The 115,000-nt window shown below is 54.7% G+C and carries 106 protein-coding genes and 7 pseudogenes (1 of these 113 cut by a window edge); 50 read left to right on the top strand and 63 right to left on the bottom strand.

The features are described 5' to 3' along the window. From M4I31_RS17080 to M4I31_RS17070, 3 genes are all read right to left on the bottom strand, one after another. On the bottom strand, positions 1–4,719 hold the 5' portion of the coding sequence (locus M4I31_RS17080) for an autotransporter outer membrane beta-barrel domain-containing protein (protein ID WP_085047571.1). It extends 4,620 nt beyond the left edge of the window; the window shows 4,719 of its 9,339 coding nt (coding positions 1–4,719); the start codon lies at positions 4,717–4,719; its stop codon lies off the left edge, out of view. 194 nt (positions 4,720–4,913) lie between these two features. Next, positions 4,914–5,492 (bottom strand): LuxR C-terminal-related transcriptional regulator, encoded by a 579-nt coding sequence (locus M4I31_RS17075; protein ID WP_085047570.1) that lies wholly within the window; start codon positions 5,490–5,492, stop codon positions 4,914–4,916. A 617-nt stretch (positions 5,493–6,109) separates the two neighbouring features. Beyond that, positions 6,110–7,285, bottom strand: a complete 1,176-nt coding sequence (locus M4I31_RS17070) for a DnaJ family molecular chaperone (RefSeq protein ID WP_085047569.1) — start codon at positions 7,283–7,285, stop codon at positions 6,110–6,112. 293 nt (positions 7,286–7,578) lie between these two features. Between M4I31_RS17070 and pheP the strand changes: the two genes are divergently transcribed. Beyond that, the gene (pheP, locus tag M4I31_RS17065) at positions 7,579–8,973 is read left to right on the top strand and encodes a phenylalanine transporter (RefSeq protein WP_038638573.1); all 1,395 of its coding nucleotides are present in this window, start codon (positions 7,579–7,581) and stop codon (positions 8,971–8,973) included. A gap of 54 nt (positions 8,974–9,027) precedes the next feature. On the opposite strand, the gene M4I31_RS17060 is transcribed toward pheP, so the two are convergent. Then, the gene (locus tag M4I31_RS17060; protein WP_069323117.1) at positions 9,028–10,272 is read right to left on the bottom strand and encodes a mechanosensitive ion channel family protein; all 1,245 of its coding nucleotides are present in this window, start codon (positions 10,270–10,272) and stop codon (positions 9,028–9,030) included. Between the two features lie 71 nt (positions 10,273–10,343). Beyond that, positions 10,344–11,783, bottom strand: coding sequence for an MFS transporter (locus tag M4I31_RS17055; RefSeq protein ID WP_085047568.1), 1,440 nt, complete (start codon positions 11,781–11,783; stop codon positions 10,344–10,346). 107 nt (positions 11,784–11,890) lie between these two features. On the opposite strand from M4I31_RS17055, the gene M4I31_RS17050 reads away from it, so the two are divergent. Further along, positions 11,891–12,754 (top strand): helix-turn-helix transcriptional regulator, encoded by an 864-nt coding sequence (locus tag M4I31_RS17050; RefSeq protein WP_085047567.1) that lies wholly within the window; start codon positions 11,891–11,893, stop codon positions 12,752–12,754. Between the two features lie 46 nt (positions 12,755–12,800). Here the strand turns inward: M4I31_RS17050 and nfsB are convergent, their stop codons facing one another. The 3 genes from nfsB to M4I31_RS17035 form a co-directional block, all read right to left on the bottom strand. Then, entirely contained in the window at positions 12,801–13,454 is a 654-nt protein-coding gene (gene nfsB / locus M4I31_RS17045; RefSeq protein ID WP_069323119.1) for an oxygen-insensitive NAD(P)H nitroreductase, read from the bottom strand. Positions 13,455–13,572: 118 nt separating this feature from the next. Continuing rightward, entirely contained in the window at positions 13,573–13,941 is a 369-nt protein-coding gene (locus M4I31_RS17040; RefSeq protein ID WP_161668264.1) for an MmcQ/YjbR family DNA-binding protein, read from the bottom strand. Next, positions 13,941–14,522 carry a TetR/AcrR family transcriptional regulator gene (locus M4I31_RS17035; RefSeq protein ID WP_069323121.1) on the bottom strand — a complete coding sequence of 194 codons (582 nt, stop codon included), beginning with the start codon at positions 14,520–14,522 and terminating at the stop codon, positions 13,941–13,943. The genes M4I31_RS17040 and M4I31_RS17035 overlap by 1 nt, the downstream gene beginning before the upstream one ends. Before the next feature lie 190 nt (positions 14,523–14,712). Between M4I31_RS17035 and M4I31_RS17030 the strand changes: the two genes are divergently transcribed. Further along, a complete protein-coding gene (locus M4I31_RS17030) occupies positions 14,713–15,825 on the top strand; it encodes an MBL fold metallo-hydrolase (protein WP_085047565.1) in 1,113 nt (370 codons plus the stop codon). A gap of 17 nt (positions 15,826–15,842) precedes the next feature. After that, the gene (locus M4I31_RS17025) at positions 15,843–16,184 is read left to right on the top strand and encodes a RamA family antibiotic efflux transcriptional regulator (protein ID WP_003021996.1); all 342 of its coding nucleotides are present in this window, start codon (positions 15,843–15,845) and stop codon (positions 16,182–16,184) included. 21 nt (positions 16,185–16,205) lie between these two features. Here M4I31_RS17025 and M4I31_RS17020 read toward each other — a convergent pair whose 3' ends face one another. Together M4I31_RS17020 and M4I31_RS17015 are read right to left on the bottom strand one after the other, a co-directional pair. Further along, the gene (locus M4I31_RS17020) at positions 16,206–16,454 is read right to left on the bottom strand and encodes a DUF1158 domain-containing protein (RefSeq protein WP_069323123.1); all 249 of its coding nucleotides are present in this window, start codon (positions 16,452–16,454) and stop codon (positions 16,206–16,208) included. A gap of 66 nt (positions 16,455–16,520) precedes the next feature. Further along, positions 16,521–17,639 (bottom strand): YbdK family carboxylate-amine ligase, encoded by a 1,119-nt coding sequence (locus M4I31_RS17015; protein ID WP_085047564.1) that lies wholly within the window; start codon positions 17,637–17,639, stop codon positions 16,521–16,523. A gap of 143 nt (positions 17,640–17,782) precedes the next feature. Here M4I31_RS17015 and M4I31_RS17010 point away from each other — a divergent pair, with 143 nt between their 5' ends. Then, complete coding sequence (locus M4I31_RS17010) at positions 17,783–18,487, top strand: GNAT family N-acetyltransferase (RefSeq protein ID WP_085047563.1); 705 nt, start codon at positions 17,783–17,785, stop codon at positions 18,485–18,487. Between the two features lie 41 nt (positions 18,488–18,528). On the opposite strand, the gene M4I31_RS17005 is transcribed toward M4I31_RS17010, so the two are convergent. The 8 genes from M4I31_RS17005 to M4I31_RS16970 form a co-directional block, all read right to left on the bottom strand. Continuing rightward, the gene (locus M4I31_RS17005; protein WP_085047562.1) at positions 18,529–19,314 is read right to left on the bottom strand and encodes an SDR family oxidoreductase; all 786 of its coding nucleotides are present in this window, start codon (positions 19,312–19,314) and stop codon (positions 18,529–18,531) included. 34 nt (positions 19,315–19,348) lie between these two features. Further along, positions 19,349–20,146: an SDR family oxidoreductase gene (locus M4I31_RS17000; protein WP_085047561.1), complete on the bottom strand. Its 798-nt coding sequence runs from the start codon at positions 20,144–20,146 to the stop codon at positions 19,349–19,351. A 53-nt stretch (positions 20,147–20,199) separates the two neighbouring features. After that, positions 20,200–21,267: an ABC transporter permease gene (locus M4I31_RS16995; protein WP_085047560.1), complete on the bottom strand. Its 1,068-nt coding sequence runs from the start codon at positions 21,265–21,267 to the stop codon at positions 20,200–20,202. A 17-nt stretch (positions 21,268–21,284) separates the two neighbouring features. Next, positions 21,285–22,829: a sugar ABC transporter ATP-binding protein gene (locus M4I31_RS16990; RefSeq protein WP_085047559.1), complete on the bottom strand. Its 1,545-nt coding sequence runs from the start codon at positions 22,827–22,829 to the stop codon at positions 21,285–21,287. A gap of 1 nt (position 22,830) precedes the next feature. Continuing rightward, positions 22,831–23,451: a DUF2291 family protein gene (locus M4I31_RS16985; RefSeq protein WP_085047558.1), complete on the bottom strand. Its 621-nt coding sequence runs from the start codon at positions 23,449–23,451 to the stop codon at positions 22,831–22,833. Positions 23,452–23,494: 43 nt separating this feature from the next. Beyond that, complete coding sequence (locus M4I31_RS16980) at positions 23,495–24,430, bottom strand: D-ribose ABC transporter substrate-binding protein (protein ID WP_085047557.1); 936 nt, start codon at positions 24,428–24,430, stop codon at positions 23,495–23,497. Positions 24,431–24,556: 126 nt separating this feature from the next. Next, positions 24,557–26,077, bottom strand: coding sequence for a glycerol kinase GlpK (locus tag M4I31_RS16975; protein WP_085047556.1), 1,521 nt, complete (start codon positions 26,075–26,077; stop codon positions 24,557–24,559). Between the two features lie 341 nt (positions 26,078–26,418). After that, positions 26,419–27,369, bottom strand: coding sequence for a sugar-binding transcriptional regulator (locus tag M4I31_RS16970; protein WP_085047555.1), 951 nt, complete (start codon positions 27,367–27,369; stop codon positions 26,419–26,421). 360 nt (positions 27,370–27,729) lie between these two features. Between M4I31_RS16970 and M4I31_RS16965 the strand changes: the two genes are divergently transcribed. Next, positions 27,730–28,560 carry a transketolase gene (locus M4I31_RS16965; protein WP_085047554.1) on the top strand — a complete coding sequence of 277 codons (831 nt, stop codon included), beginning with the start codon at positions 27,730–27,732 and terminating at the stop codon, positions 28,558–28,560. Then, complete coding sequence (locus M4I31_RS16960) at positions 28,553–29,488, top strand: transketolase family protein (RefSeq protein ID WP_085047553.1); 936 nt, start codon at positions 28,553–28,555, stop codon at positions 29,486–29,488. Before M4I31_RS16965 ends, M4I31_RS16960 begins: the two co-directional genes overlap by 8 nt. Before the next feature lie 3 nt (positions 29,489–29,491). Here the strand turns inward: M4I31_RS16960 and entD are convergent, their stop codons facing one another. Then, positions 29,492–30,115 (bottom strand): enterobactin synthase subunit EntD, encoded by a 624-nt coding sequence (gene entD, locus M4I31_RS16955; RefSeq protein ID WP_085047764.1) that lies wholly within the window; start codon positions 30,113–30,115, stop codon positions 29,492–29,494. Between the two features lie 49 nt (positions 30,116–30,164). Then, positions 30,165–32,438 carry a TonB-dependent siderophore receptor gene (locus M4I31_RS16950; RefSeq protein WP_069323126.1) on the bottom strand — a complete coding sequence of 758 codons (2,274 nt, stop codon included), beginning with the start codon at positions 32,436–32,438 and terminating at the stop codon, positions 30,165–30,167. A gap of 253 nt (positions 32,439–32,691) precedes the next feature. Between M4I31_RS16950 and fes the strand changes: the two genes are divergently transcribed. The 4 genes from fes (at position 32,692) to wzz(fepE) (ending at position 39,406) form a co-directional block, all read left to right on the top strand. Further along, positions 32,692–33,909: an enterochelin esterase gene (gene fes / locus M4I31_RS16945; RefSeq protein ID WP_085047552.1), complete on the top strand. Its 1,218-nt coding sequence runs from the start codon at positions 32,692–32,694 to the stop codon at positions 33,907–33,909. A 30-nt stretch (positions 33,910–33,939) separates the two neighbouring features. Beyond that, positions 33,940–34,158 (top strand): MbtH family protein, encoded by a 219-nt coding sequence (locus M4I31_RS16940; RefSeq protein ID WP_038638608.1) that lies wholly within the window; start codon positions 33,940–33,942, stop codon positions 34,156–34,158. Next, complete coding sequence (gene entF, locus M4I31_RS16935; protein WP_085047551.1) at positions 34,155–38,045, top strand: enterobactin non-ribosomal peptide synthetase EntF; 3,891 nt, start codon at positions 34,155–34,157, stop codon at positions 38,043–38,045. Before M4I31_RS16940 ends, entF begins: the two co-directional genes overlap by 4 nt. A 227-nt stretch (positions 38,046–38,272) precedes the next feature. Then, positions 38,273–39,406 carry an LPS O-antigen length regulator Wzz(fepE) gene (gene wzz(fepE) / locus M4I31_RS16930; RefSeq protein WP_085047550.1) on the top strand — a complete coding sequence of 378 codons (1,134 nt, stop codon included), beginning with the start codon at positions 38,273–38,275 and terminating at the stop codon, positions 39,404–39,406. A 45-nt stretch (positions 39,407–39,451) separates the two neighbouring features. Here wzz(fepE) and fepC read toward each other — a convergent pair whose 3' ends face one another. From fepC to fepD, 3 genes are read right to left on the bottom strand one after another with little or no spacing between them, the layout of a single operon-like run. Then, entirely contained in the window at positions 39,452–40,249 is a 798-nt protein-coding gene (fepC, locus tag M4I31_RS16925; RefSeq protein WP_038638617.1) for an iron-enterobactin ABC transporter ATP-binding protein, read from the bottom strand. Continuing rightward, positions 40,246–41,238, bottom strand: a complete 993-nt coding sequence (fepG, locus tag M4I31_RS16920) for an iron-enterobactin ABC transporter permease (RefSeq protein ID WP_085047549.1) — start codon at positions 41,236–41,238, stop codon at positions 40,246–40,248. Before fepG ends, fepC begins: the two co-directional genes overlap by 4 nt. Further along, positions 41,235–42,242 carry a Fe(3+)-siderophore ABC transporter permease gene (fepD, locus tag M4I31_RS16915; RefSeq protein ID WP_085047548.1) on the bottom strand — a complete coding sequence of 336 codons (1,008 nt, stop codon included), beginning with the start codon at positions 42,240–42,242 and terminating at the stop codon, positions 41,235–41,237. Before fepD ends, fepG begins: the two co-directional genes overlap by 4 nt. A gap of 109 nt (positions 42,243–42,351) precedes the next feature. Here fepD and entS point away from each other — a divergent pair, with 109 nt between their 5' ends. Then, the gene (gene entS, locus M4I31_RS16910; RefSeq protein ID WP_069323130.1) at positions 42,352–43,587 is read left to right on the top strand and encodes an enterobactin transporter EntS; all 1,236 of its coding nucleotides are present in this window, start codon (positions 42,352–42,354) and stop codon (positions 43,585–43,587) included. A 39-nt stretch (positions 43,588–43,626) separates the two neighbouring features. Here entS and fepB read toward each other — a convergent pair whose 3' ends face one another. Then, a complete protein-coding gene (gene fepB / locus M4I31_RS16905; protein ID WP_085047547.1) occupies positions 43,627–44,583 on the bottom strand; it encodes a Fe2+-enterobactin ABC transporter substrate-binding protein in 957 nt (318 codons plus the stop codon). 187 nt (positions 44,584–44,770) lie between these two features. On the opposite strand from fepB, the gene entC reads away from it, so the two are divergent. The 7 genes from entC (at position 44,771) to M4I31_RS16870 (ending at position 52,159) form a co-directional block, all read left to right on the top strand. After that, positions 44,771–45,946 carry an isochorismate synthase EntC gene (gene entC, locus M4I31_RS16900; RefSeq protein WP_085047546.1) on the top strand — a complete coding sequence of 392 codons (1,176 nt, stop codon included), beginning with the start codon at positions 44,771–44,773 and terminating at the stop codon, positions 45,944–45,946. A gap of 9 nt (positions 45,947–45,955) precedes the next feature. Then, on the top strand, positions 45,956–47,566 hold the full coding sequence (gene entE, locus M4I31_RS16895) for a (2,3-dihydroxybenzoyl)adenylate synthase EntE (protein ID WP_085047545.1): 1,611 nt from the start codon (positions 45,956–45,958) through the stop codon (positions 47,564–47,566). A gap of 13 nt (positions 47,567–47,579) precedes the next feature. Beyond that, on the top strand, positions 47,580–48,437 hold the full coding sequence (locus tag M4I31_RS16890; protein ID WP_085047544.1) for an isochorismatase: 858 nt from the start codon (positions 47,580–47,582) through the stop codon (positions 48,435–48,437). Continuing rightward, positions 48,437–49,192, top strand: a complete 756-nt coding sequence (gene entA, locus M4I31_RS16885; RefSeq protein ID WP_085047543.1) for a 2,3-dihydro-2,3-dihydroxybenzoate dehydrogenase EntA — start codon at positions 48,437–48,439, stop codon at positions 49,190–49,192. The genes M4I31_RS16890 and entA overlap by 1 nt, the downstream gene beginning before the upstream one ends. Positions 49,193–49,194: 2 nt before the next feature. Beyond that, entirely contained in the window at positions 49,195–49,608 is a 414-nt protein-coding gene (gene entH / locus M4I31_RS16880; RefSeq protein WP_085047763.1) for a proofreading thioesterase EntH, read from the top strand. 184 nt (positions 49,609–49,792) lie between these two features. Then, positions 49,793–51,898 carry a pyruvate/proton symporter CstA gene (gene cstA, locus M4I31_RS16875; protein ID WP_006685575.1) on the top strand — a complete coding sequence of 702 codons (2,106 nt, stop codon included), beginning with the start codon at positions 49,793–49,795 and terminating at the stop codon, positions 51,896–51,898. 63 nt (positions 51,899–51,961) lie between these two features. Beyond that, positions 51,962–52,159 (top strand): YbdD/YjiX family protein, encoded by a 198-nt coding sequence (locus tag M4I31_RS16870; RefSeq protein ID WP_006685574.1) that lies wholly within the window; start codon positions 51,962–51,964, stop codon positions 52,157–52,159. 105 nt (positions 52,160–52,264) lie between these two features. On the opposite strand, the gene M4I31_RS16865 is transcribed toward M4I31_RS16870, so the two are convergent. Beyond that, positions 52,265–53,344 (bottom strand): oxidoreductase, encoded by a 1,080-nt coding sequence (locus tag M4I31_RS16865; protein ID WP_085047542.1) that lies wholly within the window; start codon positions 53,342–53,344, stop codon positions 52,265–52,267. A gap of 131 nt (positions 53,345–53,475) precedes the next feature. Here M4I31_RS16865 and M4I31_RS16860 point away from each other — a divergent pair, with 131 nt between their 5' ends. Then, positions 53,476–54,636, top strand: coding sequence for a pyridoxal phosphate-dependent aminotransferase (locus M4I31_RS16860; RefSeq protein WP_085047541.1), 1,161 nt, complete (start codon positions 53,476–53,478; stop codon positions 54,634–54,636). Here M4I31_RS16860 and M4I31_RS16855 read toward each other — a convergent pair whose 3' ends face one another. Together M4I31_RS16855 and M4I31_RS16850 are read right to left on the bottom strand one after the other, a co-directional pair. Continuing rightward, positions 54,637–55,254 carry a ParB/RepB/Spo0J family partition protein gene (locus M4I31_RS16855; RefSeq protein WP_085047540.1) on the bottom strand — a complete coding sequence of 206 codons (618 nt, stop codon included), beginning with the start codon at positions 55,252–55,254 and terminating at the stop codon, positions 54,637–54,639. Next, entirely contained in the window at positions 55,239–56,462 is a 1,224-nt protein-coding gene (locus M4I31_RS16850) for a phosphoadenosine phosphosulfate reductase (protein ID WP_038638652.1), read from the bottom strand. The genes M4I31_RS16855 and M4I31_RS16850 overlap by 16 nt, the downstream gene beginning before the upstream one ends. 263 nt (positions 56,463–56,725) lie before the next feature. Here M4I31_RS16850 and M4I31_RS16845 point away from each other — a divergent pair, with 263 nt between their 5' ends. The 5 genes from M4I31_RS16845 (at position 56,726) to M4I31_RS16825 (ending at position 60,724) form a co-directional block, all read left to right on the top strand. Further along, the gene (locus M4I31_RS16845; RefSeq protein ID WP_001067855.1) at positions 56,726–57,430 is read left to right on the top strand and encodes an IS6-like element IS26 family transposase; all 705 of its coding nucleotides are present in this window, start codon (positions 56,726–56,728) and stop codon (positions 57,428–57,430) included. Between the two features lie 5 nt (positions 57,431–57,435). Then, entirely contained in the window at positions 57,436–57,576 is a 141-nt protein-coding gene (locus M4I31_RS16840; RefSeq protein WP_001044210.1) for a hypothetical protein, read from the top strand. Positions 57,577–58,061: 485 nt separating this feature from the next. After that, the gene (locus M4I31_RS16835) at positions 58,062–58,799 is read left to right on the top strand and encodes a recombinase family protein (protein WP_001446887.1); all 738 of its coding nucleotides are present in this window, start codon (positions 58,062–58,064) and stop codon (positions 58,797–58,799) included. After that, positions 58,796–59,020, top strand: coding sequence for a hypothetical protein (locus tag M4I31_RS16830; protein ID WP_000743213.1), 225 nt, complete (start codon positions 58,796–58,798; stop codon positions 59,018–59,020). The genes M4I31_RS16835 and M4I31_RS16830 overlap by 4 nt, the downstream gene beginning before the upstream one ends. Before the next feature lie 210 nt (positions 59,021–59,230). Next, a complete protein-coding gene (locus tag M4I31_RS16825) occupies positions 59,231–60,724 on the top strand; it encodes an IS91-like element ISVsa3 family transposase (protein WP_001120888.1) in 1,494 nt (497 codons plus the stop codon). 175 nt (positions 60,725–60,899) lie between these two features. On the opposite strand, the gene M4I31_RS16820 is transcribed toward M4I31_RS16825, so the two are convergent. Beyond that, positions 60,900–61,202: a phosphoglucosamine mutase gene (locus M4I31_RS16820; RefSeq protein ID WP_000251875.1), complete on the bottom strand. Its 303-nt coding sequence runs from the start codon at positions 61,200–61,202 to the stop codon at positions 60,900–60,902. Between the two features lie 86 nt (positions 61,203–61,288). Then, positions 61,289–62,104, bottom strand: a complete 816-nt coding sequence (gene sul2, locus M4I31_RS16815) for a sulfonamide-resistant dihydropteroate synthase Sul2 (RefSeq protein ID WP_001043260.1) — start codon at positions 62,102–62,104, stop codon at positions 61,289–61,291. A gap of 329 nt (positions 62,105–62,433) precedes the next feature. Here sul2 and M4I31_RS16810 point away from each other — a divergent pair. Next, a pseudogene (locus tag M4I31_RS16810) lies at positions 62,434–62,538 on the top strand (Arm DNA-binding domain-containing protein); the annotation flags it as partial. A gap of 206 nt (positions 62,539–62,744) precedes the next feature. Further along, positions 62,745–63,449, top strand: coding sequence for an IS6-like element IS26 family transposase (locus M4I31_RS16805; RefSeq protein ID WP_001067855.1), 705 nt, complete (start codon positions 62,745–62,747; stop codon positions 63,447–63,449). 54 nt (positions 63,450–63,503) lie between these two features. On the opposite strand, the pseudogene M4I31_RS16800 reads toward M4I31_RS16805, so the two are convergent. The 3 genes and pseudogenes from M4I31_RS16800 to intI1 form a co-directional block, all read right to left on the bottom strand. Continuing rightward, positions 63,504–63,686: pseudogene (locus M4I31_RS16800) on the bottom strand (recombinase family protein); the annotation flags it as partial. Between the two features lie 125 nt (positions 63,687–63,811). Further along, positions 63,812–64,162 (bottom strand): annotated as a pseudogene (locus tag M4I31_RS24130) (DUF3330 domain-containing protein); the annotation flags it as partial. A gap of 202 nt (positions 64,163–64,364) precedes the next feature. Next, a complete protein-coding gene (gene intI1 / locus M4I31_RS16790; RefSeq protein ID WP_000845039.1) occupies positions 64,365–65,378 on the bottom strand; it encodes a class 1 integron integrase IntI1 in 1,014 nt (337 codons plus the stop codon). A gap of 144 nt (positions 65,379–65,522) precedes the next feature. Here intI1 and dfrA12 point away from each other — a divergent pair, with 144 nt between their 5' ends. The 9 genes and pseudogenes from dfrA12 to M4I31_RS16745 all read left to right on the top strand — a co-directional run bounded on the left by dfrA12 (position 65,523) and on the right by M4I31_RS16745 (position 71,562). Continuing rightward, positions 65,523–66,020 carry a trimethoprim-resistant dihydrofolate reductase DfrA12 gene (gene dfrA12 / locus M4I31_RS16785; protein ID WP_001083725.1) on the top strand — a complete coding sequence of 166 codons (498 nt, stop codon included), beginning with the start codon at positions 65,523–65,525 and terminating at the stop codon, positions 66,018–66,020. Positions 66,021–66,131: 111 nt separating this feature from the next. Then, positions 66,132–66,422, top strand: a complete 291-nt coding sequence (locus M4I31_RS16780; RefSeq protein ID WP_001336345.1) for a DUF1010 domain-containing protein — start codon at positions 66,132–66,134, stop codon at positions 66,420–66,422. A gap of 5 nt (positions 66,423–66,427) precedes the next feature. Next, positions 66,428–67,266, top strand: a pseudogene (locus M4I31_RS16775) (AadA family aminoglycoside 3''-O-nucleotidyltransferase). 116 nt (positions 67,267–67,382) lie between these two features. Then, positions 67,383–67,730, top strand: coding sequence for a quaternary ammonium compound efflux SMR transporter QacE delta 1 (locus M4I31_RS16770; RefSeq protein ID WP_000679427.1), 348 nt, complete (start codon positions 67,383–67,385; stop codon positions 67,728–67,730). Further along, entirely contained in the window at positions 67,724–68,563 is an 840-nt protein-coding gene (gene sul1 / locus M4I31_RS16765) for a sulfonamide-resistant dihydropteroate synthase Sul1 (RefSeq protein WP_000259031.1), read from the top strand. The genes M4I31_RS16770 and sul1 overlap by 7 nt, the downstream gene beginning before the upstream one ends. Before the next feature lie 127 nt (positions 68,564–68,690). Continuing rightward, a complete protein-coding gene (locus tag M4I31_RS16760; protein WP_000376616.1) occupies positions 68,691–68,894 on the top strand; it encodes a hypothetical protein in 204 nt (67 codons plus the stop codon). 155 nt (positions 68,895–69,049) lie between these two features. Then, positions 69,050–70,255 carry a chromate efflux transporter gene (chrA, locus tag M4I31_RS16755; protein ID WP_000184001.1) on the top strand — a complete coding sequence of 402 codons (1,206 nt, stop codon included), beginning with the start codon at positions 69,050–69,052 and terminating at the stop codon, positions 70,253–70,255. A 10-nt stretch (positions 70,256–70,265) separates the two neighbouring features. Continuing rightward, a complete protein-coding gene (locus tag M4I31_RS16750) occupies positions 70,266–70,571 on the top strand; it encodes a PadR family transcriptional regulator (RefSeq protein ID WP_000130000.1) in 306 nt (101 codons plus the stop codon). A 226-nt stretch (positions 70,572–70,797) separates the two neighbouring features. Next, a complete protein-coding gene (locus tag M4I31_RS16745) occupies positions 70,798–71,562 on the top strand; it encodes an IS6-like element IS6100 family transposase (RefSeq protein WP_001389365.1) in 765 nt (254 codons plus the stop codon). Positions 71,563–72,054: 492 nt separating this feature from the next. Here the strand turns inward: M4I31_RS16745 and mphR(A) are convergent, their stop codons facing one another. The 4 genes from mphR(A) to M4I31_RS16725 all read right to left on the bottom strand — a co-directional run bounded on the left by mphR(A) (position 72,055) and on the right by M4I31_RS16725 (position 75,605). After that, entirely contained in the window at positions 72,055–72,639 is a 585-nt protein-coding gene (mphR(A), locus tag M4I31_RS16740) for a macrolide-binding transcriptional repressor MphR(A) (RefSeq protein ID WP_001137892.1), read from the bottom strand. Beyond that, complete coding sequence (gene mrx(A) / locus M4I31_RS16735; protein ID WP_000004159.1) at positions 72,639–73,877, bottom strand: macrolide resistance MFS transporter Mrx(A); 1,239 nt, start codon at positions 73,875–73,877, stop codon at positions 72,639–72,641. Before mrx(A) ends, mphR(A) begins: the two co-directional genes overlap by 1 nt. Beyond that, the gene (locus M4I31_RS16730) at positions 73,874–74,779 is read right to left on the bottom strand and encodes an Mph(A) family macrolide 2'-phosphotransferase (RefSeq protein ID WP_000219391.1); all 906 of its coding nucleotides are present in this window, start codon (positions 74,777–74,779) and stop codon (positions 73,874–73,876) included. The genes mrx(A) and M4I31_RS16730 overlap by 4 nt, the downstream gene beginning before the upstream one ends. 121 nt (positions 74,780–74,900) lie before the next feature. Further along, complete coding sequence (locus M4I31_RS16725) at positions 74,901–75,605, bottom strand: IS6-like element IS26 family transposase (protein WP_001067834.1); 705 nt, start codon at positions 75,603–75,605, stop codon at positions 74,901–74,903. Between the two features lie 150 nt (positions 75,606–75,755). Between M4I31_RS16725 and M4I31_RS16720 the strand changes: the two genes are divergently transcribed. Further along, positions 75,756–76,571, top strand: coding sequence for an aminoglycoside O-phosphotransferase APH(3')-Ia (locus M4I31_RS16720; RefSeq protein ID WP_000018329.1), 816 nt, complete (start codon positions 75,756–75,758; stop codon positions 76,569–76,571). Between the two features lie 189 nt (positions 76,572–76,760). On the opposite strand, the gene M4I31_RS16715 is transcribed toward M4I31_RS16720, so the two are convergent. The 9 genes and pseudogenes from M4I31_RS16715 to M4I31_RS16675 all read right to left on the bottom strand — a co-directional run bounded on the left by M4I31_RS16715 (position 76,761) and on the right by M4I31_RS16675 (position 83,015). Next, positions 76,761–77,465 carry an IS6-like element IS26 family transposase gene (locus M4I31_RS16715; protein WP_001067855.1) on the bottom strand — a complete coding sequence of 235 codons (705 nt, stop codon included), beginning with the start codon at positions 77,463–77,465 and terminating at the stop codon, positions 76,761–76,763. A 64-nt stretch (positions 77,466–77,529) separates the two neighbouring features. Then, positions 77,530–78,780 (bottom strand): annotated as a pseudogene (locus M4I31_RS16710) (transposase); the annotation flags it as partial. Positions 78,781–78,914: 134 nt separating this feature from the next. Continuing rightward, positions 78,915–79,562: pseudogene (locus tag M4I31_RS16705) on the bottom strand (EAL domain-containing protein); the annotation flags it as partial. Further along, positions 79,559–79,795, bottom strand: coding sequence for a broad-spectrum mercury transporter MerE (merE, locus tag M4I31_RS16700; RefSeq protein ID WP_000993386.1), 237 nt, complete (start codon positions 79,793–79,795; stop codon positions 79,559–79,561). The pseudogene M4I31_RS16705 and the gene merE, both read right to left, overlap by 4 nt. Beyond that, positions 79,792–80,154, bottom strand: coding sequence for a mercury resistance co-regulator MerD (gene merD / locus M4I31_RS16695; RefSeq protein WP_001277456.1), 363 nt, complete (start codon positions 80,152–80,154; stop codon positions 79,792–79,794). The genes merE and merD overlap by 4 nt, the downstream gene beginning before the upstream one ends. Positions 80,155–80,171: 17 nt before the next feature. Then, positions 80,172–81,866 carry a mercury(II) reductase gene (merA, locus tag M4I31_RS16690; protein ID WP_000105636.1) on the bottom strand — a complete coding sequence of 565 codons (1,695 nt, stop codon included), beginning with the start codon at positions 81,864–81,866 and terminating at the stop codon, positions 80,172–80,174. Between the two features lie 51 nt (positions 81,867–81,917). Further along, positions 81,918–82,340 carry an organomercurial transporter MerC gene (gene merC, locus M4I31_RS16685; RefSeq protein ID WP_001340589.1) on the bottom strand — a complete coding sequence of 141 codons (423 nt, stop codon included), beginning with the start codon at positions 82,338–82,340 and terminating at the stop codon, positions 81,918–81,920. A gap of 35 nt (positions 82,341–82,375) precedes the next feature. Then, positions 82,376–82,651 carry a mercury resistance system periplasmic binding protein MerP gene (gene merP, locus M4I31_RS16680; protein WP_000732292.1) on the bottom strand — a complete coding sequence of 92 codons (276 nt, stop codon included), beginning with the start codon at positions 82,649–82,651 and terminating at the stop codon, positions 82,376–82,378. Positions 82,652–82,664: 13 nt separating this feature from the next. Continuing rightward, the gene (locus M4I31_RS16675; protein WP_001294663.1) at positions 82,665–83,015 is read right to left on the bottom strand and encodes a mercuric transport protein MerT; all 351 of its coding nucleotides are present in this window, start codon (positions 83,013–83,015) and stop codon (positions 82,665–82,667) included. Positions 83,016–83,086: 71 nt separating this feature from the next. On the opposite strand from M4I31_RS16675, the gene merR reads away from it, so the two are divergent. After that, positions 83,087–83,521 carry an Hg(II)-responsive transcriptional regulator gene (gene merR, locus M4I31_RS16670; RefSeq protein ID WP_000429836.1) on the top strand — a complete coding sequence of 145 codons (435 nt, stop codon included), beginning with the start codon at positions 83,087–83,089 and terminating at the stop codon, positions 83,519–83,521. Here merR and M4I31_RS16665 read toward each other — a convergent pair. Continuing rightward, positions 83,518–85,020, bottom strand: a pseudogene (locus M4I31_RS16665) (Tn3-like element TnAs1 family transposase); the annotation flags it as partial. The gene merR and the pseudogene M4I31_RS16665 overlap by 4 nt on opposite strands. A gap of 3 nt (positions 85,021–85,023) precedes the next feature. Between M4I31_RS16665 and M4I31_RS16660 the strand changes: the two are divergent. Both M4I31_RS16660 and M4I31_RS16655 read left to right on the top strand, forming a co-directional pair. Further along, entirely contained in the window at positions 85,024–85,416 is a 393-nt protein-coding gene (locus M4I31_RS16660; RefSeq protein WP_001351729.1) for a cysteine hydrolase family protein, read from the top strand. Positions 85,417–85,553: 137 nt separating this feature from the next. Further along, the gene (locus M4I31_RS16655) at positions 85,554–86,438 is read left to right on the top strand and encodes a DMT family transporter (RefSeq protein ID WP_000058717.1); all 885 of its coding nucleotides are present in this window, start codon (positions 85,554–85,556) and stop codon (positions 86,436–86,438) included. 31 nt (positions 86,439–86,469) lie between these two features. Here the strand turns inward: M4I31_RS16655 and tet(A) are convergent, their stop codons facing one another. Continuing rightward, entirely contained in the window at positions 86,470–87,669 is a 1,200-nt protein-coding gene (gene tet(A) / locus M4I31_RS16650; RefSeq protein WP_000804064.1) for a tetracycline efflux MFS transporter Tet(A), read from the bottom strand. 105 nt (positions 87,670–87,774) lie between these two features. On the opposite strand from tet(A), the gene tetR(A) reads away from it, so the two are divergent. Then, positions 87,775–88,425, top strand: coding sequence for a tetracycline resistance transcriptional repressor TetR(A) (gene tetR(A), locus M4I31_RS16645; RefSeq protein WP_000164043.1), 651 nt, complete (start codon positions 87,775–87,777; stop codon positions 88,423–88,425). Between the two features lie 31 nt (positions 88,426–88,456). Here tetR(A) and M4I31_RS16640 read toward each other — a convergent pair whose 3' ends face one another. Next, positions 88,457–88,699, bottom strand: a complete 243-nt coding sequence (locus tag M4I31_RS16640) for a relaxase (protein ID WP_250856810.1) — start codon at positions 88,697–88,699, stop codon at positions 88,457–88,459. A 57-nt stretch (positions 88,700–88,756) separates the two neighbouring features. Further along, positions 88,757–91,723 carry a Tn3-like element TnAs1 family transposase gene (locus M4I31_RS16635; protein ID WP_001138014.1) on the bottom strand — a complete coding sequence of 989 codons (2,967 nt, stop codon included), beginning with the start codon at positions 91,721–91,723 and terminating at the stop codon, positions 88,757–88,759. Positions 91,724–91,808: 85 nt separating this feature from the next. Between M4I31_RS16635 and M4I31_RS16630 the strand changes: the two genes are divergently transcribed. Beyond that, positions 91,809–92,513, top strand: coding sequence for an IS6-like element IS26 family transposase (locus M4I31_RS16630; RefSeq protein ID WP_001067855.1), 705 nt, complete (start codon positions 91,809–91,811; stop codon positions 92,511–92,513). Positions 92,514–92,656: 143 nt separating this feature from the next. On the opposite strand, the gene M4I31_RS16625 is transcribed toward M4I31_RS16630, so the two are convergent. Together M4I31_RS16625 and M4I31_RS16620 are read right to left on the bottom strand one after the other, a co-directional pair. Next, positions 92,657–93,298, bottom strand: coding sequence for a type A-2 chloramphenicol O-acetyltransferase CatII (locus M4I31_RS16625; RefSeq protein ID WP_001011939.1), 642 nt, complete (start codon positions 93,296–93,298; stop codon positions 92,657–92,659). 149 nt (positions 93,299–93,447) lie between these two features. Further along, positions 93,448–93,948, bottom strand: a complete 501-nt coding sequence (locus M4I31_RS16620; RefSeq protein ID WP_001239317.1) for a hypothetical protein — start codon at positions 93,946–93,948, stop codon at positions 93,448–93,450. A 79-nt stretch (positions 93,949–94,027) separates the two neighbouring features. Between M4I31_RS16620 and M4I31_RS16615 the strand changes: the two genes are divergently transcribed. Then, a complete protein-coding gene (locus M4I31_RS16615) occupies positions 94,028–94,732 on the top strand; it encodes an IS6-like element IS26 family transposase (RefSeq protein WP_001067855.1) in 705 nt (234 codons plus the stop codon). 33 nt (positions 94,733–94,765) lie between these two features. Here M4I31_RS16615 and M4I31_RS16610 read toward each other — a convergent pair whose 3' ends face one another. Further along, positions 94,766–95,677 carry a LysR family transcriptional regulator gene (locus M4I31_RS16610; protein WP_161668093.1) on the bottom strand — a complete coding sequence of 304 codons (912 nt, stop codon included), beginning with the start codon at positions 95,675–95,677 and terminating at the stop codon, positions 94,766–94,768. A 206-nt stretch (positions 95,678–95,883) separates the two neighbouring features. After that, entirely contained in the window at positions 95,884–96,630 is a 747-nt protein-coding gene (dsbG, locus tag M4I31_RS16605) for a thiol:disulfide interchange protein DsbG (protein WP_085047538.1), read from the bottom strand. A 365-nt stretch (positions 96,631–96,995) separates the two neighbouring features. On the opposite strand from dsbG, the gene ahpC reads away from it, so the two are divergent. After that, positions 96,996–97,559, top strand: coding sequence for an alkyl hydroperoxide reductase subunit C (gene ahpC / locus M4I31_RS16600; RefSeq protein ID WP_004859485.1), 564 nt, complete (start codon positions 96,996–96,998; stop codon positions 97,557–97,559). A gap of 150 nt (positions 97,560–97,709) precedes the next feature. Beyond that, complete coding sequence (gene ahpF / locus M4I31_RS16595) at positions 97,710–99,275, top strand: alkyl hydroperoxide reductase subunit F (protein WP_038638660.1); 1,566 nt, start codon at positions 97,710–97,712, stop codon at positions 99,273–99,275. Positions 99,276–99,376: 101 nt separating this feature from the next. Here the strand turns inward: ahpF and M4I31_RS16590 are convergent, their stop codons facing one another. The 8 genes from M4I31_RS16590 to M4I31_RS16555 form a co-directional block, all read right to left on the bottom strand. After that, positions 99,377–99,937, bottom strand: a complete 561-nt coding sequence (locus tag M4I31_RS16590; protein ID WP_085047537.1) for a desulfoferrodoxin family protein — start codon at positions 99,935–99,937, stop codon at positions 99,377–99,379. Positions 99,938–99,950: 13 nt separating this feature from the next. Continuing rightward, complete coding sequence (fadK, locus tag M4I31_RS16585) at positions 99,951–101,612, bottom strand: medium-chain fatty-acid--CoA ligase (RefSeq protein WP_085047536.1); 1,662 nt, start codon at positions 101,610–101,612, stop codon at positions 99,951–99,953. A gap of 3 nt (positions 101,613–101,615) precedes the next feature. Further along, entirely contained in the window at positions 101,616–102,938 is a 1,323-nt protein-coding gene (locus M4I31_RS16580; protein ID WP_085047535.1) for an aromatic acid/H+ symport family MFS transporter, read from the bottom strand. A gap of 66 nt (positions 102,939–103,004) precedes the next feature. Continuing rightward, the gene (locus tag M4I31_RS16575) at positions 103,005–103,289 is read right to left on the bottom strand and encodes a ferredoxin family protein (RefSeq protein ID WP_085047534.1); all 285 of its coding nucleotides are present in this window, start codon (positions 103,287–103,289) and stop codon (positions 103,005–103,007) included. Continuing rightward, the gene (locus tag M4I31_RS16570) at positions 103,286–104,578 is read right to left on the bottom strand and encodes an FAD-dependent oxidoreductase (RefSeq protein WP_038638671.1); all 1,293 of its coding nucleotides are present in this window, start codon (positions 104,576–104,578) and stop codon (positions 103,286–103,288) included. The genes M4I31_RS16575 and M4I31_RS16570 overlap by 4 nt, the downstream gene beginning before the upstream one ends. Positions 104,579–104,623: 45 nt before the next feature. Continuing rightward, positions 104,624–105,580, bottom strand: a complete 957-nt coding sequence (locus M4I31_RS16565) for an FAD-binding protein (protein ID WP_085047533.1) — start codon at positions 105,578–105,580, stop codon at positions 104,624–104,626. Positions 105,581–105,600: 20 nt separating this feature from the next. Next, entirely contained in the window at positions 105,601–106,365 is a 765-nt protein-coding gene (locus M4I31_RS16560; protein ID WP_085047532.1) for an electron transfer flavoprotein, read from the bottom strand. Positions 106,366–106,376: 11 nt separating this feature from the next. Beyond that, positions 106,377–107,522 carry an acyl-CoA dehydrogenase gene (locus tag M4I31_RS16555; RefSeq protein ID WP_085047531.1) on the bottom strand — a complete coding sequence of 382 codons (1,146 nt, stop codon included), beginning with the start codon at positions 107,520–107,522 and terminating at the stop codon, positions 106,377–106,379. A gap of 407 nt (positions 107,523–107,929) precedes the next feature. Between M4I31_RS16555 and M4I31_RS16550 the strand changes: the two genes are divergently transcribed. The 4 genes from M4I31_RS16550 to M4I31_RS16535 all read left to right on the top strand — a co-directional run bounded on the left by M4I31_RS16550 (position 107,930) and on the right by M4I31_RS16535 (position 112,800). After that, positions 107,930–109,096, top strand: a complete 1,167-nt coding sequence (locus M4I31_RS16550) for an acyl-CoA dehydrogenase family protein (RefSeq protein WP_038638685.1) — start codon at positions 107,930–107,932, stop codon at positions 109,094–109,096. 124 nt (positions 109,097–109,220) lie between these two features. After that, positions 109,221–110,534 carry an MFS transporter gene (locus M4I31_RS16545; protein ID WP_085047529.1) on the top strand — a complete coding sequence of 438 codons (1,314 nt, stop codon included), beginning with the start codon at positions 109,221–109,223 and terminating at the stop codon, positions 110,532–110,534. Between the two features lie 32 nt (positions 110,535–110,566). Beyond that, positions 110,567–111,781 (top strand): CaiB/BaiF CoA-transferase family protein, encoded by a 1,215-nt coding sequence (locus M4I31_RS16540; RefSeq protein ID WP_038638690.1) that lies wholly within the window; start codon positions 110,567–110,569, stop codon positions 111,779–111,781. Between the two features lie 68 nt (positions 111,782–111,849). After that, a complete protein-coding gene (locus M4I31_RS16535) occupies positions 111,850–112,800 on the top strand; it encodes a helix-turn-helix domain-containing protein (RefSeq protein ID WP_085047528.1) in 951 nt (316 codons plus the stop codon). 47 nt (positions 112,801–112,847) lie between these two features. Here M4I31_RS16535 and uspG read toward each other — a convergent pair whose 3' ends face one another. Continuing rightward, positions 112,848–113,276: a universal stress protein UspG gene (gene uspG / locus M4I31_RS16530; RefSeq protein ID WP_016152215.1), complete on the bottom strand. Its 429-nt coding sequence runs from the start codon at positions 113,274–113,276 to the stop codon at positions 112,848–112,850. A gap of 188 nt (positions 113,277–113,464) precedes the next feature. Beyond that, entirely contained in the window at positions 113,465–113,875 is a 411-nt protein-coding gene (rnk, locus tag M4I31_RS16525) for a nucleoside diphosphate kinase regulator (RefSeq protein ID WP_005120853.1), read from the bottom strand. 276 nt (positions 113,876–114,151) lie between these two features. Here rnk and M4I31_RS16520 point away from each other — a divergent pair, with 276 nt between their 5' ends. Beyond that, on the top strand, positions 114,152–114,982 hold the full coding sequence (locus M4I31_RS16520) for an alpha/beta fold hydrolase (RefSeq protein WP_038638697.1): 831 nt from the start codon (positions 114,152–114,154) through the stop codon (positions 114,980–114,982). Positions 114,983–115,000 lie beyond the last annotated feature (18 nt).

Raw genomic sequence — 115,000 nt, 5'->3', positions numbered from 1 at the left:
CGTACCTGCACCGCCATCACCCGCGCTGAGGGTGGTGGCATCGTTCATCAATACATTGCCACCGATAATGCCATTCCCGCCAAGTGTGGATGTGCCGCTGACGGTCGTTGCGCCGCGCGCCGCGCTTTGATCGCCATTCACCAGCAGCGTACCGTTGGTGACGGTGGTATCGCCGGTATAGGTGTTATTGCCGTTCAGACGGGTAATGCCGCCGCCGATTTGTTGCAGCGCGCCGATGCCAGAGATCACCCCGTTGAGCAGGACGTTGTTGGCGCGGTTGATCGCCAGCACGCCATTGTCGAAGATGTCAGATACGGCGCTGACTTCGCCCTCATTGCCGCCGTCACCCAACTGCAACGTACCGGTTTGCGCGATGGTGGTAGAGCCGGTGTAGCTGTTGTTGGCGGTAAACACCGTGGTGCCGCCCGCCGCACGTTCAAATTTCCCGTCGCCGCTGATGATGCCACGATAGATCTGCGCCGCTGACGCCTCTCCCAGGGTATCGAAGATAACCCTGCTGCCTGCGCCCTGGGTCGTCACATCGTAATCGCCAATGCTGGCGGCAGTACTGGTCGGCTCAACGTGATCGCCGGTGCGCAGCGTTGCGCCATTGTTTACGGCAAGGGTTTTGCTCGCCAGACTCAGGTTTTCAACGATGCGTACATCCGCGTTTGATCCGCTGATGGTCAGGGAATCCCAGCCAGTGCCAATGTTGGTGCCGGTATTCAGGTTGTCGCTGGCAAGCGTGCCAATCTTCGCATCTTTCGTATTGGTGAAGGTGAGGGCATTGCCCGTACCCGCAGCGGTAATGATGTGGCGCGTTTTATCCAGTATTACATTGCCGATGTTGGCTTTATTGTTGCCGCCAGTGCCAGCGAAATTCACTTCGCCCGCATAGGAACCGCTGCGCCAGTTGAAGGTATCTCTGCCTTCGCCGGTATTGATTACGCCGCTGGTGATACCGCCGCTGATATCAATGGTGTCATTGCCTTTACCAGACTGAATAGCCACTGCCGTGTCGTTGATGGCCTGAAGGGTACCGGTATTGGTGATTTTTTTCTTGCTGTCGCCGCTGGCGTCAATCACCGGTGAGGTCGTGCTGGCAGAAATAATCTTCCCGCTGTTGGTTAATGCGCTGACGTTTTTCGCAATGATCGCAGAACCGCCTGCGCTGTTATGTACGTTGATGTCGGCACTGGTCGTGACCTGGCCATCCGTGTTGGCGCGGATACCGCTGCCTTCGCTGTTTCGCACCTCAACGGTATAGCCTTTGCCGATGATCAGATCGCCCGTCACCGCGTCGCCATTGCGCTGCTCAAAGGCGAAACCGGTACCTTTCCCATTGACGTTGAGGATGTTGTTCAGGCCATCGTTCATGGTCAGCGCGACGCTGGTGCGGATCCCTGGACCATCGTTGGAATCGATAGTGACATCACGCAGTGTGATATTGGTGTTGTTGGCATCGTTTTGAATACCGGCACCAGTACCCTCAGCGCGAATCATCACGCTTTGCGCGGCCAGCGCGCCTGCACCCTCGGCCAGACGAATACCGTCAGCAGATCCATTAGTGGTAATGCTGTCGCCAGTTTTACCGTTGATCAGCAGACTGGCCCCCTGGGTCAGCAGAACGCCAGCAGTACCATCATCAACCTGAATTTTGCCCAGCTTACTAATCTGCGCGTTAGAGCCTGAGGCGCGTACGCCGATGCCGTTGCTGACATGCAGGGCGCTGGAGGAGTTATTGGTTAAGTTCCCGCCTTGTTGCACATCAACGCCGATGCTGTCGACGCTGGCCAGATCGATGATCGATCTGGTATCGAGGAGCAGGTTGCCCAGATTTCTCGCCACATAGGCAATAACCTTGTTGCCGCTGGCTTCAGAGGTAATCTTCGCGTTTGAGGTGAGGGTGGTGCTCGTGGCATTCCCCTGCGTGTTGCCATTCAATTGATGCGCCTGACCATCCACCACCCCGGCAACGGTGCTTTCACCGGTTAAATTGATGGTGGTTTTATCGCTGATGGTACCGTTGGCGCCGCCTTCGATGATCAGCGCTGCGGAGTTGGTGCCCTTAACGGTAAACGTCGCTTCCCCGGTATCTACGCTACTGCCTGCGCCGGTGGCGAGCACGCCAACAGAATTGTTGCCGCTGAGCGTCAGATTCAAGTCAGAAGTGGACTGATCTTTCGGGTTAGTCGTATTACCGGCCAACAATGCGCCATTGGCGATACGGAAAATAGTGGTGCGATCCTGGCCGTTGTCATTCATCACCGCCTGCCCAATATTGGCGGTCGCGCCTTTACCATACAGGTAATAACCAATCTGATCGGTGTTGTTGAACGCCGGGCTACTCAGACTATCGACGTTAGCGATGGCGTTATCACGCACGTGTACGCCGATGTTACCTGCCTGATTCAGGGTGATATCAGAATAGACATTGACCGTTGCCTGACCGTTGGTGCCGCCTTCTGCCCAAATAGCATAGTTTCGGTTACCGACGCCGCCGTCACCGTCTACTACGATAGAACCAGAAGCGCTGGTGGTGACTTCGGCATTTTTCTTATTGGCGCTGACGTGGATCCCGACGTTATTGTTGCCATTAACGTTAATTTTGCCGTCATTTCTAATGATCTGACCATTCTCTGCGCCACTGTCACGCACAGTGATGCCGTAGTTCTTGCTGGTGCCTCCACGGCCATCGCCATTGATTGCGATAATGCCGGTATTCAGCACATTACCTGTTGCATTGCCGATCAGGATCCCGGCGGCGTTACGTATGCCGACGCCAAGGGTGATGAGACCGTTGTTAATCACCTCTTTGGCGCTTTTGGTCATGATACCGGCGCTTGGGCTGGAACCGCCTGGCAGTATGGCATCCTGGGAGGAATTATTAGCATCGCGGCCAAGGTAAATAGAGGCATTCTGGGTGTTGGTAAATGTGGCGTTGTCGGCGACTTCTACGCCAAAGGCGGTGCCGTTACCAAAGGGGTTATTGTTTTTGTGTCCGTTGACGATATTGATATCGCCGTTATTAGTGCCTTGCGCGTCGTTGGACAACTGCATACCAATGGCCAGCGTCAACGAAGTCTCGGGATCGTCTTTACTCCAGGGATCGGCAGCAGAAGCGGTACCGAAGTTATCGGTAGTAATCGCCTGGTTGATTGTGCCTTCGTTGGTAATTACGCTGGCGCCTTGCCCCTGCATGCCAAATGCACCGTAGCTGTTGACGTTTTGGTTACCGTCCTTATCAATAAACAGCCCGGCGTTAATCGTTCCGTGGTTGGTTGCCGTCGCATCTTTCGCCAGCATGCCAATTGCCAGGCTCTGGCCGGTAGAGGTACGCAATGCGTTCAGTTCGCCCAGGTTAGTGATAACCCCGCCGTCAATGGCTTTCATCACGCCATTAATACTGCCGTCTACGGCGATCATCGCATCTTTATTCAACGTACCGGCGGTACCCGCGCCGTTGGCATAGATAGCGTGTAGCTCACCGCGTTCGGCGGTCGTGTTATTGCTATGCGACTCGCCATCGGTCCAGACGTCGTAATCCCAGGAGATAACATCAGATGACTTACCTGAAGTCAGTAAGTCATCTATCAGCTCAGCATACTTCGCTTGCGCGGCGGAGACGGTTGTGATTTGACTGTCTTCAACATCCAGCCACAACTGGATCTGACTGACTTTTTGTCCATCCGGTTTTTGCGCGGCATCATCGCTTTCGCCTAACAACCAGCTATTGAACTCAGCCAGTTCCGCAGCCGTGGTAATTGAGAACGTTTTTTCCCCCGTTTCGATCACCTCGCCAGCGTCGTTATAGCCATATGTCATCAGCGTTACATCGCCGCCAAATACGGAGGTCGTCCTGGAACCGTTAAACGTTTTGGTCGGAATAACGGGGGCGGCGTTAAATTTGATGTAGTTATCGGATTGCCAGTTCACCTGGCTGTTGGCGCCTTGCGCTTCCAGCAGCGAGGAATCTTTAGCCAGTAATTCGATGGTATTGGCTTTGTCACGTACATGAAGCGTATCGTTGCCAATATTCAGATTGGCCGTGGCGCCATTGGTCGCCAACGCGATGCCAAATTGCTTATAGATTTGCGTTTGTTGCGCATCATACGTATTTAAAACAGCATCGCCGATTTGTGACTCAGTGATAAACCCGGCTAACGCGCTGGTATCAAAAACTTTAATGGTTTCTGGCTCTCCAGGAAGCGCCGGATCAAAAATATCAAAGTCCGTACTTTGCGAAGGCTTCGCTGACTGGGTATGAGTCAGGTATTCTGCCAGCTCTTCCTCCGTAGAGATTGTTTTTACGCTCTGGTCAGGGCTGGTAGCCTTAAGCGTGATTTTGCCGGTTTGCAGCAGCTCCCGGATAGTCGTTGACTCAACAACGCCGCTTTGGCCTGGGGTAATCGTCGGGATCGCGCCGCTGATATTGAGCGCCTGACCAGTGGTATTATCTTCATATAAGAAGCCGTAGTTATGAATTCCCTCATAAACGCCAGCGGAAATTCCTCGCTGGTAGTCAGTAGAAATATTATGATCGCCGATATCAATAATCGGATCAGCCGAGGCCATCATCGACGCTCCGCTTAATGCGCCAGCAGCGAGGACGGCGACAGTTTTACGAGAACTACTTTTTTTCTTGCCTTTAGTTAATTCAGAAACGACCACCCAGATGCCGAGCGCCGCGTTCCAAATAATGCTGTAAACTTTGTTCATATATAACCCTCGTCTACATTCCTGTTATGTATGTGTTAATACGTTGAGTTGTTGGCTATGATTGGCCCGCGGATGCGCTACCCGGCATATTGATTTTTGGGAATAGGGCTCCCTTCCGAGCGTTGCGGAATTAAAAATGAGCCGAAAGGAAAGATTTAAATAATAACCGTGATAATAGTCCTTAAATAAGTCAGTTACGGCTGGCTATAGTGGGAAATGGTGTACTTGAGCCGGGTGTTATTTTTGCCGAGCTTTCTGGCAATGTTGCTTTTGTACGCCCCGATGGTTTTTTCACTTTTTTGTGACGCCCCGGCGATTTGTGCCAATGACCAACCCCGGGCAAGCATCATCATGACATTGAATTCGTTTGCGGTAATTTTAGTATGTAGTGCATTGATATTATTTTGTTTTTTATTCTGTATGATACGTGTAACGGCATGCAGTAGCCGATCGAGACTGGCATCTTGATCGAGTAATTGCATGTTCTTCCCGCAAACGGTTTGAAAAAGAGAAAAGGTGGCTTCATCTGCCAAAACAATAATTTTTGTGGCAGGGCGGATAGCCATGCTGCGGATAATCCGGGCATATTTTAAAAAATCTGATTTGTCAGGATTAATAATGATGTAATCCGTGCCATCTGGCAGGAACTTGACTGCTGAAAACGTCTGAGAGGAGTGGTATGTGATATCAATATATAATGATGAACCACGTAGAATTTCTCGCATGCCTAGCCAGGGATAAAGTGAATCACCCAAAAAAATAGCCTTAGACATTACGATCTCCTTGAAATTTTAATGCAAGCAGTCGCCTCTTTTTTCTGGCTGAAAAAAGAGTTTCTTGCGACGCGCGGAATGTTAATTAAATCTCGTATAACGTTCTTTGGTTCGAAAGTATCCTTATTTATTGCCGATTCAACAGATATTTTCTGTATTTATTTGAAGCATTAACTATTCTGAAAGTAGATATTACACTTTGTTAAAATTTAAGATAAATCGTTTATATCACCTCTGAGCAGATGATTGATAGATTTCGCTTATGGATCACCACAAGAATGGGCCCACCTTTTCCATAAAGGCAGGATATTCCTGGGCTTGTTGACGGCGATTTATTTAAAAATGATTATATTTCAAAGGAATGCCAGCTTGTGATGATGGACTGGTTGGTGGGTAGGAGAATTCTTAATTAAGATTAGGAAGAAGGGGCGGGTGGGAACAGTAAAGATGGAAATATCGCCAAATTTACATTAAGCATCTAAAAATGTTTTAATTTAAGACTATTTAGCCAATTAAACAAAGATTCATGGTTTTTTATTCTGAGTTGGTCTTTTTGTGCTTTATTTGAGCATGTTGCTTGCCGTTGTCATTTTATCTGCTTACTTCGCTGCTAGCGCTCAGCCCGCTAACAGCTCCTGCTCGACCTGTTGCACCTGTTGTTCCAGCGAGTTGCGGATTTCCGTCAGCGCCCGTTGCTGGTCAGAGAAGTAAGCCTCTTTATCGGTCACGGAGGAAGCAAGGCGCCAGGCGTTTTCCGCCTCTAGTTCGGTAATCTCTTTCAGCAGTGCGTTAATTTGTTCTCTGAGCTGCTGTATTTTGCTGCGTAAATGCTGCAGATCGTTCAATCGGTCGCTCGCCATCATCGGTTCGAGACCAGTTTGTAACTGGGTCAGTAACGCCCGTACGGCGGCAAGGTCGGCATTTTGGCGCGCCTGGTTAAGCTGTACCATCATCTGGTGCGCTTTCTCTTTCAGATCATCCGCCACTACGTCCGGGTGGCAAAGACGACTGGCCTGCCGCCACAGGCGCTTTAGCTCGCTACGCTCATCGGCAGAAAGTCGTTGATCGCGAGTAAAACGATGCTGTGCGTCCTGCTGCTGCTCCTGATATTCATCATATTCATGACTGGCCTCTTCTTGTGCCTGGCGAGTCGCGCTGTCGTCCTGGCGAGAAAAGTCGTTTTCCAGCTCACGAATCTCCGCCAGCAGGGCGGTGATCAGCTCCGTTTGTTGCTGAATGCGTTGCCGGGTTTCGACAGATTCGCGCGAATCTGAGTGCTGGTTCATCCATTGCTGATTGAGTCTGGCCAACTGCTCAACGGCCTGGGAAATATAGTGCTGACAGGATTGATAGTCTTTTTCCCGGCGCTTTCGCTCCGCTTCCTGTTTACGCTGGGCGCTGACGGCCAGTTGCTTACGCAACTCAAGGATGCGGCTCATCAGCGGCCCAAGACGAAGATGGTATAGATCGTTGAAATCATCGAGGATTTGAATGCGCGTGTTGCGCTTATCAATCAGGTCACGCAGTTGTGTTTCAAGCGCTTTCAGTTCGAGTTTACTCGCCGCAATCGCAGGATCCTGCCACGTAGAGACTGCCCGCTGAGATTGCAGCCAGGCGGTGATTTCACGCAGAGCATCGCTAAAGCGCCGGGCTTCGATCGCCTGCACGATGGTGTCTGGCACGACTGACAAAGGCTCATTTTTCAGATGCGCCACCTGTTGGAAAATAATCTCCTCATCTTCCAGTTCAATAGCGCTTTTGACGATTTCCAGTCGTTTGATGATCTTATTCATGACAGTCGTTGCCTGGCCTGGCTTAAAAACGAGTGACTGAAATACAACAGGCTCACCCATTTGAAAATGTTAGAAAAACAGTAAAGCGCATTCTGTGGCCTGGAATGCCTTTTCGTCCAGAATAATTCACTGTAATTATGAAAAGCGTGAGCTCTGGTAAGGTGCAGCCCCATGAAAAATAACAACGGCTCAGGCATCGCTGATGACCATGGTGTTAAACGATTGCGCCTTGCGGCAACCAGGTTGAAATGTTAAAAGAAGCCCCTTCAATAAAAACGACACAGGGGAAGGGCGTGAAAAACGCGTCAACTGCATCTGACACCAGCGTGTCTGATGCCGCGTCGACGAATGAGCCGACGCTTCAGCGGGGGTTGCAAAACCGCCATATTCAGTTAATTGCGCTGGGCGGCGCAATTGGAACCGGCCTGTTTTTGGGCATTGGTCCGGCCATTCAGATGGCGGGGCCTGCGGTGTTACTGGGTTACGGCGTAGCCGGAATCATCGCTTTTTTGATTATGCGTCAACTGGGCGAAATGGTGGTGGAAGAACCCGTTTCCGGATCGTTTGCCCATTTTGCCTATAAATACTGGGGACCGTTTGCTGGCTTTTTGTCCGGCTGGAACTACTGGGTGATGTTTGTGCTGGTTGGCATGGCGGAGCTGACAGCGGCCGGAATCTACATGCAGTACTGGCTGCCCGATGTCCCCACCTGGATTTGGGCCGCCGCGTTTTTTGTGATCATCAACGCCGTCAATCTGGTTAACGTACGTCTGTATGGCGAAACGGAATTCTGGTTTGCGCTGATTAAAGTGCTGGCCATTATCGGCATGATTGGCTTTGGCATCTGGATGCTGTTTTCCGGTAACGGCGGGGAACATGCGAGCATCGATAATCTCTGGCGTTACAACGGCTTTTTTGCCACCGGCTGGAACGGATTGATCCTCTCGCTGGCGGTGATTATGTTCTCGTTTGGCGGGCTGGAATTGATAGGGATCACCGCCGCGGAAGCGCAGGATCCGCAGAAAAGCATCCCGAAAGCGGTAAATCAGGTGGTGTACCGTATTTTGCTGTTTTACATCGGTTCTCTGGTGGTGCTGTTGGCCTTGTACCCGTGGGTGGAAGTGAAATCAAACAGTAGCCCGTTCGTGATGATTTTCCATAATCTTGACAGTAACGTGGTGGCTTCTGCACTGAATTTTGTCATTCTGGTGGCTTCGCTGTCGGTCTATAACAGCGGTGTTTACTCGAACAGCCGCATGCTGTTTGGCTTGTCCGTGCAGGGAAATGCGCCGAAGTTTTTAACCCGCGTCAGTCGTCGTGGCGTTCCGGTGAACTCATTGATTCTGTCCGGCGCGATTACGTCACTGGTGGTGTTGATCAACTATGTGCTGCCGCAAAAAGCGTTCAGTCTGTTGATGGCGCTGGTTGTCGCGACGCTGCTACTAAACTGGATTATGATTTGTCTGGCGCATTTGCGATTCCGCGCGGCGATGCGCCGCAAAGGACGTGATACCCAGTTTAAAGCGCTGCTGTATCCGGCCGGAAACTATCTGTGCATTGCCTTCCTCGGCATGATTCTGGTGCTGATGTGCACCATGGATGATATGCGCTTGTCCGCTATTCTGCTGCCGATATGGATCCTGTTCCTGTTTGTTGCCTTCAAACTGCTGCGCCGCAAATCCCGCTAATATCTGACCGATCTCATCCTGGCGATGAGATCGGTTACCACTTCTCATTGCCGATTAACGCTGAAAAGCCCCTGACAATGCGCGAATATCATTTCCGGTAGGCGACTGATGAATGCGTAAGCCAAACTCTTCGATCACTGCGAATATATGGTCGAAGATATCAGCCTGAATACTTTCATATTCCAGCCAGACTACCGTATTGGTAAAAGCATAAATCTCGATCGGCAAACCATGATCGTCCGGCGCAAGCTGGCGTACCATTAACGTCATATCTTTGCGAATCCGCGGATGGTGACGTAAATATTCGTTCAGATAGGCGCGGAAAGTGCCAATATTGGTCATCCGGCGGTGATTCAATACGGATTCAGGCGCATCCAATAGCTGATTCCACTCGTCAATTTCCTGATGACGCGTGGTTAAATACGGCTTTAGCAGGTGTGCTTTATGCAGTCGCTGGCGTTCATCTTCGTCAAGAAAATGAATGCTGGTGGCATCAATGCTGATGCTGCGTTTAATGCGTCGCCCCCCGGAAGCAGACATCCCGCTCCAGTTTTTAAAAGAGTCCGATACCAGTGACCAGGTGGGGATAGTGGTGATGGTGTTATCCCAGTTGCGCACTTTCACCGTGGTCAAACCAATATCGATAACCGCGCCGTCTGCGCCGTATTTCGGCATTTCCAGCCAGTCGCCCAACTTCAACATATCGTTGGCTGAAAGCTGTATGCCGGCCACCAGGCCGAGGATTGGATCTTTAAACACCAGCATTAAGACGGCGGCCATCGCGCCCAGGCCGCTTATCAGTATTGCCGGGGACTGACCAATCAGCAGGGAAATCATCAAAATCCCAACGATAATTGCGCCGATCAGTTTGATTCCCTGGAATATACCTTTCAACGGTAGCTGAGATGCGGCTGGGAGTTTTTGCGACAGATTGAGAATAACGTCCAGCAGGGAGAACAGGGACAGCAGGGCGTACATCATGATCCACAGCTGAGCGCAGGTCACTAATATCTCTGCGGCTTCGCTGCCTTTTTGTAACCACAGCGCGGCCTGAATGTTGACAATGATACCCTGCAGGGTGAATGCCAGCCGGTGAAATAACTTGTTCTGCGTGATGATTTGTAGCCACAGACGGGAGCTGGCGTTTGCGCGCTTTTCAAATGCGCGCAGCACCACCCAGTGCAAAATAACGTGAACAATAATGGCGGTGAGAAAAATAATGCCAAAAATCATCACCAGCGAGGTGGTGTGGTTTATTTCAATGCCGAGTTCTTCTACCTGAGATATCAATTCCTGCATAATGTCTCCTTAATAAACAGCGGCCTATGATGACCGCTGTCGTGAGCTTATGCAAATTACGCTCGTCTTGCCTACGATTTTGCGGTGATGCTGGCGCACACCGGATTGATATTCAGCGTGCGGCGAAATAAAAAGGTAGTCAGTAACAGTACGGTCATCATTGTGGCTTCGACGGCTAAAAAGCCGATAACCGAGCGCGTGTAATCACCATGGTAATGTTGCTGCAGATGCAGGAACAGCGCCCCCAACACGGCGGGACCGAGTCCTAATGTTGCCTGCTGCAACGTACTCAGGATGGTGGTTCCGGCGCCCGCATCGTGCGTGGCGATATCGCGCATACCGATGCGATAAAAACTGTTCACAATCAGCGCCTGACCATAGCCGATAAACGCTGTCGCCGGAACGAGCGAAATGGCCGAGGTATGCATACCTGAATACCAGAAGGTCATCATTAAGCCCATCAAGCCAGCGATCTGAATAATCAACCCGGTGAGCAGAATACGTCCCGTGCTATAGCGGGCAATGAGTCGCGGTGCGTAACAGGCGGAGATAAAATAGGCTGCGCCAAGCGCAATAAAGCTATTGCCGGATTCCCAGGGCGCCATCCCCAGACCGGCCTGTAGCGTCAGCGCCATACAGAACATAAATCCTGACCAGGCGCTAAAAAACAGTAATGCGATCAGCACGCCGAACCGGATGCTGCTGAGTTTTAACAGGCGTGGCGGTAAGAGAGGATGCTGCCCGGTCTGTTCTTGTCGTAACGCATTGCTGCGCATCCACCATCCCAAAGGCAGGATGGCGACCAGAGCAAGCTGAGTCTGCCACGGCCAGCCGGTTTCCGGGCCTAATGCCATGGGAAACAACAAGCAGCAGAGAATCGCAGCCAGACTGCTGGTGCCCAGCCAGTCGATGCGGGTTCGGGTTTCTCGTGTGGTTTCCGGGACATAGCGTTGGCTGAACATCAGAACTAACAGACAGATCGGGACATTAATAAAAAAGGCGTTGCGCCAGCCCAGCCCTGCAATATCTGCCGAAACCAGCCAGCCTCCGCCCATCTGGCCGACAATAAACGCGATGCCGCCAATTCCTCCATACAAACTGATGGCCCGCGCATGTGCAGGACCTTTCAGCGTGACGTGCAGGGTGGCAAGGATCTGCGGCACGATTAGCGCCGCGCCCGCACCTTGTAGAACGCGGGCAGCCAGTAACATATGAATGGAATTCGCCATCCCGCATAAAAGAGAGGCGATGCCAAACAGCACGACGCCTGTCATAAACAGGCGGCGGCGACCATAGTTATCACCGAGTTTGCTGCCCAGCGCCAGACAAACGGCGAAAGTCACCCCGTACAAAGCGACAATCAGCTCCAGCTGTGTGGTGGTGGCCTGAAGCGACTGGGTAATGGAATCCAGAGCGACATTGGTAATTGATGTATCAATGAGCGGGAGCATTTGGCCTGTCAATAACAGCAGCAACCCTATGCGGCCGGGTGAAACAGTTGATGTACTCATAGTAACTCCATTGCATCATTTTGCAGATGGACGTAGCATCACTGAAAAATTAAACGGGTACCAGTTCCTGGTTATACTGGTATTGGCACTACTATGCTGGAGAGTCCATGTCGGTAATAGCGCAACAGGAATCCGCGGTTATTCTCCCTGATGACAGCCGCAAGCAGCTCGGCGCGTTTTTACGTGCGCGACGGGAAAGCCTCGATCCGCAGCGTCTGGGCCTGCCGCGCATTGGGCGGCGAAGAACGCCCGGTCTGCGCCGCGAAGAAGTCGCGATGTTGGCTAACGTTGGCGTCACCTGGTACACCTGGCTGGAGCAGGGGCGAGAGGTCAATCCGTCGCAAGCGGTCTTGCTGAATGTGGCGAGCGCGCTGCAATGCAGTCCGCTGGAAACCCGCCACCTGTTTGTACTGGCCGGATTGACGCCACCGGAATCCACGCCGGTGATGGTGTGTGAAGGGATTGCGCCAGGCACCCGAAAGATGCTCGACAGCCTGATGCCGCAGCCCGCCAGTATTCAGAAACCCAGTTTTGACATCGTGGCCTGGAACGACAGTTTTTGCCGGTTGATGGGCGTTGATTTCTCCACGCTCCCGAGCGAAGACCGCAACTGTATTTACCTCTATCTCACGAATGAAACCTGGCGTAGCCGGATAGAAAACTGCGATGTATTACCGACGTTTGTTTCTTATTTCCGTGCGGCAATGGCGGAACATCGCAGCGATCCTGTTTGGGAAAATAAACTGGCGCGCTTTTTTGCCGCATCGTCTGAGTTTGAAGCATTATGGCATCAGCGTTATGACGTTCGCGGTGTGGAAAATCAGGTCAAAAACTTTGTTCATCCGCAGTTAGGGCGTTTTAGCTTGCAGCAAATGTACTGGTATTCCGCCCCGCGTAACGGTTCGCGGCTGCTGGTTTATTTACCGATGGATGAAGCGGGGGAGCAGGCTCTGGCGTGGCTGAATCAGTAGTGATACGCCCGATGACGGCGACACGCATCGGGCATAACGGCAAAAATCAGACTTCAGTCAGCGTTGTTTCCAACGGCAGACGAGATTTCGGCAGCGCGGCGTTGAAATCCTCTACGCTGTGATGACCTACCGGGACCACGACTACGCTGGTGAAACCTTTTTCTTTCAGGCCAAACTCTGCGTCGAGAACGGCAGCATCAAAGCCTTCGATTGGCACCGCGTCCAGCCCCATCGCCGCAACGCCCAGCAGGAAGTTACCGACGTTCAGGTACACCTGTTTCGCCATCCAGTGGTTGTCATCTTTGAGATCTTTGCGGTGCAGGTCGGCAAAGAAAGTACGGCCTTTGTGGTTAGCGGCTTTGGCTTCCGGGGTAGCGAAACGGCCATCGCGCTCTTCTTGATCGACGACGCGCTCCAGCCATGCATCGTCCATCGCCGTTTTGGCGCAGAACACCACAACGTGGGATGCATCCAGCATTTTACGCTCGTTGAATACAAAGCCGCCGGCTGCGGATTTCGCCACGCGCGCTTTACCTTCGTCAGTGCTGGCAACGATAAAGTGCCACGGCTGAGAGTTGGTGCTGGACGGGCTAAACTGCAGCAGCGTTTTTAATTTTTCGGCCTGCTCAGCGGTCAGTTTTTTATTCGGATCGAATGCCTTAGTGGAGTAACGTTTTAAGGCGACAGAAACAATATCCATAACTACTCCTGGTGGTTTTCCTACCCTGCGGGTGCGTTTAGTTTCAGCAGGGTACAGGGTTAGCGAGAAAATGATAAGAGCGAAAAATGCAAAAACACTTATCGACGCTAACGATAAATCAGCCTGGCCGCAGGCGTTGCTGATCGCGCTTAGGCAAACCATCCACCACCCGGTGCCATGAGTCGCTCACCAGGTCCGTCAGCAATGACTCGGTAATGTCGTCGCCTGGATAGACTGAGATCCAGTGCTTTTTATTCATGTGATAACCGGGTTCAATGCTGGGGTAGATCTGCTGATTTAACAGTGATTTTTGCGGATCGGATTTCAGGTTAACCAGCAGGCGTCCGTGATGTTCAAAGACCAGCATGAAAATCTTGCCGCCGACCTTGAACACGTCGTATTCCGGGCCAAAAGGCCAGCAGTGCTCAGTAAAAGGCAGTTCAAGCGCAAGGCGCTTCGCGCAGACATGCAGTGTCTTTCCATCCATTATTTTTCCTCGCGGGTCAGGGCGCGCCACATGGCTTCAAACCCCAACGAAATGTATTCAGTCGCGCGGGCAGGGTTGCGGGCAGCGAATTCCATGGTTGTTTCTGCAAGTGTCAAAAAAAGCCCGTCGCCAAAGGCGCGATACTCGTCCGACATAAATTCAGGGCGCACGGAGCGATGACAAAGATCGCGCAGTTCCGGGAACATATCGTCAGCCTGCTGTTCAGTTTCTTTGCTGATTTTCTCGCTGACGGCCAACTGACGAATGGTGCGATGTCCGCAGGTATGATTCAGACCCCAGCTAATGTAGCTGTTCCAGATGTAGTGAGTCATGGTTTTGGCATCGGTCACTGAACGGTCCAGATTGGCCATCATCGACTGGCAGAGATCGTGTTTTAAAAAGAGGTAAAGCTCGTTGATCAGATCATCTTTGGTCGCGAAATAGCGAAACAACGTTCCCTCCGCAACCCCTGCATTGCGCGCGATTACGGCGGTTGAGGCCGCAATACCTGATTGTGCAAATGCTGTGGTTGCAGCTTCCAGTAATGCCAGTTTTTTGTCTTCACTCTTCGGACGAGCCACTACACTTTACCCTTAAGTCTGTAAAAAACATGATTGAATCACGGCCTTTGCAGCACCGCAACGGAGAATGTCAAAGATTGAAAATCATCTTGACGGCGAACTTTCGATTTCTATAATGAGTGCTTACTCACTCATAATCAAGAGTCAGTCGCGCAAACCAGCGGAAAGGAGGCGCGTTTAAGGTCAGGATATGAAGCGTCTCACAGTTTGTGTGGTTGTTATTATGCTTATTGCCGCTGCTACAAGTTTACCGTTTGTACTCAATGCCGGATTTGGCCAGGCGCCGCAAGGGGCACAACTGAGTCAGGTTGAACAGTCGCCACACTATCGTGATGGACAGTTTCATAACCAGGTGCCAACACCGGGCTATACCGGTAACAAAGGTATGCTGGCGGCCTGGTGGGAGTTTCTGGTCGCTAAGCGTGAAAATGCGCGGCCAGCGCAGCCGTTACCCCTGGTGGCGAGCGATCTCGCCGGGTTACCGCCGCAGCAGGATACTCTGGTCTGGCTGGGCCACTCCTCATGGTATTTGCAACTGGCGGGTCAACGCATCCTGATTGATCCGGTGTTCAGCAACTATGCCGCGCCGTTTTCATTTCTGAACAAAGCCTTTGCCGGGGATTATCCGTGGACCGCGCAGACGATGCCGGAGATCGATCTGCTCATCATCTCGCACGATCATTATAACCATCTGGATCTCGCCACCATCAAGGCGTTAATGCCGAAGATTAAACGGGTGATTACGCCGCTGGGTGTGGGGTCGCATCTGCGTTATTGGGGAATGCGCAGCGAGATAATCGACGAACGTGACTGGAATCAGTCCGTCAGAGTGACGGATTCACTGATTGTTCATGTTCTGCCAGCCCGCCATTTTTCGGGGCGAGGCATTAAGCGTAATCAGACGCTGTGGGCCAGCTTTATGTTTGAAATGCCGGGGCAGAACGTTTATTACAGCGGGGATTCCGGCTACGGGCCGCATTTTAAAGCCATTGGCGAGCAGTTTGGCGCGGTTGATTTGGCGATTATGGAGAACGGTCAGTATGACCAGGACTGGAAGTTTATTCACATGATGCCGGAAGAGACGGCTCAGGCCGCGGCGGATCTGCATGCGAAAGCCGTTTTGCCCGGTCACGCAGGTCGTTTTGTTCTGGCGAAACATACCTGGGATGATCCGTACAAACGACTGGCGCTTGCCAGCCGCCAACAAGATTACCGACTGCTGACGCCGATGCTGGGTGAACCGGTCATACTGTCCGAACCGGACCAAACGTTTACGGCCTGGTGGCAGCAGGCGAATCAATGAACACAGGGGAGAGCATGATGACGATTTCTGCTCAGGTAATTGATACGATTGTTGAATGGATTGATGATAATTTGAATCAACCATTGCGCATTGATGATATTGCACGCCATGCGGGTTATTCAAAATGGCACCTACAGCGTCTTTTTATGCAGTACAAAGGCGAGAGCCTGGGGCGTTACATCCGTGAGCGTAAACTGCTGCTGGCGGCGCGCGATCTGCGCGATACCGATCAGAAAGTGTACGACATCTGTTTGAAGTACGGATTCGATTCACAGCAGACTTTTACGCGTATTTTCACCCGTACGTTTAGTCAACCGCCGGGCGCTTATCGCAAAGAAAATCATAGCCGAACGCATTAACGGCACCGGGTTCTCGCGGGTTTAATCCGCCAGCGAGAACCAGCGCCGCCAAATGTAGCGCAGCACAAAATACTCAATCACCCCCAGTAGTAAAAACCACAGGCAAAACAGCAACGTGTAAAACTGGTTGAGATCCATCAGATGAAAGGTGGCGACGAGTTTTTGCGCCAGCACCAGGCCAAGTGAAGGGGCAGGTAAGAGCAGGCAGGACAGAAAAGCCAGTAGCAGGATCCCAGCGGCGGTCATCAGCGATTCAAGCGGGTGTTTCATGGTATTGTTAAACTTGAGTTAAAATACCATTGTCCGGGATCTCAGCGGGCAACGCAAACCCCACGCCTAAAGCCCTGCCCAAATCTCACAGTGTTTTTTCACCAGACCACTCAACGATCCGCCTTCCGCCACGAAATCACGCATATTCTGTGCTTCATCATGACCATGTTTAACCTGCAGGCGTAAGGCTTCAATCGCGCTGGTCGCCCCCACTTTCTCCGCAGAGGCAGCGACATTCTCCAGCAGTCGTAGCGTGTCATCCTCCAGGCGATGCCCATCGCCCGTATTCACGTCGGTGACGATTCCCGCCATACCAAAACGGCAGGCCTGAAAACGGTTGAATTTATACAGTAAATAATCACGCTCCTGGTGTTTGAATGGACGTTTGGTGAGTAGCCAGTGGGCGGTGGACTGAATCAGTCCCGCCATATTGACCGCGTGTTTAAGGGTCAGCGGAGTGTCCATTACCCGAACCTCAACCGTACCGAAGTGCGGGCTGGGGCGGATATCCCAGTGCAAATCTTTAATGCTATCAATCATGCTGGTGTAAGCCAGCCGGCGAAATAGTCCCGTAAATTCCTGCCAGTTATTTACCCATGGCATCGGACCGTTATCGGGAAAGCCGGAGAATATATTCAGGCGCGCGCAGGCAAATTGCGTGTCGGATGTCTGCATGTAAGGCGAGGCGGCAGAGAGCGCAATAAAATGAGGAACAAATCGCGACAGCCCGTGCAGGAGGTAAATTGCATCATCACCGTTGGCGCAGCCAACATGGACGTGCTGACCGAAAACGGTCGCCTGCTGAATAAGATAACCAAAATTTTCCAGGTTACGTCGATAGCGTTCGTCATCGCAGACTTCCTGACGTTGCCATTTTTGAAATGGGTGCGTACCACCGCCGCAGATGGCGAGGTGATGCTCTGCCGCAACCCGCATGATTATCTGCTGCATGGCCGACAATTCAGCATCAGCCTGGTCGATATTGCGACAAACCCCGGTTGCCATCTCCAGCATACTTTCGGTGATATCGTGCTTCACTTCCCCGGCGGTAAGCTGTGGCTTAATGGCGTCAATCAGCCGGGAAGAATCCTGGCTCAGGTCGTAACCTGGGGGATTAACCACCTGCATTTCCAGTTCAATGCCTAGCGTAAAAGGGTCGGAAACATGAAAATCGGGTAGTGACATAGGGTTCTCTTCAGCGTTGATTTTAATTAAGTATAGAAGGACTGCTGGTTTTCTGTTTTGCGTAAGAAATCACCGGGTGACGCTTTGAAGGTGAAATGGCAGGTGCTATAACTATTTTTTGCTTCGCACCAGGGGTTGAATCCGTGCCGGAAATAAATCTTTATGGACAGACAGTCGGCGATGTTGTGCCGGACTGGAAGGGGGCCGCCGTGCTGCCACGGGAAGAGCTTGTTGGACAGTATTGCCGTTTGGTTCCTCTGGATGCCGACAGCCATGCCGCCGACCTGTTTGATGCCTATGCGCAGGCACCCGACGATCGCGACTGGACCTGGCTTGCAAGCTCCCGCCCAACGAGCGTTGAAGCCGCGGCTTGCTGGATCGCGGCAAAATCCACTGACGCCTCTCTGGTTCCCTATGCGGTAATTGAACAGCGTTCCGGGCGTGCCGTTGGCCTGGTGTGCTTTATGGCGATCGAACGGGAGCATGGCTCGGTCGAAATTGGTCATGTGACCTGGTCGCCGCGCATGAAAAATACGGTACTCGGCACCGAAAGCGTCTGGCTGCTGCTGCGTCAGGCGTTTGCGTCAGGCTATCGGCGCGTGGAGTGGAAATGCGATTCGTTGAACACGGCGTCGCGACGGGCGGCAGAGCGTCTGGGGTTTATCTTCGAAGGGCGTTTTCGCCAGAAGATCGTGCGTAAGGGGCGCAACCGCGACAGCGACTGGTTATCAATGATTGACAGCGAATGGCCGCAGCGCGATGCCGCATTGCAGCGTTGGCTGGCTGCCGACAACTTTGATGAACATGGGCGGCAACGAAAAACATTGGCGGCATGTCGTGGCGAGTAAATAAACGCCCGCAGTTAAAAACGCTGCGGGCGACTGACTGTTTACCAGCAGATGAATCCACCGTCGACAACCAGGTCTACACCAGTGCAAAATGAGGCCGCATCGCTGGCAAGAAATAGTGCCGGACCGGCCATCTCTTCTACTTTCGCCATGCGCTGAATCGGCGTCTGGCTTTCAAACTCTCGCGTCTGATGAACCATCTCCGGGCGAGTGTTCATCGGTGTGGCAGTATATCCCGGGCTGATGGAGTTCACGCGGATCCCTTTTTCAATCCACTCCATCGCCAGACTTTTTGAAAGATGAATCACCCCCGCTTTAGCGCTATTGTAATGGGCCTGTTCGAGGCCACGGTTGACAATAATCCCGGACATGGAGGCGATGTTAATAATCGAGCCGCCGCCGGACTCCAGCATCAGCTCCGCCTCAGCTTTACAGGAGTTCCACACGCCGGTGAGGTTAATATCGATAACGCGTTGCCACTGCTCGCTTTCCATTTCCAGCGCCGGGTTGGCGTTGGCAATGCCTGCGGCGTTCACCGCGATATCCAGGCGACCAAAACGTTCCTTCGCCAGGGCTACGGCGGCGCGCAAGTCGCTAAGCTGACGGACATCACCCGTATAGAGTGCCGCCTGGCCGCCGATCGTCGCGATATTATTAACGGTCTCTTTTAGACCACCGTCTTCGCGCAGATCAAAGCACACCACGCGCGCGCCAGCGCTGGCAAGCGCGTATGCGATGGTCTGTCCAATGCCGCTGCCCGCACCAGTGACAAAAGCGACACGTCCCTCAAGGTTAAACAGTTGCTGAGCAAAATCTTTTGCGATCATAGTGATGACTCTCTTCGCGAACACCCTGCGGGTGTTATGACATAATCAGGCCGCCATCGATGTTGATGGTTTGTCCGGTAAGGTAACGCGCATCGTCAGATGCAAGGAAAGCGACCAGCCCGGCGACATCCTCAGGTTTACCCGCGCGTTTCATTGGGATGCCTTTAACCCATTCAGCCATCAGCTCACCCTTGCCATAGCGTTTATCCTCAGTGCTGAGGATCTCACCCCATACTCGGTCGTTGTAATCCCACATTTCGCTTTCGATAATCCCCGGGCAGAAGGCGTTGACGGTGATATTCCATGGAGCCAGCTCATGCGCCAGGCTTTGCGTGATACCAATTACGCCCATCTTGCTGGCGGCGTAATGTGGGGTATAGATGAAACCCTGGCGACCCTGACCCGAGGAGGTATTAATCAGACAGCCATGTTGTTGTTTAACCATATATTTCGCCGCTTCCCGGCAGCAGAGCCACACGCCGGTGGTATTTACAGCGAGGACTTTTTCGAAATCAGCTTTCGGCATACGGTCGAAATAGTCGATAGTGATGACGCCCGCATTCTGAACGGAAACATCAATGGTGCCAAAGCGTGCTGCGGCCTGCTCGTACAGAGATTGCACCTTTAGCTCATCGGTCACATCCACCTGTAATGACAAAATATCTGCCTGATAGCGCTGACGAAGTTGCTCCGCCGTTTCGTGGACGCGCTCGGCATTAGACACCATCACCAGATTTGCGCCGTCGCGGGCGAAACGTTCGGCGATACCTGCGCCAATCCCACGACAAGCACCGGTGATAACAATCGTCTTACCATGAAAATCACGTTGCATATTTTTATCCCCTGTATAGGCCGGACAAAGCATGCCCGGCGGAATGTTGCTGCTTAACTGGATACGGTATTTACTGAGGGTGCTGCCGCCAACTTTTCTTCATGGCGACGCATCAGAATGACTTTGTTCTGCAGCTTTTGCTGGAACTGATCGACGATCACCGCGGTGACGATAACTACTCCTTTGATGACCATTTGCCAGAAGTCGCTGACGCCCATCATCACCATGCCATCAGCGAGGAAGACAATGACGAAAGCACCGATAATGGAGCCGGAGACGCGTCCGCGCCCGCCTGCCAGCGCGGTTCCGCCCAGCACGGTTGCGCCGATGGCATCCATCTCAAACATATTGCCGGTCATCGGGTGGGCGGTTTGCAGTTGCGAGGCGACAATCAGCCCAACAAAGGCGGCACATAGCCCGGAAAAGGCGTACACAAAGATTTTCGCTTTTACGATAGGCACCCCGGCCAGGCGTGCGGCGGATTCGTTGCCTCCAATCGCGTAGATATAGCGGCCAAGCGGCGTTTTGGTAGTTACCCAGTAGCCCAGCAACAGGAAAGCGATCATCAACCAGATGGGCAGATAAATCCCCAATAGCGTGCCTGAACCCAACGTGGCAAAACCGGTATTGCCGAGAGCATCCATGCCGTTGAGATTTGGATAAGTGCTGCCGTCGTTAAACAGAAGAGCAGATCCCCTGGCAACGTACATCATGCCGAGCGTACAGATAAACGGCGCCACTCCGAAACGCGTGATGACGGCGCCGTTAATGAAACCAACGATAATCCCGAAGACGGCGACACAGAGAATGACCTCTGGCACGTTGAAGAAGATGATGTTCCCGCCCCAGATGGGCAGACCATTGGTGAGCAAGGCGCCCGCAACCATACCGCAGATACCCGCCACCGCGCCGACGGATAGATCGATGCCGCCCGTCAGTATCACCAGCGTCATACCAATTGCCAGTAACCCCGTTATGGCGACGTGTTGAGTCATGATCAGCAGGTTAGATGTGGTCAGGAAATTCGGTACCATCACGCTGAAGAATGCGATCACCAGCAGCAGCGCGATAAACGTTCTGGCCTTCAGCAGGTACATATAAATCATATATTTCTGGTTCATGATGGATTCCAGCCTGATTAATCTTGAGGTGTAGAAGCCGCGATTAACGTCTCGCGGGTGACTGCATGGCGGGGAACATCGGCGGTGATTCGGCCATCGGCCATTACCAGAATGCGGTCCGCCAGCGCCATCACTTCGTCCAGCTCTGATGAAGAGAACATCACAGCCAATCCTTGCTGCGCCATTTTGCCGATAAGGTGATACACATCGGTTTTGGCTCCTACATCAATGCCTCGGGTGGGTTCATCCAGGAAGACCACCTGCGGTTGCGTCATTAATGCTTTACCCAGCACCACTTTTTGCTGATTACCACCGCTTAAGGAGGTGATAGGCAATTCGGGATCGCTCACTTTGATGGCCAGTTGCTGGATCATCGCCTTCACACTGGCCTGCTCTTTATGCGGGTTTAGCCATTTCCAGGCCCGACGAAAGCCTTGCAGGCTGAAATCAGACAGCGTCATGTTGGACTGAATCGACATCATCTGCACAACGCCTTCGCCCTGTCTGTCTTCCGGCACCAGCGCCAGCCCTTTTTTGAGGCGTGACTGAAAATGGGCTTTATCAATGCATTCGCCATTGAGCTGTACGCTGCCGCTCTGACAGGGCATGAGTCCGACCAGACCTTTGAACAATTCCGTCCGTCCTGCTCCCAGCAGGCCATAAATCCCGATGACTTCACCTTTGCTGAGACTAAACGTCACATCATTTAGCTTATAACCGCCGCTTGGGTGAAGCGCGGTAAGTCCCTGTACGGCTAGCACCGTTTCACCTTGTGGGGCGGGTTGATAATCAAAATGTTTTTTCTTGTCACCTACCATCTGTTCAATGATCCACGGAATACTGGCATCATTCACCGGGCGTTCACTGATAAAACGGCCATCGCGGAAAATCGTAATGTAATCACCAATTTCCATCAGCTCTTCCAGACGGTGAGATATATAGATGATGGTGACGCCGCGCCGTTTGAGTTGCTCTATTACGTTAAACAGCACCTTGACTTCGGACTGACTAAGCGCGGAAGTGGGTTCATCCATAATCAAAACGCGGGTATCTTTGGAAAGTGCGCGGGCAATCTCGACCAGTTGCTGATGGCCGATCCCAAGCTCTTCCAACGGTGTATACGGATCAACGTCCAGCTCCAGCCTTTCCAGCAAAGATTTCGCCAGTGCGTATTGATATTTTTCGTTGATTTTCCCTTTCTGAAAGAATTCGTTAGCCATGAAAATGTTATCCATGACATTCATATTCGGGAATAAATTCAACTCCTGAAAAATAATGCTGATACCCAGTTTTTCGGCCTGATGAGTCGAATTTAATACGACTGGCGTACCATCCAGAATAATTTTTCCGGAAGAGGGGCTTTCGACACCAGCAAGCATTTTCATCATGGTGGACTTACCCGCACCATTTTCTCCGATCAGTACGTTTACTTTATTCCGATAAACCCGGTAGTTGACGTTATCTAATGCTACTACGCCAGGATAGATACGTGATAAATCGTGGGTTTCGATAATAACTTCAGATTCGACGGATTGAGGAGCGACGATATCTTGCTGCTGCATGTTAATGTCCTCCCGCAGATTCTATTTTTGCTGGTGTAATATCTGGAATAGATTGTGGTATATCCCACCCAGAAAAAACGCCATAAACGTGCACTGCTTCTCCGGTTTTAAGCTGTGCTGACTGGATCATCTTTATTGCTTGTTCGTTAATCGCCCGACCATATTCGCCAAACAATACCTGGTCATTGAAATCACCATAACTCGCGCCTTTAAAGGCATCGCGTAATTGCGTACCGCGCAGCGTGGGGCCTATCTGCACAATGATGTTGTTCCCGCTTTTATCTGCGATGGTCATTTTCCCACTGCGAGAGGCGGTGTCGAGTTTGCTAATTGTTCCCTCCACATGGATGTAAAAGATGCAGGGATTCTCTTCCTGAGAGCGGTAGCCGAGGTTTTTACAGGCGCTATCGAAATCTTTCTCAGAGTGTAACGCCGCCATTAACTCTGCGGCCGGGCGAGCCTGCCCTACAATTTGCGGGACAATTTGGTTTTGCCACGTTTGGTCTATATTGGCCATATGTGGATTCGGTGGTGACTTGAGGTCCGCTAGCTCCTGCTGAGAGACGATACGGCATCCGCCCACGGTCAGCACGGCCAGCGCCAGCCAGGCTTTTTTAGACATAATATTCTCCTCTGCGCCTCCTGAGAGGCGCAACAACTCGAGATCAGGACTTGATATTGAAATCCTGTACTTTATCTGCGTTATCTTTAGTGATGAGAATGCCGCGGAACATGACGCGTTGTTTTTCAGGCTTTATGCCTTTTTGCAGGTAGTTATCCAGATCGGTAACCCCTTGCGCGGCGATAGCCTGTGCCTGGAGCATGACGGTTGCCTGTAGAGTGCCGGCTTTCACCGCATCGCGCTCATCGTTGCTGCCGTCGATACCAACCACGACCACGTCGCTGCGGTTTGCCGCTTTTAATGCCGCAATAGCGCCCAGTGCTACAGGCCCATTACCGCAGATAATACCCTTCACATCCGGGTGAGCCTGCAGGATGCTGTCCATAATACGTTTGCCGTCGATAAGCGTACCTTTGGCATCCTGTTTGGCGACACTGACCATGTCCGGGAACTGGTCAATAACCTGGTGGAAGGATTTGGAACGCGTGACGCAGTTATTATCGGCGAGATTACAGGTCAGCTCCGCATATTTGCCTTTTTCACCCATTTTTTCGACAAAAACGTTGGCAACTTCAGAACCTGCCTGGAAGTTATTATGTGTGATTTGCACCAGCGCAACATCATCGACTGGAATTTCACGGTTGATCAATATTACAGGAATTCCAGCCTTTTTCGCTTTTTCAATTGCAGCGACGCTGGCCGTTGAATCGGCATTATCCAGCACGATACCCTGGACTTTTTTACCGATTGCCGTATCAATTAATTCATTCTGTTTTTTGACATCTTCGCTGTGCGACAAAATTGTGGTTTTGTAGCCTAACTCCTGGGCTTTTTCACTGGCGCCTTTGGCTTCAGAAGCGTAATAAGGGTTATCCAGTGAATTAACCATAATCATAATTGTCCCTTTTTCCGCGGCATGAGCGGTAAAAGATAAAGCGGTCAGGGTTGCAGCAGTTAACAGCGTTAAACGTAATTTCATGACAATGTTCTCTCTGTGTTGTTATTGTCGGGTACGGTGAAACAACGTAAAGCCTGAATTCTTTTATGGTCCGGAGTTCTCCTTTATAGGTGGTAAAAATCGTCACGCGTTTTCCCTGGTGAGGCGTCAGGCGGACGGGGCCGGTTTCCATAATGTTCTGTTCACCGCATGGCGCCATTCCTGCCATCTTTTTTGCAGTCGCTGATGGCGCGCCATGTCGGGTTGAAATGTACTGTGTACGGTTAGAAAAGCTTTTAAATCAGTTAGCGAACCTGGATAAAGGGCTTTACGCGCCAATAATGCCGCGCCGATGGCGGAAAGTTCCGCTACATCGCTGCGCATTACCGGGTAACCCAACAGGTCTGCCTGATATTGCATTAGCCAGTCATTTTTAGTGGGGCCGCCATCAACCATTAGTGCGGATAACTTGAATTCATTGTGCTGCTGCATGGCAATCATAACATCGGCGATTTGGTAGGTAATCGACTCAAGCGCAGCGCGAATAAGGTGTGCACGTTTTACTCCCCGGCTGAGTCCGCAGATGACGCCACGGGCGCTGTCATCCCACCATGGCGCGCCAAGTCCGGTCAACGCCGGAACAAAATAAACGCCGAGGGTTGAATCAACGGAGGCGGGTAGGGTATTGAGTTCATGCGTCAGTTCGTCATCCGAAAGCTCGCTCAGACCGGTGCTATCTGCCATCCATGCCACCGCATCCCCGGTGTGCGGGATATTGCCTTCCAGGCCATAAATGATGCTATCGCCATCGTGCCAGGCGATGGTCGTGGCCAGCGCGCCAATATCGCATTGGGCTGATTTGACCGGCGCCATCACCGATGACCCGGTGCCGTATGTCGCTTTAACGCATCCCATTTCGCCGAGAGCATGACCAAACAGGGCGGCATGCGAGTCACCCACCACTGACATCACCGGGATCCCATCTGGAATGCCATTCAGGCCACGGGTATGACCAAACAAGCCGCTGGAAGGTTTGATTTCCGGTAAGGCGGCGCGCGGAATGTGGAAAAGCGCCAGCATGGCGTCATCCCACTCTCCGGTATGCAGATTCAACAACTGTGTGCGGGCGGCGTTGGAGTAGTCGCAGCAGAAAGCCTCACCGGCGGTTAAATTCCACAGTAACCAGCTGTCGATGGTACCCAAGCAAATTTGTCCCTGGGCAGCGAGCTGTGGGCCATCGGTCACTGATTCCAGTAGCCAGCGCATTTTAGACGCCGAGAAAAGCGGTGCGATTGGCAGGCCGGTGGTAGATTTGATCAGTTGCTCTTTATTCTCATGCCGCAGTTCCTCGCAGTAAGCCGCGCTGCGCGTGCATTGCCAGGTAATTGCGGAATTCAACGGCTTACCTGTCTGGCGATACCAGCCAATGGCGGTTTCACGTTGATTACTGATGGCCAGCGCCGCCACGTTGTTAGCGCCAACGTGATTTACAGCTTTGGCAATGACGTCAATGGATGCCTCAATCAACACCTCGCCAGATTGTTCAACCCAGCCTTCACGCGGCGTCTGAATCGCCAGCGGCTGAGAAAACTTTGCGACCACATTGCCCTGTGCATCAAGTGCGACCGCTTTGGCGTTGGTCGTGCCTTCATCCAGCGCAATAATGAACTCTTTTTTCGCTGCACACATAGATTATCTCCTGAGTCACATTGCGTCCCGGCTTAGAGGATAAGGTATCCCTCATTGTCGCGTCATTACTTCATCAGGCCTGCTGTGACGTCATCCTTTTAATTATTGAATATATATTCGGTATTGATTATTTATTTAATACCTTAGCCAGAATATTTCCGTTGGGCTACCGAAAAAATCATCAATTGTGCTGAGAATCACACTTACACAGGTGGGACAGTAACAAAAAGGATACGAAAGTAAGAGGAGGTGAAACCTTTCAGTTTATTGAAATATATATGTTTTTTGAGTAGCCTTTGCCTCCGGTTTCTTTCGTGCAAAGGCTATAAGAGGTTGCGGAATTAGCCTGTGACCAGCATCCGGGCGGTAGGGTAGTCAGTAATTAGTACGTCGATATAGCCCCCATTTAGCGCCCCTTTAATGGCGGCAACTTTGTCTGTACCACCCGCCAGCGCCACGACATTGGGGCATTTTTTTACCTTGTCGAGGGCCATACCAATCACTGGATCTTCGTCATCCTGTAAGACCGGCTGGCCCTTGTTATCGTAGTAATGCAGGCAAATGTCACCGACTGCGCCGCGATCGGCCAGGACCTGCAACATATCTTCGTGGTAGTAGTTGCCCGAGGTTTTCAGCAACTGCGATGGTTCGAGGATCCCGACGCCAACAATGGCGATATCGACATTATCAAAGCGTGAAATGACATCGGCGACATCTTTGCTGGCAACCAGACGGTTTTTCTCTTCAACCGAGCCTTCAATACTCTGCGAGGGAAGCAGCCAGGCCTCGCAGTTCAGATGTTGCGCCAGCGTCTGCGTCAGAATTGTTGCCTGCACGTTGCCGTTGGGACCCACGCCGCCCAACAATTGAATCACCCCGCCGGCTTTCAGGTTTTGCGTATGGACTTCATCCACCATCGCCCGGATTGTTGAGCTCCATGAGGAAACCCCCACAAGATCTTTAGGGCGCAATCGGGTTTCCAGATAGTGGGCTGCAGCAGAGCCAATGGCGCGTTTGATGGTATGGTCGCTGGCATCCTCTTCGGTATCAACCACAATGGCCTGCTTAATTCCGTAACGTTCCTCGATGCCTTTTTCAAGATTCAGGAAGATATTCGAGGGCTGAACGACGCTGATTTTCACTACCCCTTCTTTCTGACAGCGGGTGATAGCGCGGGAGATAAACGACTGAGAAAGCGAGAGAAGTTGAGCGATATCGGACTGTTTGCGTCCTTCAAGGTAGTAAAGGGTAGCGATTTTAACCAATAGCCGTTGTTCGTCCTGCTTAGCCATATATTTCCTCGAAAATCATTTACGTATCGCCATATCTTAGAGCGTTTTATCATACGCGAAAAATGAAGACAGGTAAGTGTGATAAAGCTCTAACTTTAACCAATCCTCAAAAACAGCTATGGACAAATACGAAAATCTGGTTACATAATTGAATAAAGAGTCATTCTTGAATATATATTCAAGATGATTGCCGGTCAACTGATTATTATCAGCGCCAGCGTGGTCGTGGTAAGGAGGCAGAATGTTCCTGAGTATGATGCAGCGGCGTAAGCCTAATGATGCTAAACATGGGGATGTCTGGTTTTTTTAGTCCCAGCAGGAATAAATATTCCATATTGAAAATAAATTCAGAGGTGTTAAATGAATCCCTGGAACTATGATATCCAGACTCTTGAGCGTAAAGCGCGAGCCGTGCGCCGTCACATCGTCAGATTAAATGCCAACAGCCCTGCGGGCGGGCACACTGGCGCAGATCTCTCCCAGGTTGAGGTGCTGACCGCGCTCTATTTTCGAATATTAAATGTGGGGCCTGATCGCATCACGGATGAGAATCGGGACATCTACATTCAATCCAAAGGCCATGCGGTGGGCTGTTATTACTGTGTTCTGGCGGAAGCGGGCTTTTTCCCCGTGGAGTGGCTGGAAACCTACCAGCATGCCAATTCCCATCTTCCTGGACATCCGGTTCGCCAGAAAACGCCGGGTATCGAATTGAATACCGGTGCGCTGGGTCACGGTTTGCCTGTTGCGGTGGGGCTGGCGCTGGCTGCGAAAAAAAACAACAGTTCCCGCCGCATCTTTTTAATTACCGGCGATGGCGAACTTGCCGAAGGGAGTAACTGGGAGGCGGCGCTGGCTGCGGCGCATTATGGTCTCGACAACCTGGTCATTATTAATGACAAGAACAACCTTCAATTAGCCGGACCGACTCGCGAAATCATGAATACCGATCCGCTCGCCGCGAAATGGCAAGCGTTTGGTATGACGGTGACTGAATGCCAGGGGAATGATATGGCGTCGGTTGTCGCTACCCTGGAAGGACTGAAGCAGGAAGGTAAACCTAACGTCATCATTGCCAATACCACGAAAGGCGCGGGTATATCGTTTATCCAGGGGCGTCCTGAATGGCACCATCGTGTGCCCAAAGGTGAAGAGATCGAACTGGCACTGGAGGAATTGAAAGATGAGTAATACAGAACACCTCGCGAACGTCATGGTTCAGGCGTTTATCGATGCAGTAGAAAATGGTGTTGATCTGGTGCCTGTTGTCGCGGACTCAACATCAACCGCGAAAATTGCGCCTTTTATAAAGCAGTTTCCAGGTCGGTTGGTCAACGTAGGTATCGCCGAACAAAGCATGGTTGGAACGGCGGCAGGACTAGCCCTCGGCGGTAAAGTGGCTGTCACCTGTAACGCCGCGCCATTCCTTATCTCCCGCGCCAATGAGCAAATTAAAGTCGATGTTTGCTACAACAATACCAACGTGAAGTTATTCGGTCTCAATGCCGGTGCCAGCTATGGCCCGCTAGCGAGCACTCACCATTCGATCGATGATATTGCCATTATGCGAGGCTTCGGCAACATCCAGATTTTCGCCCCGTCTTCGCCGCGGGAGTGCCGCCAGATTATCGATTACGCGCTTGGCTATCAGGGACCAGTTTATATCCGTCTTGACGGAAAAGCGCTGCCGGAGCTTCATGACGAGAATTACCGTTTTGTCCCAGGAGCGGTGTTGACGCTGCGTGAAGGGGGGGCTGTGGCGCTGATGGCGACCGGTTCTACAGTTCATGAAATTGTCGATGCCGCCGCGCTGTTGGCTGACGTGGGAATTCAGGCGAAGGTGGTCAGTGTGCCTTCAATTCGCCCCTGCGATACCAAAGCCCTGTTATCTGCGTTACAAGGCTGTAAAGCGGTGATTACCGTGGAAGAGCATAATATTAATGGCGGGTTGGGAAGCCTGGTGGCCGAAGTGCTGGCAGAGGCCGGAATGGGGGCAATTTTGAAGCGTTTAGGCATCCAGGATGGGGAGTTCGCGGCGGCGGCTGATCGTGGCTGGTTACGCCAGTACCATGGCTTTGACGCCGCAGCCATCGCTGCTCTGGTCCGTGAACTGCTTTGAATTCTATACTGTTGCCAGTGTGATTACAGCGTTGTCCGAAAAACGCCATTGCACACGATACGTTTGGTGGTGTGCGCGGAGGATCATCTGGTTATGCTGTAACACCACGATTTGATATTGCGTAAACCCGGCGTCTGCTTGTCTTGATGCCTGGGTTGCTTTAAAAGCGCTCTCTTTGGCGGAAAACGCCAGGGTGAGCGCCTGTTCAATAGACAAGCAGCCGTTTGCCAACAATTCTTTCTCAGCATGAGTGACAATGCTACTTGCCAGTTCGGCTGCCGTTTTCGGCGTAAAAATGGCTTCTATGTCAATACCCACCGGCTGTCTTGATACCACCGCCAGCGCTGTCGATGCACTGTGGCTGATGCTGCCAAACAGATTTTGCGGCCACAATGGTTGGCGTTGCCTGCCGATGCCGGGCACAGTTTTGATACCGTATTCACGTAATGCATGTACTGCGGCAATACGTCCTGCTAAGTGCTCTGCTTTACGCTTACGTCCACTGGACAGGAGCTGAGCGTGGTGGGGCAGCCAGAGCAGGTCCTGCTCATGGAAGCTGGCGGGATCGAACTCGACAATGTGCAGCGTGTGGTCTGCGAAAGTGAGCGGTGTGTGCGTGGTGTGCATCATGGTTATGCTTTCCCTCTCCCCGCAGGGAGGAGAGGGGGAAACGTTATCAGAAGTGTGTGTTAACGCTCATGAACCACGTCCGGCCTGGTTCGTTATAGGTGTTCGCGCCCGCGCCCGCCATATAGTTTCCGGTCACAATATCGCCCGTGGTCTGGGCATTACCTTCACGCCATAAACGCTTGTCAAAGACGTTATCCACGCCGCCGGTCAGGCTGACGTTTTTCGTCACATCCCAGGTCGCGCTCAGGCCGACGATGCTGTACGGGCTGACTTCACTCGCCGAACTGCCGGTTACCGGTTTGCCCTGGTAATCATATTTTTTCGGCTGCTGTTTACCGTACCAGGTGAAGGTGGATTGCAGCGACAAATCTTCGCGTGCCTGCCAGCTCAGGGTCGAGTTCAGCGTGTACTCAGGAATAATCGACAGGCGTTCGCCGGTCTCTTTATTCTTACTTTGCAGCATGTAAGTGATGTTGTTGGTCCAGGTAACGGTTTCGCTAACCGGCACGTTCAGCGTACCTTCCAGACCCTCAACCACCGCTTTAGGAATGTTTTCCCACTGATAGATATCGGTGTAAGTCGTCTTCCCTTTGCTGGTGATGGACGTTCTGTCGAACGGTACCGTCCCCGCTTCAATCTTGTTGCGGTAATCGTTGCGGAACCAGGTTACCCCGGCCAGCCAGCCGTCACGCTTAAACTCAAGACCAATCTCTTTGTTGATACTGGTTTCGGCCTTCAGATCGTCGTTGCCCATCATGTAGCAACCGATGCCGGTGGCGGAGCCAGTGGCGTAGCAACCCTGGCCTTTACTGTAGAGAATATAATTCGGGTTGAGCTGATACAGGCTTGGCGCTTTATAGGCGCGCGCAATCCCCATCTTCAGGGTGAAGTCATCGCCCAGACCTTGTGACAGGTTCAGAGATGGGCTCCAGTTATCGCCGACGATACTGTGGTGATCGAAACGCAGACCCGGCGTCAGCATGGTGCTGTCGGTCAGTTCCATGTTGTTTTCAGCAAACAGAGAGAAAATTTCCGCATCGGAGTACGGGCTGCGGTTGGTGCTGCTGTAACCTGGGATATCACCGCCCATAAAGGTCTGCGAATTGGAGAGCATATCCTTCATGCGCTGCTGGTTCCACTCGGTACCGAGCGTCAGGTTTTGGTTGACCAGCAGGTCCAGTGGAATGCTGATTTCACTGTGCAGCATGACGTCATTCAGGTCGGCATCGACATATTTTTGTGACGCATTCGGGTCAAAGATCCCCTCGGTTCCTCCCGCCAGACCTTCCGGCGTACGGGAGTTACGCGTATGTTCATATTGCACCCAGTTGCTGGTGGTAACGCCATTATCCCAGCCGCCGTTCCAGGTCAGAGAGTAGTTCTGACGATAAAGACGGTTGGTCTCTTTCCCGTAGTTATCTTTCACCAGTTGGTTGGTGTTGGTGTTTTGGGTATCGCCTGCGTACAGGTTGCCCTGGCGGCTATAACCCGCTTCCAGTTCCAGCGACTGGAGCGGGGCGAAATCCCAGCGAACTACGCCGTTAATGTCTTTATTGATAACGCCTTCACGACCGGCCGGTAAGGTATTGGCGTAGGTGCCGGTACGTTCTGACTGATGACCCTGGTTGATATCCCAGGCATCGGCCTGCGTTTTATCCAGATTACCGTACAGACGGAAGCTGAAATCCCCGCCCATTGGGCCGTTCAGGCTAAAGTTGGTACGTTTGGTCGAGCCTTCGTCTTTGTGTTCCGGGGCATTGAAATAGGTATCCCACGAACCGTGCCATTCATTGCTGCCTTTTTTGGTGATGATATTCACCACGCCGCCCGCAGCTCCGTTGCCGTAACGTGCTGCGGCAGGACCACGCAGCACTTCAATACGCTCGATCATTTCCGGTGGCACCCAGGCGGTATCGCCACGGGTATCACGCTCGCCGCGCCAGCCCTGACGCACGGAGTTACGGCTGGTCACCGGCTTACCGTCGATCAGAATCAGGGTGTTTTCTGGACCCATACCACGAATATCAATCTGACGGTTGTTACCGCGCTGGCCGCTGGTTGAGTTGCCGGTCAGGTTAACGCCAGGCATGGTACGGATGATTTCCGCAACATCGCGCGCGGGAGGATTTTTACGGATTTCATCCGCGGTGATGGTTGAAACACCCGGCGCCTGCAGGTTTTGCTGCGCGGCGGTAACGACGATGGTGTCTTCATGAGAGACAGCGGCGTTATCAGTTTGATCTTCTGCCATTGCTGGCAGTGCTACCCCGTAAATCCCTAAATTGACCAATAAGGCCAGTGAATGAATCTTGTTGTTCATTGTATGTCCTGCTGTTCTTTTAGCCACGAGTACCCATGTGCCGTGGTGCGGCATTTGGTCTGATGTCGCCCGCATCCGCGTAAACCCTCCGTTCCAGAAAAAGTACGCAGCGCCAGGTCGGTTTATAAGTGGTGAAAAACTGTGCGCGCTTCCCACAGCGCGACAATACGCTATTGCAAATGCAAATAGTTATCAATAATATTATCAATATATTTCACACTAGATCATAAAAATTCACAGTAAACATGGGGTTATGGCGGTGACGACGTTAAAGACGGGAAGCGAAGCGTGGTGGCAGTCGAAAAAAGGCCCGGAGTGGGAGCGTGAAGAGAACGGAAATTATCGGGTAACCTTCTGGTGGCGTGACCCGCAGGGAACGGAAAAAGAGTCAGCCATTCGTCGTGTGTGGGTCTATATCACCGGCGTCACCGACCATCATCAAAATGTCCCCCCTCAGTCGATGCAACGCATTAACGGTACAAATGTTTGGTGCTGGAGTGTTTCCCTCAGCGCCAACTGGCGCGGTAGCTACTGCTTCATTCCCACCGCGCGGGATGACATTTTTGCCGCGCTGGCGGTGGACGAAACGCCTGACCGAAACGTGCTGCGTGAAGGCTGGCGACAATTGTTACCGCAGGCGATTGCCGATCCTCTCAATCCGCAGAGCTGGCGGGGAGGTCGTGGCCATGCGGTGTCAGCGCTCGAAATGCCAGACGCTCCCGTACAGCCCGGCTGGGATCAGCCCGCGGCTCCCGATTGCCCCGCAGTTTGCCTGCAATGGCACAGCGCCAGGCTTTGCAATACGCGTCGCGTATGGGTATTTACCACCGGTGACGACCAACCAGAAGCACGTCCGCTGGCTATCCTGCTGGACGGTCAGTTTTGGGCGCAAAGTATGCCGGTGTGGCCTGCGCTGGCTTCGCTCACGCACCGCGGAGATCTCCCTCCCGCCGTATATCTCCTGATTGACGCTATCGACACATCTCATCGTAGCCGCGAACTGCCGTGTAACGCCGATTTTTGGTTGGCGGTACAGCAGGAGCTTTTGCCGCTGGTGAAGACGACCACTGCGTTCAGTGACGATCCGCAGCGCACGGTGGTTGCCGGACAAAGTTTTGGCGGGTTGTCTGCGCTGTATGCCGGGCTGAACTGGCCCGCGCGCTTTGGCTGTGTGCTCAGCCAGTCCGGTTCTTTCTGGTGGCCGCATCGCGGCGGTCATCAGGATGGGGCGATTGTTGAACAACTGAAGAGCGGCAAGATCAGTGTTCAGGGGCTGCGTATCGTTCTGGAGGCCGGGATCCGCGAGCCGATAATTTTTCGTGCCAATCAGGCGCTATATGCCCAATTACCCTCTGCACCACAATCTATTTTCTGGCGTCAGGTTGATGGCGGACACGATGCGCTTTGTTGGCGCGGTGGCCTGATGCAAGGGCTAATGACGCTCTGGCAGCCGCTTTCCGAGACGATTTAACCGGACGATGTTCCACGACAGGAGTTGAGTATGGAGTTCAGTAACCCCTTCGATAATCCGCAGGGCCAGTTTTACATTCTGCAAAACCCACAGCGTCAGTTTAGCCTCTGGCCGCAGCAGTGCTCACTTCCTGCTGGCTGGCAAGTCGCGTGCGAACCGCAATCGCAGGAAGCCTGCCAGCAATGGCTGGATGCAAACTGGACCACGCTGACGCCAGCAAACTACATTGATGTGCAGGAGGCTCAATGACTCAGCGTTTACCGTTAGTCGCGGCTCAGCCGGGGATCTGGATGGCGGAAAAACTCTCCACCTTGCCCTCGGCGTGGAGCGTGGCGCACTACGTAGAATTAACCGGTGAACTGAACGCGCCGTTGCTGGCAAAGGCAATCGTTGCCGGTCTGGAGCAGGCTGATACTCTGCGGATGCGGTTTAGCGAAGATAACGGCGAGGTCTGGCAATGGGTTGATCCTGCGCTCACCTTCGCGGAACCTGAAATTTTCGACCTGCGCGAAAAATCTCACCCACATGAAGCAGCCCGCGCACTGATGCAGACCGATCTGCAACAGGACTTACGCGCTGATGGCCATAAACCGTTGGTTTTCCATCAGCTCATTCAGGTAGGTGATAACCGCTGGTACTGGTATCAGCGTTACCATCATCTGCTGGTTGATGGCTTCAGCTTTCCCGCCATTACCCGCCAGATAGCCGCCATTTACTGCGCATGGCAGAGTGGCGAACCCACGCCGGATTCTCCTTTTACGCCGTTTGCCGAGGTCGTGGAAGAGTATCAACAGTATCGTCAAAGCGATGCCTGGCAACGTGATGCTACTTTCTGGACCGAGCAGCGTAAACAGTTACCGCCCCCGGCGTCGTTGTCGAACAAACCGTTGCCGGGGCGCTCGGCCAGTGCCGATATTATTCGTCTGAAGCTCACCGCGCCTGAAGGCGCGTTCCGCCAGCTTGCAGCACGTATGCCTGATGTGCAGCGTGCGGATCTGGCCCTCGCGCTGGTAGCGTTGTGGCTGGGACGTTTATGCAGCCGAATGGATTATGCCGCCGGATTTATCTTTATGCGGCGTATGGGATCGGCGGCACTCACGTCCACCGGACCGGTTTTAAACGTTTTGCCCTTTGGCGTGAGGCTGGATGCGGCAGAAAGCTTGCCTGCGCTGGCACAGCGGTTGGCAGGGCAGTTGAAGAAAATGCGCCGACATCAGCGTTATGACGCTGAACAAATTGTGCGCGACAGCGGGCGTGCAGCCGGTACCGAGCCGCTGTTTGGCCCGGTGCTGAACGTGAAAATATTCGATTATCAGCTAAATATTCCCGGCGTTCAGGCGCAGACCCATACCCTGGCGACAGGCCCGGTCAACGATCTTGAGCTGGCGCTATTCCCGGATGAAAACGGTGGGCTGAGTATTGAAATCCTCGCCAATAAACAGCGTTATGATGCCGCGACACTGGCGCAACACGCATCGCGTTTAACCGCGCTTATCGAACAGTTTGCCGACAATCCGGCGCTATGCTGTGGTGAGGCCGGGATGCTGTTGCCAGCGGAGTATGAGCAACTGGCGAAGATTAACGACACGACCGTGGAGATCCCGGCCACGACGCTGAGCGCGCTAGTGGCACAGCAGGCCGATAAAACACCGGATGCCCCGGCGCTGGCCGATGCTCGTTATCAGTTTAGTTATCGTGAAATGCGCCAGCAGGTTGTGGCGCTGGCGCAGCTACTGCGCGCGCGGGGCGTACAGCCAGGTGACAGCGTTGCCGTGGCATTACCGCGTTCAGTATTCTTGACGCTGGCGCTGCACGGTATTGTTGAAGCCGGAGCCGCCTGGCTGCCATTGGATACCGGATACCCGGACGATCGCCTGCGGATGATGCTCGAAGATGCAAAGCCAAAATTAGTGATCGCCACCGATGATCAACTGGCGCGCTTTGGCGATATCCCGGGGCTGGAAAGTCTGTGCTACAACGCGCCGCTGCCAGCGGGAGATACCGCGCCGTTGGCCCTCTCTCAACCGCATCAAACGGCCTATATCATTTTTACTTCCGGTTCTACCGGCAGACCCAAAGGGGTGATGGTCGGGCAAACGGCGATCGTCAATCGCCTGTTATGGATGCAAAATCACTATCCGCTGACGGCAGAGGATGTGGTGGCGCAAAAAACACCATGCAGTTTTGATGTCTCGGTGTGGGAATTTTTCTGGCCGTTTATTGCCGGCGCAAAATTGGTGATGGCGGAGCCCGAGGCGCACCGCGATCCGCTGGCGATGCAGCAATTCTTCGCCCAATACGGGGTGACGACCACTCACTTTGTTCCTTCCATGCTGGCTGCTTTTATTGCGTCATTGACGCCAGAAACTGCGCAGAAAAGTTGTGCTTCGCTGAAGCAGGTATTCTGCAGCGGCGAAGCCTTGCCTGCAGATTTATGTCGTGAGTGGGAACAGTTAACCCATGCGCCGTTGCACAATTTGTACGGACCAACTGAAGCGGCGGTTGATGTGAGCTGGTATCCGGCCTGGGGGGAAGCGCTCGCCGCCGTAACCGGCAACAGCGTGCCGATTGGTTATCCGGTATGGAACACCGGTTTGCGGATCCTCGATGCCATGATGCGTCCGGTGCCCTTCGGCGTAGCGGGTGATCTATACCTGACGGGGATCCAACTGGCGCAGGGTTATCTGGGACGAGCGGATCTGACGGCAAGCCGCTTTATCGCCGATCCGTTCAATGCCGGTGAACGCATGTACCGTACCGGGGATGTGGCCCGCTGGCTGGAAAATGGCGCGGTGGAATACCTGGGGCGCAGCGATGACCAGCTTAAAATTCGCGGACAGCGTATTGAACTGGGGGAAATTGATCGGGTGATGCAGCAACTGCCCGACGTCGAGCATGCTGTTGCCCATGCCTGCGTATTTAATCAGGCAGCGGCGACCGGCGGCGATGCGCGTCAACTGGTGGGGTATCTGGTGTCGCAATCGGGTTTACCGCTGGACACCTCTGCATTGCGGGAGTGTCTGCGCGAAAAACTGCCAGCGCATATGGTGCCGACGGTATTGCTGCAACTGGCGGAGCTGCCGCTCAGCGCGAACGGTAAATTGGATCGTAAAGCGTTACCGATGCCTCAGCTAACGTCACGCACAACGGGACGTGCGCCGCGCCTTGGGATCGAAACCACCATTGCGCACTCTTTTGCGGCCTTGCTGGATTGTGAGGTCAATGATGTGGAGGCAGATTTCTTCGCGCTGGGCGGACATTCTCTGCTGGCGATGAAGCTGGCGGCGCAATTGAGTCGTATGTTTGAACGACAGGTGACGCCAGGTCAGATTATGGTGGCTTCTACCGTTGAACAACTCAGCGCATTGCTGGAGAGTGATGATGATGAACAGTCGCAGCATCTGGGGTTTGAGACGCTGCTGCCGCTGCGTGAAAGTCACGGCCCAACGCTGTTTTGCTTCCATCCCGCGTCGGGTTTTGCCTGGCAGTTTAGCGTGCTGTCGCGTTACCTCAGCCCGCAGTGGTCGATTACAGGCATTCAGTCGCCGCGACCGGATGGACCCATGCAAACGGCGGAAAACCTCGATGCGGTATGTGACCATCATCTGGCAACGCTGCTTAACCAGCAGCCTCACGGTCCATACTATTTATTAGGTTACTCGCTGGGGGGGACGCTGGCGCAGGGGATTGCCGCGCGTTTACACGCCCGGGGGGAGGATGTTGCCTTCCTGGGGCTGCTGGATACCTGGCCGCCTGAAACGCAAAATTGGCAGGAAAAAGAGGCCAATGGCTTGGATCCTGCCGTACTGGCGGAGATCGAGCGTGAACGTGAAGCGTTCCTGGCTGCACAGCAGGGGAATGCGTCTGACGCGTTATTCAACGCTATCGAAGGCAATTATGCGGATGCGGTTCGCCTGTTAACCACAGCCCACAGCGTAGCTTTTGCGGGTCACGCTACGTTGTTCGTGGCTGAACGCACATTACCGCAGGACGTTAGCCCTGAACGTAGTTGGTCACCGTGGATATCCAGTCTGGAGGTTTATCGTCACGACTGCGCGCATGTCGACATCATTTCTCCCACCGCGTTTGTGACGATAGGGCCTGTAATCAATGCGTTGATTAATCAATCTGCGTAACAAAGTCACTTTTGCTATTACGGCAATCGAACAACTCCATAATGCAATGTCATGTTGTGGAGTTGTTGCTTTGGTGTGGAATTGGGTGGCGAAGGGAGTGAATAAATTCCGAAGATAATTTTTGGTAGGGGCGGATGCGTAAAGAAAGTTTCAGATAATTCTGACTAGCTGGTAGACTTCTCCCACGGGAGTGTTTTTCTTTTGGGAAAGTTTTCAGGTCACGCAACATGTCATCATTGAATATTAAGCAAGACAACGTTTCAGAATTTACTGCTTATCCTCAGCCTACGGTAAACGCCAACGAAATTGATTTAATTAACCTGGTCGAAATCTTATGGCGCGCCAGGACGAAAATTGTGGCTACCGTTTTCGCTTTTGCCTGCGTGGGTATTCTGGTCTCTTTCCTGCTGCCGCAAAAATGGACCAGTCAGGCCATCGTGACGCCGGCAGAACCCGTTCAGTGGCAGGATCTCGAGAATACGTTGACCAAATTGCGCGTACTGGATATGGATATTAACGTCAGCCGCAGTGATGTGTTTAACCTGTTTATCAAAAAATTCCAGTCGCCCTCATTGTTAGAAAATTATCTGCGATCTTCACCCTATGTGATGGATCAATTGAAAGGCGCTGATATTGACGAAATGGACCTGCACCGCGCAATCGTCAGGCTCAGTGAAAAAATGACCGCGGTTGACAGCAATGTGGGAAAAAAGAATGAGACCTCGCTGTATACCTCATGGACGCTGAGCTTTACCGCCCCTCAGGCCGAAGAAGCCCAGTCTGTGCTACAGGGTTATATCCATTATATTTCTTCTATTGTTGAGAAAGAAACGCTGGAAGATATTCGCAATAAACTGTTCATCAAAACCAGTTATGAAAAAGAAAGACTGGCGATGGATCGCGTCAGGCTCAAAAACCAGATGGAAGCAAATATTCAGCGCCTCAACTACTCCCTGGAGATTGCGAATGCCGCCGGGATTAAAAAGCCGGTCTACAGTAATGGCCAGGCGGTGAAAGATGATCCTGATTTCTCTATTTCACTGGGCGCTGATGGTATCTCGCGTAAATTAGAAATTGAAAAATCAGTAACAGATGTTGCGGAAATTAACGGAGAATTACGTAACCGCCAATATCACGTTGATCAACTGTTAGCCATGAACGTGAGCGACGTAAAATTTACGCCGTTTAAATATCAGCTTTCACCTTCGCTGCCGGTGAAAAAAGATGGTCCGGCTAAATCGATGATCGTTATTCTGGCTGCGTTACTGGGTGGTATGGTGGCCTGTGGCGGCGTTCTGCTGAACTACGCCATGGTGTCGCGTAAGCAAAAAATGGCGTTTATCGATCAGCAACTGGTGTGATTAATTGCCGTATGGCGGCAGGCAGCCGCCATACGTTAACTCTCGCTATTTGTTACGCCCTAGCGGTACGACTAACGGCGTGCCGGCAACCGGATCGTCGATAATCATACAGCGTAATCCATAGATTTTTTCGATAAGCTCCGCCGTAACTATCTCCTTCGGCGCCCCCTCGGCAATAATTTTTCCGTCACGCAGCGCAATCAGGTGCGTTGCATAGCGACAGGCCTGATTGAGGTCGTGCAGAACGGCGGCCAGCGTATAACCCTTCTCCCGGTTTAGCTCACTGAGCAGCTCCAGCAGATCAATCTGATGACTGATATCCAGCCAGGTGGTGGGTTCATCGAGCAACATAATCGATGTTTCCTGCGCCAGCACCATTGCAATCCATGCGCGCTGGCGTTGTCCGCCGGAAAGCGTATCTACACTTTGCGCCGCCAGATGGGTGATCCCTGTGGCCTGCATCGCTGTGTTTACCGCGATTTCATCTTCTTGCCGCCAGCGGGTAAACAGCGGCTGATGTGGGTAACGCCCGCGAGCAACCAGCTCCTGTACGGTAATATCACCCGGCGTGGTGGCGTTTTGCGCCAGCAAACCTATTCTGCGTGCGACCTCTTTGCTGGCATAGTGCTGAATATGCTCACCGTCGAGCCAAACCTTGCCGTGGGCGGGCGTCATCAGACGACTCAGTGTGCGCAGTAGCGTTGATTTCCCGCAGCCGTTTGGCCCAATAATCGCGGTAAAGTGACCGTCGGGAATCGACACATTGAGATTTTCCGCGACGGTAAACTTGCCATAACCCAGCGTTAACTGGTCGCCGCGCAAACGGGCAACTGATTCGATCATTTTTTGCGGGACTCCTGAATTAACAAGACGATAAGATAAATACCGCCGAGGCTTACGGTGACAACGCCCACCGGAAGCTGATAAGGCATAAACAGCTGTTGGGCGCATAAATCCGCCATCAGCAGCAGCAGCGCGCCGCATAGCGCTGACAGGGTTAATCCCCAGCGGGATGTGCCGCTAAGTCGACGCGCAATATGGGGGGCGACGAGAGCAATAAAGGAAATTGGACCTGCCAGCGCGGTGGCGGCGGCGGTCAGTACCACGGCGACCAGCATCATCATCAGACGCGAACGCTCAACGCTGACGCCTAGCGCACAGGCGCTGTCGTCACCCATTTCCAGTAAACGCATCCGGCGCACCAGCAGTGTGGCGCACACCAGCATCACAATAATCAGCGGGGCAGAAGGCCAGGTCTTGGCCCAGGTCAGGCCATTGAGCGAGCCGGCGTTCCACAGTCCGGCCGTTAATGCGGTTTCTAATGACGCTTTCAGCAGCAGCCAGGTGTTGAACGCCACCAGCATAGCGCGTATGCCGATACCGATAATAATCAGCCGGAAGGTGTCGATGCCGTTGCGCCAGGCGAGCGCCCAGACCACCAGTGAAGTCAGGATCCCACCCAGCATAGCCGCCAGCGCGATAGCGGTGAGATGCTGTCCAAACAGCACCATTGCCACCAGTACACCACTCCAGGCACCGGTATTGAAACCCATCACATCCGGGCTGCCCAGCGGGTTGCGCATCAGCGACTGAAATATTGCGCCGCTCACGCCGAGCGCCGCGCCAATCAATAACGCCATGAGCACGCGCGGCAAACGCCATTCGGTGACCACCAGCGTGATACTGCGCGGCGCATCGCCGAACAGAGCGGCAATAATTTGCTGAGTTTCCAGCGTAACGACGCCGCTACGCAGGCTCCACAAGCCAACGGCGAGACAGCCTACAACCAGCAGCAGGCTGCTGATGACCAGACGACGGGAGAGGTGCATCATGCGCCACCCCCGCGCGATTTACGGCGAACCAGAAAGATGAGCACCGGCGCGCCGATAAATGCGCTGACTACCGAAACACGCAGTTCGCCGGGGACAATCAGGCGACCAATGATATCGGCAATTAACAGCAGAGAGGGGGTTGCCAGCAGGGTGACGGGCAATGACCAGCGGTGATCCGCCCCCACCAGCCAGCGCGCCATATGCGGCATCATCAGGCCGATAAAGGCGATAGGACCGACAATTGCGGTCGCGCTGCCGCACAGTACGGTAATCACCAGCAGGCCAATAAACTGCGTGCGGGCGACTTTACTGCCCAGCGCGGTAGCAGTGTCGCTACCAAGACTCAGGCTATTCAGGGCGCGGCTGAGAAACAATGCGGCAGCCGCGGCAATCAATATCGGCACCAGCACCACCTTCAGCGTTTGCAGGCTGCGGATATCCAGCGAACCGGCCTGCCAGAATCGCAACTGATCGTAGACGTCCGGGTTGAGTAGGGCGATGCCGGTGGATAGCCCCTCGAGTACTGCACCCAGCGCAACGCCCGCCAGCGTCAGTCGTACCGGACTGAGCTGCCCGCCGCCCTGGCTACCGGTAAACGCTACAATCAGCGAGGCGATCAGCGCCCCGGAAAAAGCCATCAGCAATTGTTCCTGTGGGGAAGAGAAACCGAACAGCGACGCGCCCAGCACGATGGCGAAGCTGGCGCCAGAATTAACGCCAAGGATCCCCGGATCGGCGAGCGGGTTACGCGTGAGCGTTTGCATTAAGGCGCCCGCCAGACCCAGCGCGCCGCCGGCGAGCAGTCCTGCCAGCGTGCGTGGCAGTCGCGCGTCCAGCACAATGGTGCAATCCGCGCTTTGGCAACTGCCGATGAGTGCATCCAGCACCACGGATGCAGGTAGCGATTTTGCGCCAATGACCAGACTTAATACCGTGGTGAGAACAAGTAATAACAATAGTCCGGGCACGGCGAAAGCGCGTGTCGCGGAAACAGAGCATGACATATCAACTTCCCTGATAATGATAGTAATTATCGTTATCGATCTTATTTGGATATGTTAGCATGTGCAGCCATCGAATGGATATTGAAAAAGTACCTGGTAAGGCTCTGTAATGAATCGACAATCCTGGCTGCTTAATCTCAGCCTGTTAAAAACCCACCCTGCATTTCGCGCCGTCTTCCTCGCTCGTTTTATTTCCATTGTCTCTTTGGGGCTACTCGGTGTGGCGGTTCCGGTACAGATCCAGATGATGACCCAGTCAACCTGGCAAGTGGGTTTATCGGTGACATTGACCGGTAGCGCAATGTTTATTGGCCTGATGGTTGGCGGCGTACTGGCCGACCGCTATGAGCGTAAAAAAGTGATCCTGTTGGCGCGTGGAACCTGTGGCGTCGGCTTTATTGGTTTGTGTCTGAATGCGCTGCTGCCCGAACCGTCGTTACTGGCGATTTATCTGCTTGGCTTATGGGACGGTTTCTTTGCCTCGCTGGGCGTGACGGCTTTGCTGGCAGCAACGCCGGCGTTGGTCGGGAGGGAGAATTTGATGCAGGCCGGGGCGATTACCATGCTGACGGTGCGTTTGGGTTCGGTCATTTCGCCGATGCTTGGTGGGGTACTGCTGGCGACCGGTGGCGTGGCCTGGAACTACGGCCTGGCGGCAGCAGGCACGTTCATAACCTTACTGCCTTTATTGAGCCTTCCCGCGTTACCTCCACCGCCGCAGCCGCGCGAGCATCCGCTGAAATCGCTGCTGGCAGCATTTCGCTTTTTGCTCGCCAGTCCGCTGATTGGCGGCATTGCGCTGCTCGGCGGCCTGTTGACCATGGCGAGCGCCGTGCGGGTGCTGTATCCGGCGCTGGCGATTAACTGGCAGATGTCGAGCGCGCAAATTGGTTTGTTGTATGCGGCCATTCCTCTTGGCGCGGCGGTGGGCGCTTTGACCAGCGGACAGCTGGCGCACAGCGTTCGTCCGGGATTGATCATGCTGGGTTCTACCGTGGCTTCATTCCTGGCTATCGGTCTGTTTGGGTTGATGCCGGTCTGGGAGCTTGGGGTTGTCTGCCTGGCGCTGTTCGGTTGGTTAAGTGCGGTTAGCTCTTTGTTGCAGTACACCCTGTTACAGACGCAGACGCCAGAAGCGATGCTCGGGCGAATTAACGGTTTGTGGACGGCGCAGAACGTCACCGGGGACGCGATTGGCGCGGCGTTGTTAGGTGGTTTGGGTGCGATGATGACGCCGGTCGCCTCGGCAAGCGTAAGTGGATTTGGGCTGGTGATTGTCGGTCTGCTACTGCTGTTGTTGCTGGGGGAATTACGTCGATTCCGGCAAATGCCTGTGAATACCTGACGGGCCGGATAGGGCGTTAGCCGCATCCGGCGCTGGCGATTAAAAGAGAGCTGACAGACGTTGCAACAGCAGCGTCGCGCTGTAGTAGTCGAGACGGAAGGTTTCCGTGCCCAGGGCGTAAACACGTTTATTTTGCACGGCTGGCAGATGCGCCAGAAGCGGATTGGCATAAATGGCGTCGGCATCTTTGCTGTCGCCAGCAAACAGGAACAGCGCTTCGCCGTTCAGGCCAGCCGCCAGATTTTCACCGCCAAGCTGGATGATATCGTGGCGTTTGCCCTGGCTCTGGCTGGTGTGCAAACCGGCAGGTAGCGGCGCCAGCGTGAAGCCTAACTGTTCCATCAGCTTGCCCTGTGCCGACTCAGGCGTCCAAAGATTGGCGCTGTGCGCCGCAGCGGTATAGACCAGCGCGTTGACCGGCTGTGGCGGTAGGGTGATCCGTTGCTTAACCGCTTGCAGTTGCTTATCAAATTCGGCAATTCGCGCGGCTGCCTGCGTCTCCTGACCGGTAATTTCACCCAGTTGCGTCAGCAGCGTCTGCCAGCTTTTGTCGTCGTAGTTGATGATAAGCGTGGGCGCAATGGTGGACAACTGATCGTATAGCGCGAGGGCGGAGTCGCCGCCGGTGGCGCTTACCAGAATCAGATCCGGCATTTGTGCCGCGACGGCTTCCGCACTTGGTTCGCCGATGTACAGACGGCTGAGTTTGCGTTCCCTGGCCACGTCGCTCCATTGACGTAAAAAGCCCTGCGCATCGCCAATGCGGTTGTTCGGCGTGGTGGCGCCGCTGGCGATGACCGGGGCATCAATCGCCAGCAGCGAGCCGGTAAGGGTGACGCTGGTGGAGACAATGCGCTGCGGCTTATGCTCCAGCGTATGCGTGCCACGGCTGTCGGTGATCTGACGCGGCCAGTCGGCGGCGTGACCTAAAGAAATTCCTGAAATAAACAAACCAGTCAGTAAAAGCACGGTGCGACGAAAAGAGGGGAGACTCACGAATCAGCTTCCTGTTATCAGTATGGTTAATGCTTCTCATTTTCATTGTTAGCGAGCGAGGATGCAAGCCAAAGTCGCACATTGTGCTGCCACAAGAGTTGACATACAGCCGCTTTGCTTTTAGGTTAGCGACCGAAAATATAAATGATAATCATTATTAGAGCCTTTATCATTTTTGGAGGATGATATGGATATGTCACTGGCCGAGGAAAAAACGCAGACTATGCCGACGCTCGCACCCGACAGTTTTTTCTTTATGTCGCCGTATCGTAGTTTTACGACGTCAGGATGCTTCGCCCGCTATGCGGAACCGGCAATTGATGGCGATTCGCCAGACAGCCCTTTCCAACACAAAATGCACGCATTGTTTGCTGATGCCAAATCGCAGGGCATCGCTAACCCCATTATGGTCGGGGCAATTCCTTTCGATACCCGCCAGCCATCATCGCTGTTTATTCCCCTATCGTGGCAGAGCTTCTCTCGCACGGCAAAGCAGCAATCATCACGTTACTTTAACCGGCATCAGTCATTAAACGTCGTTGAGCGTAAATCGATTCCGGAACAGGACTTTTTTGAAGAGATGGTCGCCCGGGCGGCTGCGCTGACGGCCACGCCGGAAGTCGACAAAGTGGTGTTGTCACGTCTGATCGATATCACCACCGATGCCAACATTGACAGCGGTGCGCTGCTGGAGCGTCTGGTGGCGCAAAATCCGGCGAGTTACAACTTCCATGTCCCCATTGAAGACGGTGGCGTATTGCTTGGCGCCAGCCCGGAACTGCTGTTACGCAAAGAAGGCGACCATTTCAGCTCGTTGCCTTTGGCCGGCTCGGCGCGCCGTCAGCCTGATGATGTGCTGGACAGGGAAGCGGGGATCCGCCTGTTGGCGTCTGAGAAGGATCGCCATGAGCACGACCTGGTGACGCAGGCGATGAAAGCCGTGTTGCGCGATCGCAGCAGTGAATTGCAACTCCCTTCCTCTCCGCAACTGGTCACTACGCCTACGCTCTGGCACCTCGGCACGCCGTTTGAAGGAAAAGCCAACGCAGAGGAAAACGCGCTGACGCTGGCGTGCCTGTTGCATCCGACGCCTGCGCTGAGCGGTTTCCCGCATCAGGTTGCGCGCAACATTATCGCCGAGCTGGAGCCGTTCGATCGCGACTTGTTCGGCGGCATCGTCGGCTGGTGTGATGCTGAAGGTAATGGCGAATGGGTGGTGACGATCCGCTGCGCGAAGCTGCTGCGTAATCAGGTTCGTTTCTTTGCCGGTGCCGGTATTGTGCCTGCGTCTTCTCCGGTTGCGGAATGGCGTGAAACGGGAGCCAAGCTTGCCACCATGTTGAATGTTTTTGGACTGCATTAAGGAGTCATGATGAGTATTCCTTTCACCCGTTGGCCGGAGGAGTTTGCCCGCCGTTACCGTGAAAAAGGCTACTGGCAGGATTTGCCGCTGACCGACATTCTGACCCGTCACGCCGAGAGCGACCATACGGCGGTCATTGATGGTGAACGCCATCTGAGCTATCGCCAGTTGAATCAGGCGACTGACAATCTCGCCTGCAGCCTGCGTCGTCAGGGAATCAAACCCGGCGAAACCGCATTGGTACAACTGGGCAATGTGGCTGAGCTGTACATCACCTTCTTTGCGTTACTCAAGCTGGGCGTCGCTCCGGTGCTGGCGCTGTTTAGCCATCAGCGTAACGAACTCAATGCTTATGCTAAACAGATCGCACCCGCGTTACTGATCGCCGATCGCCAGCATGCGCTGTTTAGCGGGGAAGATTTTCTCAATACCTTTGTGGCTGAACACAATTCAGTGCGCGTGGTGCAACTGCGCAATGATGAAGGTGAACATAACCTGCAAATGGCGATCGACCAGCCTGCGGCTGATTTTACCGCGACGCCATCGCCTGCTGATGAAGTGGCGTACTTCCAGCTTTCTGGCGGTACCACCGGGACGCCGAAGCTTATTCCTCGTACCCATAACGATTACTACTACAGCGTGCGTCGCAGTAATGAGATCTGCCGCTTCACTAGGGAAACGCGCTATCTGTGCGCGATCCCGGCGGCGCATAACTACGCCATGAGTTCGCCTGGTTCGCTTGGCGTGTTCCTCGCTGGCGGCACGGTGGTTCTGGCGGCTGACCCGAGCGCAACCCTGTGCTTCCCGCTGATTGAACAGCATCAGGTTAACGTCACGGCGCTGGTGCCGCCGGCGGTGAGCCTGTGGCTGCAGGCGATTGCGGAGTGGGGGAGCAATGCGCAATTGGCTTCGCTGACGCTGCTGCAGGTCGGTGGGGCACGGCTTTCCGCCTCGCTTGCGGCGCGTATTCCGGCGGAGATTGGCTGCCAGTTGCAGCAGGTTTTTGGCATGGCGGAAGGGCTGGTGAACTACACCCGTCTGGACGACAGCCCTGAGCGCATCATCAATACCCAGGGCCGTCCGATGTGTCCGGATGATGAAGTCTGGGTCGCCGATGCTGATGGTAATCCCCTGTCGCAGGGCGAAACGGGCCGCCTGATGACGCGAGGTCCGTACACCTTCCGGGGTTACTTCAACAGCCCGGAGCATAATGCCAGCGCTTTTGACGCCAACGGTTTTTACTGCTCCGGCGATCTGATCGCTATCGATCAGGATGGCTATATCACCGTACAAGGGCGTGAGAAGGATCAGATCAACCGGGGGGGCGAGAAGATCGCAGCAGAAGAAATTGAAAACCTGCTGTTACGCCACCCATCGGTGATCCATGCCGCTCTGGTCAGTATGGATGACGAACTGATGGGCGAGAAAAGCTGTGCATGGCTGGTGGTGAAAGAGCCGCTGCGCGCGGTACAGGCGCGCCGTTTCCTGCGTGACCAGGGCGTGGCGGAATTCAAATTACCTGACCGTGTGGAGTGCGTTGAGTCACTCCCGCTAACCCCGGTCGGTAAAGTGGATAAAAAACAATTACGTCAGTGGCTGGCGTCACGTTCACTGGCCTGAAGGAGAAAAAGAGATGGCAATTCCTAAACTGCAGTCTTATGCACTGCCTACGGCGCTTGATGTTCCAGCCAATAAAGTCGACTGGACGTTTGAACCTGAACGCGCCGCGCTGCTGATCCACGACATGCAGGACTATTTTATCGGCTTTTGGGGGGATAACTGCCCGATGATGGCGCAAGTGGTGGCTAACATTGCCGCACTGCGTCAGTACTGCAAAGAGCATAACATTCCGGTGTATTACACCGCGCAACCCAAAGAACAGAGCGATGAAGACCGCGCCCTGCTGAATGATATGTGGGGACCGGGCCTGACGCGTTCGCCGGAACAGCAAAAAATCGTTGATGCGCTGGCTCCCGATGAGGCGGATACCATCCTGGTGAAATGGCGTTACAGCGCATTTCATCGCTCTCCGCTGGAGCAGATGCTTAAAGATACTGGCCGAAATCAACTGATTATTACCGGTGTGTATGCCCATATTGGTTGCATGACCACTGCGACTGACGCGTTCATGCGCGATATCAAGCCGTTTATGGTCGCCGATGCGTTGGCGGACTTCAGCCGTGATGAACACCTGATGTCGCTGAAATACGTGGCGGGACGTTCCGGTCGGGTGGTGATGACCCAGGAACTTTTGCCGACGCCGGTTCCGGCGAGTAAAGAGGCGCTGCGCAGCGTGATTCTGCCGCTGTTGGATGAGTCCGAGGAGCCAATGGATGACGAAAACCTGATCGACTACGGGCTGGATTCCGTGCGCATGATGGCGCTGGCGGCACGCTGGCGTAAAGTTCATGGCGATATTGATTTCGTGATGCTGGCGAAAAACCCGACCATAGACGCCTGGTGGAAGCTACTCTCCCGCGAGGTGAACTGATGGCCGGATTTGATTTTACCGGGAAAACCATCTGGGTGACCGGCGCGGGTAAAGGCATTGGCTACACTACGGCACTGGCATTTGTGAAAGCCGGCGCGCAGGTGACTGGCTTCGATCGCGAATTTCCTCAGGATAACTACCCGTTTGCGACCGAAGTGCTGAATGTGGCCGATGCCGGGCAGGTGGCTGAGGTGTGCCAGCGAGTCCTTAAAGCATGCGAGCGGCTGGATGTGTTGGTCAATGCCGCCGGTATTCTGCGCATGGGGGCCACTGACGCACTGAGCGTTGAAGAGTGGCAGCAGACGTTTGCCGTTAACGTTGGCGGCGCGTTCAATCTGTTTCAGCAGACGATGGCGCAGTTTCGTCGCCAGCAGGGCGGGGCGATCGTGACCGTCGCCTCAGATGCGGCGCACACACCGCGTATCGGCATGAGTGCTTATGGGGCGTCAAAAGCCGCGCTAAAAAGCCTGGCGCTCACCGTCGGACTGGAACTGGCGGGCAGCGGTGTGCGCTGTAATGTGGTGTCGCCAGGCTCGACCGATACTGACATGCAGCGCACGTTATGGGTCAGTGATGACGCGGAGGAGCAGCGTATTCGCGGGTTTGGCGAACAGTTTAAGCTTGGTATCCCGTTGGGGAAAATCGCCCGACCGCAGGAGATCGCCAACACCATTTTATTCATCGCCTCCGACCTTGCCAGCCACATTACGCTACAGGATATCGTGGTGGATGGCGGCTCAACGCTGGGAGCATGATGATGATCTGGAAACGCCATCTCACGCTGGATGAATTGAATGCCACCAGCCACAACACCATGGTCGCGCACTTAGGCATCCTTTATACCCGACTGGGCGATGATGTGCTGGAGGCCGAAATGCCAGTTGATACCCGCACGCATCAGCCGTTTGGTTTGCTGCACGGCGGCGCGTCGGCGGCACTGGCCGAAACATTGGGTTCAATGGCGGGTTATCTGATGACCCGCGACGGGCAGTGTGTAGTCGGTACAGAACTGAACGCCACGCACCATCGGGCGGTTTCGCAGGGCAAAGTGCGCGGCGTTTGTCAGCCGCTGCATCTTGGACGGCAGAATCAAAGCTGGGAAATCGTCATCTTTGATGAGCAAGGACGACGCTGTTGTACCTGCCGATTAGGTACTGCGGTGATGGGGTGAAGTCGCCCGACAAAGTAAAATGAAATTGCAGGGTTAACAGGTAAATGAAGTGATCTAGTTAACACTGCAATGTAAAAACTCAGTGATACTTCGGGTTTGTATGGTTGTCATGTTGTTAAATTCAGAAAAGATGTTATAGAAACAAAATGTAACATCTCTCTGACCTGGACAACGGATAATCAATATGAATAAATCAGGGAAGTACCTCGTCTGGACAGTGCTCTCTGTGATGGGAGCATTTGCCCTCGGCTATATCGCATTAAACCGTGGTGAACAGATCAACGCGTTGTGGATAGTCGTGGCGTCGGTCTGTGTCTACCTTATCGCTTACCGTTTCTATGGCTTGTACATTGCGAAAAATGTGCTGGCGCTGGACCCGACGCGTATGACGCCAGCCGTGCGCCATAACGACGGTCTGGATTATGTTCCTACCGATAAAAAAGTGCTGTTCGGTCACCATTTTGCGGCGATTGCCGGGGCGGGTCCGTTAGTCGGACCGGTACTGGCGGCACAAATGGGTTATCTGCCGGGTATGATCTGGCTGCTTGCAGGGGTGGTACTCGCGGGGGCTGTGCAGGACTTCATGGTGCTGTTTGTTTCTACCCGTCGCGATGGTCGTTCCCTTGGCGAACTGGTGAAAGAAGAGATGGGCCCAACGGCGGGCGTTATTGCGCTGGTAGCCTGTTTTATGATCATGGTGATTATCCTCGCGGTACTGGCGATGATCGTCGTGAAAGCGCTGACCCACAGCCCGTGGGGAACCTACACCGTCGCGTTTACCATTCCGCTGGCGATCTTTATGGGGATCTACCTGCGTTATCTGCGTCCGGGCCGCATTGGCGAAGTGTCGGTCATCGGTCTGGTATTCCTGGTGTTTGCCATTATTTCCGGCGGTTGGGTGGCCGAAAGTCCGACCTGGGCACCGTATTTTGACTTTACCGGCGTACAACTGACGTGGATGCTGGTGGGCTACGGCTTTGTCGCTGCCGTGCTGCCGGTATGGCTGTTGCTGGCCCCACGTGATTATCTCTCTACTTTCCTGAAAATCGGCACCATTGTTGGCCTGGCGGTAGGGATTTTGATCATGCGTCCGACGCTGACCATGCCTGCGCTGACCAAGTTTGTTGACGGTACTGGCCCGGTCTGGACCGGTAACCTGTTCCCGTTCCTGTTTATTACCATTGCCTGTGGTGCGGTATCTGGCTTCCACGCGCTGATCTCATCCGGTACCACGCCGAAGATGCTGGCGAACGAAGGGCAGGCCTGTTTTATCGGCTATGGCGGAATGTTAATGGAATCCTTTGTCGCCATTATGGCGCTGGTTTCCGCGTGCATCATCGATCCGGGCGTGTACTTTGCGATGAACAGCCCGATGGCGGTGTTGGCTCCGGCGGGTACGGCGGATGTCGTGGCTTCTGCAGCGCAGGTGGTCAGCAGTTGGGGCTTTGCTATTACCCCGGACACCTTGCATCAAATCGCCAATGAAGTCGGCGAACAATCCATCATTTCCCGCGCAGGCGGTGCGCCGACGCTGGCCGTTGGGATGGCGTATATTCTGCATGGTGCGCTGGGCGGCATGATGGATGTGGCGTTCTGGTATCACTTCGCCATTCTGTTTGAAGCCCTGTTTATTCTGACGGCGGTTGACGCCGGTACCCGCGCCGCACGCTTTATGCTGCAGGATCTGTTGGGCGTGGTATCACCGAGCCTGAAACGTACCGATTCACTGCCTGCGAACCTGCTGGCTACAGCGCTGTGCGTACTGGCCTGGGGTTACTTCTTACACCAAGGCGTGGTGGATCCACTGGGCGGTATCAACACCCTGTGGCCGCTGTTTGGTATCGCCAACCAGATGCTGGCCGGTATGGCATTGATGCTCTGTGCGGTGGTGCTGTTCAAGATGAAACGTCAGCGCTACGCATGGGTGGCGCTGGTGCCAACGGCCTGGCTGCTGATTTGTACTCTGACTGCGGGCTGGCAGAAAGCGTTTAGCCCGGATGCGAAAATTGGCTTCCTGGCTATCGCCAACAAGTTCCAGGCGATGATCGACAGCGGTAATATTCCGGCGCAGTACACCCAGTCGCAGCTGACGCAACTGGTGTTTAACAACCGTCTGGACGCGGGGCTCACTATTTTCTTCATGGTGGTCGTCGTGGTGCTGGGGCTGTTCTCGATTAAAACTGCGCTGGCAGCGCTGAAAGAGGACAAACCAACTTCGAAAGAAACGCCGTACGAACCAATGCCTGAGAATGTCGAAGAGATCGTGGCGCAGGCGAAAGGCGCGCACTAATATTCTCTTAACCAACAAGCCCTCTCCGGTACGGGGAGGGCGTTTGTACGACAGGGAATCACTATGTTTGAAACGCTCTCCAAAGCTGGGAAGTATTTAGGGCAAACCGCCCGCTTGATGATCGGTGTGCCGGATTATGACAACTATGTTGAGCATATGCGCGTCACGCATCCGGATCAGACGCCAATGACCTACGAAGAGTTTTTCCGCGAGCGGCAGGATGCGCGCTATGGGGGCAAAGGCGGCGCGAAGTGCTGTTGATTTTTTGCCGGATGCGCTGACGCTTATCCGGCCTACAACAATGCTTTGGCCGTAGGCCTGATAAGGCGAAGCCGCCATCAGGCAACCTGCACCATAGTCACACCGTCAACGTTCTACCTTCTCAAACGCTGCGCGCAGGGTATCTGGCGTTAACGTTACCGGCAGCGCATGAATAGATTCCACCGGGCGCAGGGTATGCGCAATCACCTTATCGATCTCAGCGCGATTTGCGATATCCACGTCTAACTGGGCCAGCCTGGTGGGGAGATTGAACCGCTGATAAGCGGTGACAAGTTGCGCCAGCACATCATCTTGCCCAAGTAATGCGCTCTGCACCAGAATGCCATACGCCACTTTGGTGCCATGGAGAAACTTCTCCGTTTGCGGGAGGACGGTCAGACCGTTATGGACCGAATGTGCCGCCGCCACACGGGTGTAGCGCTCGCCCAGACCACCAACCATACCGCCGCCGGCTATAATCGCATCCACCACGTCGCAAAACGCCTGGGTTAGTTCACCACGCTGCTTATCTGCCAGTGCCTGCTCGCTGCTTTCCAGCAGGACGTCGCGGATGGCCAGCGCGCCGTTGATGCCCAGACGTACGGTCAGAGGTAGCGTTTCTGGCTGCGGAGCCAGCACCACTGCCTCATACCATTTCGCCAGCGTATCGCCAATACCGGCCAGTAAATACTCTTCAGGCGCGTTAAGTATGATTCGTGGCTCAACCAGCACCAAAAAATTGGCATCGTCGAATATTTCGAAATGCAGCGCCTGACCGGCATCGTTGTACCAGACGGAAAGCGGCGTCCAGGCCGCGCAGGTGGCGGCGATGGTTGGGATCGCCACGAAAGGTAAATCAAGGCGGCGAGCCAGCGCTTTAGCCGTATCGAGCAGTGTACCGCCACCCACTCCAATCACGATGCTGCGATCATCTCCCGATTCTTTTGCCAGTTGAGCAACATCGGTTTCGCTGCAATGTCCCTTAAACAGCAGGTGCTTAGCTTCGGCAAGATGAAAAGCTTCTGGCAGATAAGGACGCGCCGCGGCGATAGCTCGCTCACCGTAGACCCAGACGGCGTGTGAGAGTTGATCCGGGGTGAAAAAGTCGTGCAGTCTGGAGAGGCTACCGGTGTGGGAAAAGTAGTTAGCCGGGCCGGTGACGACGCGAATCTCGGTATTACTCATGTTGTGTTGTCCTTGTGCTGTCCTGATCTGGCAGGTTATTTTTATATAGACGTCTGAACGTCTTGATTGCCAAATACTAACATCGTGCTATAGTGGCTTCAACAACAACATCACACGTCGGGATAACAATAATGAGCAATAACCCACTGATTGTGCAAAGCAAACTCCCAAATCTGGGGACCACAATATTTACGCAAATGAGCGCGCTGGCACAGCAGCATCAGGCCATTAACCTCTCGCAGGGATTTCCTGATTTTGACGGTCCACATTTCTTGCAGGAACGTCTGGCATATCATGTCGCGCATGGCGCTAACCAGTATGCGCCGATGACGGGCGTGCAGCCGCTGCGCGAAGCCATTGCCGATAAAACCGCGGAGTTGTACGGTTATAAGCCCGATGCGACAAGTGAAGTCACCGTCACGGCAGGGGCCACAGAAGCATTGTATGCAGCCATTACGGCGCTGGTGCGGCCTGGTGATGAAGTCATCTGTTTTGATCCGAGCTACGACAGCTACGCGCCTGCGGTGGCGTTATCCGGCGGCGTGGTGAAACGTATTGCGTTGCAACCGCCGTCATTTCGTGTGAACTGGCAGGAATTTGCCACGCTACTCAGCGAGCGCACCCGGTTAGTGATCCTCAATACACCGCATAACCCATCTGCTACCGTCTGGCAGCGCGCTGATTTTGATGCGTTATGGCAGGCGATTAAAGAGCGCGAGATTTTTGTTATTAGCGACGAAGTGTATGAGCATATCTGCTTTGCCGCTCATGGACATGCAAGCGTGCTGGCTCATCCGCAGCTACGGGAACGCGCTGTTGCCGTTTCATCTTTCGGTAAAACGTATCATATGACCGGCTGGAAAGTCGGCTATTGCGTTGCACCCGACGCCATTAGCGCCGAGCTACGCAAAGTCCATCAGTACCTGACGTTCTCAGTCAACACACCGGCTCAGCTGGCGCTAGCGGATATGCTGCGGGAGAGCCCAATACACTACCGCGAGCTGCCCGCGTTTTATCAGAGAAAGCGTGATGTGCTGGTGAATGCGTTACGCGACAGCCGACTGGAAATTCTGCCGTGTGAGGGGACCTATTTTCTGCTGGTCGATTACAGTGCGGTCTCAACGCTTACTGACGTTGAGTTTTGTCAGTGGTTAACTAAAGAAGTGGGGGTTGCGGCGATACCGCTGTCGGTGTTCTGCGCCGATCCTTTCCCGCATAAGCTGATCCGCCTATGTTTTGCCAAGCAAGAATCGACGCTGTTAGCAGCCGCAGAGCGTCTGGTTTCGCTGTAATTATTTTACTGTCCAGGCTTTGGAAAACCGACGGTCGGCAAATAACTCCTGCAGGCCGTTGATTTGTTTCAGTCGCAACACTTCATCGTTATCCATGCCCAGTTCTTTAGCGATTTTTTCTTCACTCCAGCCCAGTTGCGATAATTCACGCACGATTTCCGACATGGCGTGGATTTGGTGGCGTCCGCGGGCGCGGTTATGGCGGATTGTCGCCGCCATACGTTCATGGCGATCGCGTTCCAGGCAGGCGACGGGCAGATAGCCTTTTAATCGTGGTTTTAGCGATGCTTTGTTTTTTCCTAATTCATGGCGGTGAAAGCCATCGATGATTTCATACTCTTCTTCCGTTGAGTGAACCACGACAATCGGCTGAGTGAAGCCATCCGCTTCGATGGATTTCAACAGCAGCTTTTTCTCCGGCGGCGCAACGTTATTAGGGTTGTAATCATTGGGCGAAATGTGATCGCTTTTAATCCATAACACGCAATCTACTGGTTCTTCACGAAATGGACTGACGCTGTGGATTGCCATTCTGAATTCATTAATGGCTTCAATTCTATCTTTTTCTGGCAAACCAGAAAGAAAGCTGAGGAGTTCCTGTGTTAATCGTTGTTGCATAACAACCCCCATTCCTGACGTTTGGTTTTCATGCGTTCAGTATATCGCTGGTAGTTTTTCGTTTTTGTGGGGCTGAACGACAGTGCTCGACACCAGTAATCATTATTCAGGAGTACTTTGCAGATCCTTCTCCATGATGGGATATCCCTGGAACCAATATCGCCTTCCTGACTTTCCGGGATATTGTCCATGCCTTTTTTCTTATACCACTGTATATAGACAGCGATTTTGTTGCGGTAATGTTCTGCGGTCTGTTCTGGCATGCTGTGTAATAGCAGCATGGCGTATTGCTGCCAACTTAAATGCTCTGGTTTGAGTATTTTCCGATGACCGTAAAAATGGTTGTCATGACCGGCGTAAATCCCGCCACTTTTAACGCCGCTGACGCGGGCGCACATAGCCGCCCATCGCTGTGGCTCAATGACATGGTACAGCCACAATCCCTGGCGTTGTTCCGGTCCAAAGGGCTCGCAAATACGCATATATCGTGTTGGGACCCCGGCCTGATACATCAGGTTATACAAGGGATTGCACGGCATTTTTGTCTTCGCAAACCATGTCCAGATATCGGCTGTTTTCCAGTCATATAACGGATAAATATACCAGGTGTGGCCACCTGGCGCTGCCGTCGTCCACGGCTTGTCATCGGCAAAACGTTGCTTACGCGAGTTGGCGATGGCCACAAAGCGGTTATAGGACTCGTCCGCGCGAATGCCGACCATCATCGCTGCGGGACGCTTTTGTGAAAACCAATCTGCGAACTCGCGAACGAAGAGCTCAAAGGTCATACCGGGCTGATAGAAAGAAAAGAAATTGGGGTCGGTAATGGCATCGGCCGGTGGCTGACGCACCCACTGTATATTCGGCTCCCAGCACTGCCATTCGGGTTGATATTGTGAAAGCGCGTTTTGTGTGGTCAGAGGTAATGCGACCCAATAAAATTCTTCGATAACATCGGAATAACTCTCGCGTAGCGCCTGGACATAATCGATAGTGCAGGAAAACTGAGCTTCCCAGTCAATAAATAAGACGCTAATTTTTTTCTGTAACTGGCGGGCAAGGGTGGCCGTAAGATGGAGCATAAGACCGGAATCTTTTCCTCCCGATAATGAAACACAAATGCGCGGCAGCGTGTTGAGCGTCCATGTAATGCGCTCCTGTGCGGCTTCAAGTACATGTTGAGTTAGAGGTATTTTATAAACAGACATATCAAATCCATAGTGAGGAGCTGTTATTCCCCGCTATGGTAAATGGTCAGCATAAGAAATGCTAATCTATATGTGTCGTAATTCTCATAAATAATTCACCATTTCAATAAATGGCTTTTATGAATTATTAACATGAATTAATTACGCTCACCGGGAAAATAATTAACAGGCGTTTATTCGCTATCTGGTGTGATTCTTTTGGCACTGTTGCAAATAGTCGGTGGTGATAAACTTATCATCCCCTTTTGCTGATGGAGCTGCACATGAACCCATTCAAAGGCCGGCATTTTCAGCGTGACATCATTCTGTGGGCCGTACGCTGGTACTGCAAATACGGCATCAGTTACCGTGAGCTGCAGGAGATGCTGGCTGAACGCGGAGTGAATGTCGATCACTCCACGATTTACCGCTGGGTTCAGCGTTATGCGCCTGAAATGGAAAAACGGCTGCGCTGGTACTGGCGTAACCCTTCCGATCTTTGCCCGTGGCACATGGATGAAACCTACGTGAAGGTCAATGGCCGCTGGGCGTATCTGTACCGGGCCGTCGACAGCCGGGGCCGCACTGTCGATTTTTATCTCTCCTCCCGTCGTAACAGCAAAGCTGCATACCGGTTTCTGGGTAAAATCCTCAACAACGTGAAGAAGTGGCAGATCCCGCGATTCATCAACACGGATAAAGCGCCCGCCTATGGTCGCGCGCTTGCTCTGCTCAAACGCGAAGGCCGGTGCCCGTCTGACGTTGAACACCGACAGATTAAGTACCGGAACAACGTGATTGAATGCGATCATGGCAAACTGAAACGGATAATCGGCGCCACGCTGGGATTTAAATCCATGAAGACGGCTTACGCCACCATCAAAGGTATTGAGGTGATGCGTGCACTACGCAAAGGCCAGGCCTCAGCATTTTATTATGGTGATCCCCTGGGCGAAATGCGCCTGGTAAGCAGAGTTTTTGAAATGTAAGGCCTTTGAATAAGACAAAAGGCTGCCTCATCGCTAACTTTGCAACAGTGCCGCGCGACGAGCAGCAGCACCAGGAGCAGAAGCACGTCGAGAAAAAGCAACAGCAGATCGAGCAGCGCCCACGGCGGGCCGCTCGCATCGGATAAGTCGAAAAATCCGGCTAAAGTGGCCGAGCTGCACATCAGGCCGCGCGGTTTTCCTCCCTGATCGCCGGCGCGGTTTCTTCCTCCCTGAACCGCATGCAGACTTGCCGCCTCGGACACCCCGAGGCGGTTTTTTTTCGCCTCGCTCGAGCATCGCCGCATCCGACGATGCCGAGACGACCAGGCCGCGCACGTCGAGCTGCAGCATCGCCATTGCCGACGATGGCACCAGGTCGCCGGCGGTGGCCACCGACCTCGAGCTCGCATCGCCACATCCGACGATGCGCGCCGGCGTCGACCATCGCCAGGTCTGACGATGGCGGCCGCCCTGCCCTGGATCTCGCATCGCCATTTCTGGCGATGAGATCCACGGAGCGGCCATTTAGACCCGCCAATAACGACCCGGCCAAGATAAATCGCATGACGGCCTTTTTGGCCGGGGGTAGCATGACCGGACACTTTGCGTATGCCCAAAGGAGCCCGCAAGTATGCGCAGGACGAAGCCAGTAGCCGCGCCGATGGTGGCGCGGGTCTATCTGCGCGTCAGCACCGACGCGCAGGACTTGGAACGCCAAGAGGCGATCACTACGGCCGCGAAGGCCGCCGGCTACTACGTCGCCGGCATCTACCGTGAGAAGGCATCCGGCGCACGCGCCGACCGGCCTGAGCTGCTGCGCATGATCGGCGACCTACAGCCCGGCGAGGTGGTCATTGCCGAGAAGATCGACCGCATCAGCCGCCTACCTTTGCCCGAGGCCGAGCGCCTGGTGGCCTCGATACAGGCCAAAGGCGCAAGCCTGGCCGTCCCTGGCGTGGTCGATCTATCCGACCTGGCGGCCGAGGCCCAGGGCGTCGCCAAGATCGTGCTGGAAGCCGTGCAGATCATGCTTTTTCGCCTGGCCTTGCAGATGGCCCGCGACGACTACGAGGACAGGCGCGAACGCCAGCGCCAAGGCATTGAGTTGGCCCGCCAGGCCGGGCGGTACAAGGGCCGCCGTGCTGATCCGAAGCGCCGCGCCCAAGTTGTCGCGCTGCGCAAGTCCGGCTACAGCATCAACAAGACCGCCGAGCTGGCCGGGTACAGTGCGGCCCAGGTGAAACGGATATGGGCCGAGGTCAGCCAGGCCGAAGCGAAGCAGCACGGCGCGTTCGTGGAGGACGCATTGACGGAAGCCGATGCCCTGGCCGCTGTCGGCCAGGATGAGCGCCAGGAGGAAAGGGCATGAAGAAGCCGAACCAAGACGACGAGCCGTTTTTCATCACCGAGGAGATTGCGGCCGAAATGATCGCCGGCGGCTATGAGTTCGAGCTGCCGCCCATTCCTTGCACCATCCGCCTACGCGACGTGCTGGAGCGCATGACCGATGCTGAGCTAGCATTGCAGCCGGGCGAGATCGCCGACCAGGAGCGTGAACGCTGCCGGCGCAAGCCGTGTTCAACCTCATGATCTGGTCATGGTATTTTTCATGGCACTGAGCCTGATAGTTCTTGCAAATTGTTGTCACTAAAGGGTTTTGTGTGCTTGTTTACAATCGAGTGGGAGTGACGGGCACTGGCTGGCAATGTCTAGCAACGGCAGGCATTTCGGCTGAGGGTAAAAGAACTTTCCGCTAAGCGATAGACTGTATGTAAACACAGTATTGCAAGGACGCGGAACATGCCTCATGTGGCGGCCAGGACGGCCAGCCGGGATCGGGATACTGGTCGTTACCAGAGCCACCGACCCGAGCAAACCCTTCTCTATCAGATCGTTGACGAGTATTACCCGGCATTCGCTGCGCTTATGGCAGAGCAGGGAAAGGAATTGCCGGGCTATGTGCAACGGGAATTTGAAGAATTTCTCCAATGCGGGCGGCTGGAGCATGGCTTTCTACGGGTTCGCTGCGAGTCTTGCCACGCCGAGCACCTGGTCGCTTTCAGCTGTAAGCGTCGCGGTTTCTGCCCGAGCTGTGGGGCGCGGCGGATGGCCGAAAGTGCCGCCTTGCTGGTTGATGAAGTACTGCCTGAACAACCCATGCGTCAGTGGGTGTTGAGCTTCCCGTTTCAGCTGCGTTTCCTGTTTGCCAGCCGGCCCGAGATCATGGGGTGGGTGCTGGGCATCGTTTACCGCGTCATTGCCACGCACCTGGTCAAGAAAGCGGGCCATACCCACCAAGTGGCCAAGACGGGCGCGGTCACCCTGATCCAGCGTTTTGGATCGGCGCTCAATCTGAATGTTCACTTCCACATGCTGTTTCTCGACGGTGTGTATGTCGAGCAATCCCACGGCTCAGCGCGTTTCCGCTGGGTCAAGGCGCCGACCAGCCCAGAGCTCACCCAGCTGACGCACACCATCGCCCACCGGGTGGGTCGCTATCTGGAACGGCAAGGCCTGCTGGAACGGGATGTCGAAAACAGCTATCTGGCCTCGGATGCGGTGGATGACGACCCGATGACACCCCTGCTGGGGCACTCGATCACTTACCGTATCGCTGTCGGTTCACAGGCGGGGCGAAAGGTGTTCACTTTGCAAACTCTGCCGACCAGTGGTGATCCGTTCGGTGACGGGATTGGCAAGGTAGCCGGGTCCAGCCTGCACGCCGGCGTGGCGGCCAGGGCCGATGAACGCAAGAAGCTCGAACGGCTGTGCCGGTACATCAGCCGCCCGGCGGTATCCGAGAAGCGGCTGTCGTTAACACGAGGCGGCAACGTGCGCTACCAGCTCAAGACGCCGTACCGGGACGGCACCACGCACGTCATTTTCGAACCATTGGATTTCATTGCAAGGCTGGCCGCCCTGGTACCGAAGCCCAGAGTCAACCTAACCCGCTTCCACGGGGTGTTCGCACCCAACAGTCGGCACCGGGCGTTGGTCACGCCGGCAAAACGGGGCAGGGGCAACAAGGTCAGGGTGGCTGATGAACCGGCAACACCAGCACAACGGCGAGCGTCGATGACATGGGCGCAACGGCTCAAGCGTGTTTTCAATATCGACATCGAGACCTGCAGCGGCTGCGGCGGCGCCATGAAAGTCATCGCCTGCATTGAAGACCCTATAGTGATCAAGCAGATCCTTGATCACCTGAAGCACAAAGCCGAAACCAGCGGGACCAGGGCGTTACCCGAAAGCCGGGCGCCACCGGCTGAGCTGCTCCTGGGTCTGTTTGACTGACGAGCCTGAAGGCCAACGATACCAATCAAAATGCTGCGTTCACAGCGCCGCGGCAGGGATCCGCCGTGCTGGTTGTCGGAAAAGGAGCCGCTAGTGGGAAAGAGGAGGGTAAATTTTCAGCGTTGCTGGCTCCCCGTCAGCCGGATTGGGTTGCATCGCAGGGGTGTCGAAAGAGTCAACTGCGGTCCAAAGCTGTTGGACTTGGGTGAAAAGGGCGTTTATTCTTCCTATACGTTGTCGGCAGCGGGCCAAAAAGGAATACGTCCATGCCCATCGAGGTGAAACCGGCTGTGAGCGCGGGTTCAAGCATATAGCCCGACAGGCGCGTATCCTTGCCGATCACGACACGATGGCGGTGGTCACCGCGACGAAAGACACGGCCAGCCGCCATGCCGACGCGCAAGGCGGTTTCCGCCGTCATCGCGCCTTCGTTGGCTTTGCCACGAATACCGTCTGTGCCGAAATATTTGCGCACCATAAGGTCGATTATCCTGTCGTCGGGTCGCCCTCAAAGGGGACATGCCTGCTGAACCGCGAATATAGAGAAATATCCCGAATGTGCAGTTAACGAATTCTTGCGGTTTCTTTCAGCGCCGCCAATACCGCCAGCCCGTCGCGCAAGGGGCGCGGCTCGTGTGTGCGGATGAAGTCAGCTCCACCTGCGGCGGCGGCAAGCTCTGCAGCGAGTGTCGCGGCCCCGACATCCCCCGGACCACGGCCTGTGAGCGCGCGCAGAAAGGATTTGCGCGAAACAGACAGAAGCACCGGCAAATCGAAGCGCAGCCGCAATTCATCGAACCGCGCCAGCACCGAGAGCGAGGTTTCGGGAGCAGCCCCCAGAAAAAACCCCATGCCGGGATCAAGGACAAGGCGGTTGCGTTTGATACCGGCACCCGTCAGCGCCGCGATGCGCGCGTCAAAGAACGCCGCAATGTGATCCATGATGTCGCCAGCGGGTGCCTCGCGCCGATCTGCCTGCCCGTCTTGCACCGAATGCATAACGACGAGTTTGGCAGATGATTTCGCCAATTGCGGATAGAACGCAGCGTCTGGAAAACCGCGAATATCATTGAGATAGGCCACACCACGCGACAAGGCATAGGCTTGCGTCGCGGGTTGATAACTGTCGAGCGAGACGGGAATGCCATCTGCCTTGAGCGCGTCCAGCACCGGCGCGATACGCGCGATTTCTGTGTCGGACGAAACAGGCGCGGCGTCGGGATTGCTGGATGCCGGACCGAGGTCGATCACATCTGCCCCCTCGGCCATCAGCTTACGCGCCTGCGCAATGGCTGCGTCTGGCGCCAGATACCGGCCTCCATCGGAGAAACTGTCCGAGGTTATGTTGACGATGCCGAAAATGATGAGCGATTTATTCATGGGGGCTTCTATAATAATAATAATCGAGCATGAGTCTCATACGGATGCTCGGGTCGAAAGGGAATCCCCAGGCGAGTAACCTGTTTGCGGTGATCCATTAGCTGCAGGAGCAGAATAGCATACATCTGGAAGCAAAGCCAGGAAAGCGGCCTATGGAGCTGTGCGGCAGCGCTCAGTAGGCAATTTTTCAAAATATTGTTAAGCCTTTTCTGAGCATGGTATTTTTCATGGTATTACCAATTAGCAGGAAAATAAGCCATTGAATATAAAAGATAAAAATGTCTTGTTTACAATAGAGTGGGTATCGGAGACGAAGAAGGACAAGGTACATGCTGACCGATACCAAGCTGCGCAATCTCAAGCCCAGGGACAAACTCTACAAAGTGAATGACCGGGAAGGTCTCTATGTGGGGGTCGCCTCAGAAAACGGAATCTATGGTCACTCCCGTTTTTGCAACACCGATTTTGACGACAAGTTGGCTTGCTTGAATCTATCCGGCGTCTGAATGGGATTTTATTCCCGCGCCTCGATGAGTTCCGCGCCTGATGAACCTCCAGAAAATATACGGCTTCAATGGGCACTGTTGCAAATAGTCGGTGGTGATAAACTTATCATCCCCTTTTGCTGATGGAGCTGCACATGAACCCATTCAAAGGCCGGCATTTTCAGCGTGACATCATTCTGTGGGCCGTACGCTGGTACTGCAAATACGGCATCAGTTACCGTGAGCTGCAGGAGATGCTGGCTGAACGCGGAGTGAATGTCGATCACTCCACGATTTACCGCTGGGTTCAGCGTTATGCGCCTGAAATGGAAAAACGGCTGCGCTGGTACTGGCGTAACCCTTCCGATCTTTGCCCGTGGCACATGGATGAAACCTACGTGAAGGTCAATGGCCGCTGGGCGTATCTGTACCGGGCCGTCGACAGCCGGGGCCGCACTGTCGATTTTTATCTCTCCTCCCGTCGTAACAGCAAAGCTGCATACCGGTTTCTGGGTAAAATCCTCAACAACGTGAAGAAGTGGCAGATCCCGCGATTCATCAACACGGATAAAGCGCCCGCCTATGGTCGCGCGCTTGCTCTGCTCAAACGCGAAGGCCGGTGCCCGTCTGACGTTGAACACCGACAGATTAAGTACCGGAACAACGTGATTGAATGCGATCATGGCAAACTGAAACGGATAATCGGCGCCACGCTGGGATTTAAATCCATGAAGACGGCTTACGCCACCATCAAAGGTATTGAGGTGATGCGTGCACTACGCAAAGGCCAGGCCTCAGCATTTTATTATGGTGATCCCCTGGGCGAAATGCGCCTGGTAAGCAGAGTTTTTGAAATGTAAGGCCTTTGAATAAGACAAAAGGCTGCCTCATCGCTAACTTTGCAACAGTGCCCTATGCACCACCACGGTGTCGCCGGTGCGGGCGAAGCTTATCAGCGCTTCCAGTTGCGGACGCTTGACATCCTTGCCGGATGCCTTGTCGCTAAAAGCGCGATCAACCTTGACGCCTTCCAGTTGCCGTTCCGGGTTCTGGTCGAAGGTGCTGACCCTGATATACCCAATGCGCTGTCCAGTCATGGAATTCCCTGCAAAATGTCAGGGAAGACTCTATGACCTTCAACGAGATATGTCAATAAATTCAAAATTCAATCCTATCCTGACGCAATTTACACATGGCATCTGACATCAGGTTAGGGTATGCCTCAACCTGACGGCGGCGAATCACAAGCGTCCGGTTTGACGCTGGTTTCGGTCGCAGTGCTGGCCCGCGCCTGGAAGCGCTGATAGCACTCCAGCCCGCAGAAATGCTCCACGTACTCGGCCCCTTCCGGCGTGAAGGCGGCATCGAGCGGGATTTCCTTGCAGCACACGCAGCAACTGGTGCTCGGTTCATTGGCGTTCATGGTGGTGTTCCTCCATTGGTTGACGAAGCCGACGAAGGCCGCCGCCGGCATCGGCCTGGCGAACAGGAAACCCTGCACCGTGTCGCAACCCGCCTGCCGCAACCACGCAAGGCAGTCGGGTGTTTCCACACCCTCGGCTACCACCTCCATTGTCGTTTTCAGAAGACGGCTGCACTGAACGTCAGAAGCCGACTGCACTATAGCAGCGGAGGGGTTGGATCCATCAGGCAACGACGGGCTGCTGCCGGCCATCAGCGGACGCAGGGAGGACTTTCCGCAACCGGCCGTTCGATGCGGCACCGATGGCCTTCGCGCAGGGGTAGTGAATCCGCCAGGATTGACTTGCGCTGCCCTACCTCTCACTAGTGAGGGGCGGCAGCGCATCAAGCGGTGAGCGCACTCCGGCACCGCCAACTTTCAGCACATGCGTGTAAATCATCGTCGTAGAGACGTCGGAATGGCCGAGCAGATCCTGCACGGTTCGAATGTCGTAACCGCTGCGGAGCAAGGCCGTCGCGAACGAGTGGCGGAGGGTGTGCGGTGTGGCGGGCTTCGTGATGCCTGCTTGTTCTACGGCACGTTTGAAGGCGCGCTGAAAGGTCTGGTCATACATGTGATGGCGACGCACGACACCGCTCCGTGGATCGGTCGAATGCGTGTGCTGCGCAAAAACCCAGAACCACGGCCAGGAATGCCCGGCGCGCGGATACTTCCGCTCAAGGGCGTCGGGAAGCGCAACGCCGCTGCGGCCCTCGGCCTGGTCCTTCAGCCACCATGCCCGTGCACGCGACAGCTGCTCGCGCAGGCTGGGTGCCAAGCTCTCGGGTAACATCAAGGCCCGATCCTTGGAGCCCTTGCCCTCCCGCACGATGATCGTGCCGTGATCGAAATCCAGATCCTTGACCCGCAGTTGCAAACCCTCACTGATCCGCATGCCCGTTCCATACAGAAGCTGGGCGAACAAACGATGCTCGCCTTCCAGAAAACCGAGGATGCGAACCACTTCATCCGGGGTCAGCACCACCGGCAAGCGCCGCGACGGCCGAGGTCTTCCGATCTCCTGAAGCCAGGGCAGATCCGTGCACAGCACCTTGCCGTAGAAGAACAGCAAGGCCGCCAATGCCTGACGATGCGTGGAGACCGAAACCTTGCGCTCGTTCGCCAGCCAGGACAGAAATGCCTCGACTTCGCTGCTGCCCAAGGTTGCCGGGTGACGCACACCGTGGAAACGGATGAAGGCACGAACCCAGTGGACATAAGCCTGTTCGGTTGGTAAGCTGTAATGCAAGTAGCGTATGCGCTCACGCAACTGGTCCAGAACCTTGACCGAACGCAGCGGTGGTAACGGCGCAGTGGCGGTTTTCATGGCTTGTTATGACTGTTTTTTTGTACAGTCTATGCCTCGGGCATCCAAGCAGCAAGCGCGTTACGCCGTGGGTCGATGTTTGATGTTATGGAGCAGCAACGATGTTACGCAGCAGGGCAGTCGCCCTAAAACAAAGTTAGCCATATGAACTCGGAATCAGTACGCATTTATCTCGTTGCTGCGATGGGAGCCAATCGGGTTATTGGCAATGGTCCTAATATCCCCTGGAAAATTCCGGGTGAGCAGAAGATTTTTCGCAGACTCACTGAGGGAAAAGTCGTTGTCATGGGGCGAAAGACCTTTGAGTCTATCGGCAAGCCTCTACCGAACCGTCACACATTGGTAATCTCACGCCAAGCTAACTACCGCGCCACTGGCTGCGTAGTTGTTTCAACGCTGTCGCACGCTATCGCTTTGGCATCCGAACTCGGCAATGAACTCTACGTCGCGGGCGGAGCTGAGATATACACTCTGGCACTACCTCACGCCCACGGCGTGTTTCTATCTGAGGTACATCAAACCTTCGAGGGTGACGCCTTCTTCCCAATGCTCAACGAAACAGAATTCGAGCTTGTCTCAACCGAAACCATTCAAGCTGTAATTCCGTACACCCACTCCGTTTATGCGCGTCGAAACGGCTAACCATTCCGTCAACGGGACGCCAAAATGCTGCGCATTTTGGTTCCCTCCGCTGCGCTCCGGCTCTCGTTACGTCCAACGTTAGCACCACTGAAACCCAGCTTTATTTAGCTCATGTTTATTCAAACGGCATTTAGCTTTTCAGGCGTTATTCAGTGCCTGTTTTGCCTTTTTTCCGGGCTTCGCCTGCATGGGCTGCGCAGGTTTTCAGTCTTTTTGGCCTCTAGCCCTTGCGTAGCAAGCGCAAGCAGCTATCGTTTTTGCAGTGCTGTGCCGCCTCGGTGGCGCAGCGTTTTTTCACGGTTAGCGCCCGTCGCCAAATTCAAGTTATCCGTTTTGGCTTCTGGTTCTAACATTTCGGTCAAGCCGACCCGCATTCTGCGGTCGGCTTACCTCGCCCGTTAGACATCATGAGGGAAGCGGTGACCATCGAAATTTCGAACCAACTATCAGAGGTGCTAAGCGTCATTGAGCGCCATCTGGAATCAACGTTGCTGGCCGTGCATTTGTACGGCTCCGCAGTGGATGGCGGCCTGAAGCCATACAGCGATATTGATTTGTTGGTTACTGTGGCCGTAAAGCTTGATGAAACGACGCGGCGAGCATTGCTCAATGATCTTATGGAGGCTTCGGCTTTCCCTGGCGAGAGCGAGACGCTCCGCGCTATAGAAGTCACCCTTGTCGTGCATGACGACATCATCCCGTGGCGTTATCCGGCTAAGCGCGAGCTGCAATTTGGAGAATGGCAGCGCAATGACATTCTTGCGGGTATCTTCGAGCCAGCCATGATCGACATTGATCTAGCTATCCTGCTTACAAAAGCAAGAGAACATAGCGTTGCCTTGGTAGGTCCGGCAGCGGAGGAATTCTTTGACCCGGTTCCTGAACAGGATCTATTCGAGGCGCTGAGGGAAACCTTGAAGCTATGGAACTCGCAGCCCGACTGGGCCGGCGATGAGCGAAATGTAGTGCTTACGTTGTCCCGCATTTGGTACAGCGCAATAACCGGCAAAATCGCGCCGAAGGATGTCGCTGCCGACTGGGCAATAAAACGCCTACCTGCCCAGTATCAGCCCGTCTTACTTGAAGCTAAGCAAGCTTATCTGGGACAAAAAGAAGATCACTTGGCCTCACGCGCAGATCACTTGGAAGAATTTATTCGCTTTGTGAAAGGCGAGATCATCAAGTCAGTTGGTAAATGATGTCTAACAATTCGTTCAAGCCGACCGCGCTACGCGCGGCGGCTTAACTCCGGCGTTAGATGCACTAAGCACATAATTGCTCACAGCCAAACTATCAGGTCAAGTCTGCTTTTATTATTTTTAAGCGTGCATAATAAGCCCTACACAAATTGGGAGATATATCATGAAAGGCTGGCTTTTTCTTGTTATCGCAATAGTTGGCGAAGTAATCGCAACATCCGCATTAAAATCTAGCGAGGGCTTTACTAAGCTTGCCCCTTCCGCCGTTGTCATAATCGGTTATGGCATCGCATTTTATTTTCTTTCTCTGGTTCTGAAATCCATCCCTGTCGGTGTTGCTTATGCAGTCTGGTCGGGACTCGGCGTCGTCATAATTACAGCCATTGCCTGGTTGCTTCATGGGCAAAAGCTTGATGCGTGGGGCTTTGTAGGTATGGGGCTCATAATTGCTGCCTTTTTGCTCGCCCGATCCCCATCGTGGAAGTCGCTGCGGAGGCCGACGCCATGGTGACGGTGTTCGGCATTCTGAATCTCACCGAGGACTCCTTCTTCGATGAGAGCCGGCGGCTAGACCCCGCCGGCGCTGTCACCGCGGCGATCGAAATGCTGCGAGTCGGATCAGACGTCGTGGATGTCGGACCGGCCGCCAGCCATCCGGACGCGAGGCCTGTATCGCCGGCCGATGAGATCAGACGTATTGCGCCGCTCTTAGACGCCCTGTCCGATCAGATGCACCGTGTTTCAATCGACAGCTTCCAACCGGAAACCCAGCGCTATGCGCTCAAGCGCGGCGTGGGCTACCTGAACGATATCCAAGGATTTCCTGACCCTGCGCTCTATCCCGATATTGCTGAGGCGGACTGCAGGCTGGTGGTTATGCACTCAGCGCAGCGGGATGGCATCGCCACCCGCACCGGTCACCTTCGACCCGAAGACGCGCTCGACGAGATTGTGCGGTTCTTCGAGGCGCGGGTTTCCGCCTTGCGACGGAGCGGGGTCGCTGCCGACCGGCTCATCCTCGATCCGGGGATGGGATTTTTCTTGAGCCCCGCACCGGAAACATCGCTGCACGTGCTGTCGAACCTTCAAAAGCTGAAGTCGGCGTTGGGGCTTCCGCTATTGGTCTCGGTGTCGCGGAAATCCTTCTTGGGCGCCACCGTTGGCCTTCCTGTAAAGGATCTGGGTCCAGCGAGCCTTGCGGCGGAACTTCACGCGATCGGCAATGGCGCTGACTACGTCCGCACCCACGCGCCTGGAGATCTGCGAAGCGCAATCACCTTCTCGGAAACCCTCGCGAAATTTCGCAGTCGCGACGCCAGAGACCGAGGGTTAGATCATGCCTAGCATTCACCTTCCGGCCGCCCGCTAGCGGACCCTGGTCAGGTTCCGCGAAGGTGGGCGCAGACATGCTGGGCTCGTCAGGATCAAACTGCACTATGAGGCGGCGGTTCATACCGCGCCAGGGGAGCGAATGGACAGCGAGGAGCCTCCGAACGTTCGGGTCGCCTGCTCGGGTGATATCGACGAGGTTGTGCGGCTGATGCACGACGCTGCGGCGTGGATGTCCGCCAAGGGAACGCCCGCCTGGGACGTCGCGCGGATCGACCGGACATTCGCGGAGACCTTCGTCCTGAGATCCGAGCTCCTAGGGATCGCCTCAGAAAACGGAAAATAAAGCACGCTAAGCCGTAAGTAAGCGTGCTCCTGTGAAAGCCACAGCTAAAACTGCGTAGTACACATAGAGGTATTTTTTTCTAGATTTATATCGAATTTCGTTATCGAATTTCGCTTATTATTGATCAACTCGTTGCAGATCATGAAGGCGAAAGTATGACGAATAACCCTACCGATGACAGCAGACCATGGTCGGTCTTTCTTATTTTTCTGCGGCTTGGATTGACATCTTTTGGCGGCCCCATTGCGCACTTGGGCTACTTCCGCGCCGAATTTGTCACACGGCGGCGCTGGCTCTCCGAACGGAGCTATGCTGACTTGGTCGCGCTTTGTCAGTTCTTGCCAGGGCCTGCAAGCAGCCAGGTCGGCATAGCGGTAGGACTGTCTCGGGCTGGATACAGCGGGGCGCTGGCTGCTTGGGCTGGCTTCACGCTGCCGTCTGCCATAGCCTTGATCCTTTTTGCGCTCGGCATCTCCAGCTATGGCGATTACGTCTCGCAGGGCGCGTTGCATGGCTTAAAAGTGGTGGCTGTGGCCGTGGTCGCTCAAGCAGTATGGGGCATGGCGCGTAACCTATGCACGGATGGGCTGCGAGTCACCATCATGGCAATTGCTACCTGCGTCGTTTTACTTGTGCCGTCCGCGTGGGGACAGGTTGGCGTGATTGCTATCGCAGGCATCGCAGGCCGGTTATTGTTCAAGCCAGCGAAAGTTGTTGAGCATGACCCCCTACCTATCACGGTCAGTCACCGGGCCGGCGTGCTTTGGCTCTCGCTGTTCTTTGTCTTGCTGATTGGCCTGCCGGTGTTGGCCGAACTGATGCCAAGTCAAACCATGGCAATGGTGGATTCCTTCTATCGTGTCGGATCACTGGTGTTCGGCGGTGGTCACGTTGTGCTGCCATTACTGCAAGCCGAAGTGGTGCCCTCCGGCTGGGTCAACAATGAATCCTTTCTCGCGGGGTACGGGGCAGCTCAAGCGGTGCCCGGCCCTTTGTTCACGTTCGCCGCGTTTCTTGGTGCCTCGATGAACACCGCCCCGTCGGGCTGGATCGGCGGCATTGTGTGTCTGCTGGCTATCTTCGCGCCCTCGTTCTTGCTGGTCGTCGGATCAATGCCATTTTGGGAGCGTTTGCGCCGCAATACAGGCATCCAAGCTGCGCTGGCCGGGATCAATGCCGCTGTAGTCGGCTTGCTGCTGGCCGCGCTGTATCAGCCTGTATGGACTAGCGCCATCTTTCAGCCGCAAGACTTCGGCTTGGCATTAGTTGCCCTTGTCGCACTTATGTTCTGGAAGCTCCCGCCGTGGCTGGTTGTCCTCGGTAGCGGTGCAGCTGGGTGGCTGTTGAGCGTCGCTCTGTGAGGCACAAAAAATGACTGACAAAGACCTCTACGGCGGTTTGATCCGCCTGCACATCCTTCACCATGCAGCCGAGGAACCTGTCTTTGGGCTGGGGATCATCGAAGAGCTACGCCGACACGGCTACGAGATGAGCGCTGGCACCGTGTACCCGATGCTGCACGGCCTGGAAAAAAAAGGCTATCTGACCTCACGCCACGAACGCACCGGGCGACGTGAACGGCGTGTTTATGACATCACTGAACAAGGCAGAACTGCACTTGCTGATGCGAAAACAAAGGTCAAGGAGCTGTTCGGAGAGTTGGTAGAAGGTGGTTGAGTTTTTGCTTCTATGTCAGGTTGAGCTATACCCTAACTGGATTGTCATTTTCAGAAGACGACTGCACCAGTTGATTGGGCGTAATGGCTGTTGTGCAGCCAGCTCCTGACAGTTCAATATCAGAAGTGATCTGCACCAATCTCGACTATGCTCAATACTCGTGTGGGCTCTGTTGCAAAAATCGTGAAGCTTGAGCATGCTTGGCGGAGATTGGACGGACGGAACGATGACGGATTTCAAGTGGCGCCATTTCCAGGGTGATGTGATCCTGTGGGCGGTGCGCTGGTATTGTCGCTATCCGATCAGCTATCGCGACCTTGAGGAAATGCTGGCGGAACGCGGCATTTCGGTCGACCATACGACGATCTATCGCTGGGTCCAGTGCTACGCCCCGGAGATGGAGAAGCGGCTGCGCTGGTTCTGGCGGCGTGGCTTTGATCCGAGCTGGCGCCTGGATGAAACCTACGTCAAGGTGCGGGGCAAGTGGACCTACCTGTACCGGGCAGTCGACAAGCGGGGCGACACGATCGATTTCTACCTGTCGCCGACCCGCAGCGCCAAGGCAGCGAAGCGGTTCCTGGGCAAGGCCCTGCGAGGCCTGAAGCACTGGGAAAAGCCTGCCACGCTCAATACCGACAAAGCGCCGAGCTATGGTGCAGCGATCACCGAATTGAAGCGCGAAGGAAAGCTGGACCGGGAGACGGCCCACCGGCAGGTGAAGTATCTCAATAACGTGATCGAGGCCGATCACGGAAAGCTCAAGATACTGATCAAGCCGGTGCGCGGTTTCAAATCGATCCCCACGGCCTATGCCACGATCAAGGGATTCGAAGTCATGCGAGCCCTGCGCAAAGGACAGGCTCGCCCCTGGTGCCTGCAGCCCGGCATCAGGGGCGAGGTGCGCCTTGTGGAGAGAGCTTTTGGCATTGGGCCCTCGGCGCTGACGGAGGCCATGGGCATGCTCAACCACCATTTCGCAGCAGCCGCCTGATCGGCGCAGAGCGACAGCCTACCTCTGACTGCCGCCAATCTTTGCAACAGAGCCCGCCGTGCTAGTCTGCTCGGTGATGGTGGAGTGAAGCCAACCCGCAATCGGGTTATGAATCTGCATCGCGATTCGCAATCAGCTGTCTCTTGAGCATGTCGAACTCCTGCGATGTTATCTCGCCGTGCTCGTGCTGCTACACCAACTTGTCCAACTCATCCGCCACACCGCTCCCCACCACCTGCGATGGCCAGGTTGTTTGCTGGGCGCATTGGCGGAGTATCGTCTCGACCCGGGACACCCACACCGGCACAACCTTACGGGAGTGATTCACTGTCAAAGAATCGGCCCGGTGCTCTGACGCAAGTATCGGGATGGTCACCATTTGTAAGCCGTAGACCTGAGTGGTGATCAAGACTTCGATACCACCGACCGTACCGGTACTAATCGACGACGGTCGTGTTCGTCGCCTGCCGCAGGGACTCTGCACACCTCCGTTTACGCATGTGCCTGGAGGAGTTGGAAATCGTCGTGTTCGGGAAACATTAAACACAGGATGGCAGCGATCTGAGCCAGCACATGATCAGCTAGCTCACCATCCGGATCGACGGCCCACTGCATCGTCGCGCCAGCGATGACCGAGTGCAGGAGCAACTCAGCTGCCGCAGGAGCACCTGGGGGCAGTCGCTTGCGGATCCCCTCCACCACCGCGCGGTTCCGCTGGATCGCAAGCGTGCGTAGCTCCGGCACCTGGAGCTCGTACCAGGAGATGAGATAGTTCACCGAGAAGTCGTTGCGAGTGTTCATGCTCCGAACGAGCACCTGCAAAAATTCCCAGAGCCCTTGCGGCCCTGCGCCTATCGGTATCGCATTCAGGTAATGCCGCACCTGCTCGACGCCGCGCTCCATCATCCTCACCAGCAGCGTATCGCGGTTGGTGAAGCGCTGGATTAACGCTGCGCGGGAGAGCCCCACCTCCTTTGCTACTCCGCTGAGCGTGAACTCTATGGGACCGCAACGCTTCAGCACTACGGTGGCGGCCTCGAGTACCTCGTCATCGGACTTGAGCTTGGGGCGGGGCATCAGTGTTCACCTTCTGTATGGGTTGGGGCGGAGGCTGTGGCTGCCGCCGCCATTGTAGCAAATTGAAGACGGAGCGAGAGTAGAGCCACGAGCCCCGCAAACACGGCCGATACAACGAGGCCAGGGAGCGGACCAGCAAGGTCGACAAACGCGCCGGCCGCAAGCATAACCATGGGCGAGGCTGACAGCATCACCGCCGAGACCGTGCCGAGTACCCGGCCGAGAAGTTCTGGCGGCGTGCGGTTGTAGATGGCAGCGTTGAGAATGGGAGAGACTGAGCCGGTCAGCAGTCCCACGAGCGCGCCCAACAACATCAGCACCGGCACGCCTGGCAACTGTGAAAGCAGAAGCGAGCCCACCGCAGAGCCACAAAATGCCACCGCCAGCCAGTTCTGCGCTGATATCCGGGCGCCGACCGACGCATGAATGGCAATGCCAAGGAGACCACCAGCCCCCATCATTGAGGAGAACAGCCCGAGCTCTGCTACTTGGCGTCCTGCATCTACAAACAGCGCAGGCATGATGACGCTGCCGTTGGCGCCAACGATGCCCACGAAGATCATCACTATACCAAAGAGAGGGCGCAGCAGGGGTTCGCTCCAGAGAAAAGCGACGCCGGCGCGCATGGAGAGAGTCGCCGTCGTGGTCATCGTCCGAGCGGCACGCGCGGGAAGCACCCACGCGCCGAGCAGACCTGCAAGGACGGAGCAGAACGCCGTCAGCCCGAGCGTTGGCGCAGCGCCAAGCAGGCCGATTGCGGCCCCCCCAAGGGCCGGGCCACCTAGAATCGCGACGTTCCCGATCACCGCTTTCAGTGACGAGACGCGCTCAACGGAGAGCCCGGCGACGTGGCCGAGTTTGGGCAGCTCACTGTCCTGCGCGGCCATACCGGGTGCGTCGAACGCGGCACCGAGCACCACGCAAGCGATCAGCCCAGTGTTCGAGAGGGCGCCAACGGCATCGAGCAGTGGGATGCTCGCCATGGCCACGCCGCCCACCACACCCGAGATCAATGCGACGGGCGCGCGCCCGAACCGATCGACGAGGCCACCACCAACCCACGCGCCGATGATGGTCGCGATGACGCTGCTAGCGGCCGTGGCGCCCGCCCAGGCCGCGCTCTTTGTATGAGACAGGACGAACCATGGAAGCGCGAGGGCCGCCACCGCGTTGCCGATCCGGAAGAGAAAGGTCGCCGCGAACAGCGTCGCGAGCGGGCTATATCGACGTTCGCTCATTCCGCTGCGGCGAGCTGCGCCTTCGCCGCAGCGAGGTACTCTTCGTTACCCGAGTCGAGGGCGAAGAGTGCGTAGGTGACCGCCCCGAACGCAAGGCGCTCCGCGATGTGGTGGGCGAGCCGCGGCCACACCCGGCCACCGGCCGCTTCATACGTGAGGAGGAGCTTCGCGAGCCCCTCTTCACCAAAGACCATAAGGTGCGCGGCCATGTCGATGGCAGGGTCATCAACGCGGGCCTCGCTCCAGTCGATCATCCCGCTGACGCGCTCCGTGTTGTCGATGAGCACATGGCCCACGTAGAGATCGCCATGCACCACCACGGAGAAATCTGGCCACGACGAATCGTCGTCGAGCCAGCGCTGCCACCGGTGGAGGCGCTTGTCGTTCACCACGAACTCGCGTCGGACGCGGTCAACGTCGTCGGCCACCTTCTGACGGGCCTGCGTCGGTGTACGGATGAGCATCCCCGCATCCACGGCGGCGGAAATGGGGACGGCATGCAGGGCGGCGAGCGCGGTCGCGAAGCTCTCCGCGAAGACCTCCGAGTCCTGCGGCACGACCCAGTCGGGCGTGGACGAACCAGGCTGGATGACCATCGCAGTCGAGTCTTCGAGCATGGGATAGGCAACGAGCTCGGCGTTGGCCACGCGCCAGTCCGGCACCGCGAACGGCAGGCGATTCTTGAGCATTGCCAGCACCCGCGCCTCTGGTTCGACCTTCGCGCTTACCTCGGCTCGGCGCGGGATGCGCAGCACCCACCGACGTCCATCGTCGACGGTGGCGATCACGATCCTATAGTCGAGCCCAAGCTCATTGACAGTCAGCGGGCCATGGAGCTTGAGCCCATGTCGGGCTGCAAGTGCGTACAGTTGGGAGGTATCGGCGGTCGTGACTACGGTCATGATTCACTCCTGAGGGCTTGACGGGTTTAGCCACCTAAATGTAACAGTCACGTCGGTTATATTCAATCCGGCACTGTTGCAAAGTTAGCGATGAGGCAGCCTTTTGTCTTATTCAAAGGCCTTACATTTCAAAAACTCTGCTTACCAGGCGCATTTCGCCCAGGGGATCACCATAATAAAATGCTGAGGCCTGGCCTTTGCGTAGTGCACGCATCACCTCAATACCTTTGATGGTGGCGTAAGCCGTCTTCATGGATTTAAATCCCAGCGTGGCGCCGATTATCCGTTTCAGTTTGCCATGATCGCATTCAATCACGTTGTTCCGGTACTTAATCTGTCGGTGTTCAACGTCAGACGGGCACCGGCCTTCGCGTTTGAGCAGAGCAAGCGCGCGACCATAGGCGGGCGCTTTATCCGTGTTGATGAATCGCGGGATCTGCCACTTCTTCACGTTGTTGAGGATTTTACCCAGAAACCGGTATGCAGCTTTGCTGTTACGACGGGAGGAGATATAAAAATCGACAGTGCGGCCCCGGCTGTCGACGGCCCGGTACAGATACGCCCAGCGGCCATTGACCTTCACGTAGGTTTCATCCATGTGCCACGGGCAAAGATCGGAAGGGTTACGCCAGTACCAGCGCAGCCGTTTTTCCATTTCAGGCGCATAACGCTGAACCCAGCGGTAAATCGTGGAGTGATCGACATTCACTCCGCGTTCAGCCAGCATCTCCTGCAGCTCACGGTAACTGATGCCGTATTTGCAGTACCAGCGTACGGCCCACAGAATGATGTCACGCTGAAAATGCCGGCCTTTGAATGGGTTCATGTGCAGCTCCATCAGCAAAAGGGGATGATAAGTTTATCACCACCGACTATTTGCAACAGTGCCCTCTGATGTTACATTGCACAAGATAAAAATATATCATCATGAACAATAAAACTGTCTGCTTACATAAACAGTAATACAAGGGGTGTTATGAGCCATATTCAACGGGAAACGTCTTGCTCGAGGCCGCGATTAAATTCCAACATGGATGCTGATTTATATGGGTATAAATGGGCTCGCGATAATGTCGGGCAATCAGGTGCGACAATCTATCGATTGTATGGGAAGCCCGATGCGCCAGAGTTGTTTCTGAAACATGGCAAAGGTAGCGTTGCCAATGATGTTACAGATGAGATGGTCAGACTAAACTGGCTGACGGAATTTATGCCTCTTCCGACCATCAAGCATTTTATCCGTACTCCTGATGATGCATGGTTACTCACCACTGCGATCCCCGGGAAAACAGCATTCCAGGTATTAGAAGAATATCCTGATTCAGGTGAAAATATTGTTGATGCGCTGGCAGTGTTCCTGCGCCGGTTGCATTCGATTCCTGTTTGTAATTGTCCTTTTAACAGCGATCGCGTATTTCGTCTCGCTCAGGCGCAATCACGAATGAATAACGGTTTGGTTGATGCGAGTGATTTTGATGACGAGCGTAATGGCTGGCCTGTTGAACAAGTCTGGAAAGAAATGCATAAGCTTTTGCCATTCTCACCGGATTCAGTCGTCACTCATGGTGATTTCTCACTTGATAACCTTATTTTTGACGAGGGGAAATTAATAGGTTGTATTGATGTTGGACGAGTCGGAATCGCAGACCGATACCAGGATCTTGCCATCCTATGGAACTGCCTCGGTGAGTTTTCTCCTTCATTACAGAAACGGCTTTTTCAAAAATATGGTATTGATAATCCTGATATGAATAAATTGCAGTTTCATTTGATGCTCGATGAGTTTTTCTAATCAGAATTGGTTAATTGGTTGTAACACTGGCAGAGCATTACGCTGACTTGACGGGACGGCGCTTCCCTACCCTCATGGCCGCCTCCCAGGAATCGACCCAGGTGCTTATCGTGGACATAATCCTTTACTCATAAATTGGCACTGTTGCAAAGTTAGCGATGAGGCAGCCTTTTGTCTTATTCAAAGGCCTTACATTTCAAAAACTCTGCTTACCAGGCGCATTTCGCCCAGGGGATCACCATAATAAAATGCTGAGGCCTGGCCTTTGCGTAGTGCACGCATCACCTCAATACCTTTGATGGTGGCGTAAGCCGTCTTCATGGATTTAAATCCCAGCGTGGCGCCGATTATCCGTTTCAGTTTGCCATGATCGCATTCAATCACGTTGTTCCGGTACTTAATCTGTCGGTGTTCAACGTCAGACGGGCACCGGCCTTCGCGTTTGAGCAGAGCAAGCGCGCGACCATAGGCGGGCGCTTTATCCGTGTTGATGAATCGCGGGATCTGCCACTTCTTCACGTTGTTGAGGATTTTACCCAGAAACCGGTATGCAGCTTTGCTGTTACGACGGGAGGAGAGATAAAAATCGACAGTGCGGCCCCGGCTGTCGACGGCCCGGTACAGATACGCCCAGCGGCCATTGACCTTCACGTAGGTTTCATCCATGTGCCACGGGCAAAGATCGGAAGGGTTACGCCAGTACCAGCGCAGCCGTTTTTCCATTTCAGGCGCATAACGCTGAACCCAGCGGTAAATCGTGGAGTGATCGACATTCACTCCGCGTTCAGCCAGCATCTCCTGCAGCTCACGGTAACTGATGCCGTATTTGCAGTACCAGCGTACGGCCCACAGAATGATGTCACGCTGAAAATGCCGGCCTTTGAATGGGTTCATGTGCAGCTCCATCAGCAAAAGGGGATGATAAGTTTATCACCACCGACTATTTGCAACAGTGCCCATCGGCGTAGTAGTGGATGTGGTCGATGACAAAGCCGGTGCGGGTCAGCGTGCGCCGGAGGATCGGCAGAAAATCGACCAGGAACGAAGTAGCGCGTGTGACGACGGCCGGTACGCCGACACGCGCCACGGCCTCGGCCCAGCGCGCGGCCGGCGGTTGGAGCAGGCCGTTGTGCACCGAACCGTGGTAGGTGCCGACCGCCAATGTGAGCCAGCGCTCTAGCTCGCGCAGCGTCAGGGCGGCCTTGTTTTCGGAATCGTAGTCGCCGCGCTGGTCAGGGTTGGAGAAGGTCGTTCCCGGCAGTTCGTCGTGAATCATCTGCATCGCCGTGCCGATGATCCGTTCCACGATGCCGCCATAGTGCGGCTGTCCCAGCGGGCGATAGTCCAGCCGGATGCCATGCTGCTCGCAACCCCGGCGCAGGGCCTCGCTCTTGAACTCGGCCGCGTTGTCTAGGTAGAGCAGCAAGGGCTTGCCGCTCATCTGCCAATCCATTTCCACGTTCAGTCCTTCCAGCCAAGGGCGCTTGTCGCAGGCGACATGCACGAGGCACAGGCCAACCGAAACGGCAGACGGCGCTTCCAGCGTGACGACCATGCCGAGCACGCAGCGGGTGAACACGTCGATGGCGAGGGTCAGGTACGGGCGGCCAATAGGTTGCCGGTCGCGGTCATCGACCACGATCAGGTCGATGACCGTATGGTCTATCTGCACCTGCTCCAGCGGCGCGGTCACGGCAGGAGGCTCGCCGCCCACACCTTGTAGGTCACGAGCGGCATCCTGGCCTTCCCGCCGGCGGATGACCTTGCGCGGGTCAAGGCTAGCGATCCGTAAGGCCACGGTATTGCGCGCCGGCACTCGCAGTTTTTGAGCCTTGCACACCTGAGTGACTTCGCGGTGAAAGGCCGCTAGGCTGCGCTTCTGCTTGGTCAGGAACCGCTTTTGCAGTAGCTCGTGGATGACGCGCTCGACCGGTTCCGGCAAGCGCCCCTTACCTTTACCTCCACCGGACTGGCCGGGCACCAGATCCGTCACGAGGCCGCTGCCTTGCCGGGCACGCCGGATCAGAACGTATACCTGGCGCCGAGACAAGCCCAGCGCCTGAGCCGCCATATCGGCCGCTTCGTGCCCGACCGTCTCCGACTGCGCCAACGGACTGATGATCTCCGCACGACGGCGCGCACGCTCCCAAGCCTCATCAGGCAGAGTGGCCACGCCTTGTTCTGGAATCCGTGGGGTGTCCGTCGCCATGCTCACCTCGCTTTGGTGCACACGAGTATTGAGCATAGTCGAGATTGGTGCAGATCACTTCTGATATTGAACTGTCAGGAGCTGGCTGCACAACAGCCATTACGCCCAATCAACTGGTGCAGTCGTCTTCTGAAAATGACATCCATGCCCAGCCCGTGCGCGAGCTGGATCACCGCCCGCACGATAGTTTGGTCACGGGCATCATCCGGGAGCCTGGCGACAAAGGATTGGTCGATTTTCAATGTGGTGATGGGGCAGCATTTCAGATGTTGCAGGCAGGAATAGCCGGTGCCGAAGTCGTCGGCGGCGAAGCGCACGCCGATGGCGCGCAAGGCGTCGAAACTGGCGAACAGGGCTGGATTGCCGAATGCGACCGATTCGGTCAGTTCGATCTCCAGAAGCTCGGCGGGCAGGGCCATATCGGCCAGCACCCGCTTTACCTCGTCGTCGAACGTTGGCCCAACCTGGCTGGCGGACACATTGATGGCAAGACGGAACGGTTGCCATGCCGGTCCTTGCCACTTGTGCATCTGGCGACAGGCCTCGCCCAGCACCCACGCGCCTATTTCCGGCATCAGGCCGAACGACTCGGCCAGCGGCAGGAACTGGCCGGGCGGCAACAGGCCAAGCCTCGGATGCCGCCAGCGCATCAACGCTTCCGCGCCAGCGATCCGGTGATCGCGCAGATCGACCAGCGGCTGGTAATGCAGGTCAAGCTGTCCGCGCGCCGCCGCCTGCGCCAACTCGGCCGCCGTCCATCCGGCGGGCTGCGAACTCGTCATGATCCGCCCCGGAAGGCGCGCAGCAGCCGCGTTACGGCCAGAACGAACAAGCCGGTCAGCGCGAGCGCGGCAACACCCCAATGCTCGCCAAGGAAGGCACCGGCGGTCGTCCCGGCCAGCACGGCGGCGAGAATCGGCAGATGGCAGGGGCAGGTCAACACGGCCAGCGCACCCCACAGGTAGCCGGAAACGGGTTGGCGCGTCTCGGGCGGCAGTTTGTCAGGGGCGTTCACGGCAATGCCTCCTCGTGCGCCCGCTCGGCTGGCATGGAGGCCAGTTGCGCGTCCAGATGGGCCAACGCCGCGCGCCGCCGCTCGACCAACTGGCGCAGCACGGCAAGCTGCGCTGCGGCTTGTGCGCCGTCCGCTGCGTCGAGCGCACGGCACAGCCGCGCCAGGGCATCCAGGCCGATACCCGCCTCGAAGGCCGCGCGCACGAAGCACAGCCGTTGCAAGGCCGCATCGTCGAACACGCCGTAGCCGCCCGTGGTGCAGGCCACCGGCCGTAACAAGCCGCGCACCAGGTAGTCGCGCACGATATGTACGCTCACCCCAGCGTTATGGGCCAGTTGCGATACCGTGTAGGCGCTCATCGCACACCTCCTTGTCCTCACCCGGCGCAGCAGGAAAGCTGCTTCACATCCTTGTTGAAGGTCTGCGCCGCGAGCTTCAACCCTTCGACCATCGTCAGGTAGGGGAACAACTGGTCGGCCAGTTCCTGCACCGTCATCCGGTTGCGAATCGCCAGTGCGGCCGTCTGGATCAGTTCGCCCGCTTCCGGGGCCACTGCCTGCACGCCGATCAGTCGTCCGCTGCCTTCTTCAACCACCAGTTTGATGAAGCCGCGCGTGTCGAAGTTGGCGAGCGCGCGCGGCACGTTGTCCAGCGTTAGCGTGCGACTATCAGTTTTGATGCCGTCATGGTGCGCTTCCGCCTCGCTGTAGCCTACGGTCGCCACTTGCGGGTCGGTGAACACCACGGCCGGCATCGCGGTCAGGTTCAGGGCCGCGTCACCGCCGGTCATGTTGATCGCGGCGCGAGTGCCGGCCGCTGCCGCCACATAGACGAACTGCGGCTGGTCGGTGCAGTCGCCTGCGGCGTAGATGTGTTCCACGCTTGTACGCATGCCGGGGTCGATGACGATAGCGCCTTGCGGGGTGAGCGTGACGCCCGTCGCATCCAGTGCCAGCTTGCGTGTGTTGGGCGCGCGGCCGGTGGCGACCAGCAGCTTGTCGGCGCGCAGTTCGCCGTGCGCCGTGGTGAGCACGAATTCGCCGTCCCCTTCACCATTGATATACGCGACCTGGCTGGCCTGGGTGTGTTCCCTCACCTCGATGCCCTCCATGCGGAATGCGGCCGTGACGGCTTCGCCTATAGCTGGGTCTTCGCGGAAGAACAGCGTGCTGCGAGCCAGGATCGTCACCTTCGCTCCGAGTCGGGCGAACGCCTGCGCCAGCTCCAGCGCCACCACTGATGAGCCAATCACGGCCAGGCGCTTAGGAATCGTCTCGCTGACCAGCGCTTCAGTGGAAGTCCAGTACGGAGTGTCTTTCAGGCCGGGAATCGGCGGCACGGCCGGGCTCGCGCCGGTGGCGATCAGGCAGCGGTCGAATGCCACCACGCGCTCGCCGCCGTCGTTGAGTTGCACGATCAGGTTGCGATTGTCCTTAAAGCGGGCGGAGCCGTGCAGCACAGTGATCGCCGGATTGCCCTCCAAGATGCCTTCGTACTTGGCGTGGCGCAGTTCATCGACGCGGGCCTGCTGCTGGGCCAGCAGCGCCGTGCGCTGGATGGTCGGCGTGGTAGCGGCGATGCCGCCATCGAACGGGCTTTCCCGGCGCAGATGGGCGATATGGGCGGCGCGGATCATGATCTTGGACGGCACACAACCGACATTGACGCAGGTGCCGCCGATGGTGCCGCGCTCGATCAGCGTGACACGTGCGCCTTGCTCGACGGCCTTCAGCGCCGCTGCCATCGCGGCCCCGCCGCTGCCGATGACGGCGATATGCAATGCGCCGCTGCTACCCGTCTTGTCGTTTCTGCCCAGCAGATCGCGCATCTTGTCGAGCAATCCGCCCGGCGTCGAAACTGAGGGGGCATCGGCCAGCGTGGCCCGATAACCGAGTCCAGCTACAGCGGCCGTCAGCGCGTCGGGTGACGTGCCGACCTCAATGGCGAGCTTGGCGCTGCCCTTGGCGTAGGAGACATCCGCTGATTGCACGCCGGGCACTTTCTCCAGGGCGTCCTTGACATGCACTGCGCACGAGTCGCAAGTCATGCCGGTGATTTTGAGAGTGCTCATACCATCGTTCCTTATTCGTGTGGGCCGCCGTGTCGCACGGTCAGCCGTCTTTCACAAGCGCTTGGCGGGGAGTTCGCAGCCGTCCGGTCCGCAACGGCGATGCGCCGGCGACACGAAGTCCCAGATCGACACCCCAATCATCAAGGCCAGGCCGACGTACATCAGGTTCGCCGTCCACCAGTTGCCGAGCAGCCAGACCGTGGCCGCAAACACGATGGCCGGGCCGATCATGCCGAGCAGACTGCGCAGCCATTGCCGATGACTGAACCAACCCAGCGCGTTCGCCAGGAAGGCCAGCGCGGCAAACAGCGGCAGCAGGCGGCTGATGAACAGTCCCTCGTACTGGCTCAAGAAGCCCAGCCCGATGGCCGCGCCGAAGCTGGCGAGGGCTGGAAAGCAGGCGGCGCAGCCCATCGCGGAAACGACGCTGCCGAGCGCGCCGGTTTTATCGGCAATGCGTGTCATCAGTCCCATGAAGCGGCTCTCGCTGTTGTCGTTGGCTTGCTGGCTCACTGCTTGACGCTGGACGGATAGCCGGCGTCTGCGGTGGCCTTGGTCAGCTTCTGTACGCTGGCCTTGGTGTCGTCAAAAGTGACGACGGCCTCGCGCTTCTCGAAGCCCACATCGACCTTGCTCACGCCTTCGACCTTGGAGAGCGCTTTCTTGACTGTGATCGGGCAGGCGGCGCAAGTCATGCCGGGAACCGCTAGCGTGACGGTCTGGGTAGCGGCCCACACCGGGGCAACAGCGGCGGCGAGGGCAAGGGAGGCAAACAGTTTCTTCATGATGAACTCCTGGTTAATAGAAAAATGGAACGACATAGGGAAATCCAAGCGCGACCAGGACCAGCACGGCCACGATCCAGAAAATCAGCTTGTAGGTGGCGCGCACCTGCGGAATCGCGCAGACCTCACCTGGCTTGCATGCCTGCACGGGCCGGTAAATCCGCTTCCAGGCGAAGAACAGCGCCACTAGCGCCGCGCCGATGAACAACGGTCGATAGGGTTCCAGCACCGTCAGGTTGCCGATCCAAGCACCGGAGAAGCCCAGGGCGACCAGTACTAGCGGCCCCAGGCAGCAGGTCGATGCAAGAATGGCGGCCAGCCCGCCGGCGAAGAGCGCACCGCGCCCGTTTTGTGGTTCAGACATACGTTGGCCCTTTTGAATTTGGATTGGATAGCGTAACCTTACTTCCGTACTCATGTACGGAGTCAAGCGATATGGAAAATAATTTGGAAAACCTGACCATTGGCGTTTTTGCCAAGGCGGCCGGGGTCAACGTGGAGACAATCCGCTTCTATCAGCGCAAGGGCCTGTTGCGGGAACCGGACAAGCCTTACGGCAGCATCCGCCGCTATGGGGAGGCGGACGTGGTTCGGGTGAAATTCGTGAAATCGGCACAGCGGCTGGGGTTCAGTCTGGACGAGATTGCCGAGCTGTTGCGGCTCGACGATGGCACCCACTGCGAGGAGGCCAGCAGCCTGGCCGAACACAAGCTCAAGGACGTGCGCGAGAAGATGGCCGACTTGGCGCGCATGGAAACCGTGCTGTCTGAACTCGTGTGCGCCTGCCATGCACGAAAGGGGAATGTTTCCTGCCCGTTGATCGCGTCACTACAGGGCGAAGCAGGCCTGGCAAGGTCAGCTATGCCTTAGCGTGCTTTATTTTCCGTTTTCTGAGGTGCCCCCAAGAACACCGCCCTGGCCAGCGAGTTGCGCGCCTCACCTTTGTTCAGGCCGGCATGCACGCGGCGGCGCAGTTCAACACTTTGCAGCCAGTCCAGGATGAACAGCGTGCGCTCGATCCGGCCCAGCTCGCGCAGGGCCACGGCCAGTCCGTTCTGGCGCGGGTAGCTGCCGAGCTTGCGCAGCATCAGCGAGGCGGTGACGGTGCCCTGCTTGATCGAGCTGGCCAGGCGCAGGATGTCGTCCCAGTGGGCACGCACGTGCTTGATGTTCAGGGTGCCGCCGATCAGCGGGCGCAACGTCGGGTAGGCTTGCACGCCCTGCGGCACGTACAGCTTGGTTTCGCCGAGGTCGCGGATGCGCGGCGCGAAGCGGAAGCCTAGCAGGTGCATCAGGGCAAAGACGTGATCGGTGAAGCCGGCCGTGTCGGTGTAGTGCTCCTCGATCCGCAGGTCGGACTCGTGGTACAGCAGGCCGTCGAGCACATAGGTGGAATCGCGGACGCCGACATTCACCACGCGGGTGCTGAACGGCGCGTACTGGTCGGAGATATGGGTATAGAACAGCCGTCCCGGCTCGCTACCGTACTTCGGGTTGACGTGCCCGGTGCTCTCGCCCCGGCCACCCGCGCGGAAGCGCTGGCCATCGGAGGATGAGGTCGTGCCGTCGCCCCAGTGGGCGGCAAAGGCGTGGCGATACTGGTGGTTGACCAGCTCGGCCAAGGCCGCCGAATAGGTTTCGTCGCGGATGTGCCAGGCTTGCAGCCAGGACAGCTTGGCGTAGGTCAGGCCGGGGCTCGACTCGGCCATCTTGGTCAGCCCGAGGTTGATCGCATCACCGAGGATTGCGGACAGCAGCAACGTCCTGTCTTTGGCCTCGGCCCCGTCCTTCAAGTGGGTGAAGTGGCGGCTGAAGCCCGTCCAGTCGTCCACGTCCATCAGCAGTTCGGTGATCTTGATGCGCGGCAGTAACTGGCTGGTTTGGTCGATCAGCGCCTGCGCCCGATCCGGCACCGCCGCATCCAGCGGGGTGATTTTCAGCCCTGACTCGGTGAGGATGGCATCGGGCAGCTCGTTGTCCTTGGCCAGGCGGGTGACGGTGGCCAACTGCTCGTCCAGCAGCTGCAAACGCTCTTCCAGGTACTGGTCGCTGTTCGGGTTGATCGCCAGGGGCAGGGCCTGCTCGCGCTTGAGTGCGGCGAACTTCTCGGCCGGCAGCAGGTAGTCGTCGAAGTCGCGGAACTGCCGCGAGCCCTTGACCCAGATGTCGCCGGAGCGCAGGGCGTTCTTCAGCTCGGACAGGGCGCAGATTTCGTAGAATTTCCGGTCGAGGCCTTCCGGGGTGATCACCAGCGGCTTCCAGCGCGGCTTGATGAAGGCCGTGGGTGCATCGGCCGGCACCTTGCGCAGGTTGTCGGCGTTCATCTCACGCAGGGTCTGCACGGCTGCCAGCACGCCTTGCGCGGCCGGCCCGTGCTGTTCCCCAACTTTTCGCTCGGCGAAGAGTATGAACATGCGCCGCCGGCGACGAATCGCCAAATCTCACCGTATCTCCCGAGCGGACGATTTCGCACCGGTCTGCCCGTCGAAGGGCTTGCGATCGAACGGGGCGACCTTTTCTATGCATGTCCGCGAGCCAGCGTCTTTTATGGCACGGCGCTCGACGCCGACCTTCGGACGCGCGGCGTAAGCACGCTTGTCATGGCCGGGATAAGCACCACCGGCGTTGTTCTTTCAAGCGTCGCCTGGGCTAGTGATGCGGACTACGACGTGCGTTTGGTCCAGGACTGCTGCTACGACCCGGATCGGGATGCCCACGAAGCTCTGTTGCGTTCCGGGTTCGGCGGACGTGTACAGGTCGTGTAATTTTCGGGCCTCGCATGATCGCGGCCATAGCCGCAGGTGGATTGGTGCGAGGCAGGGCCAGTCCAAGTCAGGGTGCGGTCATCGCGGCGCCTGCAACTCTCAAAAACCCATCGCCGTAGCGGAGGTCTTGTAATCGCATGTCATTACGCACGCCCGATTTATTGTTCACAGCGATAGCACCTGCCATTTGGGGCAGCACCTACATTGTCACCACCCAATACCTGCCGAACTTCTCACCGATGACGGTCGCGATGCTGCGGGCGTTGCCGGCGGGTTTATTGCTCGTGATGATCGTCCGACAGATTCCAACGGGAATCTGGTGGATGCGCATCTTCATCCTCGGCGCACTTAATATTTCGCTATTCTGGAGCTTGTTGTTTATTTCGGTCTACCGCCTGCCGGGCGGGGTCGCGGCGACGGTAGGCGCTGTGCAGCCGCTGATGGTCGTGTTCATCTCTGCCGCTCTGCTAGGTAGCCCGATACGATTGATGGCGGTCCTGGGGGCTATTTGCGGAACTGCGGGCGTGGCGCTGTTGGTGTTGACACCAAACGCAGCGCTAGATCCTGTCGGCGTCGCAGCGGGCCTGGCGGGGGCGGTTTCCATGGCGTTCGGAACCGTGCTGACCCGCAAGTGGCAACCTCCCGTGCCTCTGCTCACCTTTACCGCCTGGCAACTGGCGGCCGGAGGACTTCTGCTCGTTCCAGTAGCTTTAGTGTTTGATCCGCCAATCCCGATGCCTACAGGAACCAATGTTCTCGGCCTGGCGTGGCTCGGCCTGATCGGAGCGGGTTTAACCTACTTCCTTTGGTTCCGGGGGATCTCGCGACTCGAACCTACAGTTGTTTCCTTACTGGGCTTTCTCAGCCCGGGGACCGCCGTGTTGCTAGGATGGTTGTTCTTGGATCAGACGCTGAGTGCGCTTCAAATCATCGGCGTCCTGCTCGTGATCGGGAGTATCTGGCTGGGCCAACGTTCCAACCGCACTCCTAGGGCGCGTATAGCTTGCCGGAAGTCGCCTTGACCCGCATGGCATAGGCCTATCGTTTCCACGATCAGCGATCGGCTCGTTGCCCTGCGCCGCTCCAAAGCCCGCGACGCAGCGCCGGCAGGCAGAGCAAGTAGAGGGCAGCGCCTGCAATCCATGCCCACCCGTTCCACGTTGTTATAGAAGCCGCATAGATCGCCGTGAAGAGGAGGGGTCCGACGATCGAGGTCAGGCTGGTGAGCGCCGCCAGTGAGCCTTGCAGCTGCCCCTGACGTTCCTCATCCACCTGCCTGGACAACATTGCTTGCAGCGCCGGCATTCCGATGCCACCCGAAGCAAGCAGGACCATGATCGGGAACGCCATCCATCCCCGTGTCGCGAAGGCAAGCAGGATGTAGCCTGTGCCGTCGGCAATCATTCCGAGCATGAGTGCCCGCCTTTCGCCGAGCCGGGCGGCTACAGGGCCGGTGATCATTGCCTGGGCGAGTGAATGCAGAATGCCAAATGCGGCAAGCGAAATGCCGATCGTGGTCGCGTCCCAGTGAAAGCGATCCTCGCCGAAAATGACCCAAAGCGCGGCCGGCACCTGTCCGACAAGTTGCATGATGAAGAAGACCGCCATCAGGGCGGCGACGACGGTCATGCCCCGGGCCCACCGGAACGAAGCGAGCGGGTTGAGAGCCTCCCGGCGTAACGGCCGGCGTTCGCCTTTGTGCGACTCCGGCAAAAGGAAACAGCCCGTCAGGAAATTGAGGCCGTTCAAGGCTGCCGCGGCGAAGAACGGAGCGTGGGGGGAGAAACCGCCCATCAGCCCACCGAGCACAGGTCCCGCGACCATCCCGAACCCGAAACAGGCGCTCATGAAGCCGAAGTGCCGCGCGCGCTCATCGCCATCAGTGATATCGGCAATATAAGCGCCGGCTACCGCCCCAGTCGCCCCGGTGATGCCGGCCACGATCCGCCCGATATAGAGAACCCAAAGGAAAGGCGCCGTCGCCATGATGGCGTAGTCGACAGCAGCGCCGGCCAGCGAGACGAGCAAGACCGGCCGCCGCCCGAAACGATCCGACAGCGCGCCCAGCACAGGTGCGCAGGCAAATTGCATCAACGCATACAGCGCCAGCAGAATGCCATAGTGGGCGGTGACGTCGTTCGAGTGAACCAGATCGCGCAGGAGGCCCGGCAGCACCGGCATAATCAGGCCGATGCCGACAGCGTCGAGCGCGACAGTGCTCAGAATTACGATCAGGGGTCTGTTGGGTTTCACGTCTGGCCTCCGGACCAGCCTCCGCTGGTCCGATTGAACGCGCGGATTCTTTATCACTGATAAGTTGGTGGACATATTATGTTTATCAGTGATAAAGTGTCAAGCATGACAAAGTTGCAGCCGAATACAGTGATCCGTGCCGCCCTGGACCTGTTGAACGAGGTCGGCGTAGACGGTCTGACGACACGCAAACTGGCGGAACGGTTGGGGGTTCAGCAGCCGGCGCTTTACTGGCACTTCAGGAACAAGCGGGCGCTGCTCGACGCACTGGCCGAAGCCATGCTGGCGGAGAATCATACGCATTCGGTGCCGAGAGCCGACGACGACTGGCGCTCATTTCTGATCGGGAATGCCCGCAGCTTCAGGCAGGCGCTGCTCGCCTACCGCGATGGCGCGCGCATCCATGCCGGCACGCGACCGGGCGCACCGCAGATGGAAACGGCCGACGCGCAGCTTCGCTTCCTCTGCGAGGCGGGTTTTTCGGCCGGGGACGCCGTCAATGCGCTGATGACAATCAGCTACTTCACTGTTGGGGCCGTGCTTGAGGAGCAGGCCGGCGACAGCGATGCCGGCGAGCGCGGCGGCACCGTTGAACAGGCTCCGCTCTCGCCGCTGTTGCGGGCCGCGATAGACGCCTTCGACGAAGCCGGTCCGGACGCAGCGTTCGAGCAGGGACTCGCGGTGATTGTCGATGGATTGGCGAAAAGGAGGCTCGTTGTCAGGAACGTTGAAGGACCGAGAAAGGGTGACGATTGATCAGGACCGCTGCCGGAGCGCAACCCACTCACTACAGCAGAGCCATGTAGACAACATCCCCTCCCCCTTTCCACCGCGTCAGACGCCCGTAGCAGCCCGCTACGGGCTTTTTCATGCCCTGCCCTAGCGTCCAAGCCTCACGGCCGCGCTCGGCCTCTCTGGCGGCCTTCTGGCGCTCCTGCTGCGGCGTCCGCTCGTGGGCCGTGGCGCGGGTCCGCGCGCCGGCCTCGTGCGCCTGGCGCTCGCGGGCGAGGACCAGGGCGGCCGTCTTCACGTTCTGCCTTGCGCAGATGAGATAGGGGAGCCCGCAGAATTCGGAAAAAATCGTACGCTAAGGTTTTCCGGGCATCCGTAAGGGCCGAAACTTCCCGTCTTCCAGTCTGCGGCTCTGCCGCCAGACGTAATCGCCGGTTAGGTTGATGTGCTCCCAGCCCAGCGGCGACAGGAATTGCAGCAGCTCGCCGTCCACCGGCTTGCCGGCCTCGACCAACCCCTGGGTGGCGCGTTCCAGGTACACCGTGTTCCACAGCACGATAGCCGCCGTCACCAGGTTGAGGCCGCTGGCCCGGTAGCGCTGCTGCTCGAAGCTCCGATCCCTGATTTCCCCAAGGCGGTTGAAGAACACCGCCCTGGCCAGCGAGTTGCGCGCCTCACCTTTGTTCAGGCCGGCATGCACGCGGCGGCGCAGTTCAACACTTTGCAGCCAGTCCAGGATGAACAGCGTGCGCTCGATCCGGCCCAGCTCGCGCAGGGCCACGGCCAGTCCGTTCTGGCGCGGGTAGCTGCCGAGCTTGCGCAGCATCAGCGAGGCGGTGACGGTGCCCTGCTTGATCGAGCTGGCCAGGCGCAGGATGTCGTCCCAGTGGGCACGCACGTGCTTGATGTTCAGGGTGCCGCCGATCAGCGGGCGCAACGTCGGGTAGGCTTGCACGCCCTGCGGCACGTACAGCTTGGTTTCGCCGAGGTCGCGGATGCGCGGCGCGAAGCGGAAGCCTAGCAGGTGCATCAGGGCAAAGACGTGATCGGTGAAGCCGGCCGTGTCGGTGTAGTGCTCCTCGATCCGCAGGTCGGACTCGTGGTACAGCAGGCCGTCGAGCACATAGGTGGAATCGCGGACGCCGACATTCACCACGCGGGTGCTGAACGGCGCGTACTGGTCGGAGATATGGGTATAGAACAGCCGTCCCGGCTCGCTACCGTACTTCGGGTTGACGTGCCCGGTGCTCTCGCCCCGGCCACCCGCGCGGAAGCGCTGGCCATCGGAGGATGAGGTCGTGCCGTCGCCCCAGTGGGCGGCAAAGGCGTGGCGATACTGGTGGTTGACCAGCTCGGCCAAGGCCGCCGAATAGGTTTCGTCGCGGATGTGCCAGGCTTGCAGCCAGGACAGCTTGGCGTAGGTCAGGCCGGGGCTCGACTCGGCCATCTTGGTCAGCCCGAGGTTGATCGCATCACCGAGGATTGCGGACAGCAGCAACGTCCTGTCTTTGGCCTCGGCCCCGTCCTTCAAGTGGGTGAAGTGGCGGCTGAAGCCCGTCCAGTCGTCCACGTCCATCAGCAGTTCGGTGATCTTGATGCGCGGCAGTAACTGGCTGGTTTGGTCGATCAGCGCCTGCGCCCGATCCGGCACCGCCGCATCCAGCGGGGTGATTTTCAGCCCTGACTCGGTGAGGATGGCATCGGGCAGCTCGTTGTCCTTGGCCAGGCGGGTGACGGTGGCCAACTGCTCGTCCAGCAGCTGCAAACGCTCTTCCAGGTACTGGTCGCTGTTCGGGTTGATCGCCAGGGGCAGGGCCTGCTCGCGCTTGAGTGCGGCGAACTTCTCGGCCGGCAGCAGGTAGTCGTCGAAGTCGCGGAACTGCCGCGAGCCCTTGACCCAGATGTCGCCGGAGCGCAGGGCGTTCTTCAGCTCGGACAGGGCGCAGATTTCGTAGAATTTCCGGTCGAGGCCTTCCGGGGTGATCACCAGCGGCTTCCAGCGCGGCTTGATGAAGGCCGTGGGTGCATCGGCCGGCACCTTGCGCAGGTTGTCGGCGTTCATCTCACGCAGGGTCTGCACGGCTGCCAGCACGCCTTGCGCGGCCGGCGCGGCGCGCAGTTCCAGCACCTCCAGCAAGGCCGGCGTGTAACGGCGCAGGGTGGCGAAGTTCTCGCCGACCAGGTGCAGGTGGTCGAAGCCTTCCGGCCGGGCCAGCAGCTCGGCCTCGCTGACGCTCTCGGTGAACTCGTCCCAGGGAATCACCGCCTCGATGGCGGCATAGGGGTCGCTGCCGCTTTCCTTCGCTTCCAGCAGCGCCTGGCCGATCCTGGAGTACAGGCGCACCTTGTCGTTGATCGCCTTGCCCTGCTTCTGGAACTGCTGCTGATGCTTGTGCTTCGCGCCGCTGAACAGCTTGACCAGGATGCGGTCATGCAGATCGACCAGCTCATCGATCACGGTCGCGGTGCTCTCCAGCACCACGGCGGCCAGGGTCGCGTAGCGGCGCTGCGGCTCGAACTTACCGAGGTCTTTGGGCGTCATCTGCCCACCCTCGCGGGCCAGCTTGAGCAGGCGGTTCTGGTGGATGTGCCGGCCCAGGCCTTCGGGCAAGTCCACCAACTGAAATGTCTTCAGCCGCTCGATGTGTTCCAGCATGTGCCGAGAGTTGGGTTTCAGCGGTGCCTGGCGCAGCCAGGTCAACCAGGTGATGCTGCTGCCGGCCTTGAGCTTCAACAGCTCGTCCAGCTTGGCCCGATGCGAGTCCGTGAGTGGTTCGACCAGGGCGCGGTAGACCCGCCGATTGGCTCGCGCAATGGCTTCCGAGCAGGCCCGGTCAATCACGCTCAGCGCCGGCAGGATGCGTCGTTTCTGCCGTAGGCTCTCCAGGGCCTGACCGGCCAGCAGCAAGCCTTTGTCGGTCTGCTGGGCCAGCTCGGTTAGCTCGCGCACCAGGGCGCGGAAGTCGGACAGGCCGAACGGGGCCAGTTGCAGGTAGGTGCGCAGTTCCTGGGCATGCTCGCGACGGGTCACGTCGCGCTCGCCGTACTTTGCCCAGCTCGCCGGCTCGGCCTGGACTTGCTTCGCCACCCACAGGATGACCGGCTCGGGCAGCTCGCTGTCGGTTCCCAGCGCGTAACCGGGGTAGCGCAGCAGGCAGAGCTGCACGGCGAAGCCGAGGCGGTTGGCGTCGCCGCGTCGCTGGCGGATCAGCGACAGGTCGGAGTCGTTGAAGGTGTAGTAGCGGATCAGGTCATCCTGGCTTTCCGGCAGCGCAAGCAGGGTGTCCCGCTCCGTGGCCGAGAGGATCAAGCGACGCGGCATGTGTCAGTCGTCCGTGCGGAGGGGCACTGTTGCAAATAGTCGGTGGTGATAAACTTATCATCCCCTTTTGCTGATGGAGCTGCACATGAACCCATTCAAAGGCCGGCATTTTCAGCGTGACATCATTCTGTGGGCCGTACGCTGGTACTGCAAATACGGCATCAGTTACCGTGAGCTGCAGGAGATGCTGGCTGAACGCGGAGTGAATGTCGATCACTCCACGATTTACCGCTGGGTTCAGCGTTATGCGCCTGAAATGGAAAAACGGCTGCGCTGGTACTGGCGTAACCCTTCCGATCTTTGCCCGTGGCACATGGATGAAACCTACGTGAAGGTCAATGGCCGCTGGGCGTATCTGTACCGGGCCGTCGACAGCCGGGGCCGCACTGTCGATTTTTATCTCTCCTCCCGTCGTAACAGCAAAGCTGCATACCGGTTTCTGGGTAAAATCCTCAACAACGTGAAGAAGTGGCAGATCCCGCGATTCATCAACACGGATAAAGCGCCCGCCTATGGTCGCGCGCTTGCTCTGCTCAAACGCGAAGGCCGGTGCCCGTCTGACGTTGAACACCGACAGATTAAGTACCGGAACAACGTGATTGAATGCGATCATGGCAAACTGAAACGGATAATCGGCGCCACGCTGGGATTTAAATCCATGAAGACGGCTTACGCCACCATCAAAGGTATTGAGGTGATGCGTGCACTACGCAAAGGCCAGGCCTCAGCATTTTATTATGGTGATCCCCTGGGCGAAATGCGCCTGGTAAGCAGAGTTTTTGAAATGTAAGGCCTTTGAATAAGACAAAAGGCTGCCTCATCGCTAACTTTGCAACAGTGCCTTCTGAAACGAAATTACAGATTACGGTTAAAATATAAAAAAAAGCCACCAATCCTGCCGGATACGGTGGCTTAAATACAGAATTAATTAATTTATTTCAGTATGTTATCACACATCAGCTGAAGTGTATTGATAAACCTTGCTGCATGAAAACCATCACAGACTGCATGATGAACCTGTACAGAAACAGGTAATAGTACGCGGTCACCTTCCTGCTGAAACTTTGCCATTGTAAAAACCGGGGAAAAATAATCATCATTTCCGGTGATATTCAGATTAAATCCGTCAAAACTCACCCAGGGTAACGATGATATATTCAGGTGATTCTCCGGTAAATTTCCCTGCGGAAACAACCTGGTATCATGCTGATATTCTGCTGTTACCGCGTTATAACCCGCCATAAACTCACTGAGATCCGGAAAATAACGGCAGGACAGTGCGGAGAATGTTTCGGTTTCTTTATGAAAGACAGTAAAGACCGGGTCTGACTGTTCCCAGTAAATCAGTTCATTATCTTTCATTGCCATCCGGAACTCCGGAAACTGATTAACAGCCCGGGAGATCAGGTAAATCATCAGCGGATAAAACTTATAACCGGTTTTCGCCAGTGCAGTACGCAAAGCGGTAATATCGAGTTTGGTGGTCAGGCTGAATCCGCATTTAATCTGCTGACGATAAAGGGCAAAATGTTCCCTGCGATTCCAGGTATTCAGGTCAATCCGGGTAAAATTCATGGTTATTCCTTCTGATTAATAGTGAAAAATATTAATAATCAGAAGGCAGTCTGGTTGTCTCAATGGGTAACATTCCGTCCTCCGTAAGCTGTCTGGTATTCAGTAATAATACCCGATACGGGCTTAATCTGTATTAAGCCCGGTTTTATTTATTCCGGCCACTCATCCGCAAATACATAGCGGATCAGTTCTGCGGATTCACGGGGCGGTGCTCTCAGCACATCCGCCATTAAATCAATTTCCATCTGACAGGTTTGCAGCTTGTCTTCCGCCAGCACATACGGATCATCCGTCAGGAAACTATCGCCGTATTTATCCACCGACCCCTGTATTTGTGCCGAAAATAATGACTGAATTTCATCAGCGGAATAATGCGCAACCGGAGCCCCTTCACCGGCTGAATTCACCAGATCCAGCAACGCTCTGTTACCGATAATAAAGTCACGGTACCCGGCGGAAGCCTTTTTCATATCCGGCGGGCCAGACACTTCCGGATGCAGCACACGAAAGCAGAAGTCACCGGAGGTATCCTGCGCCAGTGCTTTCTGCAAAAATTCCAGCCGCATTTTCCCGTAATTAATCACCGCGTCATCCCCCGCGAGATAAAGCAGTTTTTTAATATTTTCGGTGGCCCACTGTTGCAGGCGCATATAGTACTCTAAACAGGGCACTGTTGCAAATAGTCGGTGGTGATAAACTTATCATCCCCTTTTGCTGATGGAGCTGCACATGAACCCATTCAAAGGCCGGCATTTTCAGCGTGACATCATTCTGTGGGCCGTACGCTGGTACTGCAAATACGGCATCAGTTACCGTGAGCTGCAGGAGATGCTGGCTGAACGCGGAGTGAATGTCGATCACTCCACGATTTACCGCTGGGTTCAGCGTTATGCGCCTGAAATGGAAAAACGGCTGCGCTGGTACTGGCGTAACCCTTCCGATCTTTGCCCGTGGCACATGGATGAAACCTACGTGAAGGTCAATGGCCGCTGGGCGTATCTGTACCGGGCCGTCGACAGCCGGGGCCGCACTGTCGATTTTTATCTCTCCTCCCGTCGTAACAGCAAAGCTGCATACCGGTTTCTGGGTAAAATCCTCAACAACGTGAAGAAGTGGCAGATCCCGCGATTCATCAACACGGATAAAGCGCCCGCCTATGGTCGCGCGCTTGCTCTGCTCAAACGCGAAGGCCGGTGCCCGTCTGACGTTGAACACCGACAGATTAAGTACCGGAACAACGTGATTGAATGCGATCATGGCAAACTGAAACGGATAATCGGCGCCACGCTGGGATTTAAATCCATGAAGACGGCTTACGCCACCATCAAAGGTATTGAGGTGATGCGTGCACTACGCAAAGGCCAGGCCTCAGCATTTTATTATGGTGATCCCCTGGGCGAAATGCGCCTGGTAAGCAGAGTTTTTGAAATGTAAGGCCTTTGAATAAGACAAAAGGCTGCCTCATCGCTAACTTTGCAACAGTGCCATTCTTTTTATATATGAGGCAAAGGAATCGTTAGAAAGCGAAGCGCGGTTATACATCAAATACAGTTTTGCTGACGGCAATTTTATACCGATGCTAATCTCTTTGAGATTAAAGACAGGGGAGAAAAATTCGTACAGAACTCTGGGTATAATACCAATGATATCAGTGTGTGATATAACGTTAACGATTGAAATCAAAGAGTCGCTACTGAAACCAATATCACGATTGGCTAAAAGTTGATTCGTTTGTGACTGATACTCTTTCATCCCCTGTTCCTCAGTGAGGAGTAATGTAAATTTTTCCTTTAATAATTGTTCTACGGTACTTGAATCATTAATTCTGGGATGGTTACTGTTACGGACTAACACCCCTTCGAGCGTTTTGACCGGCGTGCATACAATGGAGCGGTTATGTACTGGTACGATTGTGAATACCAGATCCGCTTTGCGGTAAGATAGAATATTTTCAGCAGTTTCTGCGCTCATTAGAATGTCGTGATGTTCAATCTCAATATCAATATCAGAACCTTCTCTGAGAGAATGAACCATCTCGTATAAATTTAAATTGGTTGCCATTTGCGGGCTATAAATAATAAATTTTTTCTTTAAACTGGAGTTATGCATGATGTTAATTGTTTGCTCCAGTGAGTTGAGGTTTTGTTCCAGATGATGATGAAGATTGATGCCAGTTACCGTAGGCGTGATGCCTTTTCCCGAGCGAATGAACAATGGATCGTTAAACTGAGTACGAAGTCGTTGCAATGACTGACTCACGGCCGAAGGTGTAATAAAAAGTGTTTCTGCAGCCTTGCTGATGCTCAGGTGCTGATAGATACATTCAAAAATAACAAGTAGGTTTAGATCGAATTTTTTAAGATCGTAAAGATTAGCCATGTATACTTTCCTCTGACGGTAAAATTTGAAATAATTAAATTATGAAATGGTTTGAAATGTACTTATTTACAGACTTTATGTTTCAGTGCTTAATGAACGATTAATTTAAACTAACATAGCACAAAACACTTTATTTTCACGAGAAAAAAAAGAAGTGTGGTGAGTGATTGAAATGAGAACGATAACAATCACTCATTTTATTACCTTTATTTATTTCCCATGATAATGTTTAATTTCTCCTGATCGGGTAACCCGACTTCCTGTTGCAGCGTATTGTCTTTACTCATGTAGTAGATGGCTGGCGTCACGTTAGCACCCAAATCATCCATCAACTTTTGATTGATATTGAGTATCTTCATCTGCTCGGGCGGGAGAGAGGCAGGAATTTCCAGCTTCATTTTGCCGCCGGAGGCTTCATAGTCATGCCAGGTTTTGGCCGGATCTTTTGTCGACAAGATTGCGGCAGCTGTTGCCGGGCTTTCAGGTTTGATTACGCCCACCAGTAGCGTACGCAACTGAACTTTACCGGAATCGACCCACGGACGCGCCTGCTGCCAAAACTGTTTGCAATAAGGGCAGAAGGGATCGGCGAACACGTAGACAATCACCGGGGCCTCTTTCTTACCATCCAGAATCCATGAGGCTTTTTCCATTCGCTGCCACATCTCGCGCCCTGCTGGGGCATAGATCTCTTTTTCTATCAGTGCATTACTGAGGTTTTCACCTTTCTCATTGTACATGTAGCCTGAGATAGCATGTTTGCCGTCGGGCGTGACGTAGATAGTGACGCCCATATCCTGATATTTACCCAGATAACCTTTCATTCCGCCAGGGGCATCGAAAGGTTTCAGAATAGTAATGCCCTGTTTCTCAATGGCTTTAACAGGGGCAGGTAGCTCTTCGGCATGAACGATAGCGGGAAGTAAGGATAAGAGTAAGGTACGCTTGAACATTGATTTTCCTTATAAAATCAGAAGGAAAGGGGACTGAATTGCAAAACCTATCACAGCCATAGGTAAGATCGACAGTCTGTCGATTGCCCTTTCTTTAGTTGGGTGATGTAATCCCAATCGCTGTTACGACCTTTGTTAAGGTAATGTAGAGCGCAACACATAGCCAGTTCTGCTGGTACTGAAGTTACCTGCGGGTAGCTCGGGTAATGAGGCTCCCTGCAAAGGGGGCCTTTTTACTTTTGTCTTTTAGGTTCGATTGAGGAAGTTGTTAGTTAACGCTTATTGATTTGATAAAGGAAACGCATTAGCCCTTGGAAGAGATTTTCGTTAACTTATCTCTCAACGAAAACACGGAGGAAGTACAGATGTCTTTGATTAATACCAAAATTAAACCTTTCAAAAACCAGGCGTTCAAAAACGGTGAGTTCATCGAAGTAACCGAGAAAGATACCGAAGGTCGCTGGAGCGTCTTCTTCTTCTATCCGGCTGACTTCACCTTCGTATGCCCGACCGAACTGGGCGACGTTGCAGACCATTATGAAGAACTGCAGAAACTGGGCGTAGACGTTTACTCTGTTTCTACCGATACCCACTTTACGCACAAAGCATGGCACAGCAGCTCTGACACCATCGCAAAAATCAAATATGCAATGATCGGCGACCCGACTGGCGCCCTGACCCGTAACTTCGACAACATGCGTGAAGATGAAGGTCTGGCTGACCGCGCAACCTTCGTTGTTGACCCGCAGGGTATCATCCAGGCAATCGAAGTTACCGCTGAAGGTATCGGCCGTGATGCGTCCGACCTGCTGCGCAAAATTAAAGCCGCACAGTATGTTGCATCCCACCCAGGTGAAGTTTGCCCGGCTAAATGGAAAGAAGGTGAAGCGACACTGGCTCCATCTTTAGACCTGGTTGGTAAAATCTAAGCTAATTTGTAGGCCGGATAAACGTAGTGCATCCGGCATTCCACAGGCGCAAATTTGCGCCTGTTTCATTCCAGCACCATGACGCAAGTTGCATTAATGCAGTCCCGCGAAGTCGGCTTGCATGATGATGTTTTCAGAGAGGGAAGAAGAATGCTCGACACAAATATGAAAACCCAGCTCAGGGCTTACCTTGAGAAACTGACCAAACCTGTTGAGCTGATTGCTACGCTGGATGACAGCGCTAAATCGGCAGAAATCAAGGAACTGCTGACTGAAATTGCTGAACTGTCAGAAAAAGTCACCTTCACAGAAGACAATACTCTGGCAGTGCGTAAGCCATCGTTCTTGATTACCAATCCTGGCTCTCACCAGGGGCCGCGCTTTGCGGGTTCTCCGCTGGGCCATGAATTTACCTCGCTGGTGCTCGCGCTGTTGTGGACCGGTGGTCATCCGTCAAAAGAGGCGCAGGCGTTGCTGGAGCAGATCCGCGATCTCGACGGTGATTTTGAATTTGAAACCTATTATTCACTCTCCTGCCATAACTGTCCGGACGTGGTGCAGGCGCTGAACCTGATGTCGGTACTGAACCCACGCATTAAACATACGGCGATTGACGGCGGTACGTTCCAGAATGAAATCACCGATCGTAACGTGATGGGCGTTCCGGCGGTATTTATGAACGGTAAAGAGTTCGGCCAGGGTCGCATGACGCTGACTGAGATCGTGGCGAAGGTGGACACCGGCGCAGAGAAACGTGCGGCTGAAGAGTTGAACAAGCGTGATGCTTATGACGTACTGATTGTTGGTTCTGGCCCTGCGGGAGCGGCTGCGGCGGTGTACTCTGCACGTAAAGGTATCCGCACCGGTCTGATGGGCGAACGTTTTGGCGGTCAGGTTCTGGATACCGTTGATATTGAAAACTATATCTCGGTACCGAAAACCGAAGGCCAGAAACTGGCTGGCGCGCTGAAAGCACACGTTGATGACTATGATGTTGATGTGATCGACAGCCAAAGCGCCAGCAAACTGGTTCCTGCGGCGCAGGAAGGTGGGCTGCATCAGATTGAAACGGCATCCGGCGCGGTGCTGAAAGCGCGCAGCATTATCATCGCGACCGGTGCGAAATGGCGCAACATGAATGTTCCGGGCGAAGATCAGTATCGCACCAAAGGCGTAACTTATTGCCCTCACTGTGATGGCCCACTGTTTAAAGGCAAGCGTGTGGCGGTGATTGGCGGTGGTAACTCCGGTGTTGAAGCCGCTATCGACCTGGCGGGCATCGTGGAACATGTGACGCTACTGGAGTTTGCTCCTGAAATGAAGGCCGATCAGGTGCTGCAGAATAAACTGCGTAGTCTGAAAAACGTCGACATCATTTTGAATGCGCAAACGACAGAAGTAAAAGGCGATGGCAGCAAAGTCACTGGGCTCGAGTATCGTGACCGCGTGAGCGGCGATGTTCACAGTGTAGAACTGGCAGGTATTTTTGTTCAGATTGGTCTGTTGCCGAACACCAACTGGCTGGAAGGTGCCGTTGAACGTAACCGCATGGGTGAAATTATCATTGATGCGAAGTGCGAAACCAGCGTGAAAGGTGTTTTCGCTGCAGGTGACTGCACAACCGTACCCTATAAGCAGATCATCATCGCGACAGGCGAAGGCGCGAAAGCCTCGTTAAGCTCCTTTGATTATCTGATTCGCACCACAGTAGCATAAAAAAGTAAGACTCACCTGCAATGCCAAAACCGCCAGTCATTCGCTGGCGGTTTTTTATTTCGCTAAAGCGCGCACAACATGCTGACCTGCAATGTGATCCGTCAAAATGTGTACCGCCACAACCCATGCTGGTTGCACCAGGTATAGGCTGAAAATCCTCGTTTGCAGTTGAATTTACACTGTTTCCCTTTACAGATTGGGCGATCGCAATAAACATAAGCATCATTGCCCGCGAGTGCAAAAGTGGCTTCCGGCGGCGCGCCTGGCGGCAGATATTTAAATTGTCCCCCCTGAAAGGTGTAAATAAAGATCCACTCCAGATAGTGATCTGCCGTCATTGGATGCGCCGGATTACCTACCGTTACGGAAAGCGTATTTGATTCAAATCCCCCGGAAATGGTCATCAGTGGTTGATGCTGTTGGGCGAGCGCATCGGTAGTAGTGGCATCATTAACCCGTAACGCGACGAGTGTTTTTCCACAGCAGGTTATTGGGGATGTTGCGTCACGTATAGCCATGCTGACAAGGAACGCCCCGCACTGAGGACAACGGTAGAAGTTCGGGTTAGGGCGGATAAAAGTGGGTTTGGTACTGTTTTTAATCCGGTTTGATACCCTGCGTACGTTGCGGGAATGTTCGGGAACAGTATGAGTTAGAGACATAACGCGCTCCTTCTTACGCCGAGGTTGTTAGACCAGTCGTTTCTTGCGAGAGGGATGCCAGACGCTGGAGAATATCCTGTCGGAGAATGTATTTTTGAATTTTGCCTGAGGCCGTACGCGGTAATTTGTCTATAACAACCAGATATTCCGGGTATTTATATTTTGCGATACGCCGTTGAGCGAAAAACGCGATGATATCAGCCAGCTGAAGCGTTTTTTGTGAATGACTCAGCACGACATAAGCGCAAGAACGTTCACCCAGGCGTTTATCCGGCATGCCCACCACAGCGGCATCGTGGATATCCGGATGAAGCAGCAGAATATCTTCTATTTCGCGACTACTGATGTTTTCACCGCCACGGACAATAACGTCCTTTTTTCGGCCAGTTATTTTGATATAGCCGTCTTTATCCATCCGGCAATAGTCGCCGCTGTAATACCACCCGTCGTCGTCAAGTACCTGGTCGGTCAGTTCCGGTTCATCAAGATAGCCGACAAAAACATTGGGGCCGCGAGAGGCTTCTTCGCCCTCATTATTTTCCGCCAGAGTCATCTTCTTCTGGTCGACCACTCTGATTTCAACGCCTGCAGCGGCTCTGCCATCCGTGTTCATTTGATGAGTCAGAGAGTCATGCGGTCGCACTATCGCATGGGGAGCACTTTCTGTACTTCCGTATACGCCAAGGAGTTGAATCCCTGCCTGGTGACATTCCTGCAGAAGTTTTCCTGGGATTGTGGTTCCCCCGCACAGAAAGAAGCGAAGAGAAGAGAGACTGCTGCGCTGTGCTTTGGAAGCATACAGCAGATCGCACACGAACGGTGTTGCCCCCATGATGCAGGTGCAGCGCTCTTGCGCCAGTAATGCCAGGCACTCTTGCGGAGAAAATATGTCCATCAATACGCTGCTGGCGCCTGTTAAAAAAGGGGCGGTCACGCCATGCAGAAATCCTGTTGCATGGGCTAGTGGAGCGGGCATGAGAATCGAATCCGTCCAGTTTATATTGAGCGCCGCGCAGAAGGTTCGTTCACTGGCGATGATGGTATTGTGCGTCAGCATCACGCCTTTGGGATGACCTTCCGTACCGGAAGTAAAAAGAACAGCCGCCAGGTCGTCGCTATGCGTTAGGACGTGATGCGCTATTGGCGGAGAATCATTGAGGATCTGGCTCAGAACGGGGCCTGTGGGCGCAGGCGCCAGCTTATCAACCGCCACCACCTTCTCAAGCCAAGGCAGATCGGAACGGAGTGCGGCGACCCTATCTGCCGGGTTGTCGTTTTTAAAACTCGTTGGTGTAAACAGTATCCGGGCCCGGGATTTATTGAGTATCCAGGTCAGTTCACACTCCCTGAAAGCAGGCAGGAGCGGGACGATCACGGCTCCGCTTTTCAGACAGGCCAGATAAATTATCGTGAATTCACACCAGCCGGGCAACTGGAGCGCCACGCGATCGCCCGGGCGGATACCGGCGTCGATGAGCCAGGACGCCAGCCGTCCCGCGGCAATATCCAGCGCTTTATAAGTATAGTTATCCCCCCGATTATCGGTGACCGCCACTTTGTCTGCATACGCTTTGGCCGACAGGGACCAGTAATCGGCTAATGTCGCATCTCCCCAGTGGCCCTGTTGCCGGTATTGCGCTTTACGCTCGGCATTGATTTTTAGGTTCGTTGTCATTGGTTATGTCTCAGACTGAGTTCTTTTTTTGCAATACATCGCCAGTGCGCCAGCCAGTAGCGGCAGAGGCAAAAACAGAAAGACGTCACTGAATGTCCAGCCTGCTGCGAGCATGAGCGAACCCACGCCTGCGCTGGTAATCGCGCCCAGCCGGCCAATGCCCGTTGCCCAACCAACGCCGGTTGCCCGTATTGAAGTCGGGTAAAAGTGCGCAGCCAGTGCATAGCAACCGGGGTTGATCCCGTTGAGAGTGAAGCCAAGAATAAGAACCAGGGCATAGAGCAGGAAAAGCGAAGGGGTGAACAGCCCCAGAATTAATGCGCCGCATATGCTGCCTGACAGCGTCAGAATAATAGCCTCGTGTTTGCCCCAACGATCCATTTCAATACCAATGCAAAAATTGCCTATCATGCCGCCTATCTGAAAGACAGACCCCATAATGACGGCTTGAGAGAGCGTAAGTCCGGCATCTTTTATCATCAGGGGTAACCAGCTGGATAAAAGGTAAACGCTGAAGAGTCCGACAAAAAGCGTCAACCACAGCGCCACCGTTCCCAGCGTGTAAGGGGGATGCAGCAGTGACTTTGCCGTGCTGGCGCGAGCTTTTTGCGGCTCGGTGGTGTAAAAACGCGTATCTTTGTCTGCAATTCCGGGAATAAACAGATTTAGCAGGCGAACCAGGCGCGCATCGTTACCGGCGTGCTGCACCAGATACAACATCGATTCAGGTAAACAACGCAGTAAAACCAGTGCCAGCAATAATGGCAAAATGCCGCCTGCGATAAGCACGGCGCGCCAGCCAAACGTTCCGAGCAACTGTTGGCTAAGTATGCCTCCCAGCGCTGCGCCAGAATTAAAGCCGCAATGGATCACCGTTGACAGGCGAGAGCGATAACGGTGGGGGGCGTACTCTGCAACCAGCGTCGTGATGTTGGGCATGGCTGCGCCTAACCCGAGTCCGGTAATAAAACGAAAAAAAGTCAGGCTGGATAAATTCCAGGCCCCGGCAGAAAGCAGGCTGCTGAGACCAAAAAAGACAACTGACCCAATAATTAGCTTTTTACGTCCATAGCGGTCAGCCAGCGGGCCAGAAATTAAAGAGCCTGCCGCCAGCCCCAATAATCCACTCATCATGGCCGGGCCCAGATCTTGTTTGGATAGTTGCCAGTGATCTATTAATGCCGGAGCAATGTAGCCAATTGCCGTGACATCGAAACCATCAATACCCAGAACAAAAAAACCGAGAAAGACAATAAACCATTGCCGTTTGCTGATGGGGTGTTTGTCTAAAATCGTACTGATATCAATTTGATTCTGTACTGACATGGTCTTCTCCCTGAACCGCGAACACGAGGTATCTCCTGATACGGCGATATGCTGTTTTGCAGGGGGTTAGCCGAAGCGAAATTCAACGCCAAACGTTCCTTGTGGATATTCCCATTTTTGTAGAATGGTGTGTGAACACAGCACCCGGCATGTGCCGCATTCGAGGCAGCCAGCATAATCAAAGTGAATATTGCCAGCGTCATCCTGGCGATATAATCCGGCGGGGCAGGCGAGGATCAGTTTACGGAACTGCTCTGAATCGGGGTTTTCCACCAGGACAATATGGGGATGGCTTTCATCGACCCTGAATTTATTCGTGCCCAATTTCACATCGACGTTCACGGTATTCATAATGCGCGAACTCCTTTAATGCCGTCTTTTAAGAGATTAATTAATCCGATTTTTTTGCCGTGCGCTAATACTGTCGAGCACAGTGAAGCAGGGGCCTTGCCGTTGACGGTAAACAGAGACGCCATGAGATCGGTTGCCATTTGCGGATATTGTTGAAAAATTCGCGGGTTCTCCATCATTGCAGGGAGGCGGCGGTAGTGGCGCATATCGCGTAACACCGCGCTTTTCTCCAGTGTGTTGGGATAAGCCTGGAGTTTTCCTTTACTGAAATCATTGGCATTTTTCGCGGCAATGACCGTTTGCGCCGCCACATTGGCTGCTGTGATGGCGAGATCCATACCCCGCACGGTATAGCCCAGATTCAGACACATTCCGGCCGCATCACCGACAATCATCACTCCGTTCTCGACTAACGTTGGAACCATATCTATCCCGCCTTCCGGCACCAGATGCGCGGAATATTCCTGTAGCGTACCGCCTTCGATTAGCGGACGGATAGCAGGATGCTGTTTGAAGTCTTCCAGCATTTGCGGCACGGTTTTACGGGCATGCTCGATACCGTCGAGGCCACATACCAGACCCAGTGAAAGCGTATCGCGATTGGTATACAAGAAACCGCCGCCCATTAATCCGTCTGACGGTGAACCGGCAAACAGCCAGGCGGCGCCTTCGTTACCTGTTAGCCCGAAGCGCTGCTGAATTTGTGCGGATGGCAGTGAAATCACCTCCTTCACACCAACGGCATAATGGTGCGGCGATGATTCTGGCACCATACCGATAGCGCGGCCCAGCAGAGAATTTACACCGTCGGCGAGGAGAACCACATTTGCCTCCAGGGTATCGTCTCCGGCCTGAACTCCCGTCACTCGTCCATTTTGACGAATCAGTGAATCTACTCTGACGCCGGTGATGAACTGAGCGCCAACGGCTTCTGCTTGCGCCATGAGCCAACTGTCAAATGTGCGGCGAAGCACCGTCCATGATTCTGCGACCGGGGCCTGTTGGGGGAGGCTCGCGAGATAGTCCAGCGTGACAGCGCTTTCTGTTGTAAGAAAGGAAATTCGCTCCCTGACTACTTTTCTTTCAACGGGGGCTATATGGGTAAAACCCGGCATAATTTCTTCCAGGCTGTGCGTGTAGAGTCGTCCTCCGGTCATATTTTTACTGCCCGCAGTATCACCACGCTCAATGACCAGCACATCCAGTCCTGCTTTTGCCATTACATAAGCGGCGATGCAGCCTGAGATGCCTGCGCCGACAACAATGGCGTCAAATTTTTCGTCCGACATCGCTTTTGCTCCTGTTGCCGCCATTCGGGATGGCGGCGTTAAATGTTAGTGCTGCAGCAGTTCCGTTAATGCCGGGACGACTTTATATATATCGCCTACCAGCCCGTAGTCGGCGTACTGAAAGATTGGCGCATTCTTATCTTTATTAATGGCGACAATGGTTTTGGCGCCATTACCGCCGACCATATGCTGTATCTGCCCTGAGATGCCCAGCGCCAGATACACATCGGTTTTAAGCAGTACGCCAGAAACGCCAATGTAACGTTCACGATCCATCCAGTGCTCACCTTCAGCAATGGGGCGAGAACAGCCGACTTCCGCATTCAGCGCAGCGGCTAAATCCCAGATCATATGCAGATCGTCTTTGGCCGCTAAGCCACGCCCAATACCGACGACACGACGGGCTTTACTGAGATCGATGCTGCTGAGCGATTTTGCCCGGCGCGCTTTGCATAAAAGCTCATGTTGCGGTGGGATATAGCTGACGGGCATGGGAGCAAGCTGATGCGGCGCATTTGCTTCCAGCGGCTCGAATACGCCACTCGAAACGGTCACGATAGCCGTAGGTGTGTTAATTTTTTCCCGACCAAACGCCAGACCGCCATACATTCGATGTTCGGCATACAGTTCGCCATTCTCCAGCGCCAGGCTGGTGGCATCATTAATCAGCGCTGATTGCAGCAGGATGCTAAGCCTGGCCGCCAGGCTTTTTCCTCGTCGGGTTGCCGCCAGAAGGATTAATGTGCCCGTCCTGAGCGCACTGTCGTCTTTTTCGGTATTTTGTATCAGGGCAACGAGGGTTTCTGCATAGTTTTCTAACCGTTGCTGTTCTGACTTTCCGCTCAGGACGTACGCCGCGTCGGCATGTTGTACCTGCAAAGCCTCGCTCTCATCCCAGATGACCGCACTCACGTGTTCACCGAACTGCTTTGCTCCTGCAAGGAGATCCGCGTAACGGTCGGCGCTGTCACTCACTACCCATACCTGATTGATTTTGCTCATTCCCAGCTTCTCCGTTGTCTTCAGTTCAGCACTTTATTGAGATGCTCTGCCAGGCGAGCGATATCTTCTGCGCCGTCGCCTTCAATGATGATGTGTTTACGTTCTGCCTGCTGCGGGGCATAAATATTGACCATTTCGGCCTCGGGAGACACCGGCGACCAGCCGATGTCATCGGCCGTCCATTGGGTAACGGGCTTTTTCCCTGCGCCGAGAATCGCTTTCATGGAAGGAATACGCGGTTCATTAATATCTGACGTGACGCACAAGACGGCAGGAAGCGGCACATCAATAATCTCTATTTCATTTTCCAGTGTGCGTTCGACCGTAACGTAGCCGTCATGGATTTCAATGTGGCTGACGGCATTGACGGTGGGCAGATGAAGCATTTCCCCGACACGCAGCCCGGTTTGCTGTGCATAGAGATCGCCAGAGCCTTCGCCACACAGCAGCAGATCAAAACCGATTTTCTTCGCTGCTGCGGCAATGACCCGGGAGGTTTCGTGCGCAAGCGCAGTTGACAGCCGCTCGTCGCGCACCAGGTAGAGTCCATGAGGACCTCGGGAGAGTAAATCTTTTCGCAGTTTGGCGTTATCCAGCGCCTGACCGCCAACGCACAGGGCTATGACTTCATCGTTTTCACCGGCCAGCAGGACGGCCTCTTCAATAGCATTGAGGTCGAATGGGCTGATTTTTTCTCCAGCACGCGTTGTGTCCAGCGTTCTGTCGGCGGTGATACTGATGTCTTGTTCTTCCGCGACCAATTTATAACAGGCAAGTAATTTCATGACGTATCCTATTATTTTTCATACTGTTTCAGGATCTGACGGGCTGAGATATACACCATAATCTCGTCAGTACCGCCACCGATGCGGTTAACACGGGTATCTCGCCAGAAGCGGGATACCCGGCTGTCATTGGTGTAACCAAGGCCACCTAAAATCTGCATCGCATCGTCAATGACTTCACAGGCTGACTGTGCGCAATACAATTTGCACATCGGCGCGGACAGGCGCATGGGTAAATCGTTGTCACATTCCCATGCCGTGCGATAGACCATGTTTTTCATGTTTTGGATTTTTATCGCCATTTGGGTCAGCTTGAGCTGAATCATCTGGAACTGGCCGATATTTTTATCGAACTGAATACGTTGGTTGGCGTAGCGGGCGGCATCTTCAAAGGCGCATTCCGCCACACCCAGCGAGTGTGCGGCGATGACGAGACGTTCAATATCGAAGTTTTCCATCATGTGAATGAAGCCGTAACCTTCGCGGCCCACCATCGCGCTTTCTTCCAGTTCAACGTTATCGAGAAAAACCTCACAGTTGCTGACCATGTGCCAGCCGATTTTGTGCAGGCTATTACGCTTAACGCCCGGCATGTTTGGATCCACCCACCACAGGGTGAAGCAACGCTTCGGATCTTCCGGTTCGGGATTGCGTGCCAGCACCAGCATGTATGGGTAATCTTTGGCGCCCGTGATGAACGTTTTTTGCCCGTTCAGATAAACTTTGCCATTTCTTCGGGTATAGGTTGTGGCGACGCGGTTATTATCCGATCCCGCCTGCGGCTCGGTGAAGGCGAGTGAATAGGCAGGGATCCCGGTCAGCCCGACTTCAGCCGTTTTCGCCAACTGTTCTGCATTGCCAAAGCGCTGCATATTATGGATGCATTGGCCTTCCGTCATAATGTAGGCGGGAGCTCCCATGCGCGCGATTTCCTCCAGAACCAGCACTTGCGTCATCATATCGGCGGGGATGCCGCCGAGTTCTTCTGGAATGCCTAACAGCCCCACGCCGCTTGCGGCCAATGCCTGAAAGAACTTGCTGGGGAAGGCGCCATTTTCATCACAGGTCTTGAAATATTCTTCGGGAAAATCTCGTGTTATCAGTTCGCGGATACTGGCTAAAAGCAGTTCCTGCTCTTCGGTCAGGCTAAAGTCCATGATGTCTCCTCAATGATGCCTGCTGATAAGAATTGATGTTTCGGACGATGTTCATTTCTTTATATTCTGATCGTGCCTGGACGCCGACTTGCAGAATAATTGGTATGAGGAGAATAAATTCAGCGGGCATTAATGATGCATAGACATATTTAACAACGTCCTGGACAAAACGAGCATTTAGTATGTTTTTGTGATGCGGGTTCAGAAATAAGCGCTGGGTTTTGGTGATGTTCGATTTGTCCTGTTTTTGGTTAAATCTGTCAATGTCAGGAGGACGAATTTTATTTTTATAATCCATCACGTTAATTCATGGAAACAGGTTGGTTAGAATATCTTATCTTTTATATATTCATATTCTTATGGCCTGCATTCTTACCTGAGTATTCAACGTGGAGTGGGGTTGGTATATGTCCATTTTATCTCAGCAGCAACTGGAAGCATTGAAGAAAAAAGTCAGAAAGGTTACCGAAACTGAGCTGGAAGAAATTCAACTGGAAGTTGAGCGGACGAATGTCTTTCCTGACTCTTATTACGACGTTTGCCGTAAAAACGATCTGTTTCGTCTGGCAATGCCTGAAGAATTTGGCGGTATGGGACTCAACTGCGAACAGTTCTTTTCGGTGATGGAAGAGTTTTGCCGCGGGCCTGGTGGGATGCGTATGAACCTGCACCACGCCAACGGATTGAACTGGCGAATTATGTACGATCATGGCGCAGAAGATTTGCGTGCTAAATGGTTACCGCTGCTGGCAAATAAAGATGCGTATATTAACTTTGCATTAACTGAGGCGGATTGCGGTTCGGGTGCAGATATTCGTACTACCGCGGTTAAAAAAGGGGATAAATATATTCTTAACGGAACTAAAACGTTGATATCTCATACGGATATATCCGATGGGAGCTATGTTATTGCGGTTACGGATGAGAATAAGCGTAAAAAGGGTGGCTTAACAGCATTCTTTATCGAAACGAATACCCCCGGTTATTACATTGATCCTATGCCGCATATGATGGGGTGCCGTGGTGCGGGTCATGCTTATCTGCGTTTTGAAAACTGCGAAGTCCCTGCGCATAACATTATGGGGAAAGAGGGCGATGGCCTGGATATTTTCATGAATGCGCTGGCGCATTCACGCGCCATGATTGCCGTAACCTGCCTTGGCATGTCACAGCGCTTCCTGGAGCTGGCGATTGCCAGAGCAAAAGATCGTGTGACTTTCGGTAAGGCTCTCGTTTCTCGCCAGGCGATTCAACAAACGCTGGCGGATATGGGCACGCAGGTACATGCGCTGCGCGTCATGCTGCGCGACTGTGCGCAAAAATTCGACCGTGGCGAAGATATTGAGATGGTTTCAGCCATGTGCAAACTGCACGGCATTGATACCGTGCGTACGGTATCGGATAGCTGTCTCGAAATCTTTGGTGGTATTGGCTATTTCGAAGATAACCCGTATGGCCCGGTAGAAAGGATGTACCGCGATGCTCGTGCCCTGTGGTTTGAAGAAGGCCCACGTACCGTGCAGCGACTGACTATCGCACGCCCATTGATTGCCGCAGGTGGTGAGATTCGCTAGTCCGGGGGCGTTTGCACCGTGTCAGAGGTTAGCCGATTGTACGGGACACTAACCTCAGTTTTGGTCGTACGTCGCTGTTTATCCTGTGGCTACGGCCATTTTTGCTTTTTTGCGAGAGTGACCTATGAGTACATCACCAGGGAACAGACGCTGGGGCATTATTGTCCTGCTCATTATTGATTATTTCGTCATGTTTGTGGCGCGAAGTGGGATGTCGATGTGTGGGCCTGCATTAATGCAGGAATATGGCTGGAGCGCTATGCAGTTTGGCTGGGTATCCACGGCGTTTTTCATTGGCTATGCCGTCACAATGTTACCCGCGGGTTTACTGGCGGACAGGTTTGGCGGCGGGGTCGTTTTGGTGACTGGAACATTATGGTGGGCAGTTTTCACATTTCTAACGCCGTTAGGATCAACGCTGGGCATTATGATGTTGCTGCGTATTCTGGTCGGGATTGGCCAAGGGTTGCTTGTGCCGGCTAACTTTTCACTGGCGGCAAAATGGGTACCTAAGCATGAAGCCGGAATGGCGACAGGATTATTGCAGATAGGTTGCCCTACTGGTATTGCCGTTGCCATGGTTCTGGCTGCATGGATAGTCCAACGCTGGGACTGGCAGGCCGTGTTTTACGTTGTATCGGTACCCGGCGTACTGTGGTGTCTACTGTGGTGGAAGCTCGGCAGCAACCGTCCGCAACAGGATACATTTATCACCCAGGGTGAACGAGACTATATTCTGGCTGGGCAAGTCTCTACTGAAATCTCTCCGGCCACACAAAATGAGCCGCTAAGTAAAGGCGATATTCTGGCAACCCCTTCAGTCTGGGCATGCGCCTTATGTTACTTTTGTACCAATTACCTCTTTTTTCTCTTCATGACCTGGCTGCCAACCTACTTTGCTATGGGGCGTGGAATCGATCTCAAACAAAGCGCGATTTTTTCTATGCTGCCGTATCTGGTGGCAATCTTTGCCTATCCGCTGGGGGGCGTAGTTACTGATGCCGCATGTCGTCGATTTGGACAAAACGTCGGACGTAAGATTTCTCCGGTACTGGGGTTATTATTAGCTGGGGTATTTTTGATCCTCGGCACTCAGGCAAATAGCTTGTGGAGTGCCGCCACGCTTATCTCTGCGTCGAACTTCTTCCTGTGCTTCACGATGGCTGCACACTTTTCAATTCCTATTATTTTCTCGCAAAAAGACACCGGTATGTTGGTCGGGCTGAACGGGGTGTTCGGGACGTTGGCGGGTATTCTCTCGCCTGTACTCGCTGGCTGGGTGATTGATGTCTCCGGTGGTCAGTACGAGTACGCACTGTATCTGGGCGCGGGCGTGGCGATTGTCGGAGCATTCTTTATGTTAATTGCGCGCATTCGGCCAATAGAAAAGAAATTAGCACGCGTAAGCGCCGGTGGCCGTAAAGGATTTGCCGGTTAAACAGGCTACTCATTATTGAGGGAATATGACGTATGAGACCATTAGAGGGCGTTAAGGTCGTTGATCTGACATCATTTCTGGCTGCGCCAACGGTAGCGCGTATTTTAGGTGATTGGGGGGCGGATGTGATCAAAATCGAACCGCCTATCGGCGATCCTGGTCGTACGCAGGCGTCAGTTTTTAATATGCCGTATGAAGATGATGAGAATCCGGCATTTGATATTTCCAATGCCAATAAGCGTTTTCTGTGCCTGAATTTGAAACAGGAGCGAGCGAAAGAAATTGCCTGGCGTATTCTTTCCACCGCTGATGTGGTAGTGACCAGCTATCGGACGAAAGCGCTGGAGCGGCTGGGGTTCTCATGGGAAGAGTTGCACCTGCGTTTCCCTCGTTTAATTTTCGCTCAGATTCTGGGGTACGGTGAGCAAGGACCAGAAAAAGATACCGCAGGGTTTGATGCGACGGCCTATGTTTGCCGGGGAGGGATCCTGGGGTCGACAAACGAACGGGGGGAAACGCCGATTAACTCAGTTAATGGGTTTGGCGATTTCCAGGCCTCCATGTGTCTTGTTTCGGGTGTCTGCGCGGCGTTATATGGTCGTACGCTCTCCGGACAGGGGGATAAGGTCACTGTGAGTCTGCATCATACCGCGTTGTTTATGATGAGTATTGCCGTCACATCGGCGCAATACGGCAACGTATATCCTAAATCCCGTTGTGAAGTCGCGAACCCGTTCAACAATACCTATAAAACCCGTGATGGTCGCTGGATGGTAATTTGTATCCCAGAGTACGATCGCTTTTTCAATAAGTTCATGACGCTACTTGGTCGCGAAGATTTGGTCGACAGTCCCGAGTTTTGTCGTATTGCCGATGTCAATCTGCATGGACGTAACCGGGATATTATCAGGATCATCAGTGAGCAGGTCGCTAAACGCTCGCTTGATGAAATGATGCAGATGTTAAAACAAAACGACTTTGCTCATGAGAAAGGCTTCACGCCTGATGAAATCCTTGACGATGAGCAGGCGTGGGCGACGGACTGTCTGAGAAATGTTGAATATATCACTGGTAACCGACGCGTGCTGGTGACCCCTCCTGTGAACATTGGCAGTATGGGGCCTGCACAAATTCGTCCATCCCGCAGATTAGGGCATGATTCGCAGCAAATTCTTTTGGAATACGGATATTCTGTCGAGGAGATAGCGCGTTTGAATGCTGACGGCGCGGTCATTATGCCCGCATAACCTTAGCCCGCCAGGGGATGACACCGTTGCCGCCTGGCGGGTCCATTTGATTGGGTGGGGAAGCATTGATGACAACGACCATTCCTACTTATGCGTTATATGGCGAGCAGTCGGAACCAGGCTGGGAAAATTTCTTTAATGTAGAAATGATCTCATTGCGTTCAAAACCCCTGAACTGGAAAGCCAGCCCGCATATTCATGACTCATTGATTCAGACCCTCTTTATTCAGAGTGGCGAGGTTGATGTTTTAATGAATTACACCCGGATGAAGTTGAAGGGGCCGGGTCTCATCCTTGTACCTGCGCAGACCGTTCACGGTTTTGATTACCGACCCGGTACGGAAGGGATGACGATCACTGCCTCACAAGGGCCAATGGAGTCGGTAATGGGATTATTGGCGCCCAACGTTCTCACTCTGATGCATAAGCCCTGCGTAATCCCCCTCGATGGCTCCCCAGAAGACGGGAAAATTATTCAGGGTTTTTATCAGTCTTTACAAAAAGAGATGCAGAAACCGAGGGTTAATCATAAGGCAATGTGCATTTCGATTTTTATTTCCATCCTGGTTCACCTCACGCGTATCAGTACCCTGACAGAAGAACAGCAGAAATTTGATATCTGCTCGCGTAAAGCCTCACAAATAAACAAATTCCTCCTGCTGGTGGATCAGCGCTTTCGCCAGCGGCTGACCGTTAATGATTATTCTGAAGAGATGGGTATGTCCCCGGGGCATCTGTCGCGCTTATGTCGGATAACATTAGGCATGTCCAGCCTGGATGTGATTAATATGCGCGTACTGCAGGAAGCCCAACAGGAGCTGGTCTACACCTCTAAGACGATAAAGCAGCTTGCGGCTTTTTTAGGATTCAATGATGAAGCCTACTTTACGCGTTTTTTCCATAAACATACGGGTGTCAGCCCAGGACAGTACAGGGAGTTGGCCTTACAAAAAATATCTACAGGGGAGGTATGCCAGGTTATGGGCGCTGCCGATGAGAAAGAGTGCATCACGGAATAACCCCCACCCGTAAGACGGGTGGGGGTGTTACAGTAAATCAGACACAGTTAACGGACAACCAGTACCGGCAGAGTGGCGTGGCGGACAACGCTGGAGGCGTTTGAGCCGAGCAGGTGGGTACTGATGGACGGGTTACGTGACCCAATGACCACCACATCCGCATTCAACTCTTCACCCAACTCGTTGACCACGTCACGGACGCTACCAAAGCGCACGTGTTGTTTAATGCGGGAGGGATCGATGCTGAAGTGACCGACCATTGTTTGCAGACGCGTTTCCGCTTCGTGTTGCAGATGCTCTTCAAAACGACGAACGTCTGCCGCAAAGCGGTGCAGGCTTAAGCTCGCTGAGCCTGGCAGCACATGCAGCAGATGGATAACGCCGTTTTCCTGTGCCAGGAATTCTGCATGGCGAATAGCCTTGTCACTCAGTTCCATTTCGAATACATCAACAGGCATTATGATTGTGTTGTACATAAACATTCTCCTTGTCATTACATGAACACATAACAGCATAGTATTAAAAATGATTCTGTCAGTCACGGCACAGATTTATGTTTTGCGAACAGGAAATAACGTGAGGAGCGGGGAGATGAGGAGTAACCGGAAAGAGGATGCAGATGCATCCCCTGCAAGATAAAGCGAATAGCTTTGATAAGACAGAGTTAGCGCAGGTAGTCGCCCGCAGCTTCTGGTTGGTACTCAAGCTCGATGACTTCGAGGTGTGTTGATGTACCGCCCGGCAGTTCCCAGTGAATGGTGTCGCCAACGCGCAGGCCCAGCAGTGCCGCGCCAACAGGCGCCATGACGGAAAGCTGTGTGCTGCTGTCAGTCATATTAGCCGGATACACCAGGGTACGCACACGGACTTCGCCATCACTCAGATTGCGGAATTTCACGCGGCTGTTCATGGTCACGACATCGTGCGGCATGGTTTCTGGAGAACACATTTGCGCGCGATCCAGCTCGGCGTTCAGGGCGTCGGCAATGGGTAAACCAGCAAACGCAGGTTGCTCCAACAGGCGGTCAATGCGTTCCGCATCGAGGTCGTTAATGATGATAGTTGGTCTGGACATTTATTACTCCATGTCGTCGATACTGCGGGTGCGCAGGTAAATAATCCCAAAAGAAAACCCTCACCGTCAGGCGGCAAGGGTTTAGCTTGTATGATGATACTGAGACTTACCCCATGTTTGAAGTGATTTAGTTCACATTCAGGTAAATCATCAATATTGTCGCATATGGTGTGATTTTAGCCGAAAAACGTGATCGTTCTCCAATTTGCATTATGCTTTTTAAGCGCTCGTTGCGGGTGCGTCAATACAACTCAGTGTTCCGCTACAGGAGATCTCATGAGCCAGTACGACAAACTTACCTTAAAAGACGGCAGCTATTTGCATTTTAAAGACTGGGGAAGTGGACAGCCCATCGTGTTCAGCCATGGTTGGCCGCTGACGGCAGATGCGTTTGAGGATCAGATGCTGTTTCTTGGGTCGAAAGGATTTCGTGTGATCGCCCATGACAGGCGCGGACATGGCCGCTCGGCCCAACCGTGGGATGGCCACAATATGGATCAGTATGCTGACGATCTGGCTGAACTTACCGCGCATCTCAATCTTAAAGATGCCGTGCATGTTGGGCACTCTACCGGCGGTGGGGAAGTGGCGCGTTATATTGGCCGCCATGGGACGCAGCGGGTGGCAAAAGCGGTGTTAATTGGCGCGGTGACGCCCATCATGATCAAGACCGACTTTAACCCGAATGGCGTGCCGAAAGAGGTGTTTGATGGCATCCGGGAAGGGGTAGTGAACGATCGCGCCGCCTTTTTCTATGAACTGACCGCGGCATTCTATGGTTATAACCGTCCGGGCGCAAAAGAGTCGAAAGCCGTCCGGGAAAGTTTTGTTGAACAGGGCTTACAAGGGTCCATCAAAGCGTTGTACGACTGTATTCATGCGTTTTCAGAAACAGACCTGCGTGGCGATCTCGAAAAAATGACCATCCCGACGCTGGTGATCCACGGCGATGACGATCAGATTGTCCCGTTTGAAACCTGCGGCAAGGTCGCGGCAGAAATATTGCCGGATGCGCAGTTGAAGGTATATGCCGGTGGTTCTCACGGTATTTGCACCACCCATAAACAGCAGATCAATGGCGATCTGCTCAACTTTATTCAGTCGTAATCTTTAACGGATTGTTCT

Origin of the sequence: Citrobacter sp. XT1-2-2 (assembly GCF_023516235.1) — a bacterium.
In the GTDB taxonomy this organism is placed as follows: Bacteria; Pseudomonadota; Gammaproteobacteria; order Enterobacterales; family Enterobacteriaceae; genus Citrobacter; species Citrobacter werkmanii.
This window is presented reverse-complemented; position numbering and strand designations above follow the sequence as displayed.

Excerpts from the sequence above, each read along its gene's own strand:
- ahpF (WP_038638660.1), top strand. The coding sequence starts at position 97,710 with ATGCTCGACACAAATATGAAAACCCAGCTCAGGGCTTACCTTGAGAAA.
- M4I31_RS17070 (WP_085047569.1), bottom strand. The coding sequence starts at position 7,285 with ATGAATAAGATCATCAAACGACTGGAAATCGTCAAAAGCGCTATTGAA.
- M4I31_RS16750 (WP_000130000.1), top strand. The coding sequence starts at position 70,266 with ATGACTGACAAAGACCTCTACGGCGGTTTGATCCGCCTGCACATCCTT.
- rnk (WP_005120853.1), bottom strand. The coding sequence starts at position 113,875 with ATGTCCAGACCAACTATCATCATTAACGACCTCGATGCGGAACGCATT.
- M4I31_RS16980 (WP_085047557.1), bottom strand. The coding sequence starts at position 24,430 with ATGAAATTACGTTTAACGCTGTTAACTGCTGCAACCCTGACCGCTTTA.
- merP (WP_000732292.1), bottom strand. The coding sequence starts at position 82,651 with ATGAAGAAACTGTTTGCCTCCCTTGCCCTCGCCGCCGCTGTTGCCCCG.
- M4I31_RS16825 (WP_001120888.1), top strand. The coding sequence starts at position 59,231 with ATGCCTCATGTGGCGGCCAGGACGGCCAGCCGGGATCGGGATACTGGT.
- M4I31_RS17055 (WP_085047568.1), bottom strand. The coding sequence starts at position 11,783 with ATGAGTACATCAACTGTTTCACCCGGCCGCATAGGGTTGCTGCTGTTA.
- M4I31_RS17060 (WP_069323117.1), bottom strand. The coding sequence starts at position 10,272 with ATGCAGGAATTGATATCTCAGGTAGAAGAACTCGGCATTGAAATAAAC.
- M4I31_RS16655 (WP_000058717.1), top strand. The coding sequence starts at position 85,554 with ATGTCATTACGCACGCCCGATTTATTGTTCACAGCGATAGCACCTGCC.
- M4I31_RS16870 (WP_006685574.1), top strand. The coding sequence starts at position 51,962 with ATGTTTGAAACGCTCTCCAAAGCTGGGAAGTATTTAGGGCAAACCGCC.
- M4I31_RS16975 (WP_085047556.1), bottom strand. The coding sequence starts at position 26,077 with ATGTGTGCAGCGAAAAAAGAGTTCATTATTGCGCTGGATGAAGGCACG.
- fadK (WP_085047536.1), bottom strand. The coding sequence starts at position 101,612 with ATGACAACGAACCTAAAAATCAATGCCGAGCGTAAAGCGCAATACCGG.
- M4I31_RS16830 (WP_000743213.1), top strand. The coding sequence starts at position 58,796 with ATGAAGAAGCCGAACCAAGACGACGAGCCGTTTTTCATCACCGAGGAG.
- entH (WP_085047763.1), top strand. The coding sequence starts at position 49,195 with ATGATCTGGAAACGCCATCTCACGCTGGATGAATTGAATGCCACCAGC.
- M4I31_RS16725 (WP_001067834.1), bottom strand. The coding sequence starts at position 75,605 with ATGAACCCATTCAAAGGCCGGCATTTTCAGCGTGACATCATTCTGTGG.
- M4I31_RS16990 (WP_085047559.1), bottom strand. The coding sequence starts at position 22,829 with ATGCAGCAGCAAGATATCGTCGCTCCTCAATCCGTCGAATCTGAAGTT.
- entD (WP_085047764.1), bottom strand. The coding sequence starts at position 30,115 with ATGCACACCACGCACACACCGCTCACTTTCGCAGACCACACGCTGCAC.
- M4I31_RS16610 (WP_161668093.1), bottom strand. The coding sequence starts at position 95,677 with ATGGCTAATCTTTACGATCTTAAAAAATTCGATCTAAACCTACTTGTT.
- M4I31_RS16540 (WP_038638690.1), top strand. The coding sequence starts at position 110,567 with ATGAGACCATTAGAGGGCGTTAAGGTCGTTGATCTGACATCATTTCTG.
- M4I31_RS17075 (WP_085047570.1), bottom strand. The coding sequence starts at position 5,492 with ATGTCTAAGGCTATTTTTTTGGGTGATTCACTTTATCCCTGGCTAGGC.
- uspG (WP_016152215.1), bottom strand. The coding sequence starts at position 113,276 with ATGTACAACACAATCATAATGCCTGTTGATGTATTCGAAATGGAACTG.
- M4I31_RS16965 (WP_085047554.1), top strand. The coding sequence starts at position 27,730 with ATGAATCCCTGGAACTATGATATCCAGACTCTTGAGCGTAAAGCGCGA.
- M4I31_RS16730 (WP_000219391.1), bottom strand. The coding sequence starts at position 74,779 with ATGACCGTAGTCACGACCGCCGATACCTCCCAACTGTACGCACTTGCA.
- M4I31_RS17020 (WP_069323123.1), bottom strand. The coding sequence starts at position 16,454 with ATGAAACACCCGCTTGAATCGCTGATGACCGCCGCTGGGATCCTGCTA.
- chrA (WP_000184001.1), top strand. The coding sequence starts at position 69,050 with ATGACGAATAACCCTACCGATGACAGCAGACCATGGTCGGTCTTTCTT.
- M4I31_RS16970 (WP_085047555.1), bottom strand. The coding sequence starts at position 27,369 with ATGGCTAAGCAGGACGAACAACGGCTATTGGTTAAAATCGCTACCCTT.
- fepG (WP_085047549.1), bottom strand. The coding sequence starts at position 41,238 with ATGATGCACCTCTCCCGTCGTCTGGTCATCAGCAGCCTGCTGCTGGTT.
- M4I31_RS16550 (WP_038638685.1), top strand. The coding sequence starts at position 107,930 with ATGTCCATTTTATCTCAGCAGCAACTGGAAGCATTGAAGAAAAAAGTC.
- ahpC (WP_004859485.1), top strand. The coding sequence starts at position 96,996 with ATGTCTTTGATTAATACCAAAATTAAACCTTTCAAAAACCAGGCGTTC.
- M4I31_RS17005 (WP_085047562.1), bottom strand. The coding sequence starts at position 19,314 with ATGATCGCAAAAGATTTTGCTCAGCAACTGTTTAACCTTGAGGGACGT.
- M4I31_RS16850 (WP_038638652.1), bottom strand. The coding sequence starts at position 56,462 with ATGTCTGTTTATAAAATACCTCTAACTCAACATGTACTTGAAGCCGCA.
- M4I31_RS17000 (WP_085047561.1), bottom strand. The coding sequence starts at position 20,146 with ATGCAACGTGATTTTCATGGTAAGACGATTGTTATCACCGGTGCTTGT.
- M4I31_RS16555 (WP_085047531.1), bottom strand. The coding sequence starts at position 107,522 with ATGGACTTTAGCCTGACCGAAGAGCAGGAACTGCTTTTAGCCAGTATC.
- M4I31_RS16675 (WP_001294663.1), bottom strand. The coding sequence starts at position 83,015 with ATGTCTGAACCACAAAACGGGCGCGGTGCGCTCTTCGCCGGCGGGCTG.
- M4I31_RS16770 (WP_000679427.1), top strand. The coding sequence starts at position 67,383 with ATGAAAGGCTGGCTTTTTCTTGTTATCGCAATAGTTGGCGAAGTAATC.
- M4I31_RS16745 (WP_001389365.1), top strand. The coding sequence starts at position 70,798 with ATGACGGATTTCAAGTGGCGCCATTTCCAGGGTGATGTGATCCTGTGG.
- sul1 (WP_000259031.1), top strand. The coding sequence starts at position 67,724 with ATGGTGACGGTGTTCGGCATTCTGAATCTCACCGAGGACTCCTTCTTC.
- M4I31_RS16715 (WP_001067855.1), bottom strand. The coding sequence starts at position 77,465 with ATGAACCCATTCAAAGGCCGGCATTTTCAGCGTGACATCATTCTGTGG.
- M4I31_RS17050 (WP_085047567.1), top strand. The coding sequence starts at position 11,891 with ATGTCGGTAATAGCGCAACAGGAATCCGCGGTTATTCTCCCTGATGAC.
- M4I31_RS16950 (WP_069323126.1), bottom strand. The coding sequence starts at position 32,438 with ATGAACAACAAGATTCATTCACTGGCCTTATTGGTCAATTTAGGGATT.
- M4I31_RS16565 (WP_085047533.1), bottom strand. The coding sequence starts at position 105,580 with ATGAGCAAAATCAATCAGGTATGGGTAGTGAGTGACAGCGCCGACCGT.
- M4I31_RS16590 (WP_085047537.1), bottom strand. The coding sequence starts at position 99,937 with ATGTCTCTAACTCATACTGTTCCCGAACATTCCCGCAACGTACGCAGG.
- entC (WP_085047546.1), top strand. The coding sequence starts at position 44,771 with ATGGATATGTCACTGGCCGAGGAAAAAACGCAGACTATGCCGACGCTC.
- entF (WP_085047551.1), top strand. The coding sequence starts at position 34,155 with ATGACTCAGCGTTTACCGTTAGTCGCGGCTCAGCCGGGGATCTGGATG.
- M4I31_RS16580 (WP_085047535.1), bottom strand. The coding sequence starts at position 102,938 with ATGTCAGTACAGAATCAAATTGATATCAGTACGATTTTAGACAAACAC.
- merA (WP_000105636.1), bottom strand. The coding sequence starts at position 81,866 with ATGAGCACTCTCAAAATCACCGGCATGACTTGCGACTCGTGCGCAGTG.
- fes (WP_085047552.1), top strand. The coding sequence starts at position 32,692 with ATGGCGGTGACGACGTTAAAGACGGGAAGCGAAGCGTGGTGGCAGTCG.
- M4I31_RS16985 (WP_085047558.1), bottom strand. The coding sequence starts at position 23,451 with ATGTCTAAAAAAGCCTGGCTGGCGCTGGCCGTGCTGACCGTGGGCGGA.
- M4I31_RS16865 (WP_085047542.1), bottom strand. The coding sequence starts at position 53,344 with ATGAGTAATACCGAGATTCGCGTCGTCACCGGCCCGGCTAACTACTTT.
- merD (WP_001277456.1), bottom strand. The coding sequence starts at position 80,154 with ATGAGCGCCTACACGGTATCGCAACTGGCCCATAACGCTGGGGTGAGC.
- M4I31_RS16845 (WP_001067855.1), top strand. The coding sequence starts at position 56,726 with ATGAACCCATTCAAAGGCCGGCATTTTCAGCGTGACATCATTCTGTGG.
- M4I31_RS16805 (WP_001067855.1), top strand. The coding sequence starts at position 62,745 with ATGAACCCATTCAAAGGCCGGCATTTTCAGCGTGACATCATTCTGTGG.
- cstA (WP_006685575.1), top strand. The coding sequence starts at position 49,793 with ATGAATAAATCAGGGAAGTACCTCGTCTGGACAGTGCTCTCTGTGATG.
- M4I31_RS16520 (WP_038638697.1), top strand. The coding sequence starts at position 114,152 with ATGAGCCAGTACGACAAACTTACCTTAAAAGACGGCAGCTATTTGCAT.
- M4I31_RS16630 (WP_001067855.1), top strand. The coding sequence starts at position 91,809 with ATGAACCCATTCAAAGGCCGGCATTTTCAGCGTGACATCATTCTGTGG.
- M4I31_RS16860 (WP_085047541.1), top strand. The coding sequence starts at position 53,476 with ATGAGCAATAACCCACTGATTGTGCAAAGCAAACTCCCAAATCTGGGG.
- M4I31_RS16635 (WP_001138014.1), bottom strand. The coding sequence starts at position 91,723 with ATGCCGCGTCGCTTGATCCTCTCGGCCACGGAGCGGGACACCCTGCTT.
- merC (WP_001340589.1), bottom strand. The coding sequence starts at position 82,340 with ATGGGACTGATGACACGCATTGCCGATAAAACCGGCGCGCTCGGCAGC.
- M4I31_RS16535 (WP_085047528.1), top strand. The coding sequence starts at position 111,850 with ATGACAACGACCATTCCTACTTATGCGTTATATGGCGAGCAGTCGGAA.
- M4I31_RS17015 (WP_085047564.1), bottom strand. The coding sequence starts at position 17,639 with ATGTCACTACCCGATTTTCATGTTTCCGACCCTTTTACGCTAGGCATT.
- M4I31_RS16625 (WP_001011939.1), bottom strand. The coding sequence starts at position 93,298 with ATGAATTTTACCCGGATTGACCTGAATACCTGGAATCGCAGGGAACAT.
- nfsB (WP_069323119.1), bottom strand. The coding sequence starts at position 13,454 with ATGGATATTGTTTCTGTCGCCTTAAAACGTTACTCCACTAAGGCATTC.
- M4I31_RS16995 (WP_085047560.1), bottom strand. The coding sequence starts at position 21,267 with ATGAACCAGAAATATATGATTTATATGTACCTGCTGAAGGCCAGAACG.
- M4I31_RS16820 (WP_000251875.1), bottom strand. The coding sequence starts at position 61,202 with ATGGTGCGCAAATATTTCGGCACAGACGGTATTCGTGGCAAAGCCAAC.
- M4I31_RS16760 (WP_000376616.1), top strand. The coding sequence starts at position 68,691 with ATGGACAGCGAGGAGCCTCCGAACGTTCGGGTCGCCTGCTCGGGTGAT.
- fepD (WP_085047548.1), bottom strand. The coding sequence starts at position 42,242 with ATGTCATGCTCTGTTTCCGCGACACGCGCTTTCGCCGTGCCCGGACTA.
- M4I31_RS16835 (WP_001446887.1), top strand. The coding sequence starts at position 58,062 with ATGCGCAGGACGAAGCCAGTAGCCGCGCCGATGGTGGCGCGGGTCTAT.
- M4I31_RS16780 (WP_001336345.1), top strand. The coding sequence starts at position 66,132 with ATGTTTATTCAAACGGCATTTAGCTTTTCAGGCGTTATTCAGTGCCTG.
- M4I31_RS17025 (WP_003021996.1), top strand. The coding sequence starts at position 15,843 with ATGACGATTTCTGCTCAGGTAATTGATACGATTGTTGAATGGATTGAT.
- entA (WP_085047543.1), top strand. The coding sequence starts at position 48,437 with ATGGCCGGATTTGATTTTACCGGGAAAACCATCTGGGTGACCGGCGCG.
- fepC (WP_038638617.1), bottom strand. The coding sequence starts at position 40,249 with ATGATCGAATCAGTTGCCCGTTTGCGCGGCGACCAGTTAACGCTGGGT.
- M4I31_RS16720 (WP_000018329.1), top strand. The coding sequence starts at position 75,756 with ATGAGCCATATTCAACGGGAAACGTCTTGCTCGAGGCCGCGATTAAAT.
- dsbG (WP_085047538.1), bottom strand. The coding sequence starts at position 96,630 with ATGTTCAAGCGTACCTTACTCTTATCCTTACTTCCCGCTATCGTTCAT.
- entS (WP_069323130.1), top strand. The coding sequence starts at position 42,352 with ATGAATCGACAATCCTGGCTGCTTAATCTCAGCCTGTTAAAAACCCAC.
- M4I31_RS16615 (WP_001067855.1), top strand. The coding sequence starts at position 94,028 with ATGAACCCATTCAAAGGCCGGCATTTTCAGCGTGACATCATTCTGTGG.
- sul2 (WP_001043260.1), bottom strand. The coding sequence starts at position 62,104 with ATGAATAAATCGCTCATCATTTTCGGCATCGTCAACATAACCTCGGAC.
- M4I31_RS16570 (WP_038638671.1), bottom strand. The coding sequence starts at position 104,578 with ATGTCGGACGAAAAATTTGACGCCATTGTTGTCGGCGCAGGCATCTCA.
- M4I31_RS16890 (WP_085047544.1), top strand. The coding sequence starts at position 47,580 with ATGGCAATTCCTAAACTGCAGTCTTATGCACTGCCTACGGCGCTTGAT.
- merR (WP_000429836.1), top strand. The coding sequence starts at position 83,087 with ATGGAAAATAATTTGGAAAACCTGACCATTGGCGTTTTTGCCAAGGCG.
- M4I31_RS17030 (WP_085047565.1), top strand. The coding sequence starts at position 14,713 with ATGAAGCGTCTCACAGTTTGTGTGGTTGTTATTATGCTTATTGCCGCT.
- M4I31_RS16940 (WP_038638608.1), top strand. The coding sequence starts at position 33,940 with ATGGAGTTCAGTAACCCCTTCGATAATCCGCAGGGCCAGTTTTACATT.
- M4I31_RS17040 (WP_161668264.1), bottom strand. The coding sequence starts at position 13,941 with ATGGATGGAAAGACACTGCATGTCTGCGCGAAGCGCCTTGCGCTTGAA.
- dfrA12 (WP_001083725.1), top strand. The coding sequence starts at position 65,523 with ATGAACTCGGAATCAGTACGCATTTATCTCGTTGCTGCGATGGGAGCC.
- M4I31_RS16560 (WP_085047532.1), bottom strand. The coding sequence starts at position 106,365 with ATGAAATTACTTGCCTGTTATAAATTGGTCGCGGAAGAACAAGACATC.
- M4I31_RS16855 (WP_085047540.1), bottom strand. The coding sequence starts at position 55,254 with ATGCAACAACGATTAACACAGGAACTCCTCAGCTTTCTTTCTGGTTTG.
- M4I31_RS16545 (WP_085047529.1), top strand. The coding sequence starts at position 109,221 with ATGAGTACATCACCAGGGAACAGACGCTGGGGCATTATTGTCCTGCTC.
- M4I31_RS16960 (WP_085047553.1), top strand. The coding sequence starts at position 28,553 with ATGAGTAATACAGAACACCTCGCGAACGTCATGGTTCAGGCGTTTATC.
- entE (WP_085047545.1), top strand. The coding sequence starts at position 45,956 with ATGAGTATTCCTTTCACCCGTTGGCCGGAGGAGTTTGCCCGCCGTTAC.
- M4I31_RS16575 (WP_085047534.1), bottom strand. The coding sequence starts at position 103,289 with ATGAATACCGTGAACGTCGATGTGAAATTGGGCACGAATAAATTCAGG.
- M4I31_RS16620 (WP_001239317.1), bottom strand. The coding sequence starts at position 93,948 with ATGCGCCTGCAACAGTGGGCCACCGAAAATATTAAAAAACTGCTTTAT.
- intI1 (WP_000845039.1), bottom strand. The coding sequence starts at position 65,378 with ATGAAAACCGCCACTGCGCCGTTACCACCGCTGCGTTCGGTCAAGGTT.